Annotated in this window: 105 protein-coding genes, 3 tRNA genes, 1 pseudogene and 1 riboswitch (2 of these 110 cut by a window edge); of the genes and pseudogenes, 41 read left to right on the forward strand and 68 right to left on the reverse strand. The window is 62.7% G+C overall.

The window, feature by feature from the left end; genetic code table 11:
* The 10 genes from I6L33_RS08890 to I6L33_RS08935 form a co-directional block, all read left to right on the forward strand.
* On the forward strand, positions 1-168 hold the 3' end of the coding sequence (locus I6L33_RS08890) for an NAD(P)H-hydrate dehydratase (RefSeq protein WP_216973915.1). Its footprint begins 1,344 nt before the window's first position; the window shows 168 of its 1,512 coding nt (coding positions 1,345-1,512); its start codon lies off the left edge, out of view; it ends in the stop codon at positions 166-168.
* Between the two features lie 8 nt (positions 169-176).
* Complete coding sequence (gene tsaE, locus I6L33_RS08895) at positions 177-650, forward strand: tRNA (adenosine(37)-N6)-threonylcarbamoyltransferase complex ATPase subunit type 1 TsaE (protein ID WP_005304245.1); 474 nt, start codon at positions 177-179, stop codon at positions 648-650.
* Positions 641-2,206: an N-acetylmuramoyl-L-alanine amidase gene (locus I6L33_RS08900; protein ID WP_216973916.1), complete on the forward strand. Its 1,566-nt coding sequence runs from the start codon at positions 641-643 to the stop codon at positions 2,204-2,206. The genes tsaE and I6L33_RS08900 overlap by 10 nt, the downstream gene beginning before the upstream one ends.
* A gap of 230 nt (positions 2,207-2,436) precedes the next feature.
* Complete coding sequence (gene mutL, locus I6L33_RS08905; RefSeq protein ID WP_216973917.1) at positions 2,437-4,311, forward strand: DNA mismatch repair endonuclease MutL; 1,875 nt, start codon at positions 2,437-2,439, stop codon at positions 4,309-4,311.
* A gap of 93 nt (positions 4,312-4,404) precedes the next feature.
* Complete coding sequence (gene miaA, locus I6L33_RS08910; RefSeq protein ID WP_254204976.1) at positions 4,405-5,322, forward strand: tRNA (adenosine(37)-N6)-dimethylallyltransferase MiaA; 918 nt, start codon at positions 4,405-4,407, stop codon at positions 5,320-5,322.
* A 70-nt stretch (positions 5,323-5,392) separates the two neighbouring features.
* Entirely contained in the window at positions 5,393-5,656 is a 264-nt protein-coding gene (gene hfq / locus I6L33_RS08915) for an RNA chaperone Hfq (RefSeq protein WP_005304228.1), read from the forward strand.
* A gap of 63 nt (positions 5,657-5,719) precedes the next feature.
* A complete protein-coding gene (gene hflX / locus I6L33_RS08920) occupies positions 5,720-7,006 on the forward strand; it encodes a ribosome rescue GTPase HflX (RefSeq protein WP_005304225.1) in 1,287 nt (428 codons plus the stop codon).
* A 91-nt stretch (positions 7,007-7,097) separates the two neighbouring features.
* Positions 7,098-8,249 (forward strand): FtsH protease activity modulator HflK, encoded by a 1,152-nt coding sequence (gene hflK, locus I6L33_RS08925; RefSeq protein ID WP_005304223.1) that lies wholly within the window; start codon positions 7,098-7,100, stop codon positions 8,247-8,249.
* A gap of 3 nt (positions 8,250-8,252) precedes the next feature.
* Entirely contained in the window at positions 8,253-9,137 is an 885-nt protein-coding gene (gene hflC, locus I6L33_RS08930) for a protease modulator HflC (RefSeq protein ID WP_005304220.1), read from the forward strand.
* Between the two features lie 129 nt (positions 9,138-9,266).
* On the forward strand, positions 9,267-9,455 hold the full coding sequence (locus I6L33_RS08935; RefSeq protein WP_042049546.1) for a DUF2065 family protein: 189 nt from the start codon (positions 9,267-9,269) through the stop codon (positions 9,453-9,455).
* A gap of 77 nt (positions 9,456-9,532) precedes the next feature.
* Here the strand turns inward: I6L33_RS08935 and ispB are convergent, their stop codons facing one another.
* The gene (gene ispB, locus I6L33_RS08940) at positions 9,533-10,504 is read right to left on the reverse strand and encodes an octaprenyl diphosphate synthase (RefSeq protein ID WP_010634945.1); all 972 of its coding nucleotides are present in this window, start codon (positions 10,502-10,504) and stop codon (positions 9,533-9,535) included.
* Positions 10,505-10,746: 242 nt separating this feature from the next.
* On the opposite strand from ispB, the gene rplU reads away from it, so the two are divergent.
* The 5 genes from rplU to I6L33_RS08965 all read left to right on the forward strand — a co-directional run bounded on the left by rplU (position 10,747) and on the right by I6L33_RS08965 (position 16,352).
* Entirely contained in the window at positions 10,747-11,058 is a 312-nt protein-coding gene (gene rplU / locus I6L33_RS08945) for a 50S ribosomal protein L21 (RefSeq protein WP_005304210.1), read from the forward strand.
* 17 nt (positions 11,059-11,075) lie between these two features.
* The gene (gene rpmA, locus I6L33_RS08950; protein WP_005304202.1) at positions 11,076-11,333 is read left to right on the forward strand and encodes a 50S ribosomal protein L27; all 258 of its coding nucleotides are present in this window, start codon (positions 11,076-11,078) and stop codon (positions 11,331-11,333) included.
* A gap of 188 nt (positions 11,334-11,521) precedes the next feature.
* The gene (cgtA, locus tag I6L33_RS08955; RefSeq protein ID WP_017763857.1) at positions 11,522-12,724 is read left to right on the forward strand and encodes an Obg family GTPase CgtA; all 1,203 of its coding nucleotides are present in this window, start codon (positions 11,522-11,524) and stop codon (positions 12,722-12,724) included.
* A 393-nt stretch (positions 12,725-13,117) separates the two neighbouring features.
* Complete coding sequence (locus I6L33_RS08960; protein WP_005304191.1) at positions 13,118-14,488, forward strand: YjiH family protein; 1,371 nt, start codon at positions 13,118-13,120, stop codon at positions 14,486-14,488.
* Between the two features lie 169 nt (positions 14,489-14,657).
* Positions 14,658-16,352: an AMP-binding protein gene (locus I6L33_RS08965; RefSeq protein ID WP_216973918.1), complete on the forward strand. Its 1,695-nt coding sequence runs from the start codon at positions 14,658-14,660 to the stop codon at positions 16,350-16,352.
* A 42-nt stretch (positions 16,353-16,394) separates the two neighbouring features.
* On the opposite strand, the gene I6L33_RS08970 is transcribed toward I6L33_RS08965, so the two are convergent.
* The 3 genes from I6L33_RS08970 to I6L33_RS08980 all read right to left on the reverse strand — a co-directional run bounded on the left by I6L33_RS08970 (position 16,395) and on the right by I6L33_RS08980 (position 20,290).
* Complete coding sequence (locus I6L33_RS08970) at positions 16,395-16,748, reverse strand: hypothetical protein (RefSeq protein WP_123245600.1); 354 nt, start codon at positions 16,746-16,748, stop codon at positions 16,395-16,397.
* 85 nt (positions 16,749-16,833) lie between these two features.
* Complete coding sequence (locus I6L33_RS08975) at positions 16,834-17,184, reverse strand: hypothetical protein (protein ID WP_216973919.1); 351 nt, start codon at positions 17,182-17,184, stop codon at positions 16,834-16,836.
* A 133-nt stretch (positions 17,185-17,317) separates the two neighbouring features.
* Positions 17,318-20,290, reverse strand: coding sequence for an HD domain-containing phosphohydrolase (locus I6L33_RS08980; RefSeq protein WP_216973920.1), 2,973 nt, complete (start codon positions 20,288-20,290; stop codon positions 17,318-17,320).
* Positions 20,291-20,446: 156 nt separating this feature from the next.
* On the opposite strand from I6L33_RS08980, the gene I6L33_RS08985 reads away from it, so the two are divergent.
* Both I6L33_RS08985 and I6L33_RS08990 read left to right on the forward strand, forming a co-directional pair.
* Positions 20,447-21,436, forward strand: coding sequence for a luciferase-like monooxygenase (locus tag I6L33_RS08985; RefSeq protein WP_005304175.1), 990 nt, complete (start codon positions 20,447-20,449; stop codon positions 21,434-21,436).
* Positions 21,437-21,670: 234 nt separating this feature from the next.
* Complete coding sequence (locus I6L33_RS08990) at positions 21,671-22,171, forward strand: 2TM domain-containing protein (RefSeq protein ID WP_017763864.1); 501 nt, start codon at positions 21,671-21,673, stop codon at positions 22,169-22,171.
* 151 nt (positions 22,172-22,322) lie between these two features.
* On the opposite strand, the gene I6L33_RS08995 is transcribed toward I6L33_RS08990, so the two are convergent.
* From I6L33_RS08995 to lptD, 6 genes are read right to left on the reverse strand one after another with little or no spacing between them, the layout of a single operon-like run.
* Entirely contained in the window at positions 22,323-23,144 is an 822-nt protein-coding gene (locus I6L33_RS08995; protein WP_005304169.1) for a symmetrical bis(5'-nucleosyl)-tetraphosphatase, read from the reverse strand.
* A gap of 6 nt (positions 23,145-23,150) precedes the next feature.
* Positions 23,151-23,513, reverse strand: coding sequence for a Co2+/Mg2+ efflux protein ApaG (gene apaG, locus I6L33_RS09000; protein ID WP_005304166.1), 363 nt, complete (start codon positions 23,511-23,513; stop codon positions 23,151-23,153).
* 4 nt (positions 23,514-23,517) lie between these two features.
* A complete protein-coding gene (gene rsmA, locus I6L33_RS09005) occupies positions 23,518-24,330 on the reverse strand; it encodes a 16S rRNA (adenine(1518)-N(6)/adenine(1519)-N(6))-dimethyltransferase RsmA (RefSeq protein WP_124250638.1) in 813 nt (270 codons plus the stop codon).
* On the reverse strand, positions 24,320-25,315 hold the full coding sequence (gene pdxA / locus I6L33_RS09010) for a 4-hydroxythreonine-4-phosphate dehydrogenase PdxA (protein ID WP_216973921.1): 996 nt from the start codon (positions 25,313-25,315) through the stop codon (positions 24,320-24,322). Before pdxA ends, rsmA begins: the two co-directional genes overlap by 11 nt.
* Positions 25,315-26,613 carry a peptidylprolyl isomerase SurA gene (gene surA, locus I6L33_RS09015; protein ID WP_005304159.1) on the reverse strand — a complete coding sequence of 433 codons (1,299 nt, stop codon included), beginning with the start codon at positions 26,611-26,613 and terminating at the stop codon, positions 25,315-25,317. The genes pdxA and surA overlap by 1 nt, the downstream gene beginning before the upstream one ends.
* A gap of 30 nt (positions 26,614-26,643) precedes the next feature.
* Positions 26,644-29,076, reverse strand: a complete 2,433-nt coding sequence (gene lptD, locus I6L33_RS09020) for an LPS assembly protein LptD (protein ID WP_216973922.1) — start codon at positions 29,074-29,076, stop codon at positions 26,644-26,646.
* A 174-nt stretch (positions 29,077-29,250) separates the two neighbouring features.
* Between lptD and I6L33_RS09025 the strand changes: the two genes are divergently transcribed.
* From I6L33_RS09025 to djlA, 3 genes are read left to right on the forward strand one after another with little or no spacing between them, the layout of a single operon-like run.
* Positions 29,251-30,261 (forward strand): aminoglycoside phosphotransferase family protein, encoded by a 1,011-nt coding sequence (locus I6L33_RS09025; protein ID WP_216973923.1) that lies wholly within the window; start codon positions 29,251-29,253, stop codon positions 30,259-30,261.
* Positions 30,258-30,926 (forward strand): N-acetylmuramate alpha-1-phosphate uridylyltransferase MurU, encoded by a 669-nt coding sequence (murU, locus tag I6L33_RS09030; protein ID WP_216973924.1) that lies wholly within the window; start codon positions 30,258-30,260, stop codon positions 30,924-30,926. Before I6L33_RS09025 ends, murU begins: the two co-directional genes overlap by 4 nt.
* A gap of 19 nt (positions 30,927-30,945) precedes the next feature.
* Positions 30,946-31,776 (forward strand): co-chaperone DjlA, encoded by an 831-nt coding sequence (gene djlA / locus I6L33_RS09035; protein WP_017779140.1) that lies wholly within the window; start codon positions 30,946-30,948, stop codon positions 31,774-31,776.
* A gap of 76 nt (positions 31,777-31,852) precedes the next feature.
* Here djlA and I6L33_RS09040 read toward each other — a convergent pair whose 3' ends face one another.
* The 3 genes from I6L33_RS09040 to ettA form a co-directional block, all read right to left on the reverse strand.
* Positions 31,853-33,196 carry an NCS2 family permease gene (locus I6L33_RS09040; RefSeq protein ID WP_216973925.1) on the reverse strand — a complete coding sequence of 448 codons (1,344 nt, stop codon included), beginning with the start codon at positions 33,194-33,196 and terminating at the stop codon, positions 31,853-31,855.
* A 260-nt stretch (positions 33,197-33,456) separates the two neighbouring features.
* The gene (locus I6L33_RS09045) at positions 33,457-33,792 is read right to left on the reverse strand and encodes a hypothetical protein (RefSeq protein WP_005304138.1); all 336 of its coding nucleotides are present in this window, start codon (positions 33,790-33,792) and stop codon (positions 33,457-33,459) included.
* Between the two features lie 96 nt (positions 33,793-33,888).
* Complete coding sequence (gene ettA, locus I6L33_RS09050) at positions 33,889-35,556, reverse strand: energy-dependent translational throttle protein EttA (protein ID WP_010634931.1); 1,668 nt, start codon at positions 35,554-35,556, stop codon at positions 33,889-33,891.
* Positions 35,557-35,797: 241 nt separating this feature from the next.
* Here ettA and I6L33_RS09055 point away from each other — a divergent pair, with 241 nt between their 5' ends.
* Positions 35,798-36,373, forward strand: coding sequence for a Crp/Fnr family transcriptional regulator (locus tag I6L33_RS09055; protein ID WP_216973926.1), 576 nt, complete (start codon positions 35,798-35,800; stop codon positions 36,371-36,373).
* A gap of 57 nt (positions 36,374-36,430) precedes the next feature.
* Entirely contained in the window at positions 36,431-36,940 is a 510-nt protein-coding gene (locus I6L33_RS09060; protein WP_065018669.1) for a YgjV family protein, read from the forward strand.
* A gap of 89 nt (positions 36,941-37,029) precedes the next feature.
* On the opposite strand, the gene I6L33_RS09065 is transcribed toward I6L33_RS09060, so the two are convergent.
* The 4 genes from I6L33_RS09065 to I6L33_RS09080 form a co-directional block, all read right to left on the reverse strand.
* On the reverse strand, positions 37,030-37,866 hold the full coding sequence (locus I6L33_RS09065; RefSeq protein WP_216973927.1) for a 5'-methylthioadenosine nucleosidase: 837 nt from the start codon (positions 37,864-37,866) through the stop codon (positions 37,030-37,032).
* 108 nt (positions 37,867-37,974) lie between these two features.
* A complete protein-coding gene (locus I6L33_RS09070) occupies positions 37,975-38,829 on the reverse strand; it encodes a lytic transglycosylase domain-containing protein (protein WP_005304122.1) in 855 nt (284 codons plus the stop codon).
* Positions 38,830-39,037: 208 nt separating this feature from the next.
* Positions 39,038-39,226 (reverse strand): hypothetical protein, encoded by a 189-nt coding sequence (locus I6L33_RS09075; RefSeq protein ID WP_005304119.1) that lies wholly within the window; start codon positions 39,224-39,226, stop codon positions 39,038-39,040.
* Positions 39,227-39,436: 210 nt separating this feature from the next.
* Positions 39,437-40,456, reverse strand: a complete 1,020-nt coding sequence (locus I6L33_RS09080; RefSeq protein WP_216973928.1) for an NAD-dependent epimerase — start codon at positions 40,454-40,456, stop codon at positions 39,437-39,439.
* 323 nt (positions 40,457-40,779) lie between these two features.
* On the opposite strand from I6L33_RS09080, the gene I6L33_RS09085 reads away from it, so the two are divergent.
* On the forward strand, positions 40,780-41,406 hold the full coding sequence (locus I6L33_RS09085; protein ID WP_216973929.1) for a YitT family protein: 627 nt from the start codon (positions 40,780-40,782) through the stop codon (positions 41,404-41,406).
* On the opposite strand, the gene I6L33_RS09090 is transcribed toward I6L33_RS09085, so the two are convergent.
* Genes I6L33_RS09090 through I6L33_RS09105 form a run of 4 tightly spaced genes read right to left on the reverse strand, consistent with a single transcriptional unit; the run spans position 41,394 to position 44,930 of the window.
* A complete protein-coding gene (locus I6L33_RS09090) occupies positions 41,394-42,209 on the reverse strand; it encodes an ABC transporter substrate-binding protein (protein ID WP_065018670.1) in 816 nt (271 codons plus the stop codon). The genes I6L33_RS09085 and I6L33_RS09090 overlap by 13 nt on opposite strands.
* Positions 42,210-42,259: 50 nt before the next feature.
* Positions 42,260-43,048, reverse strand: a complete 789-nt coding sequence (locus I6L33_RS09095; RefSeq protein WP_065018671.1) for a heme ABC transporter ATP-binding protein — start codon at positions 43,046-43,048, stop codon at positions 42,260-42,262.
* Between the two features lie 14 nt (positions 43,049-43,062).
* The gene (locus tag I6L33_RS09100; RefSeq protein WP_010634923.1) at positions 43,063-44,094 is read right to left on the reverse strand and encodes an iron ABC transporter permease; all 1,032 of its coding nucleotides are present in this window, start codon (positions 44,092-44,094) and stop codon (positions 43,063-43,065) included.
* The gene (locus I6L33_RS09105; RefSeq protein ID WP_042049569.1) at positions 44,091-44,930 is read right to left on the reverse strand and encodes a hemin ABC transporter substrate-binding protein; all 840 of its coding nucleotides are present in this window, start codon (positions 44,928-44,930) and stop codon (positions 44,091-44,093) included. Before I6L33_RS09105 ends, I6L33_RS09100 begins: the two co-directional genes overlap by 4 nt.
* Positions 44,931-45,098: 168 nt before the next feature.
* Between I6L33_RS09105 and hutX the strand changes: the two genes are divergently transcribed.
* Together hutX and hutZ are read left to right on the forward strand one after the other, a co-directional pair.
* The gene (gene hutX / locus I6L33_RS09110) at positions 45,099-45,611 is read left to right on the forward strand and encodes a heme utilization cystosolic carrier protein HutX (protein WP_005304096.1); all 513 of its coding nucleotides are present in this window, start codon (positions 45,099-45,101) and stop codon (positions 45,609-45,611) included.
* Positions 45,608-46,165, forward strand: coding sequence for a heme utilization protein HutZ (gene hutZ, locus I6L33_RS09115; RefSeq protein WP_005304092.1), 558 nt, complete (start codon positions 45,608-45,610; stop codon positions 46,163-46,165). Before hutX ends, hutZ begins: the two co-directional genes overlap by 4 nt.
* Positions 46,166-46,236: 71 nt before the next feature.
* Here hutZ and I6L33_RS09120 read toward each other — a convergent pair whose 3' ends face one another.
* The 3 genes from I6L33_RS09120 to I6L33_RS09130 are packed head-to-tail and all read right to left on the reverse strand — an operon-like array spanning position 46,237 to position 48,276.
* Positions 46,237-46,641, reverse strand: coding sequence for a hypothetical protein (locus I6L33_RS09120; protein WP_017779150.1), 405 nt, complete (start codon positions 46,639-46,641; stop codon positions 46,237-46,239).
* Between the two features lie 39 nt (positions 46,642-46,680).
* Positions 46,681-47,232: a cysteine hydrolase family protein gene (locus I6L33_RS09125; protein WP_216973930.1), complete on the reverse strand. Its 552-nt coding sequence runs from the start codon at positions 47,230-47,232 to the stop codon at positions 46,681-46,683.
* A 60-nt stretch (positions 47,233-47,292) separates the two neighbouring features.
* The gene (locus I6L33_RS09130) at positions 47,293-48,276 is read right to left on the reverse strand and encodes a ChaN family lipoprotein (RefSeq protein ID WP_216973931.1); all 984 of its coding nucleotides are present in this window, start codon (positions 48,274-48,276) and stop codon (positions 47,293-47,295) included.
* A gap of 188 nt (positions 48,277-48,464) precedes the next feature.
* On the opposite strand from I6L33_RS09130, the gene I6L33_RS09135 reads away from it, so the two are divergent.
* Positions 48,465-50,558 carry a TonB-dependent hemoglobin/transferrin/lactoferrin family receptor gene (locus tag I6L33_RS09135; protein WP_216973932.1) on the forward strand — a complete coding sequence of 698 codons (2,094 nt, stop codon included), beginning with the start codon at positions 48,465-48,467 and terminating at the stop codon, positions 50,556-50,558.
* A 266-nt stretch (positions 50,559-50,824) separates the two neighbouring features.
* On the forward strand, positions 50,825-51,979 hold the full coding sequence (locus I6L33_RS09140) for a 3-phenylpropionate MFS transporter (RefSeq protein ID WP_216973933.1): 1,155 nt from the start codon (positions 50,825-50,827) through the stop codon (positions 51,977-51,979).
* A 74-nt stretch (positions 51,980-52,053) separates the two neighbouring features.
* On the opposite strand, the gene I6L33_RS09145 is transcribed toward I6L33_RS09140, so the two are convergent.
* From I6L33_RS09145 to I6L33_RS09155, 3 genes are read right to left on the reverse strand one after another with little or no spacing between them, the layout of a single operon-like run.
* Positions 52,054-53,262, reverse strand: a complete 1,209-nt coding sequence (locus tag I6L33_RS09145; protein WP_216973934.1) for a hypothetical protein — start codon at positions 53,260-53,262, stop codon at positions 52,054-52,056.
* A gap of 6 nt (positions 53,263-53,268) precedes the next feature.
* Complete coding sequence (locus tag I6L33_RS09150) at positions 53,269-53,478, reverse strand: helix-turn-helix transcriptional regulator (RefSeq protein ID WP_005304071.1); 210 nt, start codon at positions 53,476-53,478, stop codon at positions 53,269-53,271.
* A gap of 7 nt (positions 53,479-53,485) precedes the next feature.
* The gene (locus tag I6L33_RS09155) at positions 53,486-54,097 is read right to left on the reverse strand and encodes a DUF2975 domain-containing protein (protein ID WP_216973935.1); all 612 of its coding nucleotides are present in this window, start codon (positions 54,095-54,097) and stop codon (positions 53,486-53,488) included.
* A 219-nt stretch (positions 54,098-54,316) separates the two neighbouring features.
* Between I6L33_RS09155 and I6L33_RS09160 the strand changes: the two genes are divergently transcribed.
* The 4 genes from I6L33_RS09160 to I6L33_RS09175 all read left to right on the forward strand — a co-directional run bounded on the left by I6L33_RS09160 (position 54,317) and on the right by I6L33_RS09175 (position 65,244).
* On the forward strand, positions 54,317-57,817 hold the full coding sequence (locus tag I6L33_RS09160) for a PAS domain-containing hybrid sensor histidine kinase/response regulator (protein WP_216973936.1): 3,501 nt from the start codon (positions 54,317-54,319) through the stop codon (positions 57,815-57,817).
* A 174-nt stretch (positions 57,818-57,991) separates the two neighbouring features.
* Positions 57,992-58,079, forward strand: a riboswitch (cyclic di-GMP riboswitch).
* Between the two features lie 110 nt (positions 58,080-58,189).
* Complete coding sequence (locus I6L33_RS09165) at positions 58,190-60,799, forward strand: glycosyl hydrolase family 18 protein (RefSeq protein WP_216973937.1); 2,610 nt, start codon at positions 58,190-58,192, stop codon at positions 60,797-60,799.
* A gap of 68 nt (positions 60,800-60,867) precedes the next feature.
* Positions 60,868-63,246, forward strand: coding sequence for a M66 family metalloprotease (locus tag I6L33_RS09170; RefSeq protein WP_216973938.1), 2,379 nt, complete (start codon positions 60,868-60,870; stop codon positions 63,244-63,246).
* 75 nt (positions 63,247-63,321) lie between these two features.
* A complete protein-coding gene (locus I6L33_RS09175) occupies positions 63,322-65,244 on the forward strand; it encodes a glycoside hydrolase family 19 protein (protein WP_302054597.1) in 1,923 nt (640 codons plus the stop codon).
* A gap of 59 nt (positions 65,245-65,303) precedes the next feature.
* On the opposite strand, the gene I6L33_RS09180 is transcribed toward I6L33_RS09175, so the two are convergent.
* A complete protein-coding gene (locus I6L33_RS09180; RefSeq protein WP_043171033.1) occupies positions 65,304-66,104 on the reverse strand; it encodes a putative RNA methyltransferase in 801 nt (266 codons plus the stop codon).
* A gap of 126 nt (positions 66,105-66,230) precedes the next feature.
* Positions 66,231-66,869, reverse strand: coding sequence for a cAMP-activated global transcriptional regulator CRP (crp, locus tag I6L33_RS09185; protein ID WP_005304048.1), 639 nt, complete (start codon positions 66,867-66,869; stop codon positions 66,231-66,233).
* Positions 66,870-67,180: 311 nt separating this feature from the next.
* On the opposite strand from crp, the gene I6L33_RS09190 reads away from it, so the two are divergent.
* Entirely contained in the window at positions 67,181-67,585 is a 405-nt protein-coding gene (locus I6L33_RS09190; protein ID WP_005304045.1) for an OsmC family protein, read from the forward strand.
* 49 nt (positions 67,586-67,634) lie between these two features.
* A complete protein-coding gene (locus I6L33_RS09195; RefSeq protein ID WP_017763891.1) occupies positions 67,635-67,931 on the forward strand; it encodes an MliC family protein in 297 nt (98 codons plus the stop codon).
* Positions 67,932-67,993: 62 nt separating this feature from the next.
* Here I6L33_RS09195 and I6L33_RS09200 read toward each other — a convergent pair whose 3' ends face one another.
* The 9 genes from I6L33_RS09200 to arnB all read right to left on the reverse strand — a co-directional run bounded on the left by I6L33_RS09200 (position 67,994) and on the right by arnB (position 77,059).
* Positions 67,994-68,527, reverse strand: coding sequence for a DUF4136 domain-containing protein (locus I6L33_RS09200; protein ID WP_010634906.1), 534 nt, complete (start codon positions 68,525-68,527; stop codon positions 67,994-67,996).
* 15 nt (positions 68,528-68,542) lie between these two features.
* The gene (locus I6L33_RS09205; RefSeq protein ID WP_010634905.1) at positions 68,543-69,412 is read right to left on the reverse strand and encodes a phosphoribulokinase; all 870 of its coding nucleotides are present in this window, start codon (positions 69,410-69,412) and stop codon (positions 68,543-68,545) included.
* Between the two features lie 167 nt (positions 69,413-69,579).
* A complete protein-coding gene (arnF, locus tag I6L33_RS09210; RefSeq protein WP_216973939.1) occupies positions 69,580-69,993 on the reverse strand; it encodes a 4-amino-4-deoxy-L-arabinose-phosphoundecaprenol flippase subunit ArnF in 414 nt (137 codons plus the stop codon).
* Positions 69,990-70,334, reverse strand: a complete 345-nt coding sequence (locus I6L33_RS09215; RefSeq protein WP_017787715.1) for an EamA family transporter — start codon at positions 70,332-70,334, stop codon at positions 69,990-69,992. Before I6L33_RS09215 ends, arnF begins: the two co-directional genes overlap by 4 nt.
* Positions 70,334-71,977, reverse strand: a complete 1,644-nt coding sequence (gene arnT, locus I6L33_RS09220) for a lipid IV(A) 4-amino-4-deoxy-L-arabinosyltransferase (protein WP_017787716.1) — start codon at positions 71,975-71,977, stop codon at positions 70,334-70,336. The genes I6L33_RS09215 and arnT overlap by 1 nt, the downstream gene beginning before the upstream one ends.
* 78 nt (positions 71,978-72,055) lie before the next feature.
* Positions 72,056-72,955, reverse strand: a complete 900-nt coding sequence (gene arnD, locus I6L33_RS09225) for a 4-deoxy-4-formamido-L-arabinose-phosphoundecaprenol deformylase (protein ID WP_216973940.1) — start codon at positions 72,953-72,955, stop codon at positions 72,056-72,058.
* A complete protein-coding gene (arnA, locus tag I6L33_RS09230; RefSeq protein WP_216973941.1) occupies positions 72,948-74,939 on the reverse strand; it encodes a bifunctional UDP-4-amino-4-deoxy-L-arabinose formyltransferase/UDP-glucuronic acid oxidase ArnA in 1,992 nt (663 codons plus the stop codon). The genes arnD and arnA overlap by 8 nt, the downstream gene beginning before the upstream one ends.
* The gene (gene arnC, locus I6L33_RS09235; protein WP_017784361.1) at positions 74,936-75,916 is read right to left on the reverse strand and encodes an undecaprenyl-phosphate 4-deoxy-4-formamido-L-arabinose transferase; all 981 of its coding nucleotides are present in this window, start codon (positions 75,914-75,916) and stop codon (positions 74,936-74,938) included. The genes arnA and arnC overlap by 4 nt, the downstream gene beginning before the upstream one ends.
* A 6-nt stretch (positions 75,917-75,922) precedes the next feature.
* Positions 75,923-77,059, reverse strand: a complete 1,137-nt coding sequence (arnB, locus tag I6L33_RS09240; RefSeq protein ID WP_216973942.1) for a UDP-4-amino-4-deoxy-L-arabinose aminotransferase — start codon at positions 77,057-77,059, stop codon at positions 75,923-75,925.
* 221 nt (positions 77,060-77,280) lie between these two features.
* On the opposite strand from arnB, the gene I6L33_RS09245 reads away from it, so the two are divergent.
* Positions 77,281-78,627 carry a UDP-glucose/GDP-mannose dehydrogenase family protein gene (locus tag I6L33_RS09245; RefSeq protein ID WP_010634898.1) on the forward strand — a complete coding sequence of 449 codons (1,347 nt, stop codon included), beginning with the start codon at positions 77,281-77,283 and terminating at the stop codon, positions 78,625-78,627.
* Between the two features lie 425 nt (positions 78,628-79,052).
* Here I6L33_RS09245 and I6L33_RS09250 read toward each other — a convergent pair whose 3' ends face one another.
* The 4 genes from I6L33_RS09250 to I6L33_RS09265 all read right to left on the reverse strand — a co-directional run bounded on the left by I6L33_RS09250 (position 79,053) and on the right by I6L33_RS09265 (position 82,211).
* Positions 79,053-79,295 carry a YheU family protein gene (locus I6L33_RS09250; protein WP_005304010.1) on the reverse strand — a complete coding sequence of 81 codons (243 nt, stop codon included), beginning with the start codon at positions 79,293-79,295 and terminating at the stop codon, positions 79,053-79,055.
* 107 nt (positions 79,296-79,402) lie between these two features.
* Positions 79,403-80,386: a hydrolase gene (locus I6L33_RS09255; protein ID WP_216973943.1), complete on the reverse strand. Its 984-nt coding sequence runs from the start codon at positions 80,384-80,386 to the stop codon at positions 79,403-79,405.
* Positions 80,387-80,442: 56 nt separating this feature from the next.
* Entirely contained in the window at positions 80,443-81,342 is a 900-nt protein-coding gene (locus I6L33_RS09260; RefSeq protein WP_005304001.1) for a chemotaxis protein, read from the reverse strand.
* Between the two features lie 182 nt (positions 81,343-81,524).
* Positions 81,525-82,211, reverse strand: coding sequence for a hypothetical protein (locus tag I6L33_RS09265; RefSeq protein WP_216973944.1), 687 nt, complete (start codon positions 82,209-82,211; stop codon positions 81,525-81,527).
* 39 nt (positions 82,212-82,250) lie between these two features.
* Between I6L33_RS09265 and I6L33_RS09270 the strand changes: the two genes are divergently transcribed.
* A complete protein-coding gene (locus tag I6L33_RS09270) occupies positions 82,251-82,457 on the forward strand; it encodes a YheV family putative zinc ribbon protein (RefSeq protein ID WP_010634894.1) in 207 nt (68 codons plus the stop codon).
* A 232-nt stretch (positions 82,458-82,689) separates the two neighbouring features.
* The gene (locus I6L33_RS09275; protein WP_005303992.1) at positions 82,690-83,328 is read left to right on the forward strand and encodes a peptidylprolyl isomerase; all 639 of its coding nucleotides are present in this window, start codon (positions 82,690-82,692) and stop codon (positions 83,326-83,328) included.
* Positions 83,329-83,390: 62 nt separating this feature from the next.
* On the opposite strand, the gene I6L33_RS09280 is transcribed toward I6L33_RS09275, so the two are convergent.
* Positions 83,391-83,606 (reverse strand): SlyX family protein, encoded by a 216-nt coding sequence (locus I6L33_RS09280; RefSeq protein ID WP_005303987.1) that lies wholly within the window; start codon positions 83,604-83,606, stop codon positions 83,391-83,393.
* Positions 83,607-83,620: 14 nt separating this feature from the next.
* A complete protein-coding gene (locus I6L33_RS09285; RefSeq protein WP_017784365.1) occupies positions 83,621-84,589 on the reverse strand; it encodes a WD40 repeat domain-containing protein in 969 nt (322 codons plus the stop codon).
* 119 nt (positions 84,590-84,708) lie between these two features.
* On the opposite strand from I6L33_RS09285, the gene fkpA reads away from it, so the two are divergent.
* Positions 84,709-85,515, forward strand: a complete 807-nt coding sequence (gene fkpA / locus I6L33_RS09290; protein WP_216973945.1) for an FKBP-type peptidyl-prolyl cis-trans isomerase — start codon at positions 84,709-84,711, stop codon at positions 85,513-85,515.
* 139 nt (positions 85,516-85,654) lie between these two features.
* Positions 85,655-87,061: a sigma-54 dependent transcriptional regulator gene (locus I6L33_RS09295; protein ID WP_017779169.1), complete on the forward strand. Its 1,407-nt coding sequence runs from the start codon at positions 85,655-85,657 to the stop codon at positions 87,059-87,061.
* An 81-nt stretch (positions 87,062-87,142) separates the two neighbouring features.
* On the opposite strand, the gene I6L33_RS09300 is transcribed toward I6L33_RS09295, so the two are convergent.
* The 6 genes from I6L33_RS09300 to I6L33_RS09325 all read right to left on the reverse strand — a co-directional run bounded on the left by I6L33_RS09300 (position 87,143) and on the right by I6L33_RS09325 (position 93,647).
* Positions 87,143-88,012 (reverse strand): tetratricopeptide repeat protein, encoded by an 870-nt coding sequence (locus I6L33_RS09300; protein WP_010634890.1) that lies wholly within the window; start codon positions 88,010-88,012, stop codon positions 87,143-87,145.
* Positions 88,013-88,125: 113 nt separating this feature from the next.
* Positions 88,126-88,461, reverse strand: a complete 336-nt coding sequence (locus I6L33_RS09305) for a hypothetical protein (RefSeq protein ID WP_005303968.1) — start codon at positions 88,459-88,461, stop codon at positions 88,126-88,128.
* A 125-nt stretch (positions 88,462-88,586) separates the two neighbouring features.
* The gene (locus tag I6L33_RS09310) at positions 88,587-88,928 is read right to left on the reverse strand and encodes a DUF2956 domain-containing protein (RefSeq protein ID WP_216973946.1); all 342 of its coding nucleotides are present in this window, start codon (positions 88,926-88,928) and stop codon (positions 88,587-88,589) included.
* 86 nt (positions 88,929-89,014) lie between these two features.
* On the reverse strand, positions 89,015-90,853 hold the full coding sequence (locus I6L33_RS09315) for a bifunctional UDP-sugar hydrolase/5'-nucleotidase (RefSeq protein ID WP_010634889.1): 1,839 nt from the start codon (positions 90,851-90,853) through the stop codon (positions 89,015-89,017).
* 233 nt (positions 90,854-91,086) lie between these two features.
* Positions 91,087-92,628 carry an EAL domain-containing protein gene (locus I6L33_RS09320; RefSeq protein ID WP_216973947.1) on the reverse strand — a complete coding sequence of 514 codons (1,542 nt, stop codon included), beginning with the start codon at positions 92,626-92,628 and terminating at the stop codon, positions 91,087-91,089.
* Positions 92,629-92,786: 158 nt separating this feature from the next.
* Complete coding sequence (locus tag I6L33_RS09325) at positions 92,787-93,647, reverse strand: Tim44 domain-containing protein (RefSeq protein WP_216973948.1); 861 nt, start codon at positions 93,645-93,647, stop codon at positions 92,787-92,789.
* Positions 93,648-94,092: 445 nt separating this feature from the next.
* Here I6L33_RS09325 and dnaB point away from each other — a divergent pair, with 445 nt between their 5' ends.
* Positions 94,093-95,487, forward strand: coding sequence for a replicative DNA helicase (gene dnaB, locus I6L33_RS09330; protein ID WP_010673258.1), 1,395 nt, complete (start codon positions 94,093-94,095; stop codon positions 95,485-95,487).
* Positions 95,488-95,663: 176 nt separating this feature from the next.
* Positions 95,664-96,737 carry an alanine racemase gene (gene alr / locus I6L33_RS09335; RefSeq protein ID WP_216973949.1) on the forward strand — a complete coding sequence of 358 codons (1,074 nt, stop codon included), beginning with the start codon at positions 95,664-95,666 and terminating at the stop codon, positions 96,735-96,737.
* A 77-nt stretch (positions 96,738-96,814) separates the two neighbouring features.
* Here alr and I6L33_RS22005 read toward each other — a convergent pair.
* The 8 genes and pseudogenes from I6L33_RS22005 to I6L33_RS09370 form a co-directional block, all read right to left on the reverse strand.
* Positions 96,815-96,898: pseudogene (locus I6L33_RS22005) on the reverse strand (ferredoxin); the annotation flags it as partial.
* A 24-nt stretch (positions 96,899-96,922) separates the two neighbouring features.
* Positions 96,923-97,171 (reverse strand): YfhL family 4Fe-4S dicluster ferredoxin, encoded by a 249-nt coding sequence (locus I6L33_RS09340; protein WP_017787727.1) that lies wholly within the window; start codon positions 97,169-97,171, stop codon positions 96,923-96,925.
* 1 nt (position 97,172) lies between these two features.
* Positions 97,173-98,537: a tRNA 5-hydroxyuridine modification protein YegQ gene (gene yegQ / locus I6L33_RS09345; protein ID WP_005303943.1), complete on the reverse strand. Its 1,365-nt coding sequence runs from the start codon at positions 98,535-98,537 to the stop codon at positions 97,173-97,175.
* 219 nt (positions 98,538-98,756) lie between these two features.
* Complete coding sequence (locus I6L33_RS09350) at positions 98,757-99,494, reverse strand: EAL domain-containing protein (protein WP_216973950.1); 738 nt, start codon at positions 99,492-99,494, stop codon at positions 98,757-98,759.
* A gap of 741 nt (positions 99,495-100,235) precedes the next feature.
* On the reverse strand, positions 100,236-100,508 hold the full coding sequence (locus I6L33_RS09355; RefSeq protein ID WP_005303800.1) for a hypothetical protein: 273 nt from the start codon (positions 100,506-100,508) through the stop codon (positions 100,236-100,238).
* Positions 100,509-100,642: 134 nt separating this feature from the next.
* Positions 100,643-100,727: transfer RNA gene (locus tag I6L33_RS09360), tRNA-Tyr, on the reverse strand.
* 31 nt (positions 100,728-100,758) lie between these two features.
* Positions 100,759-100,843, reverse strand: a tRNA-Tyr gene (locus tag I6L33_RS09365).
* 31 nt (positions 100,844-100,874) lie between these two features.
* Positions 100,875-100,959, reverse strand: a tRNA-Tyr gene (locus tag I6L33_RS09370).
* 335 nt (positions 100,960-101,294) lie between these two features.
* Between I6L33_RS09370 and I6L33_RS09375 the strand changes: the two genes are divergently transcribed.
* Positions 101,295-102,527, forward strand: a complete 1,233-nt coding sequence (locus I6L33_RS09375) for a cysteine desulfurase-like protein (RefSeq protein WP_216973951.1) — start codon at positions 101,295-101,297, stop codon at positions 102,525-102,527.
* 46 nt (positions 102,528-102,573) lie between these two features.
* On the opposite strand, the gene I6L33_RS09380 is transcribed toward I6L33_RS09375, so the two are convergent.
* From I6L33_RS09380 to I6L33_RS09425, 10 genes are all read right to left on the reverse strand, one after another.
* Complete coding sequence (locus tag I6L33_RS09380; RefSeq protein ID WP_010634881.1) at positions 102,574-103,635, reverse strand: chemotaxis response regulator protein-glutamate methylesterase; 1,062 nt, start codon at positions 103,633-103,635, stop codon at positions 102,574-102,576.
* A gap of 10 nt (positions 103,636-103,645) precedes the next feature.
* Positions 103,646-104,116, reverse strand: coding sequence for a chemoreceptor glutamine deamidase CheD (gene cheD / locus I6L33_RS09385; RefSeq protein ID WP_017779177.1), 471 nt, complete (start codon positions 104,114-104,116; stop codon positions 103,646-103,648).
* A 10-nt stretch (positions 104,117-104,126) separates the two neighbouring features.
* The gene (locus I6L33_RS09390; protein ID WP_017779178.1) at positions 104,127-104,930 is read right to left on the reverse strand and encodes a protein-glutamate O-methyltransferase CheR; all 804 of its coding nucleotides are present in this window, start codon (positions 104,928-104,930) and stop codon (positions 104,127-104,129) included.
* Between the two features lie 56 nt (positions 104,931-104,986).
* On the reverse strand, positions 104,987-107,158 hold the full coding sequence (locus tag I6L33_RS09395; protein ID WP_216973952.1) for a methyl-accepting chemotaxis protein: 2,172 nt from the start codon (positions 107,156-107,158) through the stop codon (positions 104,987-104,989).
* A 65-nt stretch (positions 107,159-107,223) separates the two neighbouring features.
* On the reverse strand, positions 107,224-107,796 hold the full coding sequence (locus I6L33_RS09400) for a chemotaxis protein CheW (RefSeq protein ID WP_017763910.1): 573 nt from the start codon (positions 107,794-107,796) through the stop codon (positions 107,224-107,226).
* A 12-nt stretch (positions 107,797-107,808) separates the two neighbouring features.
* Positions 107,809-109,731 carry a methyl-accepting chemotaxis protein gene (locus I6L33_RS09405; protein ID WP_216973953.1) on the reverse strand — a complete coding sequence of 641 codons (1,923 nt, stop codon included), beginning with the start codon at positions 109,729-109,731 and terminating at the stop codon, positions 107,809-107,811.
* Between the two features lie 15 nt (positions 109,732-109,746).
* Positions 109,747-111,960, reverse strand: coding sequence for a chemotaxis protein CheA (locus tag I6L33_RS09410; RefSeq protein ID WP_216973954.1), 2,214 nt, complete (start codon positions 111,958-111,960; stop codon positions 109,747-109,749).
* Between the two features lie 26 nt (positions 111,961-111,986).
* Entirely contained in the window at positions 111,987-112,313 is a 327-nt protein-coding gene (locus tag I6L33_RS09415) for an STAS domain-containing protein (protein WP_216973955.1), read from the reverse strand.
* Positions 112,314-112,327: 14 nt separating this feature from the next.
* Positions 112,328-112,696, reverse strand: a complete 369-nt coding sequence (locus tag I6L33_RS09420; protein WP_005303778.1) for a response regulator — start codon at positions 112,694-112,696, stop codon at positions 112,328-112,330.
* 9 nt (positions 112,697-112,705) lie between these two features.
* A protein-coding gene (locus I6L33_RS09425; RefSeq protein ID WP_126882470.1) for a methyl-accepting chemotaxis protein crosses the window boundary here: on the reverse strand, positions 112,706-113,084 show its 3' end. Its footprint extends 836 nt past the window's final position; only the last 379 of its 1,215 coding nucleotides appear in the window; the start codon falls outside the window, past its right edge — the gene reads right to left on this strand; the stop codon is at positions 112,706-112,708.

Raw genomic sequence — 113,084 nt, forward strand, 5'->3', positions numbered from 1 at the left:
GCCCTTTTGGCCCAGGGCTGGTCTGCCGCCGAGGCAGCCCGACTGGGCGCCGTGATCCACGGGGAAGCGGCCGATCTGGCCGCTGTAGACGGAGAGCGGGGCATGCTGGCATCAGACCTGCTGCCCTTTATCCGTCGACTGGTTAATCCCGACACCATAACAAGCTAAAGAAGAACATGGCAAAACAGTTGATGATGACACTGCCGGACGAGGCAGCAACCGTGGCACTGGGTGGCCGTCTGGCCCACGCCTGCCAGCAGGCGACCACTGTCTTCCTGCACGGGGCCCTCGGGGCCGGCAAGACCACCCTGACTCGTGGCTGGGTGCAGGGGCTGGGTCATGAGGGCAAGGTCAAGAGCCCGACCTACACCCTGGTGGAGCCCTACGAGCTGGCCGACTGGCAGCTTTACCACTTCGATCTCTATCGGCTGGCCGACCCGGAAGAGCTGGAGTTCATGGGGATCCGCGACTACTTCGGCGCCAACACCCTCTGTCTGGTGGAGTGGCCGGAAAAGGGCGACGGCTGGCTGCCTGCGCCGGATCTCGAGATCACCCTGAGTTATGCAAACGAGCAGCGCGAGGTGCAGATTGACGCCCGCACTGCTATTGGCGAAGCCATTCTGGAACGGTTGTCATCTACGTGCGCTTGATCCTTGTTATTGCCCTCTCCCTGCTGGCCTTACCCTCCTGGGCGAATCAGCTCAAGAGCGTGCGGGTGTGGCCATCGCCGGACAACACCCGGGTGGTGCTCGACATGAGCAGCGCCCCCAATTACAACTACTTCACCCTGACCGGTCCGGACCGGCTGGTGATTGACCTGAAAGGGGCGAGCAACGTCACCAACCTGGCCCGCATCGAGAACAAGAGCGAGCTGGTGCGCAAGATCCGCGAGAGCTCGCCGCTGGAAAAAGGCGGGCTGCGGCTGGTGCTGGACCTGAGTTCAGCCATCAAGCCGGTGGTCTTTCCGCTGGCGCCGGCCGGCCCCTACGGCCACCGGCTGGTGATCGACCTGCCTTATGAAGAGAAGTCCTCCGCCACCGCTCAGGCGGCACCGGTGGGTGGCAAGGGCAAGGGGGTGGTGATCGCCATCGACCCGGGCCACGGCGGGGAAGACCCGGGCTCCATCGGTCCGCGCCGTACCTACGAGAAGCGGGTGACCCTGGCGGTCTCCCAGAAACTGGCCGCCCTCATCGACCGCGAACCCGGCATGCGCGCCGTGCTGACCCGGCGCGGCGACTACTTCGTCGATCTGAACAAGCGCTCCGAGATTGCCCGCAAGGCCAAGGCCGACCTGCTGGTGTCGGTGCACGCCGACAGCTTCCACAACTCGACCCCGCGCGGCGCCTCCGTCTGGGTGCTGTCGACCAACCGTGCCAACCGCGAGATGGGCAGCTGGCTGGAGAAGCAGGAGAAACAGGGTGAGCTGCTTGGCGGCGTTGGCAAGGTATTGGCCGAATCCGATCCCAACCCCTACCTGGCGCAGACCTTCCTCGACCTCTCCATGGACAAGTCGAGGGCCGAGGGCTATGACGTCAGCCGCCAGATCCTGCGCTCGCTGGGCCGGGTGGCCAGGTTGCACAAGAAGGCGCCAGAGCACGCCAGCCTGGCGGTGTTGAAGGCGCCGGACATTCCCTCCGTGCTGGTGGAGACGGGCTTTATCTCCAACCACGCCGAAGAGAAGCTGCTGGCGACCTCCAGCTATCAGGATCAACTGGCCCGTGCCATCTTCGAGGGGATCCGCAACTACTACCGGGCTCACCCGACCAAGGGCGCCATGCTCACCGGCAAGGGGCAGGCCAGCAACAAGCAGGCCGCGGTCAGCCGACCCGCCCCTGCCAGCAAGCCGGTCGCCGTCAGCAAACCGGCGGCGCAGCCGGTGCAGCAGGTGGTGACCAACCGGATGCCGGCCACCGAACCGAACCGCAGCAGCGACGGCGGGGCGCCGGTCAGCAGCGTCGGTGGATCCTCGTCCGGCGCCGGGGTGATCAAGCCCTACGTGGTGGCAGCCAAGGAGCCGAGCGTCCCGGTGACCAGCGTGCAGAGCAATGACAAGGCCAGCATGCTCCGTCATGTGGTCACCCGCGGGCAGAGCCTCTCCCGGCTTGCCGAGAAATACGGGGTCAGCCAGGCGCGGCTGGTGGAGATCAACAAGCTCAAGTCGCGGGACATCCAGATAGGGCAGGTGCTCTATATTCCGCAAAAATAGCGCTGGATGAGACGCCGGGGTCGTCCCTGCCGGTGGCAGGGGCGGGCCCGGTGAACCGTCATCGAGCCCCGCCGATTACCCGTGCCTTCAACCAGCAGGAGTAAGCGATGCCAATCCGTACCTTGTCCCCTGTGCTGGCCAGCCAGACGAGCATGGGCTGTGATACGGCGGCGTGGCGCCCAGCCGGTGCGGTTGCCACTGCCATCCCGTTCAACCAGCAGGAGTAAGCGATGCCAATCCGTATATTGCCGCCGATTCTGGCCAACCAGATTGCTGCCGGTGAGGTGGTGGAGCGGCCCTCCTCCGTGGTCAAGGAGCTGGTGGAAAACAGCCTGGATGCGGGCGCTGACCGGGTCGAGATCGACATCGACAAGGGCGGTGCCAAGCTTATTCGCATTCGCGACAATGGCGGTGGCGTCGCCAAGGATGAGCTGGTGCTGGCGCTGTCGCGCCATGCCACCTCCAAGGTGGCGACTCTCGACGATCTGGAAGGGATCAACAGCCTGGGCTTTCGCGGCGAGGCGCTCGCCTCCATCAGCTCGGTCTCCCGTCTCACCTTTACCTCCCGCACGGCGGAGCAGTCCGAAGCCTGGCAGGCCCAGGCCGAAGGGCGCGAGATGAGCGTCACCGTCAAGCCGGCGGCCCACCCGGTGGGCACCACTGTGGAGGTGGTGGATCTCTTCTTCAACACCCCGGCCCGGCGCAAGTTCATGCGCAGCGAAAAGACCGAGTTTGCCCACATTGACGAGCTGGTGCGCCGCATCGCGCTCTCCCGCTTCGACGTCACCCTGATCCTGCGCCACAACGGCAAGGTGGTGCGCCAGTACAAGGCCGCCAACACGGTGGCGGAGCAGGAGCGCCGGCTCGCCGCGGTGTGCGGCTCTCCCTTCATGCACCACGCGCTGGCGGTGGAGAGCGAGCACAGCGACGTGCGGCTGTGGGGCTGGCTGGCCACGCCCGCCGGCGCCAGACCGCAGAACGATCTGCAATACACCTATGTCAACGGCCGCATGATGCGCGACAAGCTCATCAACCACGCCATTCGCCAGGCCTATGACGAACTGCTGCCGACCGATCGCTTCGCGGCCTACGTGCTCTACATCGAGCTGGATCCGCGTCAGGTGGACGTCAACGTCCATCCGGCCAAGCACGAGGTGCGCTTCCATCAGGCGCGCCTCATTCACGACTTCATCTTTCAGGCGCTCTTTACCGCCCTGCGCCAGCCAGGGGCGGCAAGCGACGGGAGCGACCAACCCCTGGCCGAGACCCTGGTCGAGCTGCCGGTCAGTGCCCCTATCGAGTATCCGGGTCAGGCGCCCAGAGCCGAGTGGTATGGCGCCGAGCACAACTACCGGGCCCCGGCCCGGGAAGTGCGGGAAGGAAGTGGTGCAGTGAGAGCGGGCAACTACCAGCCGCCCGAGCCCCCCAGCCGGGAGGCGATGCGCGGCATGGGCGCGCTGCTCACCACCCTGCCGACGGTGCAGGACACGCCGCTGGCAGAGGCTGAAACCATGCCTGTTGCCGCCGTGGCGGCCAAGGCGGGGGCGTGGCGGGCCTTGACCCTGGTGGAGCAGGCCTATCTGCTGCTGGAGCGAGACAACCGGCTGGCCCTGCTGTCGCTGGTGCGGGCCGAGCGCCTGCTGCTGCGCCACTGGCTGCTGGAAACCTGGGGCCAGGGGCTGGCGGCCCAGCCGCTGCTGCTGCCGGTCTCCTTCAAGCTGCCGAAAAACCTGGTCGCGCTGGTGGAAACGCAGGAGCGTTTGCTCAAACGGATGGGGCTGGAGTTGAAAAGCGGCGGGCGCGACACCATGATCCTGACTCGGGTGCCGGCGCTGCTGCGCCAGACCGATCTGGTGCGCTTATTACCCGAATTGCTGCAACTGATCGAGAGCGGATCTGACAGTGATGCTGGCCAGCAGGCTGAAGTACTATGCCAATGGCTGGTGGAGCAGGGGATAAGTCGCGAAAAAGTATATGATTTTGCCACGGCCAACCGCTTGCTGACGGAACTTGTTGCCGATTTCAGTGACCAACTGGCAGACGTTCGCATGGTGCGCCCGCTGTCACTGGCGAGCGTGCTGGCCGAGTTCGCCGATGGCCATTGAGGGAAATGCCCTCTTGAATCCATAAACCAGTTTTTTGCAGGTGCGCCACCAAGGGGGGGCGACCATGCAAGGGGAGTTTTTCACGTGGCTGACTTGCCGACTGCAATTTTTCTGATGGGGCCGACGGCCTCCGGCAAGACGGATCTCGCCATCGAACTGTGCCAGGCACTGCCCTGCGACATCATCAGCGTGGATTCCGCGCTCATCTATCGCGGCATGGATATCGGCACCGCCAAGCCTACGCCGGCCGAACTGGCGCAGGCGCCGCACCGGCTGATCGACATCCTGGATCCCGCCATGAGCTATTCGGCGGCCGATTTTTGCCGCGATGCGCTGCGGGAGATGAAAGAGATCGCCGATCGCGGCCGCATTCCGCTGCTGGTGGGCGGCACCATGCTCTATTTCAAGGCGCTGCTGGAGGGACTATCTCCGTTGCCCTCCGCCGACCCCGTCATTCGTGCCGGCATCGAGGAGGAAGCCGCCCGCCTTGGCTGGCAGGCACTGCACGATGAGCTGGTGCGCATCGACCCGGTGGCCGGGGCCCGCATCCATCCCAATGACCCGCAACGGCTCAGCCGGGCGCTCGAGGTCTACCGCATCAGCGGCAAGACCCTCACCGAGCTGACCCAGGTGCAGGGGGAGGGGTTGCCCTACCGGGTGCTGCAGTTTGCCATCGCACCGAGCGATCGCGCCGTGCTGCACCAGCGCATCGAGCTGCGCTTTGACAAGATGCTGCAGGGTGGCTTTGAACAGGAGGTCAGGGGCCTCTACCAACGGGGCGATCTCACCCCGGATCTTCCCTCCATCCGCTGCGTGGGATACCGCCAAATGTGGGACTACCTGGCGGGGGAAGTGGAGTATGATGAGATGCGCTATCGCGGAATTGTTGCCACCCGCCAGTTGGCCAAGCGTCAAATGACCTGGTTGCGCGGTTGGTCTGATGTGACCTGGTTGGAATCTGGTGAGTCTGGCAATCTGGCAAGGGTCGTCGCCCGTGCCGGAGTGGCTTGACACTCCTGTATAATCAGGTTGTTATATTGATATCCGGTGTTTAAAAACAACAAACTATAAGGAAAAGAAGATGGCTAAGGGGCAATCTCTCCAAGACCCGTTTTTGAATGCGCTGCGCCGTGAGCGGATTCCTGTTTCTATCTATTTGGTGAACGGCATCAAGCTGCAGGGTCAGATCGAATCGTTTGACCAGTTTGTCATTTTGCTGAAGAACACCGTGAGCCAGATGGTTTACAAGCACGCCATCTCCACCGTGGTGCCGGCCCGTGCCGTCAACCATCACCAGCACGCCCAGGGCGCGGCTGGCGAAGAGCAGGGTGAAGCCGAGGCGTGATATCCCGGGACGAGGCGACTCGTCAACCCAGATTCATCATGATTCCTGTCAAGGAGCAAGCGCTTGTTTGACCGTTATGAAGCCGGCGAACAGGCCGTTCTGGTACATGTCAACTTCAGTGATGAGGGTGAGCGGGAGGATCTGGAAGAGCTCAAGATGCTGGTGAGCTCGGCCGGGGTCAATGCGCTGGGGGTGATCACCACCAGCCGCAGTGCGCCCAGTGCCAAATTTTTTGTCGGCAGCGGCAAGGCTGAAGAGATCGCGTCCCAGGTCCAGATGCTGGACGCCGACGTCGTCATCTTCAACCATGCCCTGACCCCTGCCCAGGAGCGCAACCTGGAGCGTCTGTTCCAGTGCCGGGTAGTGGACAGGACCGGCCTGATCCTCGATATCTTCGCTCAGCGTGCCCGTACTCACGAAGGCAAGTTGCAGGTCGAACTGGCCCAGTTGCGCCATCTCTCTACTCGCCTGGTGCGAGGCTGGACCCACCTTGAACGTCAGAAGGGGGGGATCGGCCTGCGCGGCCCGGGTGAAACCCAGCTGGAAACCGATCGCCGCCTGTTGCGTGAACGCATCAAGGCGATTTTGCGCCGGCTCGACAAGGTGGCCAAGCAGCGGGAACAGGGACGTCGTGCCCGCAACCGCAACGAGGTGCCGACCGTTTCTCTGGTGGGTTACACCAACGCCGGAAAGTCCACTTTGTTCAACCAACTTACAGCTGCCAGCGTGTATGCTGCCGACCAATTGTTCGCAACCCTGGATCCGACCCTGCGCAAATTGGTGATCCGGGATGTGGGTGATGTGATTCTGGCGGATACAGTTGGATTTATTCGACACTTGCCCCATGATCTGGTCGCGGCCTTCAAGGCGACGCTGCAGGAGACCCGCGAAGCGGATCTGCTGCTGCACGTGGTGGACTGTGCCGACGAGCAGATGCAGGAGAATATCGAATCGGTGCAGCAGGTGCTGGCCGAGATCGAAGCCGATGACCGGCCCCAGCTGATGATCTGCAACAAGATCGACAAGCTGGGTGAACACCCGGTCGGGCTGGAGCGGGACGAAGAGGGGCGCCCGGTGCGGGTCTGGCTGTCTGCCCAGACCGGCGAGGGGTGTGACGATCTGTTTGTTGCCCTGACCGAGCTGCTGGCCGGCTCCATGGTGCACCACACCCTGCAGTTGCCCCCTTCGGCCGCCAGATTGCGCAGTGCGCTCTATCGCCTCAAGGGCATCGAGCAGGAAGGTTTCAGCGAGGAGGGGGATTTTGTGTTGGAAGTCCGCCTGCAACTGGCTGACTGGAACCGCCTCGTGAAGCAAGAAGGTGAGAGTTTACAACGCTTTATCAGGCATTGATTCGTCGATGAGATGAATGTTTGCTGGCTTCATCAACGATTGATGGCCCGATAGAGATGATATCCATCCGCATGTATTAATGGAGACGCTGATGGCTTGGAATGAGCCTGGTAATAACGGCAAAGACCGTGACCCCTGGGGGAACAACGGCAAGAATCAGGGACCCCCTGATCTGGACGAGATGCTGCGCAAGGTGAGCCGCCGTTTTGGTGGTCTGCTGGGTGGCGGCAAATCGGGTGGTGGTGACGTCGGCAAGTTCGGCCTCTCCATCGCCCTGGTGGTGGCGGTAGTGGTATGGGTCGTCAGCGGCTTCTATACCATTCGCGAAGCCGAGCGTGGCGTGGTGCTGCGCTTTGGCGAGTACTCCCACAACGTGGATCCGGGCCTGCGCTGGAAACCGACCTTCATCGACCGGGTGATCCCGGTGGACGTGGAGTCGGTCCGTTCCCTGCCGGCCTCCGGCTTCATGCTGACCCAGGACGAGAACGTGGTGCGGGTCGAGATGGACGTGCAGTATCGCGTGGTCGATCCCGAGCAGTACCTGTTCAGCGTCACCAACGCCGACGAGAGCCTGAGTCAGGCGACCGACAGCGCCCTGCGCTACGTGGTGGGTCATACCCGGATGGACGACGTGCTGACCACGGGTCGTGAGAAGGTGCGTCAGGAGACCTGGCAGGTGATCGACAGCATCATCGAGCCCTATCACATGGGTCTGCAGATCGTCGACGTCAACTTCCTGCCGGCGCGTCCGCCGGAAGAGGTGAAGGATGCGTTCGATGACGCCATCTCCGCTCAGGAAGATGAACAGCGCTTCATTCGTGAAGCCGAAGCCTATGCCCGTGAAGTGGAGCCGAAGGCCCGCGGCCAGGTCAAGCGCCTGGAGCAGGAGGCTGAAGCCTACAAGTCCCAGATCGTGCTGAAGGCCAAGGGTGAAGTCGCTCGCTTCAACGAGCTGCTGCCCCAGTATCAGGCTGCGCCCGAGCTGACCCGTGATCGTATCTACCTGGAAACCATGGAAGAGCTCTATCAGCAGGCCAACAAGGTGGTGGTCGACATGCCGGCTGGCAACAACAGCATGATCTACCTGCCGCTTGACAAGCTCTCCGGCAAGGCCAATGCGGTGCAACCGGCTCGTCCGGCAGGTGCGCCTGTGGTAGAACAGACCCCGCCGTCCAACGAAGGGGCCAACTCCACGCCGACCCCGCTGCGCAGCGGCGACCGTTTCAGCTCAGGGAGAAACTGATAGATGAAAAAGCTAGCTATTGGTGTCATCGCTGTGGCCGCCATGGTCTGCTTCTCTTCGGTCTTCATCGTCGATGAAGGCCAGAAGGGAATCGTGGTGCAGTTCGGCAAGGTGAAGCGGGTTGAATCCGGCGAGCCGCGTCTGTACGAGCCGGGCCTGCACTTCAAGGTGCCGCTCATCGACCAGGTTCGCAAGATGGATGCCCGTATCCAGACCCTGGAAGGGCAGGCGGATCGTTTCGTCACCTCCGAGAAGAAGGACCTCATCATCGACTCCTACGTGAAGTGGAAGATCGAGGACTTCTCCAAGTACTACCTGGCGACCGGCGGTGGGAACAAGATCCAGGCCGAAGACCTGCTCAAGCGCAAGATCAACAACGGTCTGCGTTCCGAAATTGGTAATCGCACCATCAAGGACATCGTCTCTGGCGAGCGCAGTACCGTGATGGAAGATGCTCTGATGAAGATGGCGCGCTCCTCCGAGCTCGGCATCAAGGTGGTGGATGTGCGTATCAAGCAGATCAACCTGCCGGTGGAAGTCTCCAGCTCCATCTATCAGCGGATGCGTGCCGAGCGGACCGCGGTAGCCCGTGAGCATCGCTCCCAGGGCCGCGAACAGGCCGAGATCCTGCGTGCCGACATCGACCGCAAGGTGACCGTCATGATCGCCGATGCCGAGAGTAATGCTCGTCAGCTGCGTGGTGAAGGGGATGCCGAGGCCGCCAAGATCTATGCCGACAGCTACAAGAAAGACCCCGAGTTTTTCAGCTTCGTGCGCAGCATGGAGGCTTATCGCAAGAGCTTCGCCGGTGGCAATGACCTGATGGTCCTCAAGCCGGACAGCGAGTTCTTCCGCTACCTCAAGTCGCCGCACGGCAGCAAGCAGTAAGCACGTCGTGATTTGACCCAAGGGCCTGATGATTCAGGCCCTTTTGTTTGCCGGTCATCGGCTGGCAGCGGGGGGGCTGTGTGTGAAGCGCTTGTGGTTGGGGCGCATTCAGACGAGAAAGGAGGTTGTATGCTGACATCCATCCTGGTGGGGCTGGGATTGCTGCTGCTGTTCGAAGGGCTGGGGCCGCTCTTGATGCCGCGCGCCTGGCAGCAGATGTTGCGGCTGCTGAGCGATCAGCCGGCCGAGCAGTTGCGCCGCATCGGCGGCTGTCTGGTGGTGGCCGGGGCCGTCATCTTGTGGGCGCTGGCGCGTTAAAGGATGAGCCTGGCTGTGTTTGCCAGACAATAAAAAAGAGGCCAGAGGGCCTCTTTTTTATTGTCTGCCGGCTGGCATCAGGCGCTGCGCTGCACCGCCATGTGGGCCAGGGTTTCCAGTGCCTGCTTGTGCCGGGAGTCAGGCAGGATGGCGAGGGCCGCGATGGCCTTGTCGGCCTCCTCCCGGGCTCGCATGCGAGAGTACTCCAGCGCGCCGGTACGGTCGAGGATGGCCAGGATCCGGTCGAGGTGCTCCATGCCGTTGCGGTGCTCGATGGCGTCGCGCACCAGCTGGCGCTCTTCCGGGCTACCCACTTCCATGGCACGCAACAGCGGCAGGGTCGGCTTGCCTTCGGCCAGATCGTCGCCCACGTTCTTGCCCATCTCGTCGCTCTGGGAGCAGTAGTCCATCACGTCGTCGATGATCTGGAAGGCGGTGCCCAGATACTTGCCGTAGTCGGTCATCGCCTGCTCGATGGGCGCGGGCTGATGGGTCAGCACGGCGGCGAGACGAGTGGCGGCTTCGAACAGCTTGGCGGTCTTGCAATAGATGACCGTCATGTAGCTCTCTTCGGTGGTATCCGGGTCGTTGCAGTTCATCAGCTGCAGCACTTCCCCTTCGGCGATGGTGTTGGTGGCCTCGGAGAGGATCTCCATCACCCGCAGGTTGGAGAGCTCGCTCATCATCTGGAAGGAACGGCTGTAGAGGTAGTCACCCACCAGCACGCTGGCGGCGTTGCCGAACATGGCGTTGGCGGTCTCCCGGCCGCGGCGCAGGTCGGATTCGTCGACCACGTCGTCGTGCAGCAGGGTGGAGGTGTGAATGAATTCGATGATGGCAGCCAGTTTCAGGTGATCCTCACCCTCATATCCCAGTGCGCGGGCGGCCATGACGGTCAGCATGGGGCGCATCCGTTTCCCGCCTGCACTGACAATATAGAAACCCAGCTGGTTGATCAGGCTGACATCGGACTGGAGTCGAGCCAGGATCAGTTCATTGACCGCCGTCATGTCGGCGGCACAGAGCGCACGGATAGTCTGTTGGTCCATAAGTCTCGTAACGTGACGGCAGTGATGACTGCGATTTTAGCAATGGCGGGGATTCTACACGATTTCACAATGGGTTACAGTTAAGCGTTTATTCACGGCGGCAGATATGCGCACAAAATAAACTTTTTGCTAAATTGGCCTTGCCTGAGCAAATCGATTTGCGTAGAATGCCCGCCCATTGTTATAGGTTTTTGCGCGTGTCTGGCCTTGAGCAAAAGACACGCCTTTACGGAGTTAATCAAATGTACGCGGTATTCCAAAGCGGCGGAAAACAACACCGTGTGGCCGAAGGTCAAATCGTTCGTCTGGAAAAGCTGAACGTTGAGACTGGCGCTACCATCGACTTCAACGAAGTGCTGATGGTTGCTGCAGGCGACACTTTTAAAGTAGGTGCTCCTTTCGTTGAAGGTGGCAAGGTTGTAGCTGAAGTTGTGGCTCACGGCCGTGGCGAGAAAGTGACTATCGTCAAGTTCCGTCGTCGTAAGCACCACCGTAAGCAAGCGGGCCACCGTCAGTGGTTCACTGAAGTCAAAATCACTGGCATCAGCGCTTAATTAGAGGAGTACGATAGATGGCACACAAAAAAGCTGGCGGTTCATCCCGCAACGGCCGCGATTCAGAAGCTAAACGCCTGGGCGTGAAGCGTTTCGGCGGCGAAACAGTTCTGGCTGGCAGCATCATCGTTCGTCAGCGCGGCACCAAGTTCCACGCTGGTGAGAACGTTGGTCTGGGCAAGGACCACACCCTGTTCGCTACCGCGAACGGCAAGGTGCAGTTCGAAGTCAAAGGTCCGCTGAACCGTAAGTACGTAAGCATCGTTGCTGAGTAATTACGGACCGCAAGGATCCGAAGCCCCGCCAACAGGCGGGGCTTTTGTTTTTCTGATGTAGTTGACGAAAAAACGGCACGCAGCCGACCCTGGCTCTGAAGGGGCGACTGGCAAGATGCGTATCGCCCGCAGGGGTCTGTACCACTATAATGGCGTATCGGTTTTTCGAATTAAGGTGACGGTTACCTATGAAGTTTGTTGATGAAGTCCAGATTCGAGTCGATGCCGGTGACGGTGGTAACGGTTGTGTGAGCTTTCGCCGGGAGAAGTACATTCCGAACGGCGGCCCGGACGGCGGTGACGGCGGTGACGGTGGCGACGTGTATCTGGTTGCCGATGAAAACCTGAACACCCTGATCGACTACCGTTTCGAGCGTTTCCATGCCGCCGAGCGTGGCGAGAATGGCCAGAGCGCCAACTGTACCGGTCGTCGCGGCAAGGACAAGATCCTGCGCGTGCCGGTCGGTACCCGTGCGACCGATGAAGATACCGGCGAACTGCTGGGGGATCTGACCCACCACGAGCAGAAGCTGCTGGTTGCCAAGGGCGGCTTCCACGGTCTTGGCAATACCCGCTTCAAGAGCTCGGTCAACCGTGCGCCGCGCCAGAAGAGCAACGGCACCCCGGGTGAAGTACGTACCCTGAAGCTGGAACTGCTGTTGCTGGCCGACGTCGGCATGCTGGGCCTGCCCAACGCCGGCAAGTCCACCTTCATCCGCGCCGTCTCTGCGGCCCGTCCGAAAGTGGCCGACTACCCCTTCACCACCCTGGTGCCTAACCTCGGCGTGGTGCGTGGCGAGAACTCCCGCTCCTTCGTCATTGCCGACATTCCGGGTCTGATCGAGGGTGCTGCCGAAGGCGCCGGCCTCGGTATCCGCTTCCTCAAGCACCTCGAGCGCTGCCGCGTGCTGGTCCATCTGGTGGATATCTGCCCGGTGGATGGCTCCGATCCGGCCGAGAATGCCGTGACCATCGTCCGCGAGCTGGAGAAGTACAGCCCGGAGCTCGCGAGCAAACCACGCTGGCTGGTGTTCAACAAGATGGACCTGATCCTAGAAGAAGAGGCAGGTGAAGTGATGGAGCGCGTGAAGGCCGCCCTGAACCACGAAGGGCCGGTTTACGCCATCACCGCCATCAGCAAGGAAGGGACCAAGAAGGTCTGCTACGACATCCTTGATCTGCTGGATACCATGCCCCGTCAGCTGGCGGAAGATGCCAAGGAAGCCATCGAGAAGGTGGAGTTCAAGTGGGACGACTACCACAAGAACCAGCTGGCCAAGGCCGAAGCGGATGCGCTGGCTGCCTCCAAGGCGTTTGACGAGTCGCTGGACGACGATGACTGGGACGACGAAGACGATGATGGCGTGGAAGTCATCTACGTGCGTGACTGACCCTCATCCTGCGGGTGAGCGCAGTGCAGCCACCCGCCGCTGAAAAACCGGAGCCTTGCCAGGCTCCGGTTTTTTTATGGGGATCGACTGGATCACCATATAGATATATTTCTTATGTCACTTATTGCCTGCCAACCGCAACTGATTATACTGCGCTCCTGAATGTAACCTTAACGAAACAATGTGCTAACCATTTGTAATGAATTGATATGCGCATCTGTTTGGGTACATTCTTATGGAAGGTTTGCCTGTAAAAATATTTATGCTTGAAATGATCCATTAAAAGCTTGTTTGTGCATTTTTTTGGAGTATTCTTGCGCCCGTTTTGTCGGGTGAGAGCATGGGTATGCAGGTTCGCCTGGCTAAGGAAAAGTAACATTAAGGCTGTAAACCATGCTGGAAAAGACTCTGCAAGCACCTGCGCTCAATACCCGTCGCAACGTGCTGATGTTCCTGGTCCCGTCACTGATCGGGATCCTGCTGTTCATGACCCCCGTTCTCTATGACGGCAACGTCACCATCCCGGTAGCCGTACTGGCGAAGCTGGTACAGAGGGTGTTTGCCGACTATCTGGTGGCCATGGTCAGCGCCATCATCACCACCACCATGCTGATGACCCTGATCGCCTGGTTGTTCAAGCCGGCGATCCTGGTGAAGCGCCCCTTCCTCAACAGCCTGTTCAACGTCTCTCCCTTCTGGGCCTGCGTGCGGGTGCTTGGCGGTATCTTCGTGCTGCTGACCTTCTTCGAGGCCGGTCCCGAGGTGCTGCGTTCCGGTGCGACCGGTGGCCTGGTGCTGCACGATCTGCTGCCGGTGCTGTTCTCCGTCTTCATCTTCGCCGGCCTGTTGCTGCCGCTGCTGCTCGATTTCGGTCTGCTGGAGTTTGTCGGCACCATGATGACCCGCATCATGCGCCCCGTGTTCCGCCTGCCGGGCCGCTCCGCGGTGGACTGCTTCGCCTCCTGGCTCGGGGATGGCAGCGTCGGCATCCTGCTGACCAGCAAACAGTACGAAGGCAAGTTCTACACCCAGCGGGAAGCCGCCGTCATCGGCACCACCTTCTCTGCCGTTTCCATCACCTTCTGCCTGGTGGTGATCTCCCAGGTGAAGCTGGAGCACATGTTCGTGCCCTTCTACCTGACCGTCTGCCTGGCCGGGGTGGTGGCCGCCATCGTGGTGCCGCGCCTGCCGCCGCTCTCCTGGAAGAAGGATGTCTACAGCGACGGTACTCCTCTGTGCCGCAAGCAGGAGGCGATTCCCCATCAGCACAGCGTGCTGAGCTATGGCTATGAGCGGGCCCTGACCAAGGCCGACAGCATGACGGATCTCGGCGCCGTGGCGCGGGAAGGGGTGAAGAATGCCCTGGACATGGTGTTTGGCGTGCTGCCGGTGGTGATGGCGGTGGGTACCTGTGCCCTGATGCTGGCCGAGCACACCCCCATCTTCAACTGGCTGGGGGCCCCCTTCGTTCCCTTGCTGGAACTGCTGCAACTGCCGGAGGCGGAAGCCGCTTCCAAGACCATCATGGTGGGCTTCGCCGACATGTTCATTCCGGCGGTGCTGGCCTCCACCATCGAGAGCGAGATGACCCGCTTCGTGATCGCCGCCATGTCGGTCACCCAGCTCATCTACATGTCGGAAGTGGGTGCCCTGTTGCTGGGCAGCAAGATCCCGGTCAAGCTGTGGGAGCTGTTCGTGATCTTCCTGCTGCGCACCCTGATCACCCTGCCGGTCATCGCCGGGGTGGCGCACCTGCTGTTCTGATCTGCCCCGCGTCTGTAAACGGTCAACTTCGGTTGGCCGTTTTTTTATGGCCGCTATTAGACCAAAGTGAGTCTTTTATGAGGCCTGAATTTACATTAATGTAACAAGCTGAAAAAACACGCCAGCCGAGCAGTAGGCAATACCAACCTATGTGGCCAGGAGTCACCCCATGACCTCACTGCTCAGCTACCGGGCCGGTCCTTGCGATCAGCCGCTGCTTCACCAGACCATAGGCGCCTACCTGCAAGAGGTGGCGGAACGTTTCCCCGAGCGGCCCGCCGTGGTGGTGCGCCACCAGCAGATCCGCTGGAACTACCGGGAATACCTGACCCAGATAGACCGGCTGGCGCTGGGCCTGCTGGCGCTTGGGATCCGGCCAGGGGATCGGGTCGGCATCTGGTCGCCCAACAACATCGAGTGGTGCCTGGTGCAATTCGCAACGGCCCGCATAGGGGCCATCATGGTCTGCATCAACCCCGCCTACCGCAGCTACGAGCTCGCCTTTGCCATCAACAACGTGGGCTGTCGGGCCCTCATCTGCGCCAGCGCGTTCAAGGGCTGCGACTACCTCGCCATGCTGGGCGAGTTGGCCCCCGAGCTGGCTAGCTGTCCGCCAGGCCGCCTGACATCATCCCGGCTGCCAAGCCTGGAGATGGTGATCCGGCTCGGGGAGCAGCAAAGCGCCGGCATGCTCAACTTCCCCGAGGTGCTGGTACTGGGCGACCGGCAGGATCCGGCCTGGCTGGCCCGAGTGGCCGCCACCCTCAAACCCGATGACGCCATCAACATCCAGTTCACCTCGGGCACCACGGGCAACCCCAAGGGGGCTACCCTCAGTCACAGCAACATCCTCAACAACGGCCGCCAGGTGGCGCAAGGCATGGCGTTCAGCGAGCAGGATCGGCTCTGCATCCCGGTGCCGCTCTACCACTGTTTCGGCATGGTGCTCGGCAATCTGGTCTGCATCAGTGTGGGGGCCTGCGCCCTGTTTCCGGCCGAAGCCTTCGATCCGGCGGCCACCCTGCGGATGGTGAGCGAGGAGCGCTGCACCGCCCTGCACGGGGTGCCGACCATGTTCATCGCCGAGCTGGAGCTGGCGGAGTTTGACCAGTTCGATCTCTCCTCCCTGCGCACCGGCATCATGGCCGGTGCCATCTGCCCCGAGCCCTTGATGCGCAAGGTGCAGACCCTGATGCACATGACCGAGGTGACCATCGCCTACGGCCAGACCGAGTGCAGTCCCATCAATCACATGACCGCCATCGATGCGCCGCTGGACAAGCGGGTCACCACGGTCGGCCGCGCCATCGGTCACACCGAGATCAAGCTGGTCGACCCCAGCGGAGAGATAGTGGCCATCGGCGAGCGGGGCGAGATCTGCTGTCGCAGCAACGGGGTGATGCAGGGGTACTGGCAGGATCCGGTCAAGACGGCGGATACCATAGATGAGGAAGGGTGGCTGCACTCGGGGGACATCGGCATCATGGATGAAGAGGGCTATGTGCGGATCGTCGGACGCAGCAAGGAGCTGATCATTCGCGGTGGCGAGAACATCTACCCGCGCGAGATCGAGGAGCGGCTCTATGATCATCCGGCGGTGCAGGATGCAGCCGTGTTCGGGGTCGACAGCGAGCGCTATGGCGAGGAGGTGTGTGCCTGGGTCAAGCTCAGGCCCCGCCAGGAGGCCAGCGAGGAGGAGCTGAAGCAGTTCCTGTCGGCCCGCATCGCCTATTTCAAGGTTCCAAGATACATCCGTTTCGTGGAGGAGTACCCCATGACGGTAACCGGCAAGCTGCAAAAATTCAGGATGCGGGAACTGATGAGCGACGAGCTGGCCCGCCAGCACGCCGAGGGGATGCGCTGAGCGTGGCGACATCGGAAAAAAGGGCCTGCGGGCCCTTTTTTGTCAGCGTCCCAGCGGGTGGGGCTGTGCCGGCTTGCGGGGGCACTGCACCAGCAGGGTATGGGTGGTGAAGGTGCTGCTCTGGGGGAAGCTTGGGCGAAACCCCGTCATCGGATCGGCGGCCCCCATGCTCATCTGATGGGAAGTGAAGATGCGCTGGCGGCGATCGGTCTCCTGATAGCCGAGCGGGCAGCTCAGCGTCGCCTGCTGCTGGCACTCCTCCAGTGCGGCGCACTCGATCTGGAAGCGTTGCAGTGCGGGATTAGCTGAAGCGAGTTCGGTGACGGTGGCGGGCGCCGGCAGCAGGGCGCAGCCGGACAGCAAGAGGCTGCCCAGCAGGAAAATTCGGGGTGACATAAGAGAGTTGTGCTCGATGAAACAAGAAAAGGGTGGGTAGCGGCCGGCCGGGGCCATCAGCCTCGTGCCGGCCGCAAAGCGCGGATCAGCGCGGCGTGATGCCCATATCGACCGGACACTGGATGGTCAGAGAGTGCACCGTGTTGGCCATGCGATAGGGTTTGCCAGCCTTGTAGACCTTCTTCTCGTCGTCATAGCTGCCCGCCGTGTACTGGGTGCTGTAGAGCGTCTGCTGACGGCGATCCGTCTCCTGGTAGCCCTGCGGGCAGGTCTGGTTGGCCTGCTGGAAGCAGGCCGTCATGCTGCTGCACTCGATGTAGAAGCCGCGCTGGCTGGCATCGGCTAGGTGCACCGGGGTGACGGTGGGGGCGGGGAGAGACAACAGGGAGCAGCCGGAGAGCGTCAGCGCGCCCAGCATGATGAGATGTTTTGACATAGATAACCTGAACAGTGTGGTGTGACAAAGAGTGAGGGGGAGTCTATTGCTCCCCCTTCGCTATAGGGGCACCGTTATAACCAGCCGGGGGCGTTCAGGCCAGTCCGCAAATGTAAGAAAATATGACCCGGCCCTAGGCCAGCCCGGCCAGCAGGGCGCTTTCATCCACCTGATCTAGCTGCTCGGGGGCGAGGAATCTCCCGGCGTAATCGCGCCAGATGCCGCTGCTGACGAACAGGGCAAACAGGGCGGGATCGATGTGCTGCTCGCGCACCATGCTCTGCATGATGGCCAGCGACTGGGAGACCGTCTTGCCCGATTTGTAGGGGCGATCGCTGGCGGTCAGCGCCTCGAAGATGTCGGCGATGGCCATGATGCGGGCGGGGATGCTCATCTGGCTGCCCAGCAGCTGGCGCGGGTAGCCCTTGCCGTCCATCCGCTCGTGATGGCCGCCGGCAATCTCTGGCACGCTGCGCAGATGGCGGGGGAAGGGGAGACGTTCGAGCATGCGAATGGTCTGGATGATGTGCTCGTTGATCTTGTAGCGCTCCTCCTCGGTGAGGGTGCCGCGCCCGATGGCGAGGTTGTAGCGCTCGCCGCGGTTGTAGAGATGGGTCGGCACCCGCACCTTGAAGCCCCAGGGATTGCGTTCGTCCAGCTGATCGTGGACGGGGCGGGGGATGAGGTGGGCGGTCTTGTCCGCCAGCAGGGGCTCGACGCAGGGCAGCGGTGCAGCCGGCTCCCCCTGGCGCAGCTTGAGCTCCTCCCGGCTGATGCCGAGCCGATCGTCCAGGGTGCGCAGCCAGGTGCGGCTGGCGATGGCATCCAGCCTGGTCAGCTTCTCCGGTGCCATCCATTCGCCGCCCAGGTTGCACTCGGCGACGAAGGCGAACTCCTCGTCCAGGGTGCTCCAGAGCGGCGCCACCGTCGCCCTGGCCGCTTCCCGCTCCGACGCCGGCAGGCGGGCCGCCAGCGCCTCGATGTAGCCGTCGCGCTTGAGCACCTCGAAGCGGGTACGGATCTCGTGGATCCGATCGTAAAGGGTCTCCAGCTTGGTGGCCTTGTCCACCACGAACTCGGGGGTGGTCACCTTGCCGCAGTCGTGCAGCCAGCTGGCGATATGGATGGCCTCCCACTCCTCCTCGTTGAGCCGGAACTCGGCGAACGGCCCCTGCTGCTGGGCACAGGCAGCTTCGGTCAGCATCCGGGTCAGCTCCGGCACCCGCTGGCAGTGGCCGCCGGTGTAGGGGCTCTTGGCGTCGATCGCGCCGGCCATCAGCTCGATGAAGGACTCCAGCAACTGTTTCTGCTCCTCCAGCAGGCGCTGATTCTCGATGGCAGAGGCCGAGGTGCCCGCCAGCGCCTCGATCAGACTGATGCGCGAGGCCAGTTCACGGGCCGAGCAGTCAGGCAGGATCAGCAGCAGGCAGCCGATCAGCTCCTGGCGATGGTTGCGCAGGGGCTCGGCCACCAGCTGGCAGGGGCCGGGGAAGGGGCCCCAGTCGGCCAGATGCTGCTGCCAGCCCTGCTGGTCGATGGCGAGGCTGAGCCGATCGCCCCGGGCCAGCTCGCCAAACAGGGCCTGCTGCCAGCGGATCTGCCCGGCCGGCAGCGGCGCTTTGCGCCACAGCGCCTGCACCGCCACCATCCCCTGCTCCTGAGCCAGGTAGAGACAACCCCCTTCGGCCTGCACCGCGGCGATGGTTTCGTGCAGGATGCGGCTGAGCAGGGAGTCGAAGCGGTGTTCGGCCGCCAGCGCCCGTCCCATGTTCATGAAGTTGCCGAGAGTCAGCCGCATGCCGGACATGGTATGTGCCAGATCGTCGATCTCGCGGATGGAAGACTCGGGGACCCGACTCTCGCCAAAATCGAAGTGCTGGATCCGCTCCGCCTCCTTGGTAAGCGCCAGCAGCGGGGTGGCGGTACGCCGCGAGACCAGCCAGATCACCGGGAGCAGCAGCAGCAGGCCCGCCAGCGCCCAGCCCAGATTGACCAGGGCCTCGTCTCTGGCCTGCTGATAGAGCAGGTCAGCCGACACCAGCAGGGCGATATGGAAGGGGGAGTCGCTCCCGAGGGGGGAGAGGTTGACCAGCCAGTCGCTGCCATCGGCGGCAGTCAGGTTGAGCTCGGCCGGGTCGCTCAGCAGGGTAGGCTGGCTGATGATCCGTTGCTGCAGGTCCGCCAGGGCCGGATGGGGCAGGCTGGCCAGCATGGGCAGCTGGCTCAGCTGCTCGAAGCTGGGCAGGTGTCTGGGATCGGCGGCCAGCAGGGTGGCGTACTCATCGAACAGGATCACCTGGCTCTGGGCGGGCAGCTGCAGCTTGCCGATCAGGGCCGACAGTCCCTCGACGCTGGTGTCGAGCCCGATCACGGCGCGTCTGTCGTCGCTCTCCACCGCCAGGGTCATGCCAGGCTCCTTGGTGGTGAAGAAGAGGTAGGGGTTGGTGGTGGCGATCCCCGCGCGCCAGCGGGCCTGCTTGTACCAGTCGCGGCTGCGGGGATCGTAGCGGTAGTTCGGCATGGGGCGCCGCTCGAGCAGGCTCAGCCGCTGATCGAAATAGAGAAACTCCCCCTTGCCCTGGCTGAGGCTCTGCACCAGCAGGCTGCTGGTGGCCGGCACGCCCCCCAGCTGGGTCTTGGCCCGCTCGGTCAGTTTGCGCACCAGAAAGAAGTCGCCATCCTCGTAGCCGGCATAGACGGCCCCATAGCTGGGGCTGTTGGCCAGCACCTCCGCCAGTTGCGGCAGGTAGGCCAGACGGTCGGTCAACGTTGTCATGGCGGCCAGCTGGCCGCTGCGCAGCAGGCTGAGCGACATGCGGGCCGGCCGCTCGTTCAGTTGCAGGGCGAGGGCCAGCTGCTGGCGATACTGCAGAAAGTTCTGTCGCTCGTGCTCCAACCCCTGGCGGGCCCCTTGCTGGAACTGCAAGGCGATGAGGGCGCTGCCGAGCAGGGTGAACAGCAGGATGAAGAGGGTGGCGATATGCACATAGAAGGGTTTACGACCTGGCCTGGCAGTTGTCATGGACACATCCTTGTCACACGGGCGATTGCAGAGACGATCAACCTGCAGTGTGCCTGCAGGATGACAATAAACACAATAACCCATTCAGAGAGATCGGGATGTGACAGAGAGAAACTCCCCCCTGCTGGTGCTCCCGGAACCCGTGTCCGTCAATTTTGCCGGCCGATCAGGTGATTCATTCAGGTATCCCGTGCTACATTGCCCCCCTTGTTACTGGTCTGTGAATCAATGGAGTGACCCATGTCTGCCATCCCCTATTCCGTGCTCGATCTGGTGCCCGTGGCCGAAGGCTCCCAGCCGGCCGAGTCGTTTCGCCGCTCGCTGGATCTGGCTCGCCATGCTGAGCGCTGGGGTTACAACCGCTACTGGCTGGCCGAGCACCACAACATGCCGGGCATCGCCAGTGCCGCCACCTCTGTGCTGATCGGCCACCTGGCCGGCGGCACCAATACCCTGCGCATCGGCGCCGGCGGCATCATGCTGCCGAACCACTCGCCGCTGGTCATTGCCGAGCAGTTCGGCACCCTGGCGTCACTCTATCCGGATCGCATCGATCTCGGCCTTGGCCGCGCACCGGGCACCGATCAGCGCACCATGCGGGCGCTCAGACGCCAGCGCAGCGGCGAGGTGGATGACTTCCCGGCGGATGTGCGCGAACTGATGGACTACTTTGGCGACGAGGTGGGCGCGGTGCAGGCGGTGCCGGGCCAGGGGCTGCATCTGCCCATCTGGCTGCTGGGCTCCAGTCTCTACAGCGCCCAGCTGGCGGCGGCCATGGGGCTGCCGTTCGGCTTTGCCTCCCACTTCGCCCCCGCCATGTTGCTGCAGGCGCTGGAAATTTACCGCGCCCAGTATCGCCCCTCCGCCCGCTGGCCCAAGCCCCATGCGGTGGTCTGCATCAACATGATCGCCGCCGACAGCGAGCGGGAGGCGCGCTTCCAGTTCACTACCCTGCAACAGCAGTTCCTGCGCCTGCATCGCGGCAACGCGGGCAAGTTGCCGGCGCCCGTCGTCGAACTGAGCGAGGAGTGGTCCGAGCGCGAGCTGGTGGCGATGGAGCAGACCCTGGCCCGCTCGCTGGTGGGCAACCCGGATCAGGTACGCCACGGCCTCAAGGCGCTGCTGGCGGAAACCCGGGCCGACGAGCTGATGTTCAACGGTCCCATCGTCGATCATCAGGCGCGGCTGCGCTCCTTTGAAATTGCCGCCGAGCTGATGCAGGCGCTATAAGCTCGACTCCCCGAAGAGCAGGGCGCTATCTTGCTAGAAGCGCCTCTGTCGCCCTGCTGTCAGGTCATCGAGAGGGGGGCGTTATGGGGAGGACAGATGGGGTTTCTGCCCTCTCTATTTTATCCAATGCACTGAATTAAAAGGAAAGTCAGGTTGGTGTCAGGCTGCTGTCGTGGCCCATGCCACCCTCTGGCCCCTATGCTGGCCCCGTCAATCAACCACAAGGAGTTCGAGATGATCGTCAGGAAGTTGAGATTGCAGCGGGGCTGGTCACAGGAGCAGTTGGCCGCCTTTACCGGCCTGAGCGTTCGCACCATTCAGCGGATCGAGCAGGGTCAGCAGCCCGGACTGGAATCCCTCAAGGCCCTGGCCGCCGTCTTTGAGCTCGAGGTGGCGCAACTTGACGGTACAAGCCAACAGGAGCATGAGATGAGAGGGAGTGACACGATGGAACGGGATCAGATCCGGGTATCGGTAGAGGAGCGGGCCGCCATGCGTTATGTGGAGGGGCTCAAGGGCTTCTATTACCACATCGCCAGCTACCTGCTGGTAATATGCGGGCTGTTTGTCATCAACTATCTGAGCAACCCGGGCTATATCTGGGCCTGGTGGCCGGCACTGGGCTGGGGGCTGGGATTGATCTCCCATGCCATCAACCTGTTCCAGCCCTTCAAGCTGTTCGGCCCCGAGTGGGAACGACAGCAGATCGAGAAACGACTGGGACGCAAGCTCTAGGGTGAGCTGTGCACCATAAAAAACGGGCCCGGCAATACCGGGCCCGTTTTGTTTTATTGCCTGCCACCTGCTTGGTGTGGTGGGAGAGGGGAGTGATCAGGGCACCATCTTTATAGTGAGGTCCTGATCACTCAGACCCAGCCTCTTATCGTCACTTGGCGTAAGTGGGACAGGGGGTGGCGATCAGGGCATCATCTTCATAGCGCCAGAGGGTGAGGCTGTTGCCCCAGACGCAGCCGGTGTCGAGCGCCTTGATATCCTGCTTGCCGGTGTTGCCCATCAGGGCCGCCCAGTGGCCAAACACCAGGATGGGGTCATCCACATGGTGCTCGCGCTGCTCGAACCAGGGGCGCAGGCCCGGTGTCGACTCGGTGGGGCCCTTCTTGCATTTGAAGTCGAGCCGGCCGTCGAAATAGCAGAAGCGCATCCGGGTGAAGGTGTTGATGATGTAGCGGTAGCGCTCGATCCCGACCAGATCGTCCTGCCAGCCATCGGGCTGATCGCCATACATGTTGTGCAACAGCCACTGGTACTGATCACCGCGCAGCAGGCTCTCCACCTCGCGGGCACAGTTGCGGGCGGTGCGGGCGTCCCACGCCGGGGAGATGCCGGCATGCACCATCATGATGGGCAGGTCGGGGTGCTCCGCCAGCAGCGGGCGGTGGCGCAGCCACTCCAGCAGCTCGTCCCGATCCGGGGCGTCCATCAGCTCCTGCAGTCTGTCTTTCTTCTTGAGCGGGGCGACCCCATCGGCGACTGCCAGCAGGTGCAGGTCGTGGTTGCCGAGCACGGTGACGGCACGGTTGCCCAGCCCTTTGACGAAGCGCAGGGTGTTGAGGGAGTCCGGGCCGCGGGCGACCAGATCGCCGCACAGCCAGAGTACGTCGTTAGCGGGATCGAACTCGGCCAGATCCAGCAGACGGCGCAAGTCGTCGTAACAGCCCTGGATATCGCCAACAAAACAGTTCGCCATGAAACCTCAGTTGATAATGTGGGGGACGGCCAGCGTAAAGGGTGCGATGGGCACCTCGAATTGCTGCCCCGACTCGTCTTGCAGGGTATAACTCCCTTCCATCACGCCGAGCGGGGTGGCCAGCGGCACGCCGCTCTGATAGCGGAAGGTTTCGCCGGGGGCGATGACCGGCTGCTCGCCGACCACGCCGGGGCCTTCAACTTCCAGCATCTTGCCATTGGCATCTGTGATGAGCCAGCGCCGGCGCAGCAGTTGCGCCGGGCCGGGCCCCAGGTTCTCGATCTCGATGAGATAGTGGAACTGGTAAGGGTCTTTGCTATCCGCCACATACGAGGGGTATGGGCGGACTAGGATGTGCGGGGTTGCCACGGGATCAGGCCTTTGGCTGATCCGCCAGCCAGTTGGCGATCATGACGAACTGCTCGAGGGAGAGGTTCTCCGGGCGCAGGTTGCCATCGATGCCAAGTTCGGTCAGCTGGGCGTCCGTGATGAAGTTGGAGAAGCTGTTGCGAATGGTCTTGCGACGCTGGCCGAAGCCCTCGGTGCAGACCCGGTTCAGGCAACGAATGTCTTTCGCGACTATGGTCGGGTTCTTGTGCGGGATCAGTCGGACCACGGCAGAATCCACCTTGGGCGCCGGCTTGAAGGCACCAGGGCCCACTTCCAGCACAGGCACTACCTGGCAGTAGTACTGGGTCATCACGCTCAGCCGGCCATAGGCCTTGCTGCCCGGGCCGGCGGCCAGACGCAGCACCACTTCCTTTTGCAGCATGAAGTGCATGTCTTCTACCCGATCGGCGAACTCGCACAGGTGGAAGATGAGCGGGGTGGAGATGTTGTAGGGCAGGTTGCCGAAGATGCGCAGCGGCCCCTTGCCTTTCCCCATCAGGGTGCTGAAGTCAAAACGCATGGCATCGGCTTCGATGACGGTGAGTTTATCCTTCAGGGTCGGGTGCTCGCGCAGGCGCGCCGCCAGATCCCGGTCCAGCTCGACCACGGTCATCTTGTCCATCTGGGCGGCGACCGGCTCGGTCAGCGCAGCCAGACCCGGGCCTATCTCCACCAGGTTCTGACCCGGCTGCGGATTGATGGCGGCCACGATCTGGTCGATCACGTAGCGATCGTGCAAGAAGTTCTGACCGAAACGCTTACGGGCCGTGTGGCCCATGTGCACCTTACTGCTCATATCTTTTTTTCTCTACCATCTTGATGGCGTGGTTGATCGCGGTGATCAGGCTGCCGGAGTCGGCCAGGCCCTTGCCTGCCAGATCCAGTGCGGTGCCGTGATCCACCGAAGTGCGGATGAAAGGGAGTCCAAGGGTGATATTGACCGAACTGCCGAAGCCCTTGTATTTGAGCACGGGCAGCCCCTGGTCGTGGTACATGGCGAGTACCGCATCCGCATCCTTGAGGTATTTCTCCTGGAACAGGGTATCGGCCGGCAGCGGGCCGACCAGATCGATCCCCTCCTGGCGCAGGCCGGCCAGGGCGGGTTCGATCACGTCAATCTCTTCACGGCCGAGGTGGCCGCCTTCCCCGGCGTGGGGGTTGAGGCCGCAGACGTAAATGCGGGGCTTGGCGATGCCAAACTTGGCTTTGAGATCCGCATCCAGGATGCGGATCACCTTGCCGAGGCGATCCTCGGTGATGGCCATCGCCACATAGGCCAGCGGAATGTGGGTGGTCGCCAGCGCGACCCGCAGCCCTTCGGTCGCCAGCAGCATCACCACGTCGGCGGTGTTGGATTGCTGGGCGAAGAACTCGGTGTGACCGCTGAACGACACGCCAGCCTGGTTGATGATCCCCTTGTGCACCGGCCCGGTCACCACGGCGGCAAATTCGCCGCTCATGTTGCCGTCGCAGGCGCGCTGCAGGGTGGTCAGCACGTAGGCGCCATTGCCCTCGTCCAGCTTGCCCGGTATCACGGCGGCGCCGAGGGGAACCGGGCAGACGGTGAGTGTGCCCGCCCGCTGCGGTTGTGCCGGCTGACCGGCATCATAGGGCAGCAGCTCGACGGGCAGCCCCAGCAGGGCGGCCCGTTCGTGCAGCAGCGCCGGATCGGCGATCACCACCAGCTGGTGCGGCCAATCCTGCTGGGCAATCTGCAGCACCAGATCCGGGCCGATCCCGGCCGGTTCACCCGGGGTAATGGCGAGGCGACGACAGGTCATCAGCTGCCGGCGCCTTCGATCTGGATGTAGGCCTCGTCACGCAGCTCGTCCAGCCAGGCCTGGGACTCTTCGGTGAAGCGGCGGTTGTAGATCAGCTGATAGGCGCGCTGCTCCTGGGCCTTGGTGGTGGCATCCTGGCTGCGGCGCTCTTCCAGCTGGACGATGTGCCAGCCGTGGGTCGTGCGGAAGGGTTCGCTGATCTGGCCCGGTTGCAGGCGGTTGACCATGTCGCGGAACTCGGGCACGTAGACGTTGGGATCAGACCAGCCCAGTTCGCCACCCTGCACCGCGGAGCCCGGATCCTCGGAGTACTTCTCTGCCAAGCTGGCGAAGCTCGCCTTGCCGCTCTTGATGTCGTGCAGGATGCCGTCCAGCATCCCCTTGGCTTTCTCTTCGCTCAGGATGATGGAGGGCTTGATCAGGATGTGGCGGGCGCGCACTTCGGTCTGCACCACCTGCTGCTGGCCCTTGCTGTCGAACACCTTGATGATGTGCAGACCGGCACCGGAGCGCAGCGGGCCGACGATGTCGCCCTTCTTGGCACCTTGCACGGCCTCGGCCATCAGGGTCGGCATCTCTTGCGGGCTCATCCAGCCCCAGTCACCCCCTTCCAGCGCCTTGGGTCCGCTGCTCTCGGCAATGGCCATCTTGCGGAAGTCGGCGCCCTGCTTGAGGGCGGCCAGGATGCGCTCAATCTTGCTCTTGGCGGCGTTGAGCTGCTCGGCGCTCGGGTTGTCCGGCAGGGCAACCTGGATGTGGCCGACATGGTACTGCTGTTGCTGCTGACCCTGCTTGGCTAGGATATCCACTACCTGCTTCACCTCCTGCTCGGAGATGTTGATGCGGCGGCGCACCTGGTTGCGGCGCACCTCGTTCATCAGGATCTCGCGGCGCACCTCTTCCCGATACTGGGCATAGGTCAGCCCCTCGCGATCCAGCTGGGCACGCAGCTGATCCAGGGTCATCTTGTTGTCGGCGGCGATGCTCTGGATCGCTTGCTCCAGCTGGGTATCGCTGATCTTGAGGCCCTGGCGCTCGGCCAGCTGCAACTGCAGGCTCTCCTGGATCAGGCGGTCCAGCGCCTGTTTGCGCAGGGTAGCGTCATCGGGCAGAGACTGGCCGTTCTCCTGGGCGGAGATCTTGACCTTCTGGACCAGGGCCTCCTGCTGGCTGGCCAGCACCACGTCCTTGTTGACCACGGCAAGCACCTTGTCCATCAGCTCGGGGGCGGCGAAGGCACCCTGGCTCATGGCTCCGAACAGGCCTGCAGTCAGCAGGGAAATCAACGTCTTCTTCATATCCATCTCTCAAGGCGTTTGCCAGACCGCTTATTGGTCTCGCAGGTTAAACGGACGAATGTAAGGCAGTGCTTCGGTGTCAAGGGAGGTGCCCTTGGTGCCGGTACCCACGCTACCCAATCCTTTCATTTCAAACTGAATGCCCAGGCTGCGCTCCGAAGTCGGACGCAGGGTCACGTTGTCCGGAGTGTTGACCCACTCCAGGTTGAAGTTGATGCTCCAGCAGCAGGAGTCGTACTTCAGGCCCACCTTGCGATCAGACTTCACGCTCTGGTTGAGCTCCTGGTAGTAGCCCCCGTACAGGTGCCACTGATCGTTGAGCGGCGTGGTCAACAGCAGGCCGATCTGGTTGAGGTCGGTGACCTGTCCCCGGTTTTCGAGATCGTAGTTGGCGTCGCGCACGAAACGGTGGTTCAGCTGGCTGATCAGCTTCTCGTGGCGATATTCGAGGGCGCTGTTGGCTGAGCTGAGCCGGCTCTGGTCCATATCATATTGCGCGCCGGCATGGGCAAACCACTGCTCGTTGATCTTGGCATCCCCCTCGAAGGAGAGCGGGGAGCGGGTGTTGGTGGTCAGGGTTTCGCTGGGATAGAGCTTGACCCTGGGCGCAACGAAATCGAAAGCTTGGGCAACGGCCAGCCGAATTCGTTCATCGCCGACCTCATCATATACCCGGCTGGTGAGGCCGATGGAGATCCTGTTGGAGTCGCTGATGCGATCCAGGCCGGCGTAGCGGCGGTCGCTGAACAGGCTGTAGTAGTCCTGGCGCATGGTGGTGGAGTCATAGACCCCTATGTTGTCCTGATCCTTGTAGGGCACATAGAGGTACTGGAACTCCGGCTCCAGGGTCTGGTTGGCATCGCCGCCGAACCAGTTCTGGTTGCGCTCGAAGGTCATGCCGCCCTTGAGGCGGAACGACGGCAGGGTGCGGGTGATGATCCCTTCATCCAGCGTGGTCCCGTTGGCCCCTGCAGGGGTGAAGCGGCTGACGAAGGTCTGGCTCATGTTGTCCGGCACTTCCTGATCGTAACGGGTGTACATCAGCTTGTACTGGCTGTCGAGGTAGTAGCCAGCCTCGTTGATCAGCGGCATGGTCAGGGTCGGGGCCGTGTAGACCCGGGTGCCGGTGTAGGCGCCGCCCTGGTTCTGGGCGATGGCCTGGGCATTGTTGTAGCCGAACTTGGTGATCTCGGTGTTCCAGGCCAGATCGTACCAGCTGCCCTGCTGGTAGTAGTTGTGGTCGATGCGCGGCATCAGCTCGTGGGGCTGCTGCGCGCTGGCCAGCAGGATCTGGTAGGTGCGCACCTCGGTGTTGATGTTCCAGTTGGGCTGGAAGTAACCGGCCATCAGGGATTGCTGCAACTGGTTCTCGACCTGGGTACCCACCTTGGGAGAGAAGTCGTTGAAGTAGTTGTAATCCCGATCCCGCACCTTGGTGTAGTCGAGCGACACCCTCATGGCGTTGTCGGCAAACAGCGAGGTGTGGTTGGCGTTGAGCAGGTAGCGGTGACCGTCGGACATGGCCTGGTTGAGGCTCGGGGTCTCGTCGTACTGCTTGTCGTTGGCCAGGTTCTCGAAGTAGAGGCTGCCCACGTGGGCCGGATCCGGCATGTAGCGGAACTGCACCTGCTCCATCAGGCCCCGTCTGTCCATGAAACGGGAGGTGATGGTGGCATCGTAGTTGGGGGCTATGTTCCAGTAGAACGGCTGGGTGATGTCCATGCCGTTCTTGGAGCTCTGGGTGTAACCCGGGTAGAGCAGACCCGTCTTGCGCTCATCCTTGATGGGGAAGTTGATGTACGGGAAGTAGAACACCGGGTAGTCGTAGAGCCAGAGGCTGGCGTTCCAGGCCTCCCCGAACACCTCGGTCTGATCGATGTCGATGCTGCCGGCCTTCAGGGTCCACACTTCCTGGCCCGGTGGGCAGGTGGTGTACTGGGCCCCTTCCAGGGTGATGTTCTGGTTGTTGTTGGTCATGGTGACCCGGTCGGCAGAGCCGCGCACCGGCGAGCCATGCACCTGATACTTGCCCTCTTCCAGCTCGGAATTCTTGGTATCCAGGTTGGATTTCAGGGTCTTGTCGCTGGTGACCGTGATCTGGCCGTCGTTGTAATAGATGTTGCCGATGGCGATGACGTCCCGGCTCTTCTGATCGAGCTCGGCGTAGTCGGAATCGAACTTGCGCACGCCCTGGCGCACCTTGACGTCGCCCTGATAGACGGCGGTGCCGCCCTGCTTGGCTTCGAGGCGATCGGCATCCACCTCCACGGGCTGGGCATTGGCGTCGGTGCCGGGCGCCAGTTTTTCAATCTTGGGGACATAGTCATAGCAGAGCCCGTCCAGGATCCCGGTGGCGGGAGGCGGCGTCAGCGGCGCTGCCTGCACGATGGCAGGGGTCAGGGCAGGAACAAGGCTGATGGTCAGGGCGATGGGATAGGAGTATCCCAGTGTCCGTTTTGTCATGTGAAAGACTCGCGCAATCCGTGGTAGCTACGGCTGATTCAAGACATGCATTTTACGACAGGATTCATCGAGTTGACATTGCATGTCATTGCTTTATGTTAGCCGGCAATGATAAAGCATTATTGCGGCTAGGGCTAACAGCCAAGTGCTGCTTTCCAATTTGGTCCCCGACTTATGCACGATCGCGATTCCCTCTTGCTGCACTGGGCGCGCCGGATTTCCGGTGATGCCAGCCTTCAGTTGACTCTCATTTCCGGTGACGCCAGTTTTCGCCGCTACCACCGTGGCGGTGGCCTGATCTGGGTGGATGCCAACCCTAAAACCGAAAAGAATCATGAGTTTGTCCGCAATGCCTCGGCCCTGCATGCAGGCGGCCTGCTGGCCCCCGAGGTGCGGGCGGTGGACTACGAGCAGGGGTTGCTGGCGGTGACGGATCTGGGGGATATCCAACTTATTAGCTGCCTGAACGCAGACAATGTGCAGGCCTGGTACGGCAAGGCCATCGCGCTGCTGCCCCGTCTCGGTGCGGTTGAGCTGGACCTTGAGCCTTTTGATTCCGCCTTTATGGCGCGGGAGAACAGCATTTTCCCCGAGTGGCTGCTGGGTCACCATCTGCAACTGACCCTGAGCGATGAAGAGCAGCAGTTGCTCGATGAGACCTTCGCCTGCCTTACCGAGAACAACCTGGCCCAGCCCCAGGGGGTGATGCACCGTGATTTTCACAGCCGCAACCTGATGGTGTGCGGCGGCGAGACGCCGGCCGACAGCGAGCTGGCGGTGATCGACTTTCAGGACATGGTCATCGGGCCGCTCAGCTATGACCTGGTCTCGCTGTTGAAAGACTGCTACGTGCGCTGGCCGGATGCGGTGATCGAGCAGGGCATGCGACTCGGCTTCGACACTTTGCAGCAGGCCAATCTGCTGGGCGGGCTCGATTACGCCGCGTTTCGTCGCGCCGCTGACCTCACCGGCATGCAGCGCCACCTCAAGGCGGCGGGCATCTTCACCCGGCTCTACCACCGCGACGGCAAGTCCGGCTACCTCAAGGATATTCCCCGCACCTTGGGCTACGTGGTGGATGTCTGCCGCAGCCATGGCGCCGCCTATCCGGTGCTGGCCCGCTTCGGCCAGTGGCTGGAGCAGGTGGTGCTGCCCGGGCTGGCCCGCAGCGGAGTGGCGTCATGAAGGCGATGATCCTGGCCGCCGGGCGCGGCGAGCGGATGCGCCCGCTCACCGACAGCCTGCCCAAGCCACTGCTGGCGGTGGGGGGCAAGCCGCTCATCGTGCACCATATCGAAAAACTCAAGGCGGCCGGTGTGACCGACCTGGTCATCAATCACGCCTGGCTCGGTCACAAGCTGGTAGAGGCGCTCGGCGATGGCAGTGCGCTCGGGGTCTCCATCCACTGGTCGGCCGAGGAGAGCGCGCTGGAGACCGCCGGCGGCATCGTACAGGCGCTGCCGCTGCTGGGCTGCGATCCTTTTCTGGTGATCAACGGTGATACCTGGCTCGACCTGGACTATCGCACCCTGGTGAGCCAGCCCCTTGGCGACCAGCTGGCCCACCTCTGGCTGGTGCCCAACCCGCCGCAGCATCCGGCGGGGGATTTTGCGCTGCAGGCGGGCAAGGTGGTTGATATCCCGGCGCTGACTTTCAGCGGCGTCGGGCTCTATGATCCCGCCGCCTTTGCCGGATTGGCGGCGGGGGCACGCAAGCTGGCGCCCCTGCTGCGGGAGTGGATGACGAAAGGTCGGGTGGGCGGCAGCCTGCTGGCCGGCGAGTGGCGCGACATAGGGACGGCCCAGCGGCTGCACGAGCTGGACGATCAGTTGCAAGGACGCACTCATTAATTTCACGAGGTCTTGAACCATGCGTATTTGGGGTAAGGTGCTTGGCGCCTTCTTCGGTTTTCTGCTCGGCAACATCTTTGGTGCCCTGCTTGGCCTCTGGATCGGCCATCGCTTCGATCGGGGCATGGGCTTGAATTTTCGCCGCGCCCCCACCCAGCAGCAACAGGCGGTCTTCTTCCACGCCACCTTCGCCGTCATGGGCCACATCGCCAAGGCGAGCGGCCAGGTGACCGAGCAGGAGATCCGGGTCGCCTCCAACCTGATGGACCGGATGCGGCTGGCAGGGGAGCAGCGGGCTCGGGCTCAGGAGTCGTTTCGCCAGGGCAAGGAGGCGGACTTCCCGCTGCGGGAGACCCTGGCCGAGTTTCGCCAGGCCAGCCAGGGCCAGCGCGATATCCTGCGCTTCTTCCTCGAGGTACAGCTGCAGGCCGCCTTCGCCGATGGCAAGGTCGAGGCCAGCGAGCGCGCCATCCTGCACACCATCGCCGACGAGCTGGGCTTCAGCCGCATCGAGCTGGCCCGCATCCTGGCGATGGCCGAGGCGCAGATGAACTTCTTCAATCGGGCCCACGGCGGTCAGTATCAGAATGGCGGGCAGGGTGGTCAGCAGTATCGGCAGGAGGCGCCCTCCCGTGACAGGCTCAAGGATGCCTACCAACTGCTGGGGGTGAGTGAGAGCGACAGCGATCAGGAGATCAAGCGCGCCTACCGTAAGGAGATGAGCAAGCATCACCCGGACAAGCTGGCCGCCAAGGGACTGCCGCCGGAGATGATGGAGATGGCCAAGGAGAAGACCCAGGAGATCCAGCAGGCCTGGGAGTGGATCCGCGAGGCGCGCGGCATTCGCTGAGCGCCCCTTCATCAGCCATAAAAAATGCCCGTCGCTGACGGGCATTTTTGTTTGCGCAGTATTTGTGCGTCGCGGCTTAGTGGTTGTCGACCCAGACAAACTTGAGCACGAACAGCAGGGCCACCACCAGCACGCAAGGGTTGATCTCGCGCCAGCGGCCGGTGCCCGCTTTCATCACGCAGTAGGAGATGAAGCCCACGGCGATCCCCTCGGTGATGGAGAAGCTGAACGGCATCATGACGGCGGTCATGAAGGCCGGCACCGCTTCGGTCAGGTCTTCCCACTTCACCCGGGTCAGCTCGGAGCACATCAGCACGCCCACGTAGATGAGGGCGCCGGCGGCGGCATACGCCGGCACCATGGCGGCCACCGGAGAGAAGAAGATGGCCAGCAGGAACAGCAGGCCGACCACGATGGCGGTCAGACCGGTACGGCCGCCGACGGCGACGCCTGAGCTGCTCTCGATGAAGGCGGTGACCGAGGAGGTGCCCATGAAGGCGCCGCCGACGGAGCTGGCGCTATCCACCAGCAGGGCCTGCTTCATGCGCGGGAAGTGCCCCTTGTCATCGGCCAGCTTGGCGCGGTTGGTGACGCCGATCAGGGTGCCGGAGGAGTCGAACAGGTTGACCAGCATAAAGGAGAAGATGATCCCGGCCAGGCTGATGTCGAGCGACCCCATCAGATCCAGCTGGCCGAACACCGGCTCTATGCTGGGAGGCATGGAGACGAAGCCCTTGAAGGTGACGTCGCCAAACAGCCAGCCCAGGGTGGTGGTCACCACGATGGCGATCAGCACGGCGGAGTGGACGCCGCGGGCGGAGAAGATGCAGATCAGGAAGAAGCCGAGCAGCCCCAGCAGGCAGGGCAGGGAGGTGAGGTTGCCCACCGTCACCATGGTCGCGGGGCTGGCCACCACTATGCCGGCGTTGTGCAGGCCGAGCAGGGCGATCAAGAGGCCGATGCCGGCGGTGATGCCGACCCGCAGGGTGAGCGGAATGTTGGCGATGAGCCAGTAGCGCACCCGCAGCAGGGTGAGGATCAGCAGGCCCATGGCGCCCCAGAAGATGGTGCCCATGCCCACTTGCCAGGAGTAACCCATGCCGGCCACCACCACGAAGGCGAAGAAGGCGTTGAGGCCCATGGCGGGAGCCAGCGCGATGGGCAGGTTGGCGAGCAGGCCCATCAGGATGCTGCCGATGCCGGCGATGAGGCAGGTGGTGACGAACACGGCCTGGGTGTCCATGCCCGCCGCAGAGAGGATCTGCGGGTTGACGAAGACGATGTAGACCATGGTCAGGAAGGTGGTGATGCCGGCGATCACTTCGGTGCGGGCGTTGGTGCCATGGCCCTTCAGGGCAAACAGACGCTCAAGCAATCCTTGCCCGGCGGCCTGTGCGGGGGCCTGGTGTGGTTGATTCATGTTGGATTCCAATAGGTGACGTGAAATAAGCAGCAGGGGAGGGGCATCCTCCATGGGGGAGTGACGCCCGCTTTCTGGTGGTTAAACAACCAGACTCGTCCTGATACCGTGACAGCGCGCACATTTTTACACAGGCGGCGCCGTTTACAAACCCCGGATCTGCGAGGCGGATCAATGAATAGAGCAAAAATTCAAACGTTTTCCCCGCCGAAAATAAAAAAGGTTCTCGCTGGAGAACCTTTTGAGGGGCAGGGGTCGGGTCAGAGGGTCTTGAAGTAACGCTCCACCAGCTGGGCCAGCACGGAGTCGAGCTTGTCCTGCACCTCTCCCAGTTCCCGCCCCAGGCGGCGCAGGAAGAGGCTGGCCTGCTCCTCGCTCAGCTTGCGGCCGTCGATGAAGAACTCCTGTTCCGGCAGCTGCTTGTCATAGCGGGGCAGCAGGGTCCAGTTCACCAGCTCTGGCTCCACGGCGGCGAAGATCCTGGCGGCGGCGGCACAGAAGGTCTCGATGTGCGCCTTGCCGTCCGGCCCGAGGCAGCCCGGTTCAACCCGGATCTGGATGGTCAGTTTCTTCTCTGTGGTGGGCTGGGTCGTCATCTTGCTACATCCATGCATAAAAGGTATCCGTCTTGGATTGTAAGCCATCGGGCACAAGAAAGGGGAGCCTGGGCTCCCCTTGTCGCATTTGCCGGTTTACTTGGCGATGCGCTTGTATTTCGCGCGGTGTGGCTGGACCGCCTCGGCGCCGTAGGTCTTCTTCTTCCACTCTTCGTATTCGGTGAAGTTGCCTTCGAAGAATTCGATCTTGCCCTCGTCCTGATAGTCCAGGATGTGGGTGGCGATGCGGTCGAGGAACCAGCGGTCGTGGGAGATGACCATGGCGCAACCCGGGAACTCCAGCAGGGCGTTCTCGAGGGCGCGCAGGGTTTCGATGTCCAGATCGTTGGTCGGTTCATCCAGCAGCAACACGTTGCCGCCAGTTTGCAGCAGCTTGGCCAGGTGCAGACGGCCGCGTTCACCACCGGAGAGCTCGCCGACCCGCTTCTGCTGATCGGCGCCCTTGAAGTTGAAGCGGCCGATGTAGGCCCGGCTCGGGAACTCGTAGTTGCCGATGCGCAGGATGTCCTGGCCGTCGGCGACTTCCTCGAACACCGTCTTCTTGTCGTCCATGCTGTCGCGGAACTGATCGACAGAGGCCAGCACCACGGTCTCACCCAGGGTGATGGCGCCGGAATCCGGCTGCTCCTGACCCGACATCATGCGGAACAGGGTCGACTTGCCGGCCCCGTTTGGACCGATGATGCCGACGATGGCCCCCTTCGGAATGGCAAACGACAGATCGTCGATCAGCACCCGGTCACCATAGGATTTGCGCAGGTTGGCCACTTCCACCACCTTGTCGCCGAGGCGCGGTCCGGGCGGAATGAACAGCTCGTTGGTCTCGTTGCGCTTCTGGTAGTCGTTGGTGTTGAGCTCTTCGAAGCGGGCCATACGGGCTTTGGATTTGGCCTGACGGCCTTTCGGGTTCTGGCGAACCCACTCCAGCTCCTTCTCGATGGACTTGCGACGAGCCGCTTCCGTGCTGGCTTCCTGCGCCAGACGGGCATCTTTTTGCTCCAGCCAGGAGGAGTAGTTGCCTTCCCACGGGATACCTTCGCCGCGGTCCAGCTCCAGGATCCAGCCGGCCACGTTGTCGAGGAAGTAACGGTCGTGAGTGATGGCAACGACGGTGCCCTCGTAGTCGTGCAGGAAGCGCTCCAGCCAGGCCACGGACTCGGCGTCCAGGTGGTTGGTCGGTTCGTCCAGCAGCAGCATGTCCGGCTTTTCCAGCAGCAGGCGGCACAGGGCCACACGGCGGCGCTCACCACCGGAGAGGTGCTTGATCTTGGCATCCCAGGCCGGCAGGCGCAGGGCGTCGGCCGCGCGCTCCAGCTGGTTTTCCATGTTGTGGCCGCCCTGGGCCTGGATGATGGCTTCCAGCTCGCCCTGTTCGCGGGCCAGCTTGTCGAAATCCGCATCCGGGTCGGCGTAGGCCGCATAGACCTCGTCCAGCCGGGCCATGGCGCGTTTTACCTCGCCGACCGCCTCTTCGACCGCTTCACGCACGGTCTGCTCCGGATCCAGCTTGGGCTCCTGTGGCAGGTAGCCAATCTTGATGCCGGGCTGCGGACGGGCTTCCCCTTCGATCTCGGTGTCGATGCCTGCCATGATGCGCAGCAGGGTCGATTTACCGGCGCCGTTCAGACCCAGCACGCCGATCTTGGCGCCCGGGAAGAAGGAGAGGGAGATGTTCTTGAGAATATGACGCTTGGGCGGCACTACCTTGCCGACCCTGTTCATGGTGTAAATAAATTGAGCCATTGGCTAATTCTCTTCCTTTTCAGCAGGTTAATGTCTTGGCACTAACAGACTGATGTCGTGGTGGGGCCAGGTCGGCGGGTCGCCAACCGGGTTCCAAAAAACCCGTCGATTGTAAACCAATGGGCGAGGGGGGGCAAAGGTGGCACCCGGCCGGCCATCCCCTTTGCCGGGGCCATCACAGCCTGCTGCAACGGGCTGCCAAACTTGGCATGATGAAGGCCCAGTTTGCCCCGGAGTTTGCATGACCAGCCTGCCTTCAGCCCCGTCTCTGGCGGCCACCCTCGTCGCCATGGGGTTGGCGCCCGCCATCGGTGAGCCGCTTGCCGCCCGCCTGCCTCGTTTGACCTTGCAGCCGGGTCAGCCGCTGCTGGCTCAGGGGGCAATGCAGGAGTCGGCTTTCTATATCGAGCGGGGCATCGCCCGCGCCTGCCACTACGCCCGGGACGGGCAGGAGCGCTGCAAGGAGTTCTACTTCGAAGGGGAGCTCTGCCTGCTTTACGACAGCTGGCTCAGCGGGTCGCCTGCCCGCTACCAGCTGGAGGCCGTCACGGCGCTGCAACTGGTGCGGGTGCCGCTCGCCCTGCTGGACGAACCCGCCTGGCAGCCGGTCTGCATGGCCCTGCTGCGCCAACAGCTGTGCTACAAGGAGTGCAAGGAGGCCTTCTTGCTGCTCCACTCCCCCGAAGAGCGCTACCAGGAGCTCTGCCGCACCTTCCCCCACTGGTCGGCGCGGCTCACCCAGGTGCAGCTCGCCAACTATATCGGCATCAGCCCGGTCACCCTGTCGCGGATCCGCCGGCGCATTAACACGGGTTAATGCCGCGCCTCGCCCATCCCCGCCATGCTGGGCCCCTCGAACAAGCCTGGAGTGGGGATGATGTCGCTGTTTTTGTGGTCACAACTGGTGGTGAGCCTGGCGCTGCTGCTGGATCTGCTGTCGTTTCAGCTGCGGGCGCGCCGGGCCATTCTGGCCTGCCTGGCGCTCTCCTGCGCCCTCAATGGCGCCCATTTCGCGCTGCTGGGACAGTGGTCTGCCGCCCTGCTGCTCTGGCTGGCGAGTCTGCGCTTCGTGGTCAGCATGCTGGCCACGCGCCGCCTCTTGATGTGGCTCTTTATGGGGTTGTCCTGCCTCGCGGTGCTCGCCACCTATCAGGGGCCGCTCGCCCTGCTGGGGTTGCTGGCCAGTCTGCTGCAGACCCGGGCTGCGTTTTGCCCGGATGATCGCCTGCTGCGGCGCTGGATGCTGCTGGGCACCCTCTGCTGGCTGGTCAACAACCTGCTAGTGGGGTCGCCCGTGGCGGCGCTGATGGAGGGGTTGTTTCTGGTCAGCAATCTGGTGGGCTACTACCGCCACTATGGGCGCAAGGTGTTACCTGCCGGCTGAGGTCAGTCTGCCGAGAAAAAAGCGGGTAATGCTGCAGAATGGGTGTTGTAGGGCAAAGAGGCCGCCACAGTGGCGGCCTCTCTGGCATGTCAGGCTTTGTTGAAGCCGTTGATGAGCGCCTTTGCGTAATCGATGACGAACTGCTGGCAGTGGATGGCGGTTTGCGGATCGAACTCCTCGCCGTGCAGATCGCTGTTGGAGAGCACCCGGATACCCACGAAGGGCACCTTGTAGGCCTCCGCCACCAGGGCGGCGGAGGAGGTTTCCATCTCTTCCGCGGCGGTCTGGTAGGTCTGGTGCAGCCAGTTGATGCGGGCAACCTGGCGGTTCCACTCGTCGGCGGTGCCTATGATGCCGGGGACCACCCGGCCGTGTCGATAACCGTCGGCCATGCCGAGGGCGCGGCCGACCAGCTCGGGATCGCCGGCAAAGGCGGTGTGTTCTACCAGCTTGCCGTTGTCGCGCAGGCGCATGGTGACCTCGAAGTTGTGCCATTTGCTCGGATCGACGCCCTGCTCGGCGGGCGCCAGGTCACTGCGGTAGGCCCCCATGTTGAAGCTCTTGGTGCCGATGACGATGTCGCCCCGGTGCAGCGCCGGATCGTGGCCGCCCGCCGTGCCCTGGTTGATGACGAGACGTGGCCGGAAGTGTTCCATGGCGAGGGTGGTGGCCGCGGCGGCATTGGCCAGTCCCACCTCGGTGCGGGAGATGACCACCGGGTAACCCGAGAGGGTGCCCTGCCAGTAGGTCCAGGCACCCACGGTCAGCTCCTGCTTCTCCTTGAGGGCGGCCACCAGGGTTTCGACTTCGACGTCCATTGCCCCCTGGATCAGGATGGGGGCGGGGGCCGGATTGGCCGCCACGACGGCGGAGGAGAAGAGGGCAAACAGGGTGAGCAGGCGCGAGCAGCGTTTGATGAAATTCATGGATTACCTGTAATACGTGCGAGAAAGCGCCGGATCCTATCGGAAGGCAAACGATTGCGCAAATGAGGCGGTGGCTTTTGTCAATAGCAGGCCGGCAGGGAGTCGGGTTCAGGGCTGCTTGTGGCCGGCGAAGTAGAGCACCCGCCGCACATATTGCTGGGTCTCCTGATAGGGGGGGATGCCGCCATACTGCTCCACCGATTTTTCGCCGGCGTTGTAGGCCGCCGACATCAGGGTCCAGTTGCCATCGAAATGGGTGTGCAGCCACTTGAGGTAGGCCACGCCTCCCTTGATGTTCTGCTCCGGATCGAAGGGGCGGGTCACCCCGAAGCGCTGCTGGGTCTCGGGAATGAGCTGCATCAGCCCCTGGGCATTCTTGGGGGAGACGGCGCGGCTGTCGAGGTTGGATTCGGCGATGGCGATGGCCAGTACCAGCCGCTCGTCGATGCGGTGGCGCTTGGCGGCGTGGCGCAGCATGTTGGCCAGCTTCTGTTTGGCGGGCGACTGGCGGGCCAGATAGGCCTCCAGATTGAAAGGGGTGGTGGGGATGGCGGCGAAGTAACCGCCGGATCCGCCGACGCCGCTGCCGCACTGATCCCCCATCACGGCATTGCCGACCCGGCTGTTGTAGTAACGGATGGCCTGCTGGTTGCCAAGACGGATCGCCATGGCCAGGTAGGCGTTGGCCATGCGGGGGTTGCGAACCGAGCCCGGGCCGGTGGCGAGCAGGCGGCCGATGCGAAAATAACCTTCCGGGTTACCCGTGGTGGCGGCGGCGCAGTAGAAGTGGATGGCCTGGGTCAGGTTGCCCTGACTCTGTGCCTGTTGCCCTTGCTTCAGTGCGCTGAGCGCCTTGGGGGCCTGTCTGAAATCCCTGCTTTGCGCCGCTGCCTGCACGTTACCGGCCAGCAACAGCGATAAAAAAAGCAGCAAAAACAGCCTGTTTTCGCTGAGGCTCGACATGGATTCTCTCCTGTTGGGGTACAGAAGATATAGGGGAACATGGCCCGTTCTGCCATTAATCCAGTGGATCCTGTTGTTATTGATCCGGGTATCCAGAGATCAAAACGATATGGAACCAATGACCGATGCAGTCCTATCAGGGGCTGGCCGTGCATCCAGGTGGTCGGTGGCGATAAAGAGGTGGCTAAATCAGTTGCCCCTGGCCCCCTCAGACGTCGAGATGATAGGGCTGCTCGTCCGGCTCGGCGGCGGGCAGCTGGCGATACATCAGGCGAATTTCGCTCGCCACCCAGAGCGAGAGCAGGCCGAGCAGGCTCAGCAGCGGCATCAGGGTATGGCTCTGTTGCAGTCCGTAGGCAGACAGGGCGGCGCCCAGCAACAGCAGAATACGGATCATGAGGTGACTCCTTCTCATCATGGTGAGGGGGCGGATGCGTGCCCGTGTGGCACCAAGTGCGGCCAGTATACCCCAGCCGGTGCCCGGCAAACCGCCATCCGCCTCACATCCCCATCCTAAGGGGGGAGGTGGTGCGGCGCCATTCCATTAACTCATCAAACAATTTTCAGCCGGCCGTGGCAGGGCGCACCCAGTGTCCGGTCGGGATGGCTACTCCAGCTCCGCGGGTTGGTAGTAGTCGAGATACCAGCGCACGAACGCGGCGACCCCTTCCTCGATGGAGGTGGCGGGGCGCAGGCCGGTGAGGGTGTGAAGGGGCTCGCTGTCGGCCCAGGTGGCGTGCATGTCGCCCGCCTGCATCGGCAGCATCCGCTTGATGGCGGGCTTGTCCAGTGCCTGTTCCAGCGCCTCGATGAAGTCGAGTAACCGCACCGGCTGGCCATGACCGATGTTGAGGATGCGGTAGGGGGCGGCGCTCTCTGCCGGGCTCTGTTCGCCGGCGTGCCAGTGAGGGTTGGGGCGGGGTGGCAGCTCGGCGACGGCGAGGATCCCCTCGACGATGTCGTCGATGAAGGTGAAGTCGCGGCTGAGATTGCCCTGGTTGTAGACGTCGATGGGCTCGCCCGCCAGGATGGCTCGGGTGAACCTGGCGATGGCCATGTCGGGCCGGCCCCAGGGGCCGTAGACGGTGAAAAAGCGCAGCCCTGTGGTGGGCAGGCCGTAGAGCGCCGAGTAGGCGTGGGCCATCAGCTCGCCGCTCTTCTTGGTGGCGGCATAGAGGGAAACCGGGTGGTCCACCTGCTGATCGGCACTGAACGGCAACTGCTCGCCCATGCCGTAGACCGAGCTGGAGGAGGCGTAGATCAGATGCCGGATGTCGTGCTGGCGGCACCCCTCCAGCACCGTCAGCATGCCGGTGAGGTTGCTCTCGCTGTAGGCAAAGGGGTTTTCCAGCGAGTGGCGCACCCCCGCCTGGGCACCCAGGTGGATCACCCGCTCGAACTGCCCCTCGGCAAACAGGGCGGCCATGCCGGCCCGGTCCGCCAGCTCGCCCTCTACGAAGCGAAAGTGGGGGAAGGGGGTCAGCATCGCCAGGCGAGCCTCTTTGAGGCTCACCTCGTAGTAGTCGTTGAGGTTGTCCAGCCCCACCACCTGATGACCCGCCTCGCACAGCCGTCTGGCGACGTGAAAACCGATAAAACCGGCGGCGCCGGTGACCAGATACTTCATGGCTGGGGTCCTGTGCAGATCATGGGGCTCCTGATGGTGGTGCTGGAGTTGAGGCTGCGCGCGTTGTAGCAGAGCCGGCGCGTCTGTGCCATGGCAAACCGCCCTTTTCGTCAAGGTGGGGGCGGCTCAGGCGCGGCATGCTGCATCTTGGTGCAGCGGCTGTCAATGGAGAATGACAGGCACCAAAACGGGGCGTGGGCGGCGACTATTGTGATCATGGTCGCAAAAAATAGACTGAATCCCATAACGAAGCCCTGTGGACAGGGCTCGCGCCCGCGATATGGGCAACAGACACTCTTTTACTTCGCTATTGGATACCGGTTATGGACAACACCCCCGTCTCGGCGCAGTCCGCTCGTACTGCGCACCCCCTCTATGAAGACATCATCGCCCTGCTGACCGCCGCCGGCTTCGTCTCCCTCGGCATCTTTCTGTTTCATCAGGTGGGCCTGCTCACCGGCGGCACCGCCGGGTTGGCACTGCTGCTGCAGCAGGTGACCGGGCTGAGCTTCGGCCTGCTGTTCTTCGGCATGAACCTGCCCTTCTATGCTCTGGCCTGGCTCAGGATGGGGCCGCGCTTCACCCTCAACACCTTCGTCTCGGTGGCGACCGTCTCCTTCATGACGGATCACCTCAATGCCGTGCTGCAGATAGGCAAGATTGAACCGGTCTACGCGGCGCTGATCGGCGGCACCCTGATCGGCATGGGGCTGCTCATCATGTTTCGCCACAAATCGAGCCTGGGCGGCTTCAACATCCTGGCGCTGTTTATCCAGGATCGCTTCGGTATCCGCGCCGGCAAGCTGCAAATGGGGCTGGATTGCACCATCGTCATCGCCTCCTTCTTCGTGGTGCAGCCCTGGATCCTGGCCCTCTCCGTGGTGGCGGCCATCATCTGTAACCTGGTGTTGATACTCAACCACAAGCCGGGTCGCTATCAGTTGGCGTGAGGCCTCTGTGAGCCGGGTGGAAAAAGGGTGTGCAGCCGATGATCGGGCAGCGGTGAGGAGAGGCCCCAGTGCACCCTGTGCCGCAGCAGATTGCCCTGGGCTTCCAGCCGGGTCAGGATCTGGTTGAAGGCTGCCAGCTGCGCCTCGCTCATGCGTTGGCGGTTGAAGGCGATGTAGTAGTTCGCCTCGTGACTCTTCTGCCATAGCCTGATCTTCGAGGCGCCACTGAGGTTGAGTCGATAGAGGGCCACATCCAGGTTGGAGAAGTAGAGGTTGTAGCGCCCCTGTCGTTCTATCTTGAGCAGGTTCGCATAATCATCGTTGACGTTGAGTTCCAGCTGCATCGGGGGGATCCCCTGCTGGTGCAGGGTGTCGTCCAGCTGGCGCAGCAAGGTCTCGCTGAACGAGCCTCTGGTCACCCCGATCCGTGCGTGACCAAGGCGAGCCAGAGTCAGCGGTGCGTCAATTTCGTCGACGTGGGCAAAGATGCCCCAGCTCGCCTTGCACAGTGGTACCGAGTAGCTCAGCGTCTTTGCCCTGGCATCGCTCCAGGCGAGCGGAAACATGCCGTCCACTTCCCCCAGATCCAGCTCTTTTCTGGCCCGCAGATTGGGGCGCAGCGTGATCTGGCACCCCTCAGGCCAGTAGCTGCACGCCTCTTTCACCATGTCCACCATGGCGCCGGTCGGCTGGTTGTCACTGCCCATGAAGCTGTAGGGGGCAAACTCCTGGACGACCAGACGCAGGGGGGCTGCAACGCAGAGAGGGGAGAGGAGCAAGAGCAACAGCAGACGAGCAGGCATGGGGCAAGCATCCGTGATTGACACCCTTGCAGTATGAGCGAGAAATCGCCCTACAGGACGACGGTATACATCCCCTGTGGGTCTGTGATCACCCGGGCCGGGTAGTCGTAGAGCCGGTCGATGAGATCAGGCGTCAGCACCTCGCGCGGGGTGCCGTCGGCCATCACTCTGCCCTGCTCCAGCATCACCAGCCGGTCGGCGTAACGGGCCGCCAGATTGAGGTCGTGCAGCACCACCAGCACGGCGGTATGGCGGGCGGCGAGGGCGCGCGCCATGGTGAGCAGCTGGTGCTGATACTTGAGATCGAGCGCCGAGGTGGGTTCGTCCAGCAGCAGCAGCCGCGCTTGTTGCGGTTCCTCCGGGGCCTGCCAGATCTGGGCCAGCACCCGGGCGAACTGTACCCGCTGGCGCTCTCCGCCGGAGAGACCGGGATAGAGGCGGCCGGCCAGATGATCCACCCCGGCATGGGTCATGGCGGCCCGCACTATCTCGTCGCGCCGGCTGGCCGGCTCGCTGTGGGGCAGTCGGCCCATGGCCACCACCTCTTCGCACAGGAAGGGGAAATTCAGGGACGAGCTCTGCGGCAACACGCCGACACGGTGGGCCAGCTCGTTGCCGGCCCACTCCTGCCGCTCCCGGCCAAACAGATCTATCTCCCCCTCATGTTCCAGCTCGCCGGTGAGGCACTTGAGCAGCGAACTCTTGCCGGCGCCGTTGGGGCCGAGCAGGGCGGTGAGGCTGCCCGCCTGCAGGCTGAGGTCGAGCCTGTCCAGGATGGGGCGGCCGCCCCGGCTGAGGCTGAGCTGGCGACAGTGCAGCAGGGTCGATGAAGCTGACAAGATGAGTCCTCCGGTTAAAGGGTGCGGCGGCCCTTGACCAGCAGCCAGATGAAGAAGGGGGCGCCCAGCAGGGCGGTGATGATGCCGACCGGCATCTCGGCCGGCGCCAGCAGGGTGCGGGCCAGCATGTCGGCGCCCAGCAGCAGGGCGGCCCCGAGCAGGGCGGAGAGCGGCAGCAACCGGACGTGGTTGGGGCCGGCCAGCAGCCGCACCAGGTGGGGCACTACCAGACCGACGAAACCTATCATGCCGGCCACCGCCACCGCGACACCGACCCCGGCGGCGGTGAGCAGGATCAGCCGCCGCTTGAGAGACTGCACCTGGATGCCGAGGTGGCGGGCCTCCCCTTCACCCAGCAGCAGGGCGTTGAGGGGGTTGGCATCGCGCAAGAACAGGATGAGCAGGGCAACCAGGGTCAGCAGCGCCAGCGCCACGTCCACCGGCTTGCCTGCCGCCAGCGACCCCATCTGCCACAGGCTCAGGTTGCGCAGCATCTGATCGTCGGCGAGATAGGTGAGCAGGCCGATCACGGCGCCGGACAGGGCAGTGACGGCCACCCCGGCCAGCAGCATGACGGTGACCGAGGTGCCCCCCTCCCGGGTGCCGAGCAGATAGACGAGGGTGGTGGTCAGCGCGCCGCCGAGAAAGGCGAGCAGGGGCAGCAGGCCGATGCCGAGCAGGCTCTGCCACTGCTGGCCGAGGGGGGCCAGCAGCACGATGGCCAGCGCCGCGCCGAGCGCCGCCCCGCCGGAGACCCCTATGATGCCGGGGTCGGCCAGGGGGTTGCGAAACAGCCCCTGCATCACAGCGCCGCAGAGGCCGAGAATCCCCCCTACGGCGATGCAGAGCAGGGTGCGTGGCAGGCGGATCTCCTGCACGATCAGCAACTTGTGGGCCTCAATCCCGCTCCCTTGGCCGGCGAACAGGGCGCGCAGGCTCTCGCCAAAGGAGAGGGCCATGGGACCGGTGGCCAGCGACCCGACCAGCAACAGAGCCAGTGCGCCGCCGGTGAGGCACAGCAGCCAGGGCAGTGGCAGACGCATCATGAACCCAGCTTGATCCACTTGGCGATCTGGCTGGCCTGCTGCAGCGAGGTGAGGCTGAGCCCCCCTTGCAGGGCGTGACCATCGATGGCATGGATGGCCCTGTTCTTGCCGGCCGGGGTGGCGGAAAGGGCGGGCACCTGGCTCAGCACGGTTTCAGGATCCTGATACTGCTGCCAGTCGCGGCCGCTCACCAGCACCAGATCGGGCTGCAGCTCGATCAGGGATTCGGTGGAGACGGGCTTGTAGTCTTGCAGCTGGGCCACCGGGTTGATGCCGCCGGCCAGGGTGAGCAGGGCGCTGGCGGTGGTGTTGCCGCCGGCGATGCTGGTGGGCTGGCCCTTGTGCAACAGCAGGAAGACCACCTTGAGCGGCTTGTTCTGCTTGGCCTGAGCGGCCAGCAGCTCGCTCTGGGTCTGGATTTCGGCCTTCAGACGGGTGCCGGCGGCCGGGTCCTTGAGCAGGGTGGCCAGGGTATCGATGCGCTGGTTGAGGTTGGCGAGGGTGGGGGCGGTGGGCAGCACGTCCACCGCGACCCCGGCCCGGCGCAGCTGCTCCAGGGCGGGCGGCGGCCCCATCTCGTCGCTGCCGACCAGCCGGGTCGGCGCCAGGCTCAGGATCCCTTCGGCGGCGAGGGCGCGGTGATAGCCGACCCGTGGCAGGTTTTTCGGCTCCGGGCTGCTGATGTCGGTGGCGATGAGGCTCTGCTCGCCCCCGAGTGCCAGAATGAGTTCAGTGGTGGCCGGGCCTATGCTGACGATACGTTCCTGCGCCAGAGTGGGCAGGGACAGGGCTGAGCAGCCGAGCAGGCTGAGTGCGAGGGCAAAACGACGGCCCATGCTAACCTCCGAAGGGTGAATGAAGTGGGATTGCCGCCGAGAATATCAAGCCGTCGAAAAAAATGCACTGAGAATGAAAGCGATTATCAATTGCATTGGTTTGGGGCCTTCATTACAGTATCCGCCATGACAGAACAGGGATGCCGCAGGCATCCCAAGGGAGAACCGATGAGCATTGCACAACGCATTCATGGGCTGCTGGCACAAGATCCCGGCGCTCACCCGTCCACCATCGCCGCCGAGCTGGCCGTCAGCGAATGGGAGGTGGTGCGCCACCTGCCGGCCGAGCTGGTTACCCTGGTGCCCGCCGAGCAGGCAGAAGCCCTGCTGGCGGATCTGGCCGACTGGGGCCAGGTGACCACCATCGTCGAATCCGACGGCTCCATCTTCGAGGTTAAGGCCCCCTTCCCCCGCGGCAAGAGCGCCCGTGGCTACTACAACCTGATGGGGCGCGACGGCGAGATGCACGGCCACCTCAAGCTCGACAACGTGGTCGGTATCGCCCTGGTCAGCAAGCTGTTCATGGGCAAGGAGGGGCACTCCTTCCAGTTCTTCGGCCACAGTGGTCGCTGCATTTTCAAGGTCTATCTGGGGCGTGACGAACAGCGTCAGCTGCTGCCGGCCCAGGTGGAACGCTTCATGGCCCTGCGCCACCAGTATCAAGAGGAAGTCAAAGCATGAGTGAACGTCAGGAGCGTCTGCAGAACCGCCTGCAACCGGAGATCCGCGAGTTTCGCGACGGTTGCCGCACCCTGCAGCTGGCGACGGTGGACAGTGAAGGCAACCCCAATGCCAGCTATGCCCCCTTCGTGCTGCAGGAAGATGGCTACTATGTGCTCATCTCCGAGATCGCCCGCCACGCCCGCAACCTGCAACAGGTACCCAAGGTGTCGCTGATGCTGATCGAGGACGAGAACGGGGCCCGCGAGCTGTTTGCCCGCAAACGCCTCACCTTCGATGCGCTGGCCGAAGTGGTGGCCCGCGACGACGTGCGCTGGGAGAAGGCCGTGGCGGCGCTGGAAGGGCGCTTTGGCGAGATAGTCAAAGGGCTCTCCAATCTCAAGGACTTCGTGCTGTTTCGTCTCAAGCCCGAGCAGGGGCTGTTCGTCAAGGGCTTCGGCCAGGCGTTCCGGGTCTCCGGCGACGAGCTGGTGGACTTCGTCCACCTGGTGGAAGGGCACAAGCGCATCGACAATGGCGCCGAGCTGACCAGCCCGGCCGATGCACCGGTCTGAGCCGCACGGATCGCCAGGATGACAAAACGGGCAGCCCTGGGGCTGCCCGTTTTTTTATGGACGGTTTTCCCTCAATCCTGCCAGGAGGCCTTGTTGGGAAAGGCGTCGCGGTCGGCCCGGGTGGCGGTCTCGTTGCATTCACCCCGGATCTTCCAGGAGGTCTGGCTGAGCACTATGTAGCCTTCGCGGCAGTATTTGCGCTCGGTCAGTGCCTGGGTGAGCTGGGCATCCTGCAGCGCTTCGCGCCGCTCCAGCAGGCTCTTGTTCCTGCTCAGCCTGCTGCCGTCATCGTTCTGGAGGCGGGTGGGCAGGGTATCGAGCGGGGCGGCCTCGAAGGTGAAGCGCTTGCTCCCCTCCTCGTTGATGTGGGTCCTGAACAGGGGGGCCGGGCCATCCGGCTGGCGCCCCGGCAAGCCGGAGCAGGCGGTGATTGCCGGCAACAGCAGCGTGAAGGCAACGGCAGAGAGTAGACGCACACAAGACTCCAATCGGGTGATCGCTTCAAAGCGGGCAGATTAACATGCCGGCTCGGGTTGGGTGGCGCCGAGCAGCTCATCCGTCGTGAGCAGGGTCACGCTTCTGCCTTTTGGCAGGCTGAGGTGACGCCACATCCAGTGATGGTGCTCGATGATCTGCTCCGCGCTCAGGTGGGGCCGGTCCGCCGTGGTGTGGGCGTCGGCCACCGCCACCACCTCGAAACCGCGGGCGGCGGCGCTGCGCAATGTGGTATCGACGCAAAAATCGGTGGCACAGCCGCAGACGAGCAGCCTGTCTACCGGCTGCTCCGCCAGCAGGAAACCGAGCTCGGTATCGAGAAAGCTGTCGCAGGCGGTCTTGCGCACCCGGCTGTCATGCCCCTCTGGGGCTAGATCGGCGTGCAGCTGCCAGCCCGGACTGGCGGGATCCACTTCGGAACCGGGGGCATCGTGCTGCACATAGATGACGCGACCCTGTTCTGCCCGCACGCGCTCGGCCAATCGATTGATATTGGCGATGACCTGGGCGTCCTGATGGCGAGGCTGGGTGAACAGCCCCTGTTGCATGTCGATGACCAGTAACACATCCATATGAAATCCTTGGGCAATTGTTTGTCAGGGTGGCAGCCACTGGGCTCCTCAGACGCAAGGTCAGGGTTGCAGCCACTGGCTGCAGTCACGACTGCGGGATTGATGCAGTGCGCCCATATCTTGCTTCATTTCATCGGCATTTAGCCAGCGTTCCGGCAGGGGGGCGATGCCGACCCGCACGTCGGCCACCCGACCGGCTGCCGCCGCTTGCTCCTTGCCCGCTTGCGGCGCCGTCAGCTCAGGCACGACCAGCGCCACCTTGAGATCCGGGTTGCGGCTGGCGATGCGGCTGGCCAGCCCCAGTCCCCCCTCCACGTGGAAGTTGCCGGCGATGTGCATGATGCGCCGGCCCGGGTGGCTGCGCAGGTAATCCACCATGCTCTCGGCCATGGTGTCGTCCCAACTGGTCTGGGCGGCAAAGCGGCGGGCGTTGCCGTCGGCATCCCCATGATGGAGCGAGGCCATGAATTTCTGGCGATAGGGATCATCGCCGAGGGTGAGGGTGCGGGCCAGCTGGCTGCGACGGTTGGCGGGCAGCTGATCCAGCCAGGCCGGCCCCTCCTGGCCGACACAGCTCACCAGCGGTTTGGGGGCATTGGCGGCGATGACCGGCAGGTGGTGCGCCTTGGCGAACTCCACCAGCGGGCGATAGTCGCTCGGGTAGTTGGGCCAGGCGTTGCCGTCGCGAATGAGGGCCGCCTCGCCGATGCGACCGGCCAGGTAGGCATCCAGCACCGGCTGATCGGCGCGGCTGAACTGCTCCATGGAGAGCACCAGGGGGCGGCCGTCTGCCTGCGCCGTGTCGGCCAGACCCGCCAGCATTCTGGCCTGCAGCAGGTGCACCGCCGGGTGGGTGTGCAGCTCGCCCACCAGCACTATGTCGGCATCCGCCACCCGGGCCAGGGCCTGCTCCAGGGTCAGCGCATCCCCCTGGGTGGCCTTGAGCTGATAGTGATAGAGGGTGCCGGCATCGTTGACGGGGGCCGTCGTGGCACAGGCGGCCAGCAGCAGGGGCAGGGTGAGCAGGGGCAGAAGTCGGGTCATGGGTGTCTCGCAGCGATGAGGTGCCTGCACCATACAATGGCAGCATGGCGGGCGGGAAAACAGAGGGGCGTAGTGTAGAACCTAATTACGACAAAAGAAAATGAGAATGATTTCGTTTATTATTGATCTTTGTTGAGAGGTGAGTAAGATGCCTGCTGTTTGATAACAGTTCTCAATAAGGATTTGCAGTGGCCCATAACAACACCCTATCGCTGGTCGCCCTTGCCGTGGCGGCCGGCCTCGCTTCCCCGGTTTTTGCGGCGGACAAGAAAGCAGATGACGTCATGGTGGTCAGTGGCTCCCGGATGGAGCAGAAACTGGAAGATGTCTCCGGTCCCATCTCGGTCATTACCGCCGAACAGATTGAAGAGCAGGTGGTGAGCAACGTCGCCGACCTGTTCCGTTACGAGCCGGGCGTCACCGCCCTCGGCGGTGCCGGCGATGCCCAGACCTTCATCATTCGCGGCATGGGTGAGAACCGGGTCAAGATAGTGCGCGACGGCGTGCGCGAGAACGACGCCTACAAGAACGGCGGCGTGGGCCAGAGCTATTTCGACACCGACATGATCAAGCAGGTCGAGGTGGTCAAGGGGCCGGCCTCGGCCGCCTACGGCTCCGATGCGCTGGGTGGCGTCATTGCCATCACCACCAAGGATGCGGCGGATTTCCTCAAGGGGCGCGACAGCTATCTGGACGCCACTTCCGGCTATGCCTCCAGCAGCCACCAGAAGATGGCGGGCTTTACCGGTGCCCTGCGTACCGGCGAGCTGGAAAACCTGCTGCGCTACACCTGGCGTGACGGCGGGGTGACCCAGAACTACGACAGCGACAAGAACGAGTTCGACATCGTCAGCCAGGCGCTGCTGTTCAAGAGCAAGTGGAACCTGAGCGATAGCCAGTTCCTCAAGCTGACCGTCGACTACTTCACCGAGGGTCAGGATCCCGACGCGGTCGACCTCACCAAGGCGGGCTCTGTCTTCAACCAGCCGATCACCGACAAGGATACCGACAACCTGTCGCTGGTGCTGGATCATGGCATCGCCCTGCAGGCACCCTGGGTCGATCGCATCGACAGCAAGATCTACTACGCCCGCACCAAGCAGACCATGGATCAGTACGCCTCCTCCAAATACCCGGTGCGGCCGACCAACCCCTATGTGACCAAGAACTCGCTGGATCACAACGGTTTCGAGCAGAAGAGCCTGGGCGCCCAGGTGAAGTTCAGCAAGGCGCTGGATAGCCAGCGGCTGGCCTGGGGCCTGGAGTATGAGCACACCGACAACGAGCGGACCCGCTTCAAGGCGCCGACCGTGGCGGGGGATTTTGAAGGCTACAGCGAGCTGAGCTTCCCCTCCACCACCACAGAGCACGGCGCCCTGTGGGCGTTCGACGAGCTGAAGTTTGGCGAGCGCTGGGTGCTGACACCGGGGGCCCGCTATGACTACTACCGGATGAACCCGGATCAGGATCCCGCCTACACGGGCGAGAATCTCAAACGCTTCTCCGAAGGGGAGTTCTCGCCCAAGCTGGGACTGGTATTCAAGGCGCACGAGGCGGCCAACCTGTTCGCCCAGTACAGCCACGGCTACAAGACCCCCATGTATGACAACGCCTTCTCCACCCTGAACCACCAGGCGTACGGCTATCGCATCGAGCCCAACACCAACCTCAAACCCGAGAGCAGCGACGGCATCGATCTGGGGGTGCGCGGCAGCGCCGGCGGTTTCAGCTATGAAGTGGCCACCTTCTACAACAAGTACGACGACTTCATCGAGCTGGGCCAGGTGAGCACCGAAGGGCGCACCGCCGTCTACCAGTACCAGAACCTGGACAAGGCCACCACCAAGGGGGCCGAGGCCAAGGCGGACTACTGGCTGAACGATCTGGTCAACGTCTGGGGCAACCTTTCCTACATCGAGGGCAAGGATGGCGACGGCAACTACATCAACAGCCTGAGCCCGCTCAAGGGGACCCTGGGGGTACGACTGGAGCAGGCCAACTGGAACATCAACACCGCCCTGCGCTTTGCCGACGACATGAGCAAGGTGGGCAAGGATGCCAAGGGCAACGACAACATCAAGAGCGCGGGCTGGGGCGTGGTGGACATCTACGCCCAGTTCAAGCCGGTGCAGGATCTGCAGTTCAACGTGGGCGTCTTCAACCTGTTTGACAAGGAGTACGTCAACTACGAGAGCATCACCGGCCAGAGCGCCAGTGCCAGCACCAGCAACAAGACCGAGCCGGGCCGCAACCTGAGTGCACGGGTCAAGTACGTGTTCTGATGAATACCCATCACGACAAGGGGCCTGCGGGCCCCTTTTTCATGGCGCAAGCGAACGGCCAAAAAGAAACCCGCCGGTGGCGGGTGGAAGGATTGCAACACTAACCAGGAGGAGGTGTTACTCGATAGACACCGGTCTTGCGCCAATAGTTCAATTTTATTGATGTTTTTCACTATTATCTGCGCGGCTTCCCGCCCGGGATCGCAGGATCCCCACCGGCAAATCGGTTATCATTTGTGCCCCATCTTCCCCCTTGCCGAGGATCTATGCCCGCCTTCTCCTGGTTAGCCCTGTTTTTTGGTGCTTTCTACTTCGTCTATGGTGCCTATCTGCCGTTCTGGTCGCTCTGGCTGGAGGGGATCGGGGTGAGCGCCGAGATGATAGGCCTGCTGCTCGGTGCCGGCATGGCGATCCGCTTTGCCGGCAACCTGATGGTGATGGGGCAGATCAAGGGGGCGGGGCACCTGCTGCCGGTCACCCGCCTGCTCTGCCTGCTCAGTCTGCTGGCCTTCCTCGGCTTTTATCTCAGCCACAATCTCTGGTGGCTGGTGGGACTGACCCTGGTGGCGAACTTCATCTACCCGACCCTGATGCCGGTAGGGGAGGCGCTGGCCACCCGCATGGTAGTGCAGGCGCACCTCGACTACGGCAAGGTGCGCCTGTGCGGCTCCTTTGCCTTCATCGTCGCCTCGACCCTGGTGGGGGCCCTGGTGGGGAATTTTGGCAGCGAGTGGGTGCTGCACACCATGGTGGCCGGGCTGCTGTTGATGCTGCTGCTCAGCTGGCTGCCGCTGCACCCGGCGCCGCGGGACATTCAGGGCGAGCGGGCCAAGGCCTCCCTGCTCGATACCCTCAAGTCTCCCCAGGTGCGCCGCTTCCTGCTGATCTCGGCCCTGCTGCAGGGCAGTCACGCCGCCTATTACGGCTTCAGCGCCATTCACTGGAAGGCGGCAGGCTACAGCGGCACCACCATCGGCTATCTGTGGGCGCTGGGGGTGGTGGCGGAGATCGGCATGTTCGCCGCCGACAAGCGCTTCCTCAACCGCTTCGGCGCCCAGGCCCTGTTTCTGGTGGGGGCGCTGGGCTGCGTGGTGCGCTGGATCCTGCTTGGTGCCTCCACCGAGATCCTGGTGCTGGTGGCGGGCCAGCTGCTGCATGCGGTCACCTTCTGCGTCAGCCACCTCGGCGCCGTGCGCTTCATGACCCGCCAGCTGCCGGCCGAGCAGCTGATCCCGACCCAGGCGCTCTATGCGGCGCTGGGGCTCGGCATGACGGTGGCCGCCCTGATGACCCTGTGCGGTCTGCTCTACGAACCGCTGGGGGGCAGCATCTTCTTCCTGATGGTGCTGGTGGTGCTGCCGGTGTTCGTGCTGCGCTTGCGCCCAGCTGCGCCGTCTGGGCAGGGGCATGTCCCGGCCTGATACCGACCCGTCTGAATCATCACGCAGCAAAAGGGAGAGCCATGGCTCTCCCTTTTTCGTTGCGGCGTGCGGCGTTACCGCGCTTCGCCAAGATAGTGACGGCTCAGGCGGCGCCAGGTATCCGAGCCTATGGTGCCAGCAAGCAGCTCATTGGATGCGGTATCAAAGCGACCATCCGCCAGCCAGCCCAACTGGGGCAGCAGCCGGGCGAGGGTGGCGTCATTGTGCTGCAGCTCCCTGTCCAGGGTTTCCCAGAAAGCGCTCCCCTTGACGTAAAAGAGCGGGTAGTAGGAGCGATCCCCTGCCATCACCTCGCAGGCCGCCCGATAGAGGCCGCTCTCGCCATGGGGCAACTGCTTGCCTCGTTCGGCCAGCTCGTTGACCGCCGTGACCTGATGCAGCCGAAAGCGGCGCAGCGCCTTGATGGCAAGGTACTCGGCAAGGCTCTCGTTGACCCAGGTGGGCTGTGGCGCGGTGCTGAGGATGTGCACCGCCTCGTGGGCGGAGGTGCGCAGCAGACGCAGTGGCGCCTGTGGCGTCGGCTTGCCATCCCTAGTGGGGTAGTTGGCGACAAACACCTGATCCCCGGCGGCGCCGCCGAGGGAGCGGGTCGCCACATCCCGCCCCAGCCACACCAGCCGCCACGGGTGAGTGGGCGGGGTGACATCGAGCTGGAAGGCCAGATAGTCGATGATCTCGTTCAGTTGTTGCTGCAGGGCCGGCAGATCGAGCTGATTGGCCATCTCGTCATGGCTGAGCTGCAGCCAGGGATCCCGCTCGGTGACGGGCACTGTGGCCAGACCAAATGGCAGGATCAGCGGCGGCTGGTTGAGGTCCGGCAGCGGCTGGCAACTGCCATCCGGCAGACAGACTTCCCCTTGGCGACTCCCTTGCTGGCGTACCAGATTGCCCCATTCGGTCAATAGCCACCGATTGGGGGCAAACAGCAGCGATGCCTGGGCCGAGGCATCGGCCCCCAGGGCTGGCGCCGGAGTGAGGGTTACCTGCCAGCCTACCTCTTGGCAGGAGAAGGGCTGGTTGAGGGTCACCGGCTGGTTGTCTGCAAGACAGACCAGCTTGGGTGAAACCGGCGCGGAACTGCCCGGCAACTGACGAGCGGGGAGCAGGGTAAAAGGGGGATTGCCCTGCATCGTGAGGCGTATCTGCAACTCATTGGCACGGCTGCCCTGCTCTACAAGGTAGCGAGGGCCGCTGGTGCCATCGGCGGCGCAGGCCCACAGCGGCAGCAACCACAGGGCACACAGGGTGAGATGGCGACTCATAGGGGATCAACGCTCCTCCTCGAAGGCCAGCAGATCCCCGGGCTGGCAGCCCAGTTCGCGGCAGATCGCCTCCAGGGTGGAGAAGCGAACCGCCTTGGCATGGCCGTTTTTCAGGATGGAGAGGTTGGCCTCTGTGATGTTGACCCGCAGGGCCAGCTCGCGGGCGGTCATCTTGCGTTCGGCCAGCAGGGCATCGAGTCGGATGATGATGGGCATGGGATCCTCACACCGTCAGTTGTTGTTCATCGGCCAGCAGTTTGGCCTCGCGCATCACCAGGGCCAGTGCCGAGACGATCAGCCCGGCCAGCAGCAGCTGAAAGTCCGACGAGCTGATGTTGATCTTGCCGTGCAGCTCGGGTCCCGGCAGGGTGAGCACTATGTCCAGCAGCGGCGTCGTGCCGATCTTGGTGACGAAGCTGACGCAGAGCAGCAGGCCGATCCACTGGTAGCGACGGATCTGGCTGAAGGTGAACAGCATGGCCTGCCGGTAGCCGCGAAACAGCTGGAGCAGCTGCCACAACATCAGCATGAACACCAGATCCGGTAGCAGCATCACCAGGGTGCCCAGCAGGCGGGTTCCCAGGGTGAGGGGATAGTCGGCAACGGCGGGCTGGGTGCTGGCCTGCGGGAGCGATTTCGTGGTCAGGGGCACCTTGCCGAGCACCGAACTATCTTCCACATTCAGCGCTTCTTGCAGCTCCTGCTGCAGGTAGTCGCTGCCGCCGATCAGGTGTGACCAGACCCCCATGACCGTCAGGACGGGGGTGGCCAGCAGGGTGGCCAGCAGGATCCATTCGATCAGGCTGCTCATGCGTTCGAGCTTGTTGTGTTTCATCGCTTACCTCTTTGAGTGAAAGGGTGGGCCACGCGTAGCGCCGAGTTATCATTTATCAATAAACACAGCCAGATGTTTATCGTTTTTCGATATTTATTCAACCGTTTTTTATTGAAAAACGATAAATTTTCGTCGCAATAAGGAGATGACATTTTCCGGGCAGCTCTCTAGACTGGCTGCTGCTGCGCTTGAATCTTCAACACGGACAAGAGGTTACAGATGCACCAGGGATGGTTGCTGATCGGATTGTCGCTCTCCTACCTGGGGTTGCTGTTTCTGATCGCCTACGTGGCGGACAAGAACAAACGGCGTCGCCTCCAGGGCCAGCCCCTGCTCTACAGCCTGTCGCTGGCGGTCTACTGCACCTCCTGGACCTTCTTCGGCACAGTGGGCCAGGCCAGCGAGTCGCCCTGGTCGCCCGTGCCCATCTACCTGGGGCCCATGCTGGTGTTCCTGTTCGGTTGGCGACTGCTGGCCCGCCTCATCCTGGTGGCCAAGCGCGAACACATCACCTCCATCGCCGACTTCATCGCCGCCCGTTACGGCAAGTCCCAGCGCCTGGCCATGGTGATCGCGCTGATCGCCATCATGGGCATACTTCCGTACTTGGTGCTGCAGCTCAAAGCCATCGTCACCGGGCTGGATCTGCTGATGGCCAACCCGGTGCCCGCCGGCCCCACCGGCAATACCGCCGGGCTGGCGCTCGGGGTGGCCCTGCTGCTGGCCCTGTTCAGCATCCTGTTCGGCACCCGCCACCTGGATGCCACCGAGCACCACCGCGGCATGGTGGTGGCCATCGCCTTCGAATCCGTGGTCAAGCTGCTCGCCTTCATGGCGGTGGGGAGCTTCGCGCTCTGGCTCATCCTCAGCAAGCCGAGCCAGGCCCGCACTCTGGTGGCCAGCGATTTTCTCGATGCGGTGGTGGCGGTAACGCCGGGCAGCCTGCTGGAGCTCGCCATCTACACCCTGGTGGCCATGTGCGCCGTCATCTGCCTGCCGCGCCAGTTTCACGTGACCGTGGTGGAGAACAACCAGGGCCAGGATCTGCACTGGGCGCGCTGGTTGTTCCCGCTCTACCTGTTCATGATGGGGCTCTTCATCTGGCCGCTGGCGCTGGCTGGCAAGCAGTGGGTGGGGGCCGGCATGGCCTCGGATACCTATGTGATCAGCCTCCCCATGTCGCTCGGGTTCGACGGCATGGCGCTGCTGGCGTTTCTCGGCGGCACCTCGGCGGCCACCGGCATGGTGATCGTCTGCACCATAGCGCTGGCCATCATGGTCAGCAACGATCTGGTGCTGCCGGTGCTGCTGCGCCGCTTCTGGCAGCAGGGACGGGACGAGCGGCTGGTGCGCCTGCTGCTGCAGGTGCGCCGCGGCGCCATCCTGCTGATCCTGCTGGCGGCCTGGGGGCTCTACCTCTGGCTCGGGGATCTCACCAGCCTGTCGCGCATCGGCTACCTGTCGTTCGGTGCGGTGGCCCAGTTCGCGCCGGCCCTGCTGCTCGGCCTCTACTGGCGGCACGGCAATCGCAAGGGGGTCTATCTCGGCCTCGCCCTCGGGGTGAGCCTCTGGTTCGCCACCCTGCTGGCGGAGAGCGGCCTGCTGGCCGGCTCGCCGCTGGCGATCCTGCTGGCGCCGCCCGACTGGCCTGCGGTGCGCGACCTGAGCCTGGGGGCCTGGTGCATCTTCCTCAGCCTGTTGCTCAACCTGGTCGGCTATGTGGCGGGCTCCCTGCTCTCCCGTCCGGCGGTCAGCGAGCGGCTGCAGGCGGCCAACTTCGTCGGCAAGCCGAGCCGCGACACCACGGCGCTCTATCAGGCGCGGGTCTCGGTCAAGGAGCTGGAGATGCTGGCGGCCCGCTTCGTCGGCTCGAGCCGGGTCAAGCGCGCCTTCGGCCGCTTCGCCGGCGAGCGGGGCGGCACCCTGGCGCCCCAGATGCAGGCCTCCGCCGAGCTGATCGCCCACACCGAGCGGCTGCTGGCCGGGGTGTTCGGCACCTCGTCCGCGCGGCTGGTGCTGGCCTCGGCCCTGCAGGGGCGCAACATGCAGCTGGAAGAGATCGCCACCATAGTGGACGAGGCCTCCGACGTGTTTCGCTTCAACCGCGGCCTGCTGCAGGGGGCCATCGAACACATGGGGCAGGGGATCTCGGTGGTGGACCGGGAGCTCAAGCTGGTGGCCTGGAACCGGCGTTACATCGAGCTGTTTCACTATCCCCCCGGCCTCATCCAGGTGGGTCGCCCCATCGAGGAGATCATCCGCTACAACGCCCAGCAGGGGCTGTGCGGCCCCGGCGATGTGGAGGCCCAGGTGGCGCGGCGAGTCGCCTTCATGCAGCGGGGCAGTCAGCACATCTCGGCCCGCGAGCGCCCCGATGGCCGGGTGATCGAGATGCAGGGCAACCCCATGCCGGCGGGCGGCTTCGTGATGACCTTTACCGACATCACCCCGTTTCGCGACGCCGAGCGGGTGCTGCGCGAGGCCAACGAACACCTGGAGGCGCGGGTGGCCGAGCGCACCCACGAGCTCTCCGAGCTCAACCGTCAGCTGCTGTTGGTGAACCAGCAGGTGGAGCGGGCCAACCACTCCAAGAGCCGCTTCCTGGCGGCGGTGAGCCACGATCTGACCCAACCCCTCAACGCCGCCAAGCTGTTCACCTCCTCCCTGCTGGAGATGCTGCCGCCGGCGGACGAGCCGGCCCGCATCGCCCGCCACATCGACGATGCGTTGGGGGCGACCGAGGATCTCATCACCGATCTGCTCGACATCTCGCGCCTCGAAGCGGGCAAGTTCAAGGCCAAGAAACTGGATTTCGTCCTGCGCGACGTGTTCGACAACCTCAAGGCGGAGTTCGGGGTGCTGGCGCAGGCGGGGGAGATCCAGTTCTCGGTGGTGGAGAGCAGCCTCGCGGTCTACAGCGACGTGCGCCTGCTGCGGCGGGTGCTGCAAAACTTCCTCACCAACGCGTTTCGCTACAACCCGGGCGGCCGGGTGCTGCTCGGCTGTCGCCGGCTCGGCGACAAGGTGCGCATCGAGGTGTGGGACAACGGCCCCGGCATTCCGGCCGACAAGCAGGAGGCGATCTTCGACGAGTTCTCCCGCCTCGATCACTCCCGCACCGCGCGGGAGCAGGGGCTGGGGCTCGGCCTTGCCATCGCTCGCGGCATCGCCCTGGTGCTCGGCCACAACCTGACCCTGCGCAGCTGGCCGGGGGCGGGCTCGGTGTTTGCCGTCACCCTCAACCTGGCGACCCGTCCTGTCGCAACGACGCAGGTGGCGGCCCCCGCCCAGCGCGACAGCCAGCTGGAGGGGATCCGGGTGCTCTGCATCGACAACGAGAGCGATATCCTGATCGCCATGCAGTCACTGCTGGGGCGCTGGGGCTGCGAGGTGGTGTGCGCCCAGAGCCAGGCCCAGGCGGAGGATCTTATCGCCGGCGGCTTCCTGCCGCAGCTGGTGCTCTCCGATTACCATCTGGACGACGGCAAGACCGGATTGCAGGCGCTGCACATGCTGCGTCTGGCCCACGGCAACCATATCGGCGGCATCATCATCAGCGCGGATCGCAAGAGCGAGCTGCAGGCGCAGATCCGGGAACACGGCTACGGCTACATCAGCAAACCGGTCAAACCGCTCAAGTTGCGGGCGCTGATGAACAGCATCTTGCGGCCGGCCAAACTTGATGGTGATCACGAATCCGGGAATTCGTCCGATTTTTAATCGGCGGCCCCCAAGTGGCAAGATCGGCACTTTCCGACCCGGAAATGTGCCTTTTCTTCTCGTTTGAGGCTCAAAACCGGTAAAAAGTGACTTATTAATAATCAATCAGGGGTTTGCCCTCTCTCCTTTGACTCCCTTATAGTCAGGTCGCGATTATTTTTATCGCAAATCAAGTTGTGCAAAAGGCAAACCGGACGAAAGTCCGGGACGCAAAGCTTCCGGTCTAAGGGTCAGCAGTACCTAGGATAGCGGGGCCACCACAGGTTGTTTCGTCCATGGGCCAAGCCATGGTGCGATGTTGTCTGCGTTACCTGTCAGGTTGCGTTGCCTTTTTCGTTATCTATTCCAAGAACGAAATAAGGATATTCAACTATGTTAAGTCCAAAACCCTCCGTACTGGCACTGATCGTCGGGGGGCTCTGTGCCTCCTCCGCCTTCGCTGCCGCCCCCGGCAAACCCACCATCGGCTGGGGCGAAACCAAGTTCGCCATCGTCGAAGTGGACCAGGCCGCCACCTCCTACAACAAGCTGGTGACGGTTCACAAGGATGGTGCCCCGGTCAGCGTGAGCTGGAACCTCTGGTCCGGTGATGTCGGCCAGACCGCCAAGGTGCTGCTCGACGGCAAGGAGGTGTGGTCCGGCGCCGCCTCCGCCTCCGGCACCGCCAACTTCAAGGTCACCCAGGGGGGCCGCTACCAGATGCAGGTGGCCCTGTGCAACGCCGATGGCTGTACCCTCTCCGACAAGAAAGAGATCCTGGTGGCCGACACCGACGGCAGCCACCTGCTGCCGCTCAAGGCGCCGCTCAAGGAGAACAACAAGCCCTACGTCAACAAGACCGGCAAGGTGATGGGGGCCTACTACGTGGAGTGGGGGGTCTATGGTCGCAAGTTCACCGTGGACAAGATCCCGGCCCAGAACCTGACCCACATCCTCTACGGCTTCACCCCGATCTGCGGTGGCAACGGCATCAACGACAGCCTCAAAGAGATCTCAGGCAGCTTCGAGGCGCTGCAGCGCTCCTGTGCCGGACGCGAGGACTTCAAGGTCTCCATCCACGATCCCTGGGCCGCCATCCAGATGGGGCAGGGCAATCTCACCGCCTATGATGAACCCTACAAGGGCAACTTCGGCAACCTGATGGCGCTCAAGAAGGCCTATCCGGACCTGAAGATCCTCCCCTCCATCGGTGGCTGGACTCTCTCCGACCCCTTCTTCTTCTTCGGTGACAAGGCCAAACGCGACACCTTCGTCGGGTCGGTGAAGGAGTTCCTGCAGACCTGGAAATTCTTCGATGGGGTGGATATCGACTGGGAATTCCCGGGTGGCCTCGGGGCCAACCCCAACCTCGGCAGCCCCTCCGATGGCGAGACCTACGTGCTGCTGATGAAGGAGCTGCGCGCCATGCTCGACGAGCTGAGCGCAGAGACGGGCCGCACCTATGAGCTCACCTCCGCCATCAGTGCCGGCGGCGACAAGATTGCCAAGGTGGACTATCGCGCCGCCCAGCAATACATGAATCACATCTTCCTGATGAGCTACGACTTCAACGGCGCCTGGACCAACACCGGGCTGGGTCACCAGACCGCGCTCTACGAGTCGAGCTGGGATCCCAACACCAAGTACACCACCGACAAGGGGGTCAAGGCGCTGCTGGGTCAGGGCGTCGAGCCCGGCAAGGTGGTGGTGGGGGCCGCCATGTATGGCCGAGGCTGGACCGGCGTCAGCGGGTATCAGGGCAACAACCCCTTCACCGGCACCGCCACCGGCCCGATTGCGGGCACCGAAGCGGAAGGGATCTGGGAGAAGGGGGTCATCGATTACCGCGGCATCGCCAAGGGCAAGATGGCCGGCGACTGGCAGTACAGCTATGACGAAGTGGCCGAGGCACCGTCCGTGTTCAAGGCTGCCACCGGCGAGCTCATCACCTTCGATGACGAGCGCTCGGTCAAGGCCAAGGGGCAGTACGTGCTGGCCAACCAGCTCGGCGGCATGTTCGCCTGGGAAATCGACGCCGACAACGGCGACATTCTCAACGCCATGCACGAGGGGCTGGGCCACGGCGATAGCACACCGCCGGTCAACAAGCCGCCGGTGGCCAATGCCGGCACCGATCTCGCGGTGACCGGCCCGGCCGAGCTGGTGCTGGACGGTTCCTCCTCCCGCGATCCGGAAGGGGCGGTACTGAGCTACAGCTGGGCCCAGATCTCCGGTCCCAAGGCGACCCTGAGCGACGCCAGCCAGGCCAAGGCCAAGGTGGCCGTCGATGCGGTGAGCCAGGACGTCAATCTGGTGTTCGAGCTGACCGTGACCGATGACCACAACCTCAGCGCCAAGGATCAGGTAGTGGTGACCAACAAGGCGCCGCAACCCAACCTGCCGCCGGTCGTCACGGTGCAGGACAAGGTCTCGGTGCAGGCCGGCAAGCAGGTGAGCATCACCGCCAACGCCAGCGATCCCAACGGCGACACCCTGAGCTATCAGTGGAGCGTGCCGGCAGGGCTCACCGCCAGCGGTCAGAACAGCAAGACCCTGGTGGTGACCGGCCCCAGCGTCACCGTGGAGACCGGCTATGACCTCACGGTCACCGTGACCGACGGCGCACTGGATGCCCAGGCCGCTACCCGCCTCACCGTGACCCCGGTCAGCGGTGGTGGCGACTGCAACGCCACCGATCCGGATGCCGCCAACTGGCCGGCCTGGAAGGCTGCGACCACCTACAACGGTGGCGAGAAGGTGAGCCACAACCAGCTGGTATGGCAGGCCAAATACTGGACCCAGGGCAATGAGCCGAGCCGCACCGCCGATCAGTGGAAGCTGATAAGCCAGGTGCAGCTGGGTTGGGATGCCAATGTTGCCTATAACGCCGGTGACGTGACCAGCCACAACGGTCGCCAGTGGAAGGCCCAGTACTGGACCCGCGGCAACGAGCCAGGCAAGCACGACGTCTGGCAGGACATCGGCGCCGCCAGCTGCAAGTAATTCACCATCCACAGGGGCATGCCAGGCATGCCCCTCCTTTTCCCCCATAACAACAAAAGAGCACCACCATGACCACATGCACCACACGTCTTGCCTGCCTGATCGGCGCAGCCCTGGCAAGCGGCCCGCTGCTGGCCGCCGTTCAGCCACCCACGCCACTGGTCTTTGACACCACCCGGCCGCAGAACGATCTGCAGGGTTCGCTGCTGGCCGGGGTCCAGTTTGCCCAGAGCCAGATCCTGCCCGCCCACCCGCGGGAGGGTGACAACCAGCCCCGTCTCACCGCCCTGCGCAAGAGCCTGCTGCTGGTGCGCCCGCTGCAGGCCGGCAACGAGGCGCCGCTGGCGCTCGAGGCCCGCGACAGCGCCGGCAAGCTGCTCGGCAGCCTCACGCTGGAGCCGCCTTCCCGCCTGCCCAAGACCGCCTACTACCTGGAAGGAACGCCGGAGGAGGGGGTCGACTTCATCCCGGGCCCCGGCACCAGTACCGTCATCAACAGCAGCAGCGAGCTGGCCAAGCTGAGCGATCCGAGCGGCGCCTTCCTGCTCGGCAAGCTGCAGCCCCATGCCCTGGTCACCATCCAGACCGCCGACGGCCGTTGGGTGCGCGACATCTTCTTGCCCCGCGATGCGAGCCTGGAGGGCAAGATGGTGCGCCTCGCCTCCAATGCCGGCTACAACTCCACCGTCTACTTCAGCGGCCGTCAGGTGACCCTCTCCCGTGGCCAGAGCCAGCAGTTCAAGTTCGTGCGCGGCCAGTGGATCCGCGATGGTGAGCTGGAAAACAACGGCATCACCTATGCGAGCGACGCCTGGAGCGCCGTGCTGCCGGCCGAGTGGATCATGCCCGGCCTCACCCTGCGCCTGAGCCAGGGGGATCTGAGCGGTGAGCTGACCGACCTCAAGGTGGGGGCGCCGGGGGAGCTGCTGATTCACACCATCGACATCGGCATGCTGACCAGCCCTCGCGACCAGTTCGCCTTTGCCAAAGATAAAGAGGCCCAGCGGGAGTACTTCCAGACCATTCCCGCCAGCCGCCTCGTCGTCAGCCAGTATGCGCCGCTGGCGCTGCCGGAAGTGATGCTGCCAGATGGCACCCTGCTCACCGACTTTGATCCGAGCGAGGGGGGCTGGCACAGCGGCACCATGCGCCAGCGCATCGGCAAGGAGCTGGTCTCCCTTGGCATCGACAATGCCAACTACGGCATCAACAGCACCGCCGGGGAGGGGGAGAACAGCCACCCCTACGTGGTGGCCCAGCTGGCGGCCCACAACAGCCGCGGCAAGTACGCCAACGGGGTGCAGGTGCACGGCGGCTCCGGCGGGGGCGGCATCGTCACCCTGGACGCCTCCCTTGGCAACGAGTTCAGCCACGAGGTGGGCCACAACTACGGCCTCGGCCACTATGTGGGCGGCTTTGCCGGCTCGGTGCACCGCAGCGCCGACCAGATCAACGCCACCTGGGGCTGGGATGGCGACAAGAACCGCTTCATCCCCAACTTCTTTGCGAGCCGCAGCGGCCAGAGCGCCTGCCTGGACGGCCAGTGCCAGGCCCCGTTTGATGGCCGCAAGTTCGGCTTCGACGCCATGGCCGGCGGCGAGCCGCTCTCCGGCTTCAACCGCTTCACCCTCTACACCCCCAACTCGGCGGCCATCATCCAGCGCTTCCTCGAGAGCAAGGCGGTGTTTGACGCCAGCTCGCCCACCGGCTTCAGCAAGTGGAACGAAAGCCAGGCGAAGATGGAGCCCTACCGCCACCGGGTCACTCTCGCCGAGCAGATCACCGCGCCGGTGAGCGACCTGGGTGAGGTCAGGCTGGCCGCCCTGCTGGCCGAGTACGATCTGGTCAAGGTGGCCATGTGGGATGGCAACTGGACCCGCAACATCCAGCTGCCGGCCGCCTCGACGGTCAATCGCGGCCGCATCATCAGCATCGACCACAATGCCGGCTACAACAGCACCCTCTTCATCAACGGCCAGCAGATCACCGTCTCGCGCGGCTTCAAGAAGAGCTACACCTCCGACGGCAGCCGCTGGAACGAGGGGGCGCCGGCGGATCTGGCGGTAGATCGCAAGCCTGCCGCCTTCGGCGTGCCGGTGACCACCCTGGTCGGCTACTACGACCCGCAGGGTCAGCTGCCGAGCTACCTCTACCCGGCGCTGCACGGCGCCTACGGCTTTGCCTATGGCGATGACGGCGAGCGGCTCGGCAACAGCGACTGCCAGCTGCAGGTGGAGACCCGCGACGGCCTGCTGCGCTTCAAGCTGGCCAACCACAGGCTGAACGCCAGCGTGATGAACAAGTTCCATGTCAATGTGCCGACCGCGAGCGAGCCGCGCAGCGCCAGCGTGTTGTGCCGCAACCAGTCACAGGCTGAAGCCCAGCTTGCGGCTGCGCCGGCCGGGCTCGGCTACACGGTCAACGGCATGCCGCTGGCGACGCGTTGATCCCTTTTCGCCTCGCGCAACGCGAGGTGCCATGGGCGGGGGCCAAGCCCCGCCCTTCTCTAGCAAGAGGTAAATATGATGACAAGAAAGTCCTCTGTGGCCACCCTGCTGGCCGCGCTCTGTCTGAGTGGCCAGTTGTGGGCCGCCACCCCTTATGACATCAATCAGGGCTATGCCGGCGGCAGCCAGGTCAGCTTCAACGGCCAGATCTACGAGGCCAAGTGGTATGCCAATCCGGGCCAGAGCCCGGGAGTGCAGGTGGCCAACGAGTGGGACTCGCCGTGGGCGCTGATGGGGGAGGGTGAGGTGACGCCCCCCGCGGGCGGAGAGGGGGTCACTCCGCCTGAGCAGGGCGGCAGCGGTACCGCCGACGGCAGCCCCGTCTACCTGAGCCAGAGCGAGCTGGATGCCAGGGAGCAGGCGCTCACCGACTTCCCGGCCATGACGGCGGTCAAGGCCTCCATCGCCACCCGCGACAATGCCGTGGTCGAGGCGGTGGCCCCCGGTCTGCCGCTCAACCCCGCCAACGTCAAACGGGTGGAGGGGTTGCTCAGCGAGTCGCAGTTCAACTTCCTGTTCCCGCTGCGGGCGCCGGAGTACACCTATCGCGGTTTCCTGCAGGCGGTGGCCAAGTTCCCGGCCTTCTGTGGTGACTACAGCGACGGGCGCAACGCCGAGGCCATCTGCCGCAAGTCGCTGGCCACCATGTTTGCCCACTTCGCCCAGGAGACCGGCGGCCACGAGAACTGGCGACCTGAGCCCGAGTGGCGCCAGGGGCTGGTGTGGGTACGGGAGATGGGCTGGACCGAGCAGATGCGCGGCGGCTACAACGCCGAGTGCAACCCCGAGGTGTGGCAGGGTCAGCAGTGGCCGTGCGGCAAGTTCGACAACGGCGAGTTCAAGAGCTACTTCGGTCGCGGTGCCAAGCAGCTGTCGTACAACTACAACTACGGCCCCTTCTCCGAGGCCATGTTCGGCACAGTGCGCACCCTGCTGGACAACCCGGAAAAAGTGGCGGACACCTGGCTCAACCTGGCCAGCGCCGTCTTCTTCTTCGTCTATCCGCAGCCGCCCAAGCCCTCCATGCTGCACGTGGTCGACGGCACCTGGCAGCCCAATGCCCACGATCGGCAGAACGGCCTGGTGCCGGGCTTCGGGGTGACCACCCAGATCATCAACGGCGGGGTGGAGTGCGGCGGTGCGGCCGAACATGCCCAGTCCCAGAACCGGATCACCTACTACCAGGCCCAGGCCCAGTATCTGGGGGTGCCGGTGCCCGCCGACGAGGTGCTCGGCTGCAAGAACATGAAGGTGTTCGACGAGGCTGGTGCCGGCGCCCTGCCCATCTACTGGGAGAACGACTGGAGCTATGTGCCGGGAAACCCCAACGGCGGCAAGAGCTACGCCTGCAAGCTGGTGGGCTACCAGACCCGTTTCAGCGCGTTCAAGGAGCGTGACTACAGCCGCTGCGTGCAGCACTTCTTCCCCGAGGTGGTGATCGAGGATAACGGTGGTGGCACCAACCTGCCGCCGGTGGCCAGCATCAGCGGCCCGAGCGAGGCGCTGGGCGGCGCCACCGTGCTGCTCTCCGGCCAGGGCTCGAGCGATCCGGAAGGCAAGCCCCTCAGCTACGCCTGGACCCTGCCGGCCGGGGCCAGCGCCTCGGATCTGACCCAGTCCACCCTGAGTGCCACCCTGCCGCCGACCCCGGCCAGTGACACCCGCTACGGCTTCGTGCTCAAGGTGACCGACGACAAGGGGCTGAGCCGCAGCGCCACCCACGAGATCCTGATCAAGGGCAGCGGCGGTACCACGCCGCCGGATGGCAACCCGCCTTACCAGGAGGGCACTGCCTACAAAGCCGGTGACAAGGTGAGCAACCTGGGGGGCAACTACCAGTGCAAACCCCATCCCTACACCGGCTGGTGTGCCGGCGCGGCCTGGGCCTACGAGCCCGGCAAGGGCACGGCCTGGAGCGATGCCTGGATCAAGCTGTAACGACATCTCCGCGCAATAAAAAAGGCCCATCAGGGCCTTTTTTCATGGGATGAATGCGCTTACAGCGGCTTTTGCCACAGGCTCAGCAGCAGATCCTGCTCCAGCGCGTCCGGCCCCTGGTGGGTGAAGGCGTGACGCTGCTCGCCGCTGGCGCGCCAGCCGAGGCGACTGGTCTCCAGAATGTGCTCGCGCAGGCCCTGATCCATCTGCATGCTGAACTGGCAGCGCAGCTGACCCATGGGGTCGAGGCCGGCCAGGCTCGGCCAGCTCAGCGGGTGCTCCATGCTGACCGGGTTGAGGCTGACCCTCAGCTGCCACTGATGGCGTGGCCCCGGCTGCAGGTAGAGCAGGTAGCCGCCCGGTGCCAGCCAGTTGACCAGCAGCTCGGTCTTGACCTTGAGATCGTTGACCAGCAGCAGCTGGGCCGTACCCGGCATGATGGGGGCGCGGGCCGGATCGGCGATGACGAACTGACCCTCCGGCTGCGCCTTGTTGGCGGCGAAGATGGTGTTCTTGGCGATGTCGACGCCGGCAAACTGCCAGCCCGGCAGCCGTTCGGCCAGGGCGCGGCAGTAGTAGCCCTCGCCGCAGCCCAGGTGGATCAGCTCGCGTGGTTCGAGGGAGGCGAGCAGGCTGGCCATCGCCTCGACCAGCGGCAGCTGGTGGCCCTGCTCCAGGAAGTGGCGCTTGGCGCGCATCAGGGCGCGGCTGTCGCTGTCCTTGGGGTTCTTCTTGCCAGGAATGAGATCCAGATAGCCTTCCGGGGCGGGATCGAAGTGGTGCTTGTTGGCGCAGTAGCGCCCCTTGGAGGCGTCATGCAGCTGAAGGGGGCTGCGGCAAATGGGGCATTGAAGGTGCATAGGATCTCTCTTGGCGAAAGCCGTGCTGGCAGGGGCGTTCGGGATTATAGGGGAGGCGATCAGAAAAGGCTGCCGTGGCAGCCTTCTTTATCCGGCGACCCAGTGCGGGGCCGCCAGTAGCGGGGATCAGCGGGTGCCGAACACCACTATGGTCTTGCCGTGGGCGGAGATCAGCTCCTGCTCTTCGAGCATCTTGAGGATCCGGCCGACGGTTTCGCGGGAGCAGCCGACGATCTGGCCTATCTCCTGACGGGTGATCTTGATCTGCATGCCGTCCGGGTGGGTCATGGCATCCGGCTGTTTGGCCAGGTTCAGCAGGGTCTGGGCGATCCGGCCGGTCACGTCCAGGAAGGCGAGGTTGCCGACCTTCTGGCTGGTGTGCTGCAGCCGCTTGGCCATCTGGCCGGAGAGGCGCATAAGGATTTCCGGGTTGACCTGGATCAGCTGGCGGAACTTCTTGTAGGAGATCTCGGCCACTTCGCAGGAGCCCTTGGCACGCACCCAGGCGGAACGCTCGGGATTCTCGTTCTCCTCGAACATACCCATCTCGCCCAGGAAGTCGCCCTGGTTCAGATAGGAGAGGATCATCTCCTTGCCTTCATCGTCCTTGATCAAGACGGCCACAGTGCCCTTGACGATGTAGTAGAGGGTTTCCGCCTTCTCACCCGCGTGGATCAGGGTGCTCTTGGCGGGATACTTATGAATGTGGCAGTGCGACAAGAACCATTCCAGGGTGGGATCGCTTTGCGGTTTGCCAATGACCATGAGAATTCCTCTGTAGTGTCTTTTTATGGACTCGTGCGTCCGGGCAAGCTGCCAACCTTGCCATTCCTTGTATTAGTCGCAGTAGGATAAGAGCCTTTGTCTGTGCTGACAAGGCTTTGAGGGCTTTTGCCAGCTCCCCTTGCAACCCCTGCTGCGCTCCGTTCGCCATTGTAAGGAAGCTGGGGGCATCAGATGTTGATTTTGATCTAGTTAGCCCGGAAGTTCGTGAAAATGGCGGATATGTGCCGCTGTCGCGCCGTCTGGGGTATGCTATGTCGGTCAGATCTGTCGTCATCAAGAGGAAAAGTGAAATGAAAGCCAAGGTCAGCTGGGTGGAAGGCATGAAGTTTGTGGGCGAGAGTGAGTCCGGTCACCAGGTGATCCTGGACGGCGCCAACCCCGGCGAGGGTGCCAGCCCGATGGAGATGATCCTGCTGGCGGTGGGTGGTTGCAGCTCAATTGATGTGGTCTCCATTCTGGAGAAGGCGCGTCAATCCGTGACCGCCTGTCATGTGGAGCTGGCCGGAGAGCGGGCTGACTCGGTACCGCGGGTGTTCGAGAAGATCCACCTCAACTTCGTGGTGACCGGCAAGGGGCTTGCCGAGAAACAGGTGGCCCGCGCGGTGGATCTGTCGATGGAAAAATATTGTTCAGTTTCCCTGATGTTGGAAAAAGCGGTAGAAATTACCCATAGTTATCAAATTGTTGAAGCCTGATAGCCGTGATTATTCCGATCGAATAACGCCATGACATAAGGAAAGTGCAATGAAAAAAATGATAGTGTTGCTCCCCCTGCTGGGACTGGCGGCCTGCAGCATGCCGCAGCCGACCCAATACCAGTTCAGCCAGTACCAGTGTGGTGAAGAGATGCTGGCCGTGACCTATGACGCCCAGGCCGACATGGTGCAGTTCCCCTATGCCGGCGTCTACCACAAGCTGGGCCGGGTCGAGGCGGAGTCCGGTGCCAAGTATTCCGACGGTGTCACCACCTTCTGGAACCAGGAGAAGCAGGCCATCCTCAGCCAGAAAGGGGTAACCCTGCTGACTTGCCAGCGCAAGTGACTGTCATGGTGTGATCGCAACGGCCTGCTTGATGCAGGCCGTTTTGCATTTAAAGGAAGGGATCAGCGGGTGGGCAGGGAGTCGAGCATCTTGGCGGCCAGCTGCCGGCTCAGCTGCTGGCGATCCCCTTCGGCGATGGCCACGTCGCTGGCCAGGGAGATGGCGCTGCTCCACACCGCCTGCTGGGTACGCCGGTCGAGCAGCACTATGGCCAGGGTCCCCTTGCGGGCATCGGCCTTGGCCTGCAGCCCGGGCGTCATGCCGAGGCGGGCGAAGATCTCGCCGTCGCTCAGATCCTTGCTGCCGGCCACCCCGATGGCGACCCAGAGGTCGGCCTCGTCGAGGGGCACGCTCTGCCACCCCTTGCTGCCCAGCGCCTGGTTGACCGCCTGCTGGACCGGCTCCAGCCAGCCCTCGGCGCTGTCGCCGGCATACTGGAACTGCTCGGCCAGCGCATAGCGCGGTGTCGCCCCGAACGGCCAGCTGGCCGCCGGGCGCACCACCATGGTGCCCGCCTCCAGGGTCGGTGCAGCGGGGCCGCTGCTGCAGCCACCCAGCAGGGCGGCCAATCCCACAGAGATAAATGCTAACCGCATCGTCAGCTCCTTGGCTCAGGTGATCTTGCCGGTTTCGAGCAGCTGCTGGATCAGCGGGCGCAGGATCAGCTCCATTGCGAAGCCCATCTTGCCGCCCGGCACCACAATGGTGTTCATCCGCGACATGAAGGACCCGTCGATCATCGACAACAGGTAGGGGAAGTCCACCTGCTTGATGCCGCGAAACCGTATCACCAGCATACTCTCGTCCAGGCTCGGGATCACCTTGGCGCTGAAGGGGTTGGAGGTGTCCACCGTCGGCACCCGCTGGAAGTTGATGTGGGTGCGGGAGAACTGGGGGGTGATGAAGTTGATGTAGTCGTCCATGGAGCGGACGATGGAGTCGGTGACCGCTTCGCGGGAATGACCGCGCTCCGAGGTGTCGCGAATGAGCTTCTGGATCCACTCCAGGTTGACGATGGGCACCACCCCGATGAGAAAGTCCACGTGGCGGGCCACGTTGTGATCCTCGGTGACCACGCCGCCGTGCAGCCCCTCGTAGAACAGCAGGTCGGTGTCGTTCGGCAGGTTCTGCCAGGGGGTGAAGGTGCCCGGCATCTGGTTGAAGGGCACCGCCTCGTCGAAGCTGTGCAGGTAGCGCCGATACTGGCCGCTGCCGTTCTGGCCGTACTCCTGGAAGAAGCTCTCCAGCAGGCCGAAGTCGTTCGCCTCGGGTCCGAAATAGCTGATGTGGCGCCCCTGTTCGCGCGCCTTGCGGATCGCCACGTCCATTTCCGGGCGGGTGTAGCGGTGAAAACTGTCCCCTTCCACCACGGCCGCCTGATAACCGAGCTGATGAAACATGGAGCGAAAGGCGATGGTGGAGGTGGAGGTGCCGGCACCGGACGAACCGGTAACCGCAATGATGGGATGCTTGGCCGACATAGAATTCTCTCTTCCTTGGGAGTTTCCGTTATAAGGGCATGTTCCGAGTACGGTCAAGTGTGCGGTCTGACAGTACCGCCGCGCAACTGCTTCGCTGGCGTGCCAGCATCGGCGGCAGACAAAAAAAAGGGCTGCCATGGCAGCCCTTGCGACAAACAAGAGAAAAACTAGTCTGCCTGCTTGTTGCCGGCCGCAGGCTTGATCCCCACCAGCACGGCCCCCAGCAGGATAAACAGCACCCCGAGCGCCTTGCCCGGCTCCAGCGGCTCGCCGAAGAGCGGGATGTTGACCGCCAGCAGGTAGACCAGCGCATAGCTGGTGCTGAGCAGGGGGTAGGCGATGTTGAGCGGGGTGGAGTGCAGCGCCGCCAGCCAGCAGAGCAGCGACAGGGCGTAGCAGCCCACCCCGGCCAGGATTACCAGCAGCGGCAGCGGATGGGCCAGCATCAGGGCGAGATCCGGCTGCCAGGCCGGCAACTGGATCGCCCCCCACTTCATGCCGAGCTGGGCCACCGTCACCAGCACTATGCTGCCGAGCACGTAGAGATACCCCTTCAGCGCCTGCTGATGGCCGTCGCTCATAGCAAACCTCCCAGCAGCAGGGCGCCCACTATGATGGCGCCCACCCCCAGCCAGTTGTGGTAGCTGATCTGCTCATGAAAGAACAGTCTGGAGCCCACCAGCACCAGCACCAGATTGATGCTGAGCATGGGGTAAGCCATGCCGAGCGGCAGCCGCTGCAGCAGGTAGATCCAGAGCAGCATGCCGCTGCCGAGGGCCGCCACGCTGGCGATGAGCCAGGGGGAACGCAGCTTCTGCCAGTGGTTGCAGGGGCGGCGCTGCCAGCTGATGACCGCCTGTTTTTGCAGCATCTGGCCGCTGCAGGTCAGCAGGCACACCAGCAACAGCAGCAGTATGTCCATCACTGGGCCCCGTGGTAGATGAGCAGGGTCAGCCGGTGGCTGACGATGGTCTCGTCGGCGGGGGGCACGGGCCCGGTGTTGCCGTCGCGATCCGTCTTCATCAACAGGGCCACCTGGCCATTTTTACGCGCCTGTGCCAGCCAGGCCGGGAAGTCGGCGCGGGCCACGTAGCGCCCCGCTGCATCCGGGTAGCCGAGGCCGTAATGGACCTCCCCCTTGCTGTCGAACAGGTTGATCTCGCTGCGCCGGGTGCCCCAGGCGAGGGAGGAGGCCAGCCCGACGTCGTTGGCCAGCAGGGTGCCTGACTTCATCAGCACGGCCTGGTTGGCCTCGATGAAGCGCTCCGGCAGCTTGGAGTCGATCAGCGATTGCGGCAGTGCCCAGGGCAGGCCGATGGCCAGCACCATGGGGCAGAGCGCGCTCAGGGTCCAACGCTGGTTGATGGCCTTGAGCTGAACGAAGCCAAGCAGACTCCAGCCGGCGAAGATCACCATGGCCACCGCCAGTGCACCGTGATCCTCCTCGCCGTAGACGGCGTGGCGGGGGGAGAAGGCCAGCACCGCCAGCACGATCAGGCAGATGAGGCCGAACAGGCCGTTCAGCCAGGCGTTGACCTTGAAGGCCCGCTCTTTCCCCTCCTTGAGCAGATCGACGGCGCTGGCGGCCATCAGCATGGCCAGCGGGGCGAAGCAGGGCAGTATGTAGGTGAGCAGCTTGCCCTTGGCCACGCTGAAGAAGAGGAAGGGCAACACCACCCAGGCCAGCAGGTAGAGGGTCTCCGGGTTTATCTTGCGCTCCTGCCAGCCCTTGCGCAGGGCGCCGGGCAGCAGGCCGAGCCAGGGCAGGGTGCCGAGCAGCCCCATGGGCAGGTAGTACCAGAACGGCGCCTTGTGCTGGGCGTTGTCGGCGGCGAAGCGCTGGATGTGCTCAATCCAGAAGAAGTAGTGCCAGTAGTCCGGCTCGCGCAGGTGCACGGCGATGGCCCAGGGGGCTGCCAGCAGGGCCGCACTCAGGATGGCCAGCGGCCCGAAGCGCACCAGCTCGAGCAGGCGGCGCTGATAGATAACGTAGGGCACTATGACCACCACGGGCACCGCCAGGGCGATGAAGCCCTTGGTGAGAAAGCCCATGCCGCAGGCGAGGCCGAACAGCAGATAGCCGCCGACCCGGCTGGCAAGGGAGCCCTCCTTGCGGATGATGTAGAAGCTCACCATGGCGGCGTTGAGCCAGAGGGTCACCATGGCGTCCAGCACGCTGTAGGTGCCGATGCCGTAGACGATCAGCAGCGACAGATAGATGAGCCCGGCGAGGAACGCCTTGCGCCGGCACTGCCAAAGCTGCAGGGCGAACCAGAAGATGAGTACGGCGCTGAGGCCGGTGGCGGCCGCCGAGGCGAAGCGCACGGCGAAGTTGGTGTCACCGAACAGCTGCTGGCTGATGCTGTTGAACCAGTAGCCGGCGATGGGTTTCTCGAAGTAGCGCAGGCCCAGGAAGTGGGGGACCACCCAGTCTCCGGTGCTCACCATCTCCCGGCTTATCTCGGCGTAGCGGTTTTCGTCCGGGCTCCAGAGCGGCCGCTGGTCGAGCGGCAGCAGGTAAAAGAAGAGAAAGAACAGGGGCAGGGCCCACTTGGTCAACGTCATGACATCCTCTGTTGCATGGTGTGATTAGCGCGATGGTTAGTCCTGCCACCCGAGGTGGCGTCATTTATCTCAGGCATCTCAGGCCTCGGCCTTGCAGCCGAGCCAGCCCTCCCGCCCGGGCAGGGTGCCGCGTACCAGCCGGCCGGTCGGCAGCGTGGTCGGGTCGGATGGTAACAGATCCCCGAGCGGCACGAAGCGGGTGCCGCGCGCCCTGGCTTCGCCGAGCAGGGCATCGAACTGATCCGCCATCACGATCCCTTCCACTTCGGCGTGGATGGTGTAGACGTGGGGGCCCTGCGCCGGCGGGGTCGCCAGCTGATCTAGCAGGAAACGGTTGAAGCCGTCGACCGTCACCTGATGGCCCACCACCTCGTCGAAGGTGGGCAGGTTGACCGGGATCTGCGGGGTGCCGGGGCGACCGTCCTGCAGCAGGGGCCGGAACAGGCCGCTGCCGCGACAGTCGCTGTTGTAGCGAAAGCCGAACTGCTCCTTGGCCTGGGTGGTGAGCGGGTCGGCCCGCCAGCCGGCGGCGGCGGAGCAGTCCACTTCGCGCCCCAGGATCTGGTTGAGTGCATCCACCCCGAGCCGGGTTTGACGAATCAGCTCGGCTTCGTCCCAGCGGCCGGTGTTGGCCTGCCAGCCGTGGTGATCCCAGGCGTGCAGCCCCACCTCGTGACGGGCGCTGTCGGCGTCGCGCATCAGGGATCCGAGCTGCTTGCCGATGGACTTGCCGGGCCAGGCGGTGCCGGCCAGCAGGATGTCCAGCCCATAGAGGGATGCTGCGTTGGAGCGCAGCATCTTGAGCAGAAAGCGGGGTTTTAGCAGGCGCCACAAGTGGCGCCCCATGTTGTCCGGTCCGACCGAGAAGAAGAAGCTCCCCTTGACCTGATGCTTGTCGAGCAGTTGCAGCAGGCGGGGCACCCCGTCACGGGTCCCCCTGAAGGTATCGACGTCGATCCGCAGACCTACCTCAGTCATGCTCGACTCCCGTGGTGACCGCCCCTTGCAGGAAGAAGTCGAGGGTGTTGCCTATGGTCTCTTCCATCTCGATGGTCGGTTCCCAGTCCAGCAGGCGGCGGGCATTGGCGATGCTCGGCCGGCGGTGGGAGACGTCCTGATAGCCATCGCCGTAGAAGGATTTGCTCTCCACCAGTTTGAAGCCGGCGAACGGCGGGAACTGGTCACGCAGCGGGTGAGCCTCGAACTTGGCGAGCAGGATCTCGGCCATCTGCTGGATGCTGGCCTCGTTGTCCGGGTTGCCGATGTTGATGATCTGGCCGTCGCAGCGGTTCCCCTTGTTCTCGATGATGCGGAACAGGGCCTCGATGCCGTCCTCGATGTCGGTGAAGCAGCGCTTCTGGGCGCCACCGTCCACCAGCTGGATCGGGGTGCCGTCCACCAGGTTGAGGATCAGCTGGGTGATGGCGCGGGAGCTGCCGATGCGGGCAGAGTCCAGGCTGTCCAGACGCGGCCCCATCCAGTTGAAGGGACGGAACAGTGTGAAGTTGAGCCCCTCTTTCTTGCCGTAGGCCCAGATGACGCGGTCCAGCAGCTGCTTGGAGACCGAGTAGATCCAGCGCTGCTTGTTGATGGGGCCGACGATGAGGCGGGAGCTGTCTTCATCGAAGCTGTGATCGTCGCACATCCCGTACACCTCGGAGGTGGAGGGGAAGATGATGCGCTTGTTGTACTTCACGCAGTAGCGGACGATCTTGAGGTTTTCCTCGAAGTCGAGCTCGAACACGCGCAGCGGGTTGCGGGTGTACTCGATGGGGGTGGCGATGGCCACCAGCGGCAGGATCACGTCGCACTTCTTGATGTGGTACTCGATCCACTCGGTGTGGATGCTGATGTCCCCCTCCACGAAGTGGAAGTTGGGGTGACCGATGAAACGATCCACCGCGCTGGAGCCGATGTCGAGGCCATACACCTCGTAGCCGCCATCCTGGAGCAGGCGCTCGGTCAAGTGGTTGCCGATGAAGCCGTTGACGCCGAGGATCAGCACCCGGGTCAGCCGCGCCTTGCGCAGGGCATTGCTCGCCTTGGCGCCGATCTTCATCCCTTCCACCAGCCCCAGTTCACGGGCCAGCTGGGCGCCGCGCACATAGAGACCCCCTTCGGCCTGACCGGCCACGATCTCCAGCACCCCTTCACCACAGGCGATGCGCAGCGGCTCCTGGCTCAGGATGGTGCCCGGCTGCTTGTCGCTCTGCTGGGCCAGCCAGTGGCTCTTCCACACCGTCAGCTTGCGATCACCGGCGAAGCTGAAGGCGCCCGGGTAGGGCTGGGTGACGGCGCGCACCAGGTTGTGCAGTTCGCGGGCCGGGCGGTGCCAGTGCAGCTCGCCATCGGCCGGGGTGCGGCGGCCATAGTAGCTGGCCTTGCTCTCATCCTGCGGGGTGAGGCGGATGTCGCCGGCGCGCAGCTTGGGCAGCTCCTGCTCCAGCAGCGCCCGGGCGGCGAGGCGCACCTTGCCATGCAGGGTCAGCGCGGTGTCGTCGTCGGCAATGGTCACCGCCTGCTGGGCGACGATGGCGCCGGCGTCGGGTTTGGCGGTCATCTGGTGTAGGGTGATGCCGGTCTGGGTTTCGCCGTTGACCAGGCACCAGTTGATGGGGGCGCGGCCGCGGTAGGCGGGCAGCAGGGATCCGTGCAGGTTGAAGGCGCCGACGGTCGGGATGTCGAGGATCGCCTGCTTGAGCATGTTGCGGTAGTAGAAGGAGAAGAGGGCCTGGGGCGCCAGCTCCTGAATGCGCTCGATCCAGAGCGGGTGGTTCACGTCCTCGGGGGAGTAGACCGGCAGGTTGTGCTCGGCGCAGAGCTGGGCGACCGAGCCGAAGAAGCGGTTCTCGCCCGGATCGTCGGCGTGGGTGAAGACGGCCTGGATCTCGTAGCCTGCCTCGAGCAGGGCCTCGATGCCGGTGCAACCGATATCGTGATAAGCAAAGACGACGACTTTCATTGTTCAGCTTCCTGTTGCGAAGGGGTGGTGGCGGTGCGCACGATCCGGTGGATGAAGTAGCGGGGACGGGCGCGCACGTCTGTGTACATGCGGCCTATGTACTCTCCCAGCAGCCCCATGCCCAGCAGCTGCACGCCGACAAAGGTGAAGAGAATGGCAAAGAGGGTGAAGACGCCATCGGCGGCCCAGTCGGCGCCCAGAATGAGGCGCATCAGGATCAGCAGGATGGAGAAGGTAAAGCCGATGCCCGCCACCACGCTGCCGACGATGCTGAGCAGACGCAGCGGGGTGGTGGTCATGCAGGTGACCAGGTCATACATCAGGTTGATGAGGTGCATCAGCCCGTATTTGGACTCTCCATGGGCCCGCTCGGCATGGCCCACTTCCAGCTCTATGGTGCGGCGGGCGAAGCTGTTGGCCAGGATGGGGATGAAGGTGCTGCGCTCCTGGCAGCAGAGCATGGCGTCGATGATGTGGCGGCGATAGGCGCGCAGCATGCAGCCGTAGTCGCTCATGTGCACGCCGGTGGCCTTTTGCACCGACTTGTTGATGAGCTTGGAGGCGGTCTTGCGAAACCAGGAGTCCTGGCGGTTGCGGCGCATGGTGCCCACCACGTCGTAGCCCTGCATGGCGGCTTCTACCAGGCGGGGGATCTCCTCCGGCGGGTTCTGCAGATCCGCATCCAGGGTGATCACCAGATCCCCCTTGGCGGTCTCGAAGCCGGCCATGATGGCGGCATGCTGACCGTAGTTGCGGTTGAGCAGCACCCCGACCAGCTTGCTGCCATCAATGGCGGCGGCTTCGCTGATGAGCTCGGTGGAGCCGTCGTGGCTGCCGTCGTCGATGAGGATCACTTCGTAATCCTGCGACAGCTGATCGCAGGCGGCGGTGACCCGGCTCAGCAGCACGGGCAGGCTGGCCTCCTCGTTGTAGACGGGGATGACCACCGAAACCAGCTTGATGTCAGTGTTGTTCACGTTTGGTTACTCCAATATGTCGATAAGGGCCGCGACCACGCGGTCAACGTCGGCCAGCGTCATGTCCGGGAAGAGTGGCAGGGTGCACAGGCGTGAGGAGTTCCACTCGGTATGGGGCAGGCTGAGGGTAGGGTAGCGTTCGCGGTAGTACTTCTGGGTATGGGCTGCCCGAAAGTGCAGGCCGGTACCGATGCCGCGCTCCTGCAGCGCTTGCATCAGCTGATCCCGATCGAGGCCGCAGCGCTCGGGGTCGACCCGCACCATGAACAGGTGCCAGGCGTGCAGGTGTGGGTAGCCCGGCACGGCGAGGGGTGCCAGCGGCAGGCCGGCCAGCCGCTCCTGGTAGCGGGCCACCAGTTCGGCCCGCTTGGCGTTGAGCTCGGGCAGGCGTGCCAGCTGCACCAGGGCGATGGCGGCGTTGATGTCGGCCAGGTTGTACTTGAAGCCCGGGGTGATCACCTCCGCCTGCGGCTTGCGGCCCAGGCTCATGCGATCAAAGGCATCCACTCCCAGACCGTGGAATTTGAGCATCCGCACCTTGTCTGCCAGCGCCTTGTCGTCGGTCACCAGCATGCCCCCTTCGGCGCAGGTCATGTTCTTGATGGCGTGGAAGGAGAAGATGGCGGTGCCGCTGGCGCCGATCCAGCGCTCCCGATAACGGGTGCCGACCGCGTGGGCGGCATCTTCGATGACCGGAATGCCGTGCCGGCCGGCCAGCTCGAGGATGGGGTCCAGGTCGAGGGGGGCACCGGCATAGTGCACCGGGATGATGGCCTTGGTCCTGGCGGTGATGAGCGGGGCGATCAGCGCGGCGCTGGTCATCAGGGTATCCGGATCCACGTCGACGAAGACCGGCTCGGCCCCCAGCAGGGTGATGATGTTGATGGTGGAGACCCAGGTCTGGGAGGGGGTGATCACCTCGTCTCCCGGGCCAATGCCCAGCGCCATCAGGGTGACGTGCATACCGGCGGTGGCGGAGCAGAGGGCGACGGTATGCTGGCAACCGAAGGTATGGCAGAATTGCTGCTCCAGTTCATGATTCTTCGGGCCCGTGGTGATCCAGCCCGATTTCAATACATCACAGACAGCACTTATCTCGGCATCGCCCATGGCTGGCCGTGAAAATGGCAGAAAATCTTGCATATGAGATCCAACAAAGAATATTAATCAGTGCCCATTAAATTGGGCTCCCCCAAACTGTTTTACTCAACATACGGATATAAAAGCGGGCCTGCAATGGTCCAGAAACAGCTGGTAACAATTAACTGGTGCGGACATCTTAGGTAGTGTGATAAATATTTATAACCCCCCAAACCTACTGTTTTTCCAAATTACAAATTCTCTGACATTCTGGTTGTATCAATATGAACATTACTGTATTTGGAAGTGGCTACGTGGGCCTGGTTCAGGCCACCGTGCTGGCCGACGTCGGTCACCAGGTCATCTGTGTCGATGTCGATGAACAGCGGGTGGCTGCCCTGATGGACGGTCATGTCCCTATCTATGAACCCGGGCTCGACACCCTGCTGCAGCGCAACATCAAGAGCGGCGCCCTGGTGTTCACCACGGATGCCGTACAGGCCGTCGAACACGGTGATGTGCAGTTTCTGGCGGTGGGGACGCCACCGGGGGAAGATGGCTCCGCCGATCTCAGCCACGTGCTGACGGTGGCCGAAACCATCGCCCGGCATCGTGACCGGCCCGTCATCATAGTCAACAAGTCGACCGTGCCGGTGGGCACCGCCGACAAGGTGACCGCCAGGGTGAAGAGCATCCTGCAGCAGCGGGATCAGTCGTTCGCCTTCGACGTGGTCTCCAACCCCGAATTCCTGAAAGAGGGCTCCGCCATCCAGGACTGCCTGCGGCCGGATCGCATCGTGGTGGGCACCGCCAACGAGGCCTCCCGCCAGCTGATGCGCGAGCTCTACGAGCCGTTCAACCGCAACCATGACCGCATCCTGTTCATGGATGTGCGCAGCGCCGAGCTGACCAAGTACGCCGCCAACTGCATGCTGGCCACCAAGATAAGCTTCATCAACGAGATGGCCGGACTGGCCGAGCGGGTCGGCGCCGACATCGAGATGGTGCGCCAGGGGATAGGCTCGGATCAGCGTATCGGCTATCAGTTCATCTACCCGGGTTGTGGTTATGGCGGCTCCTGTTTTCCCAAGGATGTCAAAGCCTTGCTGGCCACGGCCCAGGAGCTGGAGTACGACACGCCGCTGATCCGGGCGGTGGAGCGGGTCAATGAATTGCAAAAATCGCGGCTGTTTCAGCTGCTGTCAGCGTTCTTCCGCTCCGAAGGGGAGACCCTGGCCGGCAAGACCATCGCCCTGTGGGGTCTGGCGTTCAAGCCCAACACCGACGACATGCGCGAGGCGCCGAGCCGGGCCCTGATGGAGGCGTTGTGGCAGGCCGGTGCGACCGTGCAGGCCTATGATCCCGAGGCGATGCAGGAGGCCCAGCAGATCTACGGCAACTGCGACAAGCTGCGTTTGATGGGTACCAAGGAGGCCGCATTGTTTGGTGCGGATGCCCTGGTGATCTGCACCGAGTGGAACCACTTCAAGGCCCCCAACTTTGCCGCCATCAAGCAGGCGTTGAAGCGACCCCTGATCGTGGATGGTCGCAATCTGTTTGATCCAGGTCGCATGAAAGATCATGGGTTCCATTATTACGCCATCGGCCGTGGCGAATCGGTAATGAAATAATATCTTGTCATATTGGGCCGCCATCAATAATCAGCTGTGTGGCGGATTAATCTGCTGGATATTGGCTGAAGCGAGATATTGCTCTCACTATTTTTATGGTGAGGGCGAGTTTTGTCATCATAATTTAATATTGTGAACCGTTTCACTTTATTTATTCTATTTTGTCGATATGGCCAGGCGCTTAATTATTGCGGTCACCCTTGTCGTTATCCGCTATCGGGGAGCGAGGGCAGGCCGCGCCAGGGGCGCAAGGTGTTTGCAGAACCGGCATGAACAAGATCCGGCAAGATGGCAGCAATGTCAGTCAACATGGCCCTGCGCAGTTGCGCAGGGCCATGTTGTTTTATCGGGTGCAGGGAGATCCGGCGGGAACAGACAGGGAGAAGGGCGGCCAGGGTGGCAGGCCCGCAACGGCGATGGGCAGGCTATTGCGGTAGGTCGTCCACCTGCGCCCTGTCGAGGGTCGCCTTGGGCACTATGTTCACGCTCTCGTGCAGCTCGCTGTACACGATTACCGCCACGCCCTGCTGCAGCTGAGCTCTGACATCGTCGACCTTGTCGGCCAGACTGACATCCTGTTCGCCATACTCGGTGCCTTCCTGCAGCACGAAGTGCTCGAGCAGGTTGTTGAGGGTGTCTGCATCCAGCTCTTGCCAGGGGATTATCATGGTTTTATCTTCCGTTACCAGAGAGCGGGTATTGTCTATCTGTGGTCGGCCAGCGCAAGGGATTTATCTGGCCGCCAGTCGATGAGGTGAGAGAGTGGCCGCCATGGCTACCGGCCTGTACCTTGAATCTGCTCCTGTAGCCACTGGCTGATCCGCTCCTCCAGCCAGAATCTTGGCCGCCAGGGGGTACCGTGCAGGAAGCCCACGTGGCCGCCCCGCCGGCTCAGCTCGTAACGCACCATGGGGGAGAGCTGTTCCGCCTGCGGGATCACCGCCTCGGTCATGAAGGGATCGTCGGCGGCGTGGATCACCAGGGTGGGGATGGGGATCTGCGCCAGCATCCCCAGGCCCGAGCAGCGCTGGTAGTAGTGATCGGCGCTGTCAAAACCGTGTAGCGGCGCCGTGACCTGCTCGTCGAAGTCGCGCAGAGTGGCGATGGCGCGCACCTGCTGTGGCTGCCAGCGGGCGCTGGCAGCTGCCTGTCGCCGGATCTTCTGCTGCAGGTTGTAGCGCATGGTGCCCAGCAGATAACGCTGATAGACCCGCGAGAAGCCCTGATTGACCCGTTCGGCGCAGCTGTCCAGCCGCAGCGGCGCCGAGATCACCACCGCCGCCTTCAGCTCGCGCGGGCAGGCGCGCGCCAGCAGATTGACCAGCATGTTGCCCCCCAGCGAATAGCCGATGGCGATGAGTGGCTTGCCGGGAAAGCGGCGGCCGAGCTCGGCGATCACCGCCTGGGCATCCTCGATGGCACCGGAGTGATAGGCCTGCAGCAGCCGGTTCGGCTCGCCGCTGCAGCCGCGAAAGTGCATCAGCACCGCCTCGTTGCCCTGGCGTTGCAGGTGGGCGAACAGCCCCTTGGCATAGTGGGAGTGAATGCTTCCCTCCAGCCCGTGAAACAGCACGATGAGCGGTCGCTCATCCCGGCTGATCTCGCCGCTCCAGGCGAGATCGACGAAGTCGCCGTCCGCCAGCTCGAAGCGCTCGGCCACGAAGCGGGGCGGTTGGCGGCGCAGCCACTTCGGCAGGATGGTTTGCAGGTGGGGATTGCGCGCCCACCAGGGGGCGTGAAAGTGGCTCTCGATCAGCATGCTGGGTCCGGGACAGAAAAGGAAACGGCGAGCAGCCGGGCTGCCCGCCGTCGGGATCAGGCCGGCAGGCTGTCGTGGTGCTCGGCACCGCGCAGCATGGCCTGGATCAGCTCGTTGGCTTCAAACTTGGTCAGCGCCTCGTGGGCACCCACCTGGTGGGCCCGCTCTACGCTTATCTCGCTCGAGAGCGAGGTGTGCAGGATGATGTAAGCACCCGCCAGCTTGGCGTCGCTCTGCACCTCGAAGGCCAGCTCGTAGCCGTCCAGCCCCGGCATCTCGATGTCGCTCACCAGGATGTCGATGGGGGTCTTCTGGGCGGCCCGGGTCTGCATCAGGGTCAACGCATCCTTGCCGTTGGTGCACACCTCGTAGGGGATGTTGATGTAGTCCAGCGCCGCCATCAGCTGGCGGCGGGCGACCGAGGAGTCATCCACCAGCAGGATCCGCATCGGCTTGATCCGCTCCCGCTGCACGTCGGTCAGCACCGGGTAGAGGTGGCTGGGGTCGTCCGGGTAGACCCGGGAGAGGATCAGCTCCACGTCCAGCAGCTGGATCAGCTGGTCATTGACCCGGGTCACGCCGGTCACGAACACGTTGTGACCGAGGGAGGCGGGGGGCGGCGCTATGTCGCGCCAGTTGCATTCGGTGATCTTGTCGATGCCGCGCACCAGAAAGCCCACCAGGGTGCGGCGGCAGTCGGTGATGATGATGAAGCAGTGCGGCATCTCTTCCTGGCTGATCGGGCGATAACCCACCGCCATGGCCATGTCGATCACCGGGATGGTTGTGCCACGCATGCTGGCGGCGCCGAGCACGGTCGGGTGCGAGTGCGGCATGGCCGTCAGCTGGGTGTAGGGCACTATCTCTTTTACCTTGAGGGTGCCGATGGCGAAGGATTGCTTGGCCGAGAGATGAAACAGCAACATGCCCTGGGATTGGTTGGCCTTGCTTTTCATGGCAGATGTCCTGTGAGTCAAAACGGTATCAGTCGATTCAGGCCCCTAGCATAAAGGATTATAGGAGAAATGGCCCTTCCGTTATTAACGACCGTTTGCCGTAAAACTGGACTCATTTCATCCATTTATTGCGGCGATCCGCCCTGGTGCGAAGCGCCGGGGGCCGAGCTGCGAGGGGGCGGTCAGACCGCGAGCAGGGTTGCCAGCGGGCAGCCGAGCCACTGCTGGCAGGCGTGATCGAGGGCGCGCTCATCCTCGTAACCGAGCTTGCTCGCCACCTGAGGAGCCTTGCTGCCGCTCTTGAGCAGACGCACCGCCTGCAGCAGCTGCCACTGCGCCCGCAGGGCATCGGCCGCCAGTGCCGGTTCGCTGAGACCGCGCTGCGCCAGCGCCTGCTGCCATGCCTCGTTGCCGCCAGCCTGGCCAGCGGCCAACCCCTGCCAGGCGGTCTGCAGCGCAACATCCGCTTGCGGCTGGATGGGGCAGCCCTGCAGCTCGTCGAGCAGCACCTGCAGCCGGTGACCGTAGGCGCCGTGCCAGTCGCGGGGGCGCTGCCAGTCGGCCAGGCTGTCGAACAGGGGATCCAGCAGCGGGCCGGGTTGCAGCCAGCCCGCCTGGGCGGGCTGGTCGACACGCACCGAGCAGGTCAGCAGATCGTAACGGCAGCCGGCCAGCGGGCTGAACGCGGCCAGGGCATCGGCACAGAGCCAGAAGTGGTTTCCCGCCGTCAGCAGCAGCTCATGGGCGCCGAGTCGCAGCAGCGCCGCACCCCGTGCAATCCGCAGCAGTTGCCCTGCCGGCACGCGCTTGCGAACGCCGACTTGCAGATGGGGGGTGAAAAAATGCTGATGTTCGATGGCGTGATGCATGTAAAAACCCTGATATGATGCTGCCCGGAGGTAACGAAAATGGAAACCAGACGTAAAAAACGCTTCATTGCCGGGGCTGTCTGCCCGGCGTGCGGCAAAATGGACACCATGATGCTGTATATGGAGCATGGAGTCGAGAAGGTGACCTGCGTCGAGTGCGGGGACACCCAGGTGCAGACCGAGGCCGAGGTGGCCAAGGTGACCCGCGAGACCGAGCAGGTGATCGGGGTGTTTCGCCCGGAATAATGGAGGGGCAGAGCACGGACTGTGCCTACCCCTCGGACTGATGGCGGCCGCCGGCCAGCACGGGCCAGCGCGCTGCTCACTCCCATGAGTGCCGGCCAACGGGATGGCGGGTGGCTTTGCATTGCCATCCCCTGCTGGCTTTTTCATCACGACTGAGCCGGGCCCACCATATGCTTGTCTGCCTTTTTGAGGTATTCTGGGCCCGTTTTTTTCTATCCGCAGGATCCCTGACATGAAAGTAGCTCCCCTGAGCGTGGTTACGCTGGAATACACGGTCACCGACGAACACGGTGAAGTCATCGACACCACTGTCGGTAAAGAGCCTCTGGTGTATCTGCACGGTACCCGTTATCTGGTCTCCGGCCTCGAAGCCGAGCTGGAAGGGCGCAGCGTGGGCGAGGCGTTCGACGTCACCCTGACGCCGAGCCAGGCCTATGGCGAGTACGACGAGAACCTGGTGCAAGAAGTGCCGGGCGAGCTGTTCGACGGCATGGAAGTGTCTGAAGGGGATACTTTTGTGGCCGAGACCGACGAAGGTCACCGTCCGGTGACCGTGGTCGAAGTGTCCGAAGAGTTCGTCAAGGTGGATGGCAACCATCCGCTGGCCGGCGTGACCCTGGGCTTCAAGGTCGAGATCAAGGACGTGCGCGCCGCGACTGCCGAAGAGCTGGCCCATGGCCACGTGCACGGTGCCGGTGGTTGCGGTCACGATCATGGCCACGACCACGATCATGGTCACGACCATGAGCACGGCGGTTGCTGCGGCGGTGGCCATCACGGCCACGATCACGGTCATGACCACGGCGACGACCATGGTCACGGCGGCTGCTGCGGTGGCGGCGGTTGCGGTGGCAAGGGCCATCAGCACTGATCACGGCATGGCCGATGATAAAAAAACCCGCGCCTGGCGCGGGTTTTTTTATGGCTGCGCACTCAGTAGTGCGGCGGCGGGGTCTCTTCGGCCATGCTGGCGATCTGGCTTGGCTGCACGCTCTGCAGCTTGTCCACCAGCAGCTGGATCCGATGCTTGAGCCGATCCAGCTCGCGCCCCTGGGTAGTGACCTCCTCGTTGAGCTGCTCCACCGTGTATTCGGCAAAGGCGAGGCGGCTTTCCAGGGTTTCGAGGCGATCGTTTAATTGCTGACTCATGGGCCTTTTGGTCCTTACTTGATAGTCCAGATTTCGGCCAGGCCGCTGGAGCTGGCACTGACAAGGTGGCTATTGTCGCGCAAAGCCACGCCGTAGACCACTGCGCTCGGCGGTTTCACCTTGGGATGGGGCGAGACGCGCCAGCTCTGCAGCAGGCTGCCGTCGCTCACCTGCCACAGGGAGAGCTGGCGGGAGGGGGCGCCGGTGATGAGCCACTTGCCGTCGTTGGCAAAGCGCGCCGTGGTGTAGACCTCGAAGCGGTGGTCGAACTGCAGCCGGCTCAGCTCCTTGCCGGTTGTCAGATCCCAGATGCTGGCCTGGCGGCTGTCGGCGGTGAAGGCGAGCCGTCCGCTCGGGTCGAGTCGGGCCAGCACCACCCGGCCTGCGTGGTTGAAGCGCCACACCACCTGGCCTGAGCGGGTATCCCACAGGTAGGCGCTGTAGTCGTTGCCGCCGGTGAGGGCGTAACGGCCGTTGGGGGAGATGTCGACTGTGTTGACCTGCTCGGTGTGGCCGAGGAATTGCAATCTGCGGCCGGTGCGGGTGTCCACCACCTCCGCCTTGCCGTCTTCCCGGCCGATCAGCACCTGGCGACCGTCGGCGGAGAGGGCGATGTCCCTCAGCCTGGATTCAGGAAGCGAATAGTAGCCTTGGGACTGGCCATCCTTGAGGCGCCAGATCCCGAAGGTATTCAGGCTGGCGGTCACGGCGTGGCTGTTGTCCGCCGAGAAGCGGGTAATGATGACGAAGTCGTCCGGATTGTCGGACTGGCGCCAGCGCCAGCGCTCCTTGTCCTGCTCCAGGTCCCACACTACCGTGCCCTGGCCCAGGCTGGAGACGATGGCCTGCTTGCCGTCACTGGCCAGATCGGCGCTTAGCAGCCCCTGGCTGGCGAGGGTCAGTTGCCGGTCCGGCGATGAGCTCTGTTCGCAGCCTGTCAGTATCAGGCAAACCGCGACGAGATAAATGGCACTTTTTATCATTTTTCCTGTCTCATGCTTTCGTTACCTGCGATCACGGCGTTAGTATAAGGCGCTTATCACGATAAACCTCTCATTTCACGAAGGAACCGAGAGCGGTATTTAGAGTTTTGGAGAAACTGATGAACAATTTTCTGAAGGTGTCCCTGTTGGCTGCGGCGGTTGCCGTAGGTCTGACTGCTTGCCAAAAAGACGAGAAGACTGCTGCGAATACCGCAGAGGTCAAGGCAGAAGCCAGCAAGCCGGCAGAGGCCCCCAAGGCTGAAGCCAAGAGCTTTGAAGAGCAATCCGGCTATGCAATTGGCCTCTCCATGGGTCGTTATATCGCCAATACCCTGGAGCGCCAGCAGGAGCTCGGCATCAAGCTGGACAATGCCGTGATCCTGAAGGGCGTCACCGACGGTCTGGGCAAAGAAGCCAAGATGACCGACGAGGATATCCAGAAGGTTCTGCAGCAATACGATGCCAAGATCAACGAGCTGACCAAGGCCAAGGCTGACAAGGATGCGGTGGAAAACCTGAAGAAGGGTGAAGAGTACCTGGCCGCCAACGCCAAGAAAGAGGGCGTGAAGAGCACCGAATCCGGCCTGCAATACCAGGTCGAGAAGATGGGTACCGGCGTCAAGCCGAAGGCCACCGACATCGTCAAGGTACACTACACCGGTACCCTGACCGATGGCACCAAGTTCGACAGCTCCGTCGATCGCGGCGAGCCGGCCACCTTCCCGCTCAACCAGGTGATCCCGGGTTGGACCGAAGGCGTGCAGCTGATGCCGGTTGGTTCCAAGTTCAAGTTCTTCCTGCCGTCCAAGCTGGCCTATGGCGAGCACGGTGCAGGCTCCATCCCGGCCAACGCCGTGCTGGTGTTCGACGTTGAGCTGCTGGCCATCGAGAAGCCGGCTGCCGATGGCGAGAATGCCAAGAAGTAAACGGCCCGCGTTGAAAAAACGGCTCCTTAGGGAGCCGTTTTTGCTTGTATATCCTGCCGAATGGCGGGATAAAAGAGAGAGTCGCCAACTGTGCTAAGATGGCGAAATAGACAACAAAATCAATTGCAAGGATGGCGCCGTGGCGGAAAGCAAACCCCGAGTCCTGCTGGTGGAAGATACCCGCAGTCTGGCAGTGGTCTATGAACAGTATCTGGCCCAGGATGGCTATGAGGTGCTGCGGGCCGACTGTGGCCAGCAGGCCCTGGCCCAGCTGCTGAGCAGCCCGCCCCCCGTGGTGCTGCTGGATCTCGAGCTGCCCGACATGTCCGGCATGGACATTCTGCAGCAGATCACTGAACAGCAGCTGCCCTGCTCGGTGGTGGTGATCACCGCCCACGGCTCGGTGGACGTGGCGGTGGAGGCGATGCGGCTCGGTGCCTTCGACTTTCTGACCAAGCCGTTTGACGGCAAGCGGCTGTGCGCTACCGTTCGCAACGCCTTCAAGCACCAGCAGCTCAGCTCGCTGGTGGCCCAGTACCGGGAGAACTTCGAGCGCAGCTCGTTTGCCGGTTTCATCGGCGCCTCCATGCCGATGCAGGCGGTCTATCGCATCATCGAGAGCGCGGCGCCAAGCAAGGCGACCGTGTTCATCACCGGCGAGAGCGGTACTGGCAAGGAGGTGTGCGCCGAGGCCATCCACCAGTGCAGCCCGCGTCGCGAGCAACCCTTCATCGCCCTCAACTGCGCCGCCATCCCCCACGACCTGATGGAGAGCGAGATCTTCGGTCACGTGAAGGGGTCGTTCACCGGCGCCCAGGGGGATCGCAAGGGGGCGGCCAGCCTGGCTGACGGCGGCACCCTGTTCCTCGACGAGATCTGCGAGATGGATCTCGACCTGCAGAGCAAGCTGCTGCGCTTCATCCAGACTGGCACCCTGCAGCGGGTCGGCAGCGGCAAGCTGGAGACGGTGGACGTGCGCTTCGTCTGCGCCACCAACCGGGATCCCCTGGTGGAGGTAAAAGCAGGGCGTTTTCGCGAGGATCTCTACTACCGGCTGCACGTGATCCCGCTGAGCCTGCCGCCGCTGCGCGAGCGGGGCGAGGACATACTGCTGCTGGCGCGCAACCTGTTGCAGAGTTACGCCAAGGAAGAGAGCAAGCGTTTCAAGGATTTCGATGCCGAGGCGGCGCGGGTGCTGCTCGACTACCCCTGGCCCGGCAACGTGCGCGAGCTGCAGAACGTGGTGCGCAACATAGTGGTGCTCAACGACCGCGAGCTGGTGAGCCCTGACATCTTGCCGCCGCCCCTCAACGGCAGCAGGGGTGGCCTGCCGCTGGCGGTATCCACACCGGCGCCGGTCGGCAGCACCGAGCCTGTGATGTCCAATGCCCCGATCCGCCCGCTCTGGCTGGTGGAAAAAGAGACCATAGAGCAGGCCATCGCCAGCTGTGACGGCAATATTCCCAAGGCGGCGGCCCTGCTGGAGATCAGCCCCTCCACCATCTATCGCAAGAAACAGAGCTGGGAAGAGGCGAGCCTGGTCTGACGTCCTGAGGCTACCCCCTCGGGGGATGAAGCGTGCGGGGCGGCCCATTGGCCGCCCCGCTGCGTTTCTGACGATGGTTGACTAGAGCTTGCCCAGCGCCTTGAGTCTGGCCAGCCGCTCGGCCTCGTTGGCCTTGAGCCAGCGATCCTGCGACAGCAGAAACCAGGCACGGGCGAAGTATTCGGCGGCGGCCGGATCATCCAGCGCCAGCGCATTCTCCCCCAGCTCTTCGAACACATAACCATCCTCGGGAGCACCGGCGGCAGCCATGTCGTCCTTCAGCTGGGTCAGCTCGGCCCGGGCCTGCTCGTGTTGTTCCTGGGCCCGGCTCAGGCGGGCCAGACTCCAGCGGGCGATAAAGGCCTTGGCCTGATTGTGGTGCTGCTCGTGCCAGGCCAGGCATTTTTGCTGACATTGGCGGGCCTCTTCCAGCCGGCCCAGTTCGAACAGGGTCCAACCCTGATTGTTGTAGAGGGTGGCGAGCCAGCCGCGCACCTTTGGATCCTGACTGCGCTCCGCCAGCTCCATCGCCAGCTGATGCCAGCGGCTCTGCTCCTCCAGCGGGGCGGCGATGGCCACCATGTGGGCCGCATCGATGGCGAGATAGAGCTCCTTGTGCTTGAGCCCAAGCTGCCACGCCTGTTCAAACAGCGTCCTGGCGCTGGCCTTGTCGCCGGCGGAGTTGAAGGTGCGGCCGCGCTCCAGCAAGGCGCGCAGGCGGGCCCGCGGGGTCGCCTCGGTGAGGCGGGGCTCTATCTCGTCGAGCAGCTGGTGCGCCTCGGCAAACTGGCGTTGCAGCGAATGGGTGCGGGCTATCTGGGTGAGCAGCTCCAGCTCGTACTGCAGATCGGCGGCGGCGCGCGCCTCGGGCAGCAGAGCATGAAAACGCAGGGCACTGGCGGCGGGGTCCTTGTAATCCCACTGCGCCATGAAATCAGGCGGATTGTCCATCTGGCCTCCTTGCTGGCGATCCTTTCACCAAGATGCCTGCAAGCCATTGTTTGTACAAGGGGCCCTCGTCACAGAGCGCCCCTTGAGTCATGGCAACGGCAGCGGCCAGCCGGTCAGTAGACCATGGCCAGGCTCATCAGCATCAGGCCGAGGGCGGCGAAGGCTCCCTCCTTGATGGCGAGGCGCGGCACCAGTGCCTTGGGCAGGGCCGGAAACAGACTGAGGGCAAAGCCGAGCCCCGGCATCAGCCAGTGGAAGGCCGGGTTGCGCAGGCTCGGGTCTGCCGCACCATTGATGATGATGAGCAGAATGAAGAGGGTGAAGGCGGGCAGGATGAACCAGCGGGCACTGCCGGCCGCGACCGCTCGCAGCGGCGAGATGCGATAGAGCAGCAGGGTCACGATAAACAGCACCAGGGGGGCCAACAGATAGAGGGGAGCCGGGTTCATAACGGGTATCCTGAAAAAGGGGGTAAACAGCAGTGGCGGGATTTAATCAGCCCGCAGCCGGGATGACCAGCCACAAGGGCCCGGGCTGTGAAGAAGATCCCAGGCAAAGGTTTGCCGGTGGCGTCTCAGCGCAGCCAGTACCAGGCGGCAAAGCCGAGCCAGCTCAATCCCAGCAGCAGCCAGGGCAGGGGATGCTGGCGGGTCACTTCCACCAGTTCGACGATGTCGTCCTGCTCCTCATCCTGCTGCGCTGGGTGAGACGGTTTGGCCTTGGCCTGCAGTTTTTTCTGGCGATTGGCCTCGCGGGCCCGCGCCTTCATCTGCTTCTTGTATTCGTCTATGCCTTTCTGGATCCCCTGGGCGATCAGCTGGGTCTGCTCCTTGGTCTGTCCCGGTTTCTGGTTGGCGCGGGCAATTTTCATCGCCTCCTGCTGGGTCTCGGGGGAAATCTTGTCGTACTTCGCCATCAAAGGGTCTCCTCGGCATCGATTGGCGGGGAGTATGCCATAAAAACGGCGCCCTCAGGCGCCGTTGCAACAGCTTGTGAGCCGGATCAGGGCTTGTAGTAGGTCACGGTCGCATAGGGCAGCGGATTGAGGGTGCCCTGGGACTCGGCGTACTCCATGAACATCTCGTTCTCGCCCACGCCGGAGTCGACGTAGTCACCCTTGTTGGGCAGCTCTTCGCGCTTGAGCAGACCGCTGTAGCCATCCTTGCCGGAAGCGATGTAGGTGTTGGCACCAACGCGGTAGACCTTCTCGTCATCCAGCGGCAGCCACTGGCCGTTGGCGTCCAGCATCTCCAGCTTGGTGATGCGGGAGCCCTTGGCCAGCTTGCCGTCGTAGGTGTAGCTCAGGTGACCGACGTAGGGGAAGGCACCGCTGGAGGCGGCGATCCCGGTCTCCAGACCGATGGAGTAGTCAACGGCGTACTCCAGGGTGGCACGCACGTCCTTGCCCTTGAGGTTGAAGGCGGCGATCTTGTTGCCAAACGGCAGCAGGGTCCCCATCACGTAACCGACCGAGAGCGGGCCCGCGTTCACGTCGGCACGCACGCCACCGGCGTTCTGGATGGTGAAGTCCACCTTGGTGTTGAGCTTGTTGAGCTTCCAGTAGAGGGATTCGGCCACCAGGGGATCGATCAGGCCGGCGCCGTCCGGGGTGGTCGGCACGCGCACGTGGGGCAGCTTGGTCGGCACGTCGGCGATGATCTTGGCCTCGAGCTCGGCCACGGCCGGCTTGTACTCGGTGTCGATCACGTCGCGCATGGCGGTGTCTTCCGGCACGATCTCGATGACCGGGGACTTGCTGATGAAGTCGACCACGTTGGTCTGCTCGGTGCCGCTCAGCGGCACCTTCTTCTTGGCCACTTCCTTGGTGAAGTCGTCGCCGGTCATCAGGGTGTTGCGCCCTTCACACTTGGTGAGCTCGCCTTCCTTGCTCAGGGAGACGTTGACCAGGCCGTAGCCCTTGGCCCATTCGCCGGCCTGCACGATACAAGTCTTGCCGCCGTCCGGGTTGTTGACGATCTGGGCATAGGTGTTGTCGTCGGCCGGGTTCTGGTTGTGGGCGGTGTAGCCGATGCTGTTGAGCTCGGTGATGTCGCCGAGGAAGGTCTGGGAGTGACCGCCGACGATCAGGTCGATGCCGTTGACGGCCTTGGCGACCGCCTGGTCATTTTGCAGACCGATATGGGTGACCATGATGATCTTGTTGGCACCCTTGGACTTGAGGGTATCGACCATTTTCTGGGCGGTCTCAATCATCGGCAGGAATTGGGTGTCTTTGTCCGGTGAGGAAATATCATGCATATTTTCCAGCACCAGTCCGAAAATACCTACGCTCTCGCCATTGACTTCCTTAATGACATATTCGTGAATATTCTCGCTGTCCTTCAGGGTGGCGCTACTGGATTTCACCATATTGGAAGCCAATACCGGGAAATTCACCCGTGAGACGAAGTCTTTAATTGCCTGGTTGCCCAGATCGAATTCATGGTTGCCGAGCACCATGGCATCGATACCCATGTCGGAGAGCAGTCGGGACTCCTCTTCCCCCTTGAACTGGGTGAAGTAGAGGGTGCCCTGGAAGGCGTCACCACCGTTGAGCACCATGAAGTTGCGGCCTTCGCTGGCCGCCTGGCTGCGCAGCTCGTCCAGCTTGAACTTCAGGCGCGGATAGCCGCCCAGCTTGGCGTTGAACTTGAACAGCTCCTGCCCGCTCGGCTGGATCGCCAGGGCATTTTCGGTCGGGTCGAGGTGGGCATGGGTATCATTGATGTGGGCAATGGTCAGATCCAGCGGAATATGTTCCTTGCTGCTGTTTTCTGAATTGCAGGCGGTCAGCCCGAACAGGGTAATAGAGACGGTGACGGCCAGTAGCGTCTTCTTCATCGGTAATATTCCTCTTGTTGTTATAGTCCTGTATATCGTTCCTGCATGACAGGAGTGTGGCGATTCTAGGCAAAAAGTAATAATTGGAAATAAACAGAGCTGATTCCTTTGAGCTACTGCACATTAATAAAGCAAATAAACGTTTGCGTGATTTTGCGCAGCAGGACAGGGGCGCGGCGGGGATTTTCCATCAGCACGGCGGGTGATGCAACCCTGCCGTACCCGGGCGGGATTCAGGGGGCCGAAATGATGTTCAGCCGCTGCAGAAATTGTTGCGGGGTGAGCGGGCGACCATAGAGATAGCCCTGCAGGTAGTCGACGTGACGCTCGGTGAGGAAGTCGGCCTGTTCCCGGGTCTCGACCCCCTCGGCGATGGTTTTCAACCCCAGCCGGGTCGCCAGGTTGATGGTGCTGTCGAGAATGTGGCGGGAGAGGGCGTTGGTGCCGATCATTGCGACGAAGCTCTGGTCGATCTTGAGATAGTCCACGTGAAACTGCTGCAGGTAGGTGAGGCTGGAGTGGCCGGTGCCAAAGTCGTCCAGCCCTATCCTGACCCCCATCTGCCGCAACTCGTCAAACAGCTGCCCGGTGAGCTGGTTGGGGGTGATGAGCTCGCGCTCGGTCAGCTCCAGCACCAGGGTGACCTCGTTGGCGGCGAAGGCGGCGAGAAAGGTGCGGCAGTCATCCACCAGGCTCAGCTGCTGGCAGTGACGGGCACAGATGTTGAAGCTGAAGTGGAAGCGGGGTGGCAGCGCTGCCGCATGGGGGGCGAACTGCAGCCGCACCTGCTGCATCAGGGTCTGGGTCATCAGGATGATGAGGCCGCTCTCCTCCGCCAGCGGGATGAAGAGATCCGGCCGGATCAGCCCCTGGCTGTGATGCTGCCAGCGCATCAGCACCTCGCAGCCGTGCAGCTGGCCACTCTGGCTGACAACGATGGGTTGCAGATAGGGGATGAACTCCTGCTTGATGATGGCGCGTCTGAGCTCCTGGGTCGGGGTCGAGATATGGCTCCACCAGCGGTAGGTGGCGAGGCCGGCCAGCCCTCCCAGGAGCAGGATCAGCAGTATGATGGTGCTCTGTTTTTGCAGGGTGGTGGTCAGCACTGCGCTCAGCGGAAATCCCTGATTGAGGCTGTAGTTGAATGCCGCCGAGTCGAGCCGGTAGTTGAAGCCCCGCAGCCTGGGGGGTTGGCCATCATGCACCTTGCCACGCAGGTCGAGCCACTGCTCGCCTATCTGTACCCAGCTGTTCGCCCCGGCGAGGCGCCACTGCAGCGGCTTGCTCAGGTGATAGGGGTTGATGGCGACCACCACGGCGTTGCTCCCCTCGCTCAGGTGATAAAACAGCAGCGACGGCTTGCGTCCGAGCCGGGTCACGGCCTCCAGCCTGAGCCGCTCGTGGCGATCGTCCTGCAGCCGGTCCTCGAGATCGATCTCGTCGAAGATGGAGGAGCAGTAGAGGCGGCCGTTGCGGGAGAGGTTGATCGAGCGCACATAGGGGGAGGTGGCGACCAGCACCCGTAGCTCGCGGGCCACCTCGCGACAGGGGCGGCTGGCCAGTGGCAGGGCCGCCCTGGCCGCCTGGGTCGAATGGGAGAGAGCGCTGTCGATCTGCGTGATGGCGCGCTCGGCGGCGGTCTGGGCCTGCTGCCGGGTCATCGACCAGGTTTGCCAGTAGAGGGTGGCAAGGGAGATGAGGATCAGGGTGGCGCAGCAGAGCAGGCTGGCCAGGAGACGAGGCATGTTGCTGCTACGCAGAAAGGGGAACACCATGTACCACGCCTCGTGAAGGTTCAATTGAACAAAAAAAGGTCGGACATACTACACAATCACACCTCAATCTCCTAGCCACCACAAGGGGCTTCAGCGACCACCAAAAAGCAAAAGCGGCCCGCAGGCCGCCTTTATCCGTCATCACTGGCTGGTCGAGCTTACAGCTGCTCGATGCCGACGATGTGCCAGGGTGCATTGTCCTTGGCCAGGTTGCGCTCGAGGTGCCACACCTCCTTGATGTCCTCCTCGACCTGCTCCTGGCGATCCATGTAGCGGCCGCTGAAGCGCACGCTCACCTGGGCCCAGTCGCTGCCGTAGTCGGCGCGCACCAGCTGGGTGTCCACGTACATCACCTCGGTGTGCTGGTCGCCAGTCAGCTCGGCGCGGTCGGCTTTGAGCTGCTCGAACAGCTCGGGACTGACGTATTCGCGGATCTTCTCCAGATCGTTCTTGTTCCAGGCTTCCTGCAGGGTGCGGTAGTGATCGCGGGCGCCGGCCAGGAAACCGTTCATGTCAAAACCTGGCGGCAGGCGGAACGGCACGTCACTGTCGGCGAACCCGGTGGCCTGCGGGGCGCTGTGGTTCTGCTCGAACTGCTGGGGAGCCGCACTCTGGGGCGGCTGATAGCCGGCATAGGCCGTCTGTTGCTGCTGCGATGCCGCCATCTTGCCCTTGCGCAGGGTGCGGAACAGGAACACGCCGCCCAGTGCCAGCAGGGCGATCAGCAGGAAGTCCATCCCTTGCAGGCCTTCGAAGGCGCCGCTGCCCAGCAGGTAGGCGAACAGGCCGCCGGCCAGCAGACCACCCAGCAGACCACCCATCATGCCGCTCTTTTTCGGCGGGGTCTGGGCGCCCACGGTGGGGTTCTTGGTGTCGACCGGCTTGGCGGCGGGCTGGGCCGGCGCCGTCTTGTAGCTCTTGCCGAAGGATTTGCCGCCGCCAAACTTCTTGGCTTCGGCGTGAGGTGCCCCCAGGCCAATGGCCAGGATCACGGCAAACAGGGTCAGCATCTTTTTCATTTTGACTCTTTTCACTCTCGTCTGTGGGTGGGGCATGCTCTGCTTTGGCAAGCTCAGCGAGGCGCATGGCAGGCTGCATGTCCCTAAATGTGTCGCAGCTTGGGCCGATATGTACCATGATTGGCATGAATTATTCATGAACGAAGAACCACGTCGTGTGGGTGTCAATGGCAGGAGTGTGTCCCATGAAAAACAGACGGTTGAGCCGCAAGGAGCGCAAACTGCGCAGCAAAACCAGACAGAGCAAGGGTGAACTGACCCTGGTCTGGCCCTTTATCGTGGTTTGAGCCCCGTTTTGCGCGGCAACGGTCATCAGGAGGCGATGGCAGCAACCAACAGGAGGGCGGTTGGGCCACAGAGAAGTGAATAGCGCGTATTTGCGCTCGCGATGGCGGGGTTTCTTTTGTAAAATTCCCGTCCCCTTCCCGCTGCGGTTTTTATGTGTATGGCAGAGCAAGTGACGGCGAAAAAAGACGCCAAGACACAACAGCTGAAAGTACCTCCCCACTCTTTTGAGGCCGAACAGTCCGTACTGGGCGGCCTGATGCTGGACAACGAGGCCTGGGATCGGGTCGCCGAACGGGTGATCGACAAGGATTTCTACAGCCGCCCGCACCGCCTGATCTTCCAGGCCATGACCCGCCTCTCCAACGCGGGCAACCCCATTGACCTCATCACCTTGCAGGAGGAGCTCGAGCGCTCCGAGCAACTGGAAGAGGCCGGTGGCTTCGCCTATCTGGTGGAGATCGCCAAGAACACCCCGAGTGCCGCCAACATCAGCGCCTACGCCGAGATCGTGCGTGAGCGGGCGGTGGTGCGGGAGATGATCTCGGTCGCCAACGAGATAGTCGAAGCGGGTTACGAGCCCCAGGGCCGTACCTCCAACGATCTGCTGGATCTTGCCGAGAGCAAGGTGTTCCAGATCGCCGAGCAGCGCACCAGCGCCAACGAGGGCCCCCAGCCGCTCAAGCTCATCCTCGAACAGACCGTCGACAAGATTGAGGAGCTGTTCAAGACCCCCCACAACGGGGTGACCGGCGTCTCGTCGGGTTACAACGATCTGGACAAGATGACCGCCGGCCTGCAGCGCTCGGATCTGGTCATCGTCGCGGCCCGTCCCTCCATGGGCAAGACCACCTTTGCCATGAACCTGTGCGAGCACGCGGCGCTCACCGCCGACAAGCCGGTGCTGATCTTCTCCCTCGAGATGCCCTCCGAACAGATCATCATGCGTATGCTCGCCTCCGTGGGGCGCATTGACCAGACTAAGGTGCGGACCGGTCAGCTCGACGACGAGGACTGGGCACGGCTCTCCTCCACCATGGGGCTGCTGCTCGAGAAGGGCAAGATGTACATCGACGACTCCTCCGGCCTGACCCCGACCGAAGTGCGCTCGCGCGCCCGTCGGGTGGCGCGGGACAACGGCGGCATCAGCATGATCATGGTGGACTACCTGCAGCTGATGCGGGTGCCCAGCCTCTCCGACAACCGTACTTTGGAGATCGGTGAAATCTCCCGCTCCCTCAAGGCGTTGGCGAAAGAGCTGCAGTGCCCGGTGGTGGCGCTCTCACAGCTCAACCGAAGCCTGGAACAGCGCGCCGACAAGCGCCCGGTCAACTCGGACCTGCGGGAATCGGGCTCCATCGAGCAGGATGCGGACTTGATCATGTTCATCTACCGCGACGAGGTCTATCACGACGACAGCCCCGACAAGGGGATCGCCGAGATCATCATCGGCAAACAGCGTAACGGCCCGATAGGAAGAGTGCGGCTTACCTTCCAGGGTCAGTTCTCGCGTTTTGACAACTATGCGGGTCCGGCGTTTGATGATGACTACTGATCATCAGGTGACCCGCTCTGCGTGCGTCACCCTGATGATGGTAAAGAGAGTTCCATAAACAGTTTTCCCGGTTCGACAATTCTGCCGGTCCGGCCTTAGACGATGACATTTGAGGGCTGACACCACCCGGTGCCTGACGCGTTGGCGCGTTATCATGCCCTCGTAAGGGAAAACAGATGAAAGCGGCTATCGCCCAAATCAATACAGCGGCCCTGCGCCACAACCTCGCCGTGGTCAAACGCCACGCCCCCGAATGCAAGATCATCGCCGTGGTCAAGGCCAACGCCTATGGCCACGGCCTGCTGCCGGTCGCCCGCACCCTGGTGGATGCGGACGCCTACGCGGTGGCCCGCATCGAAGAGGCGCTGATGCTGCGCTCCTGCGCCGTGGTCAAGCCCATCGTGCTGCTGGAGGGCTTCTTCAGCGCGGCTGACCTGCCGGTGTTGGCGGCCAACAACCTGCAGACCGCGGTGCACACCTGGGAGCAGCTCGAAGCGCTGGAGCAGGCCGAGCTGCCCGCCCCCGTGGTAGCCTGGCTCAAGCTCGACACCGGCATGCACCGCCTCGGGGTACGGGCCGACGAGATGCCTGCCTTTATCGAGCGCCTCGGCAAGTGCAAGAACGTGGTGCAGCCGTTCAACATCATGACCCACTTCAGCCGCTCCGATGAGCTGGAGCAGCCCACCACCCGCGAGCAGATCGACCTGTTCAGCCAGCTGACTACGCCGCTCAAGGGCGAGCGGGCCATGGCCAACTCGGCGGGCATCCTGGCCTGGCCGGATTCCCACTGCGACTGGGTGCGCCCGGGCGTCATTCTCTACGGCGTCTCGCCCTTCCCCAATACGGTGGCGGCGGATTACGATCTGCAACCGGTGATGACCCTCAAGACACAACTGATTGCGGTACGGGATCACAAGGCGGGCGAGCCGGTGGGCTATGGCGCCAACTGGGTGTCGAATCGCGATACCCGGCTCGGGGTCATTGCCATCGGTTACGGCGACGGCTATCCACGGATGGCCCCCAACGGCACGCCTGTGCTGGTCAACGGCCGCATCGTGCCCTTGGTGGGGCGGGTCTCCATGGACATGACCACGGTGGATCTCGGCCCAGGCGCCACCGACAAGGCCGGCGACGAGGCTGTGCTCTGGGGTGAGGGGCTGCCGGTGGAGCGGGTGGCCGACCAGATCGGCACCATCCCCTACGAGCTCATCACCAAGCTCACCTCCCGTGTCTTTATGGAATACGTCTAGGTGCCGTGAGCGCCAAACGTGAAAAAGCCCCGCATGCGGGGCTTTTTTTATACCTGTGGATTACCGGATTACCGATGTTACTGCCTGTGCATCCGCACGAACTTCTCCATCAGCTGCTCTTCCGTTTCCACATGGACGGGGTCCCAGAGGATGCAGTCCATGTGGCGCAGATGCTGATGCCGGTGTTACTGCCTGTGCATCCGCACGAACTTCTCCATCAACTGATCTTCGGTCTCCACATGGGCGGGATCCCAGATGATGCAGTCGATAGGGCAGACGCTGATGCAGGTCGGCTTCTCGTAGTGACCGACGCACTCGGTGCAGCGACTGGGATCGATCTCGTAGATCTCCTCGCCAAGGCTGATGGCCTGGTTCGGACACTCGGGATCGCACATGTCACAGTTGATGCACTTGTCGGTGATGAGGAGGGACATCTCAGGCGGCCGAGTGGGGCTGACGGGTGTCCTCGCGCTCGCCGAGGTTGCGCAGCAGGATGCCGTAGTTAACGTCCACTTCCTTCGGTACCGGCACGTAGACCACGTGGCCGTTGCCCGGCGCGGTGTCGATGAGCTCGCCCTTGCGGTTCTGCATCTGCTCCAGATTGAAGCTGAGGTTGCCCTGCGGGGTCATCAGCTCCAGGCTGTTGCCCACCAGGAACTTGTTCTTCACCTCGACTTCCACCATGTCGCCGTTGCGACCGGTGATCTCGCCGACGAACTGCTGGGTGTCGGAGACAGAGTAGCCGTAGTCGTAGTTCTGGTATTCGCTGTGGTTGTGACGGCGCAGGAAGCCCTCGGTGTAACCGCGGTGGGCCAGATTTTCCAGGGTGCCCATCAGGCTGCGGTCAAACGGGCGGCCGGCTACCGCATCATCGATGGCCTTGCGATAGACCTGGGCGGTGCGCGCGCAGTAGTAGAAGGACTTGGTACGGCCTTCGATCTTCAGCGAATGGACGCCCATCCTGGTCAGCCGCTCCACGTGCTCGACGGCGCGCAGATCCTTGGAGTTCATGATGTAGGTGCCGTGCTCGTCCTCGAACGCGCTCATGTACTCGCCCGGGCGGTTGGATTCCTCCAGCAGCACCAGTGCATCGGTCGGTTTGCCGGCACCCAGGGTCGGGTCAACTTTCTGCACGGCAATCGGCTCCTGGCGGTGGACGATCTGGCCCACCTCGTCCTCTTTACCCTCGTGCACCTTGTACTCCCAGCGGCAGGAGTTGGTGCAGGTACCCTGGTTGGGGTCGCGCTTGTTGATGTAGCCGGAGAGCAGGCAGCGGCCGGAGTAAGCCATGCACAGCGCCCCATGGACGAACACTTCTAGCTCCATCTCCGGCACCTGCATGCGGATCTCTTCGATCTCGTCCAGCGACAGCTCGCGAGAGAGGATGGCACGGGTCAGGCCCATCTGATGCCAGAACTTCACCGTGGCCCAGTTGACCGCGTTGGCCTGCACCGAGAGGTGAATGGGCATGTCCGGGAAGGCTTCACGCATCATCATGATGAGACCGGGGTCGGACATGATCAGCGCATCCGGGTTCATCTCCACCACGGGGCGCATGTCGCGGATGAAGGTCTTGAGCTTGGAGTTGTGGGGCTGGATGTTGGCCACCACGTAGAACTGCTTGCCGAGGGCATGGGCTTCGTTGATGCCGAGCTGCAGGTTCTCGTGATCGAATTCGTTGTTGCGCACCCGCAGGCTGTAGCGGGGCTGGCCGGCATAGACGGCATCGGCGCCATAGGCGTAGGCGTAACGCATGTTCTTGAGGGAACCTGCGGGGGAGAGCAATTCTGGTTTAAACATGTCGGACTCTTATGTCTGATTGCAAATCAGGACGGCGCCACCTGATGGCGTCGTATGGGTTGAGCTGCGCCGGGAGTGGATACTCACACCGCACACCCGGTCACGGCATACCCGGCATCGGCCGGATAAACGGGGTGCGAGATTGTACTCGCCCTCACCGCATCATGCAATTTGGCAGGGAATCATCCCCGGCGCGAGTCGACGGGTAAAATGGGCCGCTCAGGCCCAGCGGGAGAGGGGGGAAGGCATGGCGTAGGCGTAGCCCTGCTGATAGTCGCAGCCGAGCCGGTTGGCTGTCTCGATGTGCTGCAGGGTTTCGACCCCTTCGCACACCACCTTGATGCCAAGCCGCTGCAGGTACTCCACCAGACCGGTCAGCATGCGCAGGGCATGGGGTGTCTTGCTGGCTTGCAGCAGCAGGGAGCGATCCAGCTTGATGATCTCGTAGGGTAGCGCCATCACTCGCTGGAAGTTGCAGGCCTGGGTGCCAAAATCGTCGCAGGCGATGTGGGCACCGTGCTCACGCAGCACCTCGATCAGCGCCCGATGCGGAGGGTGCAGTGGGGCGTGCTCCAGCACCTCGAACCAGATCTCGATCCCCAGCTTGCGCGCCTGCATCAGCACCAGCAACAACAGGTTCTGATAGGTGGGGCTGCTCAGGGTCGGGTTGAGGTTGATGGAGAGCAGATAGGAGCCCGCCTTTGCCAGGGTCGGCAGATCCCGCATGACGGCTCTGAGCATGACGATGTCCAGATGCAGTGACTGCTCCTCACTGAGGGAGGCAAAGTCGATGCCCTGATAACTCAGCTGAGCCGGATCCCAGCGTCTGGCCAGCACCTCATAGCCCTTGACCTGATGATCCCGCCCTATGATCGGCTGATAGAAGGGCACAGCAAGCTCGGCCACCGGGATGCTTGCCATGTCACTCATTGGGTACTCTTCTTGAAATGCAAACACGGCACTCACCTGTTGACGGATATGGCCGTGGATAATAGCGGAGGGAGCGCGGAATGTTCTGTAGGAATTCTCTGATAATATGGGTGAGTTAGCCGGGTGGATATATTTATGTGCCTCAATGAAATATATTTTTTATATAAAATCAATACTTCCTGACTGCATGTGATAATGCAGAGAAGCTAACCGGTTGCTGGCATTAAATAACAGCGCCTAAATGTCGGCTTGAACAAGTATGTCAACGCTGTATGGCAGGTCAGCATGATTTGGTAAAAATTGGGCGCTCAAACTGCTGATGCCAAGGTGTTGGTGAGGGTTGCCATTCATTGGATTACCCGCTAGCTGGCCTGCCTTGCTCACCACCTTAGCAGAGCAAAGTCGGCAGGGCTTGGGTGGCGTTCCCTCTGGGGTCATCAACCAGGCCAGCAGGGGAGGGGAAAATAGAATGTTTATGAGAAACAGACTTGGTGACTGACCAAAAATATTGATGGCGAGCTTTCGATGTATTTTATCAAGATTGTTTTCATTGGTTCATAGTTTGGCGGGATATTTCGCAGGGGGCATGATGAGTGGGGGGGATGATGGTTGGAATTAAAGAAATGTGCTGCTTGGTTGAGAAGATATATCCCGCCGCATGGCCAGCTATAGTGAGTAGCTTGTGGTAAAAGTCTTGGACAGAATTTTTAAAATAAATACCGATATTGAGTTCATTTCTACATGTAACGGTATCGCGGGCGCTGACTATCAGCGGGCAACGGCCTCAAGCGGCAGCAATGGGGTTTTGCGCTGTTCTGGCTCTATGGCCTGTGCCAGCCAGTCCCAGTCGAGCAGGGGGGTGTCTGCCTTGAAACGCTGATAGGCGAGACCCTTGTCGACGGTCAGAAACAGGGTGGTCGGCAAACCGATGCGGTTGATATAACGCACCATCACCTCACCCCGGTAGCTGGTCAGCCGCTGTTGCAATTGCTGCAGGTTCAATCCTTTCGCCTGCCCTGCTTCATCCCAGATCTCAAACATGGTCATGTCCTTGAACGATATGGCAATACTGTTTCCAAAAGCGGGCCCACAGGCAATTGTCAGATCTGACAGTGTCAAATGAATAGATGCATGAAAAGCGAAAACCCGGCACTAGGCCGGGTTTTCTTGAATGATGGTGGAGGGAGAAGGATTCGAACCTTCGAAGGCAGAGCCGTCAGATTTACAGTCTGATCCCTTTGGCCGCTCGGGAACCCCTCCACAGGGGTACTACACAAATTGTTCAGGAAGATGGTGGAGGGAGAAGGATTCGAACCTTCGAAGGCAGAGCCGTCAGATTTACAGTCTGATCCCTTTGGCCGCTCGGGAACCCCTCCACGGGGTATTTTCCTGATTGTTGCACTTGAATGGTGGAGGGAGAAGGATTCGAACCTTCGAAGGCAGAGCCGTCAGATTTACAGTCTGATCCCTTTGGCCGCTCGGGAACCCCTCCCCAAGTGCGAGGCGCATACTATCAGATCTTCGCTCTTTGTGAACCCCTTGCGGGCATATCTGGCGACAAAAAAGTATCATTCGGTCATTTTTTGATATTTGTCGCTCATTTTTCACGCTTATCAACGACTTCCCTGCTGCTGTCTGGCATTGATCACGATGGTGGCGAGGCGAGGTGTCGCACCAGCCGGTTGCCATCAGGCAGCGTTTTATACTGAAAAATTCACCTTATTTTGTAAGTGTGATGGCTGACCGCTTCACTGATGGACATTGCTGCTGCCGCATTTTACTCTCGCCATGTTATTCAACTGTTAACATGGATTGTGGACTTCTCCTATGCAGGCTCTCGATATCGCCGTGTTGCGCGGCCAGTTCCCCGCTCTCAATCAGCTGGTTGAAGGCAAAACCCCCGTTTTTTTTGACGGCCCCGGCGGGGCCCAGGTACCACACGCCGTGCTCACGGCCATGACAGATTACCTCGGCCGCTTCAACGCCAATCTGGGCGGCCCCTTTTTCTCGGCCAGGGCGACCGAGCAGCAGGCCCTGCGGGCCAGGCTGGCGGTGGCGGCCTTGCTGGGGGCGGAGCAGGCTGAAGAGATAGTGTTCGGCGCCAACTTCACCACCCTGACCTTTGCGCTGAGTCGTGCCTTGGCCAGAGAGTGGCAGGGGGGGGACGAGATCATCGTCAGCGCGCTCGATCACTACTCCAACGTCTCCAGCTGGCAGCAAGCGGCAGCGGATCGCGGCGTGGTAGTGCATCAGGCAAGAGTCGATGTGACGACCGGGGGGTTGGACTATGCGCATCTGTTCAGCCTGCTCGGGCCCAAAACCCGGCTGGTGGCGGTGACGGCGGCCTCCAACACCACGGGTACTCTGGTCGATATTCCGCGTATCGCCGATGCGGTGCACGGGGTGGGTGCCCTGCTCTACGTAGATGCGGTGCACTTTGCGCCCCACGAGCGCATCGACGTGCAGGCCTGGGATTGCGACTTCCTCGGTTGCTCCGCCTACAAGTTTTTCGGCCCGCACCTCGGCATCCTCTTCGGCAAGCATCGCCACCTGGCGCATTTCACCCCCTACAAGGTTGAACCGGCCAAAGATGTGGCGCCCTACAAGTGGGAAACCGGTACCCAGAGCTGGGAGGCGCTGGCCGGAGTAGAAGCGACCGTAGAGTATCTGGCCTCCTTGTCCGGGCTGGACGGCGCCGAGCATGAGCTGGAAGCTCGCCTCGATCTGGCATTTGCCCGCAGCCAGGCCCATGAGCGGCAGCTCAGCGAGCATCTGCTGGCCAGGCTGGCCGAGCGCCCCTGGTTCACCCTGCACGGCATTCAGGGCAGCAAGGGGCGTACTCCTACCTTCGCCCTCACTTCAAGCCGTCATGGCCCAGCCGAGATGGCCGAGTTTCTGGGGCAGCATCAGGTGTGCAGCTGGGCCGGCCACTTCTATGCGCTGGCGCTGGTGGAGCAGCTGGGGGTGAGCGACGGTGTGCTGCGAATAGGTTGCATGCACTACAACACCTCGGCGGAGATTGATCGCCTGTTCGACCTGCTCGACGACATGCCGCATTGAAACAACACAGCCCGGTCAGACCGGGCTGTGTCACCTCATCTGTCTGCTAGCGTCCCACGATGGCGTGATGGATATCCTGCAGCGGCAGGACATGGCGGGCGGCGCCGAGCTTGATGGCCTCCTTGGGCATGCCGAAGACCACGCAAGAGGCCTCATCCTGGGCAAATGTATTGGCACCTGCCTCCAGCATCTCGCGCAGCCCGCGCGCACCGTCATCTCCCATCCCGGTCATGATGATGCCAGTGGCATTGCTGCCGGCAAACTTGGCCACCGAGCGAAACAGCACGTCCACCGAAGGACGGTGGCGGTTGATGAGGGGGCCGTCCATCACGTCGACGTGATAGTAGGCGCCGCTGCGCTTGAGCAGCATGTGCTTGCCGCCGGGGGCGATGAGCGCGAGCCCGGGGATCACCCGATCATTGCTCCTGGCCTCCCGCACCTCTATCTGGCACAGGTTGTTGAGCCGCTCGGCAAAGGAGGCGGTGAACTTCTCCGGCATGTGCTGCACGATGACGATGCCGGGGCAGACCCGGGGCAGGGTAGTCAGCACGGCCTCCAGTGCCTGGGTGCCGCCGGTGGAGGTGCCGATCGCCACGATCCGCTCCGTGGTCTGGGCCATGGCATGCTGGCTGGCCGGCGCCATGATGGCGTCGGCATTGAGCTTGGGGGCGACCGTGGTGGACTGGGTTCTGACTTGGCGTCTGACATTGGCCTGGGCAGCGGCGCGCACCGCCATGGCCAGCTCTTGCGCCGACTCCTGCAGAAAGCTTTTCAGACCGACCGTGGGCTTGGTGATGATGTCGACGGCGCCGGCGGCCATCGCCTGCAGCGTGGTTTCCGCCCCCTTCTCGGTCAGGGAGGAGCAGATCACCACTGGGGTGGGGTGCTCGGCCATGATCTTGGTGAGGAAGGTGATGCCATCCATACGTGGCATCTCCACGTCCAGCACGATCACGTCTGGCCACTCCTTCTTCAGTTTCTCTTGTGCAAACAGCGGGTCGGAGGCGGTGGCAATCACCTTGATATCGGGCTCCTGCTCGAGAATGGCCTGCAACACCTGCCTCACCACGGCGGAATCATCCACCAGCATGACTCTTATCTGTTTCATTCCCGTCCCCTTAGCGGTGTGGCAAGCGATGATGACGCACCCAGACATTGCCGTTGGCCAGCTCGAAAATCAGACTTCTGTGTCCCGCATGGCCAAGATGGTGGGCCTTGATGGTCAGGCCCAGGTGCTGGGTCAGCTGCCAGGCCGCCTTGATGTTCTTGATGGCCACATTCATGGTGTTGAGTGTTTGCTGTTCTATAAACATGTTGCCGCCGCCAAACAGCTTGACCTCGTATTCATGGATGGGGGCGGGGTGCTTGCCTATTTCGTGGATAAACAGCTGGATTGCCTCATCGGCATAACGACCGTCCAGACCCGGTGCGCTGTGGCCGCGGCTGGGCAGCATGTAATGGCACATGCCACCTCGCTTCTGCTCCGGATGCCACATGGTAATGGCCACGCAGGAGCCAAGATGGGTGCGGATGATGGCGTCATCCTGCCCAAAGAAGAACTCGCCCGGTTGCAGCATGACCTCTTTCATACTGAAAAACTCAAGGTTTCAAATAGATGGAAGGGGATACCAGTTGCAGGCCGTGGGGCAGGCCGTTCAGGCTCTCGGCGTGACTGACGATGAGATAGCCCCCTTTTCTCAGGCGCGGCACCAGCCGCTGCAGCACCTGTCCCTTGGTTTCCCGGTTGAAATAGATCATCACGTTGCGGATCAGGATGACGTCGAACAGCCCGATGTCAGGCAACTCCTGATTCAGGTTGATATGGTAAAACTGCACTTTCTCGCGCAGCTTGCGATCGATGATGAAGGTGCCTTCCTGAAAGCCGACGCCCTTCAGGCAGTACTTCATCAACAATGGCAGCGGGATGTTGTGGGCCCGTTCGATGGGATAGAGCCCCGTTCTCGCCTGTTCCAGCACCCGGGTCGAGATATCCGAGGCGATCACTTCCCAGTTACCCAGCTCCAGATGGTCGGCCAGGGTCATGGCCAGGCTGTAGGGCTCTTCGCCGGAAGAGCTGGCCGCGCTCCAGATCCGAACCATCCGCTCTTTTGGCAACTGGCGCAGCACCTTGTTACCGAGAAATTCGAAGTGCTTGGGTTCGCGAAAAAAGTAGGTCTCGTTGGTGGTGAGCAGATCGAGCGCAATCTGCAGTTCACTGCCGCGGTTGTGCATGATCAGGCTGAAATAGTCGCCATAGCTCTCCAGCTCATAGTAACAGAGCCGTTTTGACAATCGGCTGGCGACCAGGGCCTTCTTGGCCGGCGACAGATCGATCCCCGCCGTCTGGTGGATCCAGCGTTGAAACTGCGCAAATTCATCATCATGCAACTGGGTCTGATACACGGAAGGACTCCCGATACAAACGGGGGGCGGGTGAGTTCCACTCACCCGCATCCGGGTTAGAAGCGAACAAAGTCACCGTCATTGTGGGGCCGGGGCAGGTTGCCACTACCCTCTGTGGCACTGTTCTCGAGCATGAAGCGGCCGCGGGGGCCGGTACGGGTGGCAGCCACCTTCTGGCCGGCATTGAGCTTGTGCCGCTCCAGGGTGAAGAACTCCATCGCCAGTTGCAGCTGTTCGGCCTGGCTGCTCATCTCCTCGGCGGTGGCGGCCAGCTCTTCGCTGCAGGATGCGTTCTGCTGGGTCACCTGGCTCAACTGGTTCATGGCGATGTTGATCTGGCTGACGCCGGTTGACTGCTCGGCGGAAGCGGCACTGATCTCCTGCACCAGATCCGAGGTCTTGTTGATGGAGGGCACCATCTGATCGAGCAGGCGCCCCGCTTTCTCCGCCATGTCGACGCTGCTTGAGGCCAGCTCGCCAATCTCCTGGGCCGCTACCTGGCTGCGCTCCGCCAGCTTGCGTACCTCGGCAGCCACCACGGCGAAACCCTTGCCGTGATCGCCTGCCCGGGCCGCCTCGATGGCGGCGTTGAGGGCCAGCAGATTGGTCTGGTAGGCGATGTCATCTATGATGCCGATGCGCTTGGCAATCTGCTTCATGGCATCGACCGTGAGCTTGACCGCCTCGCCGCCTTCTACAGCCTCCTTTGCCGCCTTGCTGGCCATGCCATCGGTAACTTGGGCGTTGTCGGTGTTCTGGTTGATGCTGGCGCTCATCTGCTCGATGGAGGCGCTGGTCTCCTCCATGCTGGAAGCCTGCTCGCTGCTGGACTGGCTGATGGACTGGGCGGTGGCGCTGACCTGCTCGGCGGCGCTGGAGAGGTTGTCGGATGCCCCCAGCACCTCGGTGACAATGTTGGTGAGCGAGACGATGGTCTGGTTGAGGGAGTCCTTGGTCGTGCCGAATACACCGGGATAATCGGCCTCTATGTGCTGGGTCAGATCCCCGCGCGCCAGTGATTGAACCACCCTGATCACGTCGTTGAGACTGGTGTCGATCACCTCGGCGATACGGTTTATCCCCTCCCCAAGGTTCTGGAAGAAGCCGCTCTTGCCGGTGAGATCCATGCGGCGGTGCAGTTCGCCATTGATGACGGACTGGACGATTTCCGACATCTCCCGCTCGATGGCGACCTCCTTGGTGCGATCTGACCACTCGACCACGGAGCCCAGCCGCTCGCCATCGTCGCTGAATACCGGGTTGGCGATGAGGGCGAAAGTGCGTCCCCCCAGCATGATCTGGGTACGATAGGTGTTGTTCAGCTTGGCCAGCATGCTGCGTTGATGGCCCGGATTCTTGTGAAAGCTGTCGATGTTGGCGCCCATCAGGTTGGCCGAGTTGAAGTGGTGCAGCTCCTTGCGGATGTCGGTTTCGGCCTGGCCCAGCATTTCCCTGACCGCTTCGTTCATGTAGATGATGTTGAGGTCGGTATCGGCAATCATCACGTTGGTGCTGGCCCCGTCGAGCGCCTTCTTGACTCGCAGACTTTCGGCGGCCGCCTGCTTGGCGGCGGCATTGGCGGCTTTCACTTCATTCTCGATGGCGATCTCCTTGGTACGGTCGGCCCACTCCACCACGGAGCCGAGCCGCTCGCCACCGTCATTGAAAACGGGGTTGGCGATCAGGGAGAAGGTGCGGCCTCCGACCGTGATCTGGGTGCGGTAGGTCTTGTCCAGCTTGGCCAGCATGTTGCGCTGGTGGGAGGGTTCCTTGTGGAAAGTATCGATGTTCTTGCCCATCAGGTGCCTGACGTCGAAGCTCGGCAGATCCTTGCGAATATCCGACTCTGCCAGTCCCAGCATGGCCAGCACGGCTTCATTCATGTAGACGATGTTCAAATTGGTATCGGCGATCATCACATTGGTCGAGGCACCATCCAGCGCCTTGCGCACTCGCAGGTTTTCTTCGTAGAGCGCCTGGTTGGCCTCGCGGGCGGCGAGCGCACTGCCAAGGCGATCTCCCAGCAGCCCCAGTACGGCATTGAACTCCTGGCAGAGCTCCTTGAGAGGGCCGGTGAGTGTGTCCAGCTCTAGCTGGGCGGACTGTTTGCCTTGCTGGATCCCCTGAGCCAGGGTGCGGGTTGCACCAGTCAACTGGCGCAGTTGTTCCTGCAGCAAGGCATGAGCATTGCCGTTGCCAAACAGATTGCCAAAGAGTGATTGAGTCATGGGCCTTATCCTTGTGCGACATGTCATTGCTGTGTGGTGGAGCGAAACGCGGATTTATGTTGTTGTCATGGCGTTTGTGGTTTTTGTTCCAGCAGCCGTTCCTGCTGCTGGGTCAGTTCGCTGAGCTGGGCCATCTCGTCGATGGAGAGCACCTTCTCGGTATTGATGAGAATGACGAACTTGCCGTTGACCTTGCCCATGCCGCTGATGAAGTCGGCCCGGATGCGGGCCCCGAAGCTTGGTGGCGGCTCAATCTCGTTGCAGGGGATGGTCAGTACCTCGGAGACGGAGTCCACCACCACGCCAATGTCCTGATTGCCGTGTTCCGGGTCGTCCGGGTGCACGTTCTCGATGATCACGATGCAGCTGCGGCGAGTGATGCTGGAGGGGGCATTGCCAAAACGGGCGTTGAGATCCACCACAGAGACGACGGCGCCCCTCAGGTTGATCACACCCCGGATAAAACTCGGCATCATGGGGATGGGGGTGATGTTGCCGTATTCGATGATCTCTTTGACCCCGAGAATGTTGATGGCAAACATCTCGCCGTTGATGAGAAAAGTCAGGTACTGGGCATCACCCTGATTGTCATGTACCAGCGTGCCGGGCTGGGCGACCACTTCGGTAGACATGCTCATGAGGCTCTCCGGTTAAAAGCGGACAAAATCGGTTTCGTCAACCTGCGGTTGCGCAGCCACATTGCCATGCAACTGGGGTTGGGCCGGCATCACAAACTTGCCTCTGGGAGGCACCCCCTTGTGCAGGTTTTCGACCTGTCTGGGTGAGCGGCCGCTGCCTTGCAGGGAGAAAAAGTCCATGGTCTGCTGCAGCTCGTTGGCCTGGGAGCTCATCTCTTCTGCAGTGGCGGCCAGTTCCTCGCTGCTGGCAGCATTTTGCTGGGTCACCTGATTGAGCTGGCTCATGGCCAGGCTTATCTGGTTGGCGGCGCTGGCCTGCTCCCCGGAGGCGGCGTTGATCTCCTGCACCAGATCCGAGGTCTTGCGAATGGAGGGCACGATCTTGTCGAGCAGACTGCCCGCCTTCTCGGCGGTATCGACGCTGCTTGACGAGAGTTCGCCTATCTCCTGCGCCGCGATCTGGCTGCGTTCGGCCAGCTTGCGGACCTCGGCGGCGACCACAGCAAAGCCTTTGCCATGTTCACCGGCCCTGGCCGCCTCGATGGCGGCATTGAGCGCCAGCAGATTGGTCTGGTAGGCGATGTCGTCGATGATGCTGACCTTGCGGGCGATCTGCTGCATCGCGGCAACCGTCTGTTGTACCGAACGGCCCCCTTCGGTGGCCTCCAGTACGGCGCTGCTCGCCATGTTGTCGGTCACCTTGGCGTTGTCCGTGTTCTGATTGATGCTGGCGCTCATCTGTTCGATGGAGGCGCTGGTCTCTTCCACGCTGGCCGCTTGCTCACTGGTGGCCTGGCTGAGGGACTGGGCCGTGGTGCTGACCTGGTTGGAGGCGTTGGTCAGGTTGTCGGCGGCGTTGCGAACTTCCTCGATGATGGCGGTCAGCGCGGCGATGGTGCTGTTGAGGCCATCCTTGGTCTGACCGAAAATTCCCGGGTAGGGCTGCTCGATCTTCTGGGTGAGGTCACCCTGCGACAGGGCGGTGGCAATGCGCATCACGTCGTTGAGGCTGGTGTCGGTCACGTTGGAGAGACGATTGAGCAGTTCGGAGAGGCGCTTGATGTAACCCTGCCGTCCGTCCAGTTCAATCTTGTAGCTGAAATCCCCCTGTTCGACGGCGGCGGTCACCAGCGTTTCTATGTCGGTAATGAGGGACGTCAGCTTGTTGACCATGTTTTGCATGGCCAGCAACAGCTGGCCGGCTTCATCGTGGGCTCCGATGTCGATGGTGACGTCGAGATTGCCGTCCGCCAGGTGGTTGGCAACCTGCAGGGCCTGGTTGATGGGAGAGATGATGCTGCGAATGAGGACGATGCCAAACCAGGCTGCAGCCACCATGCCGGCGGCGACCACAGCCATCATGGTAAGCAGCATGACGTCATACCAGGCCTGGGCCTGTTCGTATTCTGATTTGGCAACGTCGAGCTGCAGGCTGACCAGCTCGGTTATCTTGCTGCCGATGGGGTCGATGGAGCTATATAGCTTGCCGTCAAACTCATTGAGCGTATCCGCAATGACACCATGCTGATTTGAGAGAAAGGCCTCCAGCCTGGTGATGTCTCGATCCGCGGTATTGAACAGGCTGTTGGCCTCGGCCGACAGCTTCTGTTCGGCTGCGGTCAGCTTGGTGGCCTGATAGTGTTGCCACTCCAGCTTGATCTGCTGCTGGGCATGCTGGATCTGCTGCAACGCCTCCTCGGCGCTGACGAGACCGGCATTGGCCTTGTTGACATTGTCTATGATGGCGACGGCGTAGTTGTCCGAGATGGTTTTGAGCTGCTTGAGCGGCACCACCCGGTCGTTGTAGACCCGTTGCAGCCCCTTGTTGCTGCTATGCATGTTGTAGAGCCCAAGCACACCTACGCCGAACAGCAGCACGCAGAGCAGACAGAGCAGAATGGTGAGTCGTAGTTTGATGGTGGAGTTTTTGAACATGTCAGGCTCCTGATGTTAATTGACTCTTGGTTGGGATTGCAGACGTGGAATGGCGTACTGGCTCAGTTGGCCCAGTTCCTGGTCGATGGCATGCTGGATCAGAGAGGGAATATCCAGAATGAGGGCTACCTCGCCGCCACCCAGAATGGTGGAGCCGCTGATCCCCTGCAGGCGCTGGAACAGCTTGCCGAGCGGCTTGATGACGGTCTGGAACTCCCCTAGCAGCTCGTCGACCACCAACCCTGACTTCTTGCCGCCATGGCTGACGACCACGATATTTTCCCGGCGGCCACGGGTTCCCTCGACATCGAAGTAGTGCTGCAGCCGGACAAATGGCAGCACTTCACCACGCAGATTTATGTAGTTGCGCCCCTGGGTATCGGCCAGCGCGCTCTGGGTCAGCTCCACGCACTCGATCACCATGTCGAGGGGAATGACGTAGTAAGTGGTACTGACGCGCACCAGAAAACCATCGATGATGGCCAGGGTCAGCGGCAGCCGGATCTGTACCCGGGTGCCGAGGCCGGGCTTGCTGTCCAGCTCGACGCTGCCACGCAGGGCCTGGATATTGCGTTTGACCACATCCATGCCCACCCCGCGTCCGGAGAGATTGGTGATGGCCTCCGCGGTGGAGAAGCCGGGCTCGAAGATGAGCTGGTAGATCTCCTGATCCGACAGGGTGGCATTGGCGGCTGCCAGCCCCCGCTCCTGCGCTTTTTGCAGGATCCTGGCTTTGTTGAGGCCGGCACCATCGTCCTGGATCTCGATGACGATGCTGCCGGAGTCGTGATAGGCGTTGAGGGTCAGGGTGCCCCGTGCTGGCTTGCCGGCCGCCAGCCGTTTCTCGGCCGCTTCTATGCCGTGATCCATGGCATTGCGCACCAGATGCATCAAGGGATCGCCGATCTTCTCCACCACAGACTTGTCCAGCTCGGTGTCGCCGCCGGTGATCACCAGCGCTATGTCCTTGTTCAGCTCGTGGCTGACATCCCGCACCACCCGCTGGAAGCGGTTGAAGGTATCGCCGATGGGCACCATGCGCAGGCGCAGGGCACCATCGCGGATCTCTTCGACCAGCATGGCAATGGTGGAATTGGCCTCCTGCAGCTGGCTGTCCCGTGAACGCTGGGCCAGCAGGTTGGCGCCGGAGCTGGCCACGACCAGTTCTCCCACCAGATTGATCAACTCATCCAGCTTGTCGGCGTGGACCCGGACATAACGTCCTTCCTTGTTCTTGTTCTCCTTGCTCTGATTCTGTTTCTTGAGCGCGGCGTCCACCACCACTTCGTTGACGGCACCCTGGGCGATCAGGATCTCCCCCAGCTTGTTGGTGTCGGCCTGCGGCTGCTCATGTTGGGCTTGCAGGCCGAGCGCAAGCTCGCTGGCCGTCAGTGCGCCTGTTTTGACCAGCAGTTGCCCCAGCATCTCGTTGTCTTCCGGCAGGGCGCTGATGAGCGCTATGTACTCGGCGATCTTGCTGTGGGGCGGCAAGATGCTGATGAGACAGTCATCTCGCACGAATTCGAACACGTCGCTCAGGGCACTCTTGTCGGCCTGGGAGTCCAGATCGATCTCGTAGCCGAGGTAACAGCTCTCCGGATCGAAGTATTCCCACTCCGGCAGGGCATGGTGAATGGTCTCGATGGCGCAGAGGGTGCCCATGGTACCGAGGTAGCGCAGGAAAGAGGTGGGATCCATGCCGTTGCGCAGCACGTCAGGACCAAAGCGCAGGGAAATGTGCCACAGGGAAGTAGCGCTGACATGACCCTCCTCCTTGCTGACCGGATCGGCATCGGCAGGCTGGGTCCGCTCCGGCAGCGTGGTCTGGTTGCCGCTTTGGTGACGGGCCAGATTGCGCCGCAGCAACTCATCCTGAGCCTGTTCATCCGCACCTAGGGCTTCCCCCTGTTCAGCCACCAGGCTGACGAGGCGTTCGATGTGATCCCGGCTCTCCAGCAGATCCTTGATGAGCGCTTCACTGATCGCCAGCTGCTGGTTGCGCACCTGATCGAGCAGGTCCTCGACGATGTGAGTGAAACTGACGATGGGTTGCAGGCCGAACAGGCCGGCGGAACCCTTGATGGTGTGCGCCGCCCGGAAGATGGCACCGATGAGCTCGCCATTGTCCGGGTCGTTCTCCAGGGTCAGCAGCGCGGACTCCATCTCCTCCAGCAGCTCGCGCGCCTCGGCGATATAGGTTTGCAGGGCCTGATCAAGATTGATGCTCACGAATGACTCCTTGTCCGCAGAACCGGTTAGGCGTGATCGGCGTGGGGAATGAGGGTGGGATCACCGAAGAAGGCCGCCAGCTGGCACAGCTCAAGGGCATCTAGCACGGCATGGCTGTGCATGACCAGATGCAGCGGATAGCCTCCCTGCTGCGCCGTCTTCTTGGCCGCCAGCAGCAGCTGCAAACCGGCGCTGTCCATTTCGCTGACCTGGGAGAGATCCAGTTCCAGCTCCTGCTGGCGATAGAGCAGGGGTGTGAGCGCCTGTTTCAGCTCGGCCGCCGTGTAGATGGTCATCTCGCCCGAGATGGTCACGACACACTTGTGCTCACCCGTTTCGATATGCAGCGGCATGAACGCCTCCCGACTCAGGGCATGATGAGCTTGGCCACGGCTGCCAGCATCTGGTCTGGCTGGAACGGCTTGACCACCCAGGCCTTGGCTCCCGCCGCCTGCCCCTCCTGCTTCTTGCTGTCCTGGGACTCTGTCGTCAGCATGATCACCGGAGTGAACTTGTAGCTGGCCAGCTTCTTGGCCTCCTTGACGAAACTGATGCCGTCCATGTTCGGCATGTTGACGTCACTGATGATGAGGTTGATCTTCTTGCCGTCGAGCTTTTTGAGGGCATCCTTGCCGTCACTGGCCTCCATCACCTCGTAACCGGCTCCCTTGAGCGTCATGCCGACGACCTGGCGTATGGTGGCCGAGTCATCCACGATCAGGACTGTTTTGGGCATATCTCTCTCCTAGAAAAAAGTGACATCAGCATTGCTGGATGGGGTTGCCGCCTGGTGCTGGCGACCATGATGAATGTTGCGTTGTTCATCGGTGGCGTATGAGAGCTCCATGTCCGCCAACCAGCTCTCCGCATCGATCCTAATGGGGCCTGACTGGTGTGTTCTGTTGCGTGACGAGACCAGGTGGTCGTTGAGGCTGTCCATGTTTTGACGCACATGGCTGAGGATTTGACTGACCCTATCTTGGAACTGTAACGAAACGATGACATCGGAGATCTCGCGATGGATCCCGCTGCTCTCGCTCTGCAGCAGGGCTGCGGATTCTGCCAGGCTGGTGGTGGCCATCCGAAAGCGTTCCAGTACCTGCTCGATGGCGTGCTCGGCATCG

This window comes from Aeromonas sp. FDAARGOS 1403 (genome assembly GCF_019047325.1).
Classification (GTDB): domain Bacteria; phylum Pseudomonadota; class Gammaproteobacteria; order Enterobacterales; family Aeromonadaceae; genus Aeromonas; species Aeromonas dhakensis.

Bases quoted from the DNA above. Each gene is read 5' to 3' on its own strand.
- I6L33_RS09105 (WP_042049569.1), bottom strand. From the start codon at position 44,930: ATGGGCCGTCGTTTTGCCCTCGCACTCAGCCTGCTCGGCTGCTCAGCC.
- I6L33_RS09400 (WP_017763910.1), bottom strand. From the start codon at position 107,796: ATGAGCATGTCTACCGAAGTGGTCGCCCAGCCCGGCACGCTGGTACAT.
- I6L33_RS09260 (WP_005304001.1), bottom strand. From the start codon at position 81,342: ATGAAAAGCAAGGCCAACCAATCCCAGGGCATGTTGCTGTTTCATCTC.
- hfq (WP_005304228.1), top strand. From the start codon at position 5,393: ATGGCTAAGGGGCAATCTCTCCAAGACCCGTTTTTGAATGCGCTGCGC.
- I6L33_RS09075 (WP_005304119.1), bottom strand. From the start codon at position 39,226: ATGATCCGTATTCTGCTGTTGCTGGGCGCCGCCCTGTCTGCCTACGGA.
- rpmA (WP_005304202.1), top strand. From the start codon at position 11,076: ATGGCACACAAAAAAGCTGGCGGTTCATCCCGCAACGGCCGCGATTCA.
- I6L33_RS09250 (WP_005304010.1), bottom strand. From the start codon at position 79,295: ATGATAATCCCCTGGCAAGAGCTGGATGCAGACACCCTCAACAACCTG.
- I6L33_RS08995 (WP_005304169.1), bottom strand. From the start codon at position 23,144: ATGGCGAACTGTTTTGTTGGCGATATCCAGGGCTGTTACGACGACTTG.
- I6L33_RS09245 (WP_010634898.1), top strand. From the start codon at position 77,281: ATGAACATTACTGTATTTGGAAGTGGCTACGTGGGCCTGGTTCAGGCC.
- I6L33_RS09215 (WP_017787715.1), bottom strand. From the start codon at position 70,334: ATGGACATACTGCTGCTGTTGCTGGTGTGCCTGCTGACCTGCAGCGGC.
- I6L33_RS08970 (WP_123245600.1), bottom strand. From the start codon at position 16,748: ATGTCACCCCGAATTTTCCTGCTGGGCAGCCTCTTGCTGTCCGGCTGC.
- arnD (WP_216973940.1), bottom strand. From the start codon at position 72,955: ATGACTGAGGTAGGTCTGCGGATCGACGTCGATACCTTCAGGGGGACC.
- I6L33_RS09180 (WP_043171033.1), bottom strand. From the start codon at position 66,104: ATGCACCTTCAATGCCCCATTTGCCGCAGCCCCCTTCAGCTGCATGAC.
- I6L33_RS09195 (WP_017763891.1), top strand. From the start codon at position 67,635: ATGAAAAAAATGATAGTGTTGCTCCCCCTGCTGGGACTGGCGGCCTGC.
- I6L33_RS09155 (WP_216973935.1), bottom strand. From the start codon at position 54,097: ATGAAACACAACAAGCTCGAACGCATGAGCAGCCTGATCGAATGGATC.
- I6L33_RS09375 (WP_216973951.1), top strand. From the start codon at position 101,295: ATGCAGGCTCTCGATATCGCCGTGTTGCGCGGCCAGTTCCCCGCTCTC.
- I6L33_RS09205 (WP_010634905.1), bottom strand. From the start codon at position 69,412: ATGTCGGCCAAGCATCCCATCATTGCGGTTACCGGTTCGTCCGGTGCC.
- I6L33_RS09310 (WP_216973946.1), bottom strand. From the start codon at position 88,928: ATGGCGAAGTACGACAAGATTTCCCCCGAGACCCAGCAGGAGGCGATG.
- rsmA (WP_124250638.1), bottom strand. From the start codon at position 24,330: ATGAGCAGTAAGGTGCACATGGGCCACACGGCCCGTAAGCGTTTCGGT.
- I6L33_RS08960 (WP_005304191.1), top strand. From the start codon at position 13,118: ATGCTGGAAAAGACTCTGCAAGCACCTGCGCTCAATACCCGTCGCAAC.
- arnB (WP_216973942.1), bottom strand. From the start codon at position 77,059: ATGCAAGATTTTCTGCCATTTTCACGGCCAGCCATGGGCGATGCCGAG.
- yegQ (WP_005303943.1), bottom strand. From the start codon at position 98,537: ATGTTTAAACCAGAATTGCTCTCCCCCGCAGGTTCCCTCAAGAACATG.
- I6L33_RS09085 (WP_216973929.1), top strand. From the start codon at position 40,780: ATGGACAACACCCCCGTCTCGGCGCAGTCCGCTCGTACTGCGCACCCC.
- lptD (WP_216973922.1), bottom strand. From the start codon at position 29,076: ATGACAAAACGGACACTGGGATACTCCTATCCCATCGCCCTGACCATC.
- crp (WP_005304048.1), bottom strand. From the start codon at position 66,869: ATGGTCATTGGCAAACCGCAAAGCGATCCCACCCTGGAATGGTTCTTG.
- I6L33_RS09275 (WP_005303992.1), top strand. From the start codon at position 82,690: ATGAAAGTAGCTCCCCTGAGCGTGGTTACGCTGGAATACACGGTCACC.
- arnA (WP_216973941.1), bottom strand. From the start codon at position 74,939: ATGAAAGTCGTCGTCTTTGCTTATCACGATATCGGTTGCACCGGCATC.
- I6L33_RS09200 (WP_010634906.1), bottom strand. From the start codon at position 68,527: ATGCGGTTAGCATTTATCTCTGTGGGATTGGCCGCCCTGCTGGGTGGC.
- arnT (WP_017787716.1), bottom strand. From the start codon at position 71,977: ATGACGTTGACCAAGTGGGCCCTGCCCCTGTTCTTTCTCTTCTTTTAC.
- I6L33_RS09420 (WP_005303778.1), bottom strand. From the start codon at position 112,696: ATGCCCAAAACAGTCCTGATCGTGGATGACTCGGCCACCATACGCCAG.
- I6L33_RS08990 (WP_017763864.1), top strand. From the start codon at position 21,671: ATGATCGTCAGGAAGTTGAGATTGCAGCGGGGCTGGTCACAGGAGCAG.
- dnaB (WP_010673258.1), top strand. From the start codon at position 94,093: ATGGCAGAGCAAGTGACGGCGAAAAAAGACGCCAAGACACAACAGCTG.
- surA (WP_005304159.1), bottom strand. From the start codon at position 26,613: ATGAAGAAGACGTTGATTTCCCTGCTGACTGCAGGCCTGTTCGGAGCC.
- I6L33_RS09150 (WP_005304071.1), bottom strand. From the start codon at position 53,478: ATGCCCATCATCATCCGACTCGATGCCCTGCTGGCCGAACGCAAGATG.
- I6L33_RS08975 (WP_216973919.1), bottom strand. From the start codon at position 17,184: ATGTCAAAACATCTCATCATGCTGGGCGCGCTGACGCTCTCCGGCTGC.
- I6L33_RS08980 (WP_216973920.1), bottom strand. From the start codon at position 20,290: ATGGGTTATTGTGTTTATTGTCATCCTGCAGGCACACTGCAGGTTGAT.
- I6L33_RS09040 (WP_216973925.1), bottom strand. From the start codon at position 33,196: ATGAATCAACCACACCAGGCCCCCGCACAGGCCGCCGGGCAAGGATTG.
- I6L33_RS09305 (WP_005303968.1), bottom strand. From the start codon at position 88,461: ATGAACCCGGCTCCCCTCTATCTGTTGGCCCCCCTGGTGCTGTTTATC.
- I6L33_RS09140 (WP_216973933.1), top strand. From the start codon at position 50,825: ATGCCCGCCTTCTCCTGGTTAGCCCTGTTTTTTGGTGCTTTCTACTTC.
- I6L33_RS09280 (WP_005303987.1), bottom strand. From the start codon at position 83,606: ATGAGTCAGCAATTAAACGATCGCCTCGAAACCCTGGAAAGCCGCCTC.
- I6L33_RS09300 (WP_010634890.1), bottom strand. From the start codon at position 88,012: ATGGACAATCCGCCTGATTTCATGGCGCAGTGGGATTACAAGGACCCC.
- arnF (WP_216973939.1), bottom strand. From the start codon at position 69,993: ATGAGCGACGGCCATCAGCAGGCGCTGAAGGGGTATCTCTACGTGCTC.
- I6L33_RS09340 (WP_017787727.1), bottom strand. From the start codon at position 97,171: ATGTCCCTCCTCATCACCGACAAGTGCATCAACTGTGACATGTGCGAT.
- I6L33_RS08985 (WP_005304175.1), top strand. From the start codon at position 20,447: ATGTCTGCCATCCCCTATTCCGTGCTCGATCTGGTGCCCGTGGCCGAA.
- cheD (WP_017779177.1), bottom strand. From the start codon at position 104,116: ATGAAAGAGGTCATGCTGCAACCGGGCGAGTTCTTCTTTGGGCAGGAT.
- I6L33_RS09415 (WP_216973955.1), bottom strand. From the start codon at position 112,313: ATGCCGCTGCATATCGAAACGGGTGAGCACAAGTGTGTCGTGACCATC.
- I6L33_RS09170 (WP_216973938.1), top strand. From the start codon at position 60,868: ATGACCACATGCACCACACGTCTTGCCTGCCTGATCGGCGCAGCCCTG.
- I6L33_RS09130 (WP_216973931.1), bottom strand. From the start codon at position 48,276: ATGACCCGACTTCTGCCCCTGCTCACCCTGCCCCTGCTGCTGGCCGCC.
- cgtA (WP_017763857.1), top strand. From the start codon at position 11,522: ATGAAGTTTGTTGATGAAGTCCAGATTCGAGTCGATGCCGGTGACGGT.
- I6L33_RS09060 (WP_065018669.1), top strand. From the start codon at position 36,431: ATGATGTCGCTGTTTTTGTGGTCACAACTGGTGGTGAGCCTGGCGCTG.
- I6L33_RS09285 (WP_017784365.1), bottom strand. From the start codon at position 84,589: ATGATAAAAAGTGCCATTTATCTCGTCGCGGTTTGCCTGATACTGACA.
- I6L33_RS09265 (WP_216973944.1), bottom strand. From the start codon at position 82,211: ATGCATCACGCCATCGAACATCAGCATTTTTTCACCCCCCATCTGCAA.
- I6L33_RS09320 (WP_216973947.1), bottom strand. From the start codon at position 92,628: ATGGTGTTCCCCTTTCTGCGTAGCAGCAACATGCCTCGTCTCCTGGCC.
- I6L33_RS08965 (WP_216973918.1), top strand. From the start codon at position 14,658: ATGACCTCACTGCTCAGCTACCGGGCCGGTCCTTGCGATCAGCCGCTG.
- rplU (WP_005304210.1), top strand. From the start codon at position 10,747: ATGTACGCGGTATTCCAAAGCGGCGGAAAACAACACCGTGTGGCCGAA.
- I6L33_RS09190 (WP_005304045.1), top strand. From the start codon at position 67,181: ATGAAAGCCAAGGTCAGCTGGGTGGAAGGCATGAAGTTTGTGGGCGAG.
- I6L33_RS09405 (WP_216973953.1), bottom strand. From the start codon at position 109,731: ATGTTCAAAAACTCCACCATCAAACTACGACTCACCATTCTGCTCTGT.
- I6L33_RS08935 (WP_042049546.1), top strand. From the start codon at position 9,267: ATGCTGACATCCATCCTGGTGGGGCTGGGATTGCTGCTGCTGTTCGAA.
- ispB (WP_010634945.1), bottom strand. From the start codon at position 10,504: ATGGACCAACAGACTATCCGTGCGCTCTGTGCCGCCGACATGACGGCG.
- I6L33_RS09070 (WP_005304122.1), bottom strand. From the start codon at position 38,829: ATGTCGAGCCTCAGCGAAAACAGGCTGTTTTTGCTGCTTTTTTTATCG.
- I6L33_RS09125 (WP_216973930.1), bottom strand. From the start codon at position 47,232: ATGGATGTGTTACTGGTCATCGACATGCAACAGGGGCTGTTCACCCAG.
- djlA (WP_017779140.1), top strand. From the start codon at position 30,946: ATGCGTATTTGGGGTAAGGTGCTTGGCGCCTTCTTCGGTTTTCTGCTC.
- fkpA (WP_216973945.1), top strand. From the start codon at position 84,709: ATGAACAATTTTCTGAAGGTGTCCCTGTTGGCTGCGGCGGTTGCCGTA.
- ettA (WP_010634931.1), bottom strand. From the start codon at position 35,556: ATGGCTCAATTTATTTACACCATGAACAGGGTCGGCAAGGTAGTGCCG.
- I6L33_RS09355 (WP_005303800.1), bottom strand. From the start codon at position 100,508: ATGTTTGAGATCTGGGATGAAGCAGGGCAGGCGAAAGGATTGAACCTG.
- I6L33_RS09325 (WP_216973948.1), bottom strand. From the start codon at position 93,647: ATGAAAAAGATGCTGACCCTGTTTGCCGTGATCCTGGCCATTGGCCTG.
- murU (WP_216973924.1), top strand. From the start codon at position 30,258: ATGAAGGCGATGATCCTGGCCGCCGGGCGCGGCGAGCGGATGCGCCCG.
- tsaE (WP_005304245.1), top strand. From the start codon at position 177: ATGGCAAAACAGTTGATGATGACACTGCCGGACGAGGCAGCAACCGTG.
- I6L33_RS09160 (WP_216973936.1), top strand. From the start codon at position 54,317: ATGCACCAGGGATGGTTGCTGATCGGATTGTCGCTCTCCTACCTGGGG.
- mutL (WP_216973917.1), top strand. From the start codon at position 2,437: ATGCCAATCCGTATATTGCCGCCGATTCTGGCCAACCAGATTGCTGCC.
- hutX (WP_005304096.1), top strand. From the start codon at position 45,099: ATGAGCATTGCACAACGCATTCATGGGCTGCTGGCACAAGATCCCGGC.
- I6L33_RS09100 (WP_010634923.1), bottom strand. From the start codon at position 44,094: ATGATGCGTCTGCCACTGCCCTGGCTGCTGTGCCTCACCGGCGGCGCA.
- I6L33_RS09090 (WP_065018670.1), bottom strand. From the start codon at position 42,209: ATGCCTGCTCGTCTGCTGTTGCTCTTGCTCCTCTCCCCTCTCTGCGTT.
- I6L33_RS09380 (WP_010634881.1), bottom strand. From the start codon at position 103,635: ATGAAACAGATAAGAGTCATGCTGGTGGATGATTCCGCCGTGGTGAGG.
- I6L33_RS09175 (WP_302054597.1), top strand. From the start codon at position 63,322: ATGATGACAAGAAAGTCCTCTGTGGCCACCCTGCTGGCCGCGCTCTGT.
- hutZ (WP_005304092.1), top strand. From the start codon at position 45,608: ATGAGTGAACGTCAGGAGCGTCTGCAGAACCGCCTGCAACCGGAGATC.
- I6L33_RS09080 (WP_216973928.1), bottom strand. From the start codon at position 40,456: ATGAAGTATCTGGTCACCGGCGCCGCCGGTTTTATCGGTTTTCACGTC.
- hflC (WP_005304220.1), top strand. From the start codon at position 8,253: ATGAAAAAGCTAGCTATTGGTGTCATCGCTGTGGCCGCCATGGTCTGC.
- alr (WP_216973949.1), top strand. From the start codon at position 95,664: ATGAAAGCGGCTATCGCCCAAATCAATACAGCGGCCCTGCGCCACAAC.
- I6L33_RS09270 (WP_010634894.1), top strand. From the start codon at position 82,251: ATGGAAACCAGACGTAAAAAACGCTTCATTGCCGGGGCTGTCTGCCCG.
- I6L33_RS09165 (WP_216973937.1), top strand. From the start codon at position 58,190: ATGTTAAGTCCAAAACCCTCCGTACTGGCACTGATCGTCGGGGGGCTC.
- I6L33_RS09045 (WP_005304138.1), bottom strand. From the start codon at position 33,792: ATGACGACCCAGCCCACCACAGAGAAGAAACTGACCATCCAGATCCGG.
- I6L33_RS09055 (WP_216973926.1), top strand. From the start codon at position 35,798: ATGACCAGCCTGCCTTCAGCCCCGTCTCTGGCGGCCACCCTCGTCGCC.
- I6L33_RS09395 (WP_216973952.1), bottom strand. From the start codon at position 107,158: ATGACTCAATCACTCTTTGGCAATCTGTTTGGCAACGGCAATGCTCAT.
- I6L33_RS09065 (WP_216973927.1), bottom strand. From the start codon at position 37,866: ATGAATTTCATCAAACGCTGCTCGCGCCTGCTCACCCTGTTTGCCCTC.
- pdxA (WP_216973921.1), bottom strand. From the start codon at position 25,315: ATGACCTGTCGTCGCCTCGCCATTACCCCGGGTGAACCGGCCGGGATC.
- hflK (WP_005304223.1), top strand. From the start codon at position 7,098: ATGGCTTGGAATGAGCCTGGTAATAACGGCAAAGACCGTGACCCCTGG.
- I6L33_RS09025 (WP_216973923.1), top strand. From the start codon at position 29,251: ATGCACGATCGCGATTCCCTCTTGCTGCACTGGGCGCGCCGGATTTCC.
- I6L33_RS09255 (WP_216973943.1), bottom strand. From the start codon at position 80,386: ATGCTGATCGAGAGCCACTTTCACGCCCCCTGGTGGGCGCGCAATCCC.
- I6L33_RS09315 (WP_010634889.1), bottom strand. From the start codon at position 90,853: ATGAAGAAGACGCTACTGGCCGTCACCGTCTCTATTACCCTGTTCGGG.
- I6L33_RS09145 (WP_216973934.1), bottom strand. From the start codon at position 53,262: ATGAGTCGCCATCTCACCCTGTGTGCCCTGTGGTTGCTGCCGCTGTGG.